A 113,601-nucleotide genomic window follows, 5' to 3' on the forward strand; every position below is an offset into this window, starting at 1 on the left:
CGGTCGGCGCCGGCCAGCCGCCACCGGATGACCTGCGGATCGTAGACGTTCCACGCCTCGGTCGGACGCACGGTCACGCCGACCCGGCGCCGGGACTCGACCAGGTGCATGGATTCGAGGACGCGGACCACTTCGCGTACGACCGTGCGCGAGACGTCGAAGCGCTGGGCCAGCTCGTCGGTACGCAGTACCTGTCCCGGCCGGTGCTCCCCCGCGGCGATCTCCAGGCCCAGGGTGTCCAGCACATGTGTATGCAGCCCAGGGCCCTGTGTGGTCATGGCCACCAGCCTACGGGGCCCCCTTCGGGAACAAAAAGTACGACGTTTATGTCACAGCATCTTGAATAAGTCGTACGTATGGGTTTCAGTAGCGCGACGGACCGATGTCGAGGAAGACGTCGAAGAAGACAGCGAGGCACCACCAATGAGCACCCCCCACGTCGTCGTGGTGATGGGCGTCGCAGGGACCGGCAAGACCACGATCGGTCCCCTGCTCGCCGCCGAACTCGGCGTTCCGTACGCCGAGGGCGATGACTTCCATCCCGCGGCGAACATCGCCAAGATGTCGGCCGGCACACCGCTGGACGACTCCGACCGGTGGCCCTGGCTCGATGCGATCGGCCAGTGGGCACACGGCCGGGCGGGGCTCGGCGGGGTGGTGAGCAGCTCGGCGCTCAAGCGCGTCTACCGGGACCGGCTGCGGGCCGAGGCGCCCGGCGCCGTCTTCCTCCATCTGACCGGCGACCGGGCTCTGATCGAGGCGCGCATGGCGGAGCGCAAGGGCCACTTCATGCCCACCGCACTGCTCGACTCGCAGTTCACCACCCTGCAGCCGCTGCAGGAGGACGAGGCCGGCGTCTCGGCCGATGTGTCCGGCACCCCCGAAGAAATCACCCAGCGAGCCGTCGCCGCGTTGCGCCGGCTCGACAATTAAGGATCACCACCGTGACCAGTCTCAGCGTCGAGATGCTGGCAGCGGATGCCGTCGAACCGATCACTTCGGCAGGCAACGCGCAGTTGGGCATCGCAGTTCTGGCGGGCATCGCCGTCATCGTTCTGCTCATCACCAAGTTCAAGATGCACGCGTTTCTCGCGCTGACCATCGGCTCGCTGGCGCTCGGCTCGTTCGCCGGCGCCGCACCGGCCAAGACGATCGCCAGCTTCACCGCCGGCCTCGGCTCGACCGTCGCGGGGGTCGGTGTCCTCATCGCGCTCGGCGCCATTCTGGGCAAGCTGCTCGCCGACTCCGGCGGCGCGGACCAGATCGTCGACACCATTCTCGCGAAGGCGAGCGGGCGGGCCATGCCGTGGGCGATGGTCCTGATCGCCTCGATCATCGGTCTGCCGCTGTTCTTCGAGGTCGGGATCGTGCTGCTGATCCCGGTGGTGCTGCTCGTCGCCAAGCGCGGCAACTACTCCCTGATGCGGATCGGTATCCCGGCGCTGGCCGGACTCTCCGTGATGCACGGGCTGATTCCGCCGCACCCCGGCCCGCTGGTGGCGATCGACGCCCTCGGCGCCAACCTCGGTGTCACGCTCGCGCTGGGTGTGCTGGTCGCCATCCCGACCGTGATCATCGCTGGGCCGCTCTTCTCCCGCTACGCAGCGCGCTGGGTGGACATCAAGGCTCCGGAGAAGATGATTCCGCAGCGTCCTTCGGAGGAACTGGACCGTCGTCCCGGCTTCGGTGCCACCCTGGCGACGATTCTGCTTCCCGTCGTGCTGATGCTGGTCAAGGCCCTGGTCGACATCGTCGTCGACAATCCGGAGAACCACGTCCAGCGGATCACCGATGTGATCGGCTCGCCGCTGATCGCGCTGCTCGCGGCCGTCATAGTCGGCATGTTCACGCTGGGCCGGGCGGCCGGTTTCTCCAAGGGCCGGCTCTCCACCACCGTCGAGAAGTCGCTCGCCCCGATCGCGGGCGTGCTGCTCATCGTGGGTGCGGGCGGCGGTTTCAAGCAGACCCTCATCGACGCCGGTGTGGGCCAGATGATCCTGGACTTCTCCAAGGACTGGTCGATCCCGGCACTGCTGCTGGGCTGGCTGATCGCCGTCGCGATCCGGCTCGCGACCGGTTCGGCGACGGTGGCGACCATCTCGGCGGCCGGCCTGGTCGCCCCGCTGGCCGCGGACATGTCCACGTCCCACGCCGCCCTGCTGGTCCTCGCCGTCGGCGCGGGCTCGCTCTTCTTCAGCCATGTCAATGACGCCGGATTCTGGCTGGTGAAGGAGTACTTCGGAATGAACGTCGGTCAGACGATCAAGACCTGGTCGGTGATGGAGACCATCATCTCCGTGGTCTCGCTGGCCTTCATCCTGCTGCTGTCGCTAGTCCTCTAGCGAGCGGCCGCCCACACGGTCCTCCCCCCACAGCGCGTGCCGGGACCGTGCCCAATGGCGCTCGACCGACCCGGTACGCATGCCACGGCGTGCCTCCGGGTCGGCGAGCGCCATCGCCATGTGCCCGGCCAGCACGATCCCGATCGCGAGCGCCAGCCAGTCATGGACGAAGGTCGCGCTCGTGCGCCACACCAACGGCGCGAGGCCGGTGAACCACATCAGCGCCCCGGTGCCGGTCATCACCGGGACCGCGCCCGCGATCCAGGCCGCGTACAGCTTCTGTCCGGCGTTGAACTTTCCGGCCGGACGGGCCGTCGGCCGGTGGTCGCGGCGGTACACGGCCCGCAGCCACTGACGGTCGTGCGGTCCGAAGCGGTTGAGCCGGGACAGGTCGGCCCGGAACGCCGGTGACAGCAGACCGGCCAGGAACGGTACGGGGGTGAGCGCGCCGGACCACTCGTGCGCGGTGACCACCAGGTGGCGACGGCCGACGAGCTCGGCGAGCTGGGGTACGTACAGACACGCCGCACTCGCCACGCACAGCAGCATCAGCGTCGCCGTGGCGCGGTGCACCCAGCGCTCGGCGCCGCTGAAGCGCCGCACACGCTCCGCCGGCTCAGGCGGTGGGGGCGTCGTCGCGGCCGTTGGACCGGCCGACCCAGGCGTCGACGTCATAGCCGAGCTCCTCCCAGTAGCCGGGGCGCACGGAGTCGGTGGCGGTGATCCCGGAGAGCCATTTCGCCGACTTGTAGAAGTACATCGGGGCCACGTAGAGCCGGACCGGCCCGCCGTGGGAGTGGGGCAGCGGCCGGTCCCGCATGCGCAGCGCGACCAGCACGTCGGCGCGTCGGGCCTGCGCGAGGGTGAGGCTCTCGCTGTAGGTGCCGTCGAAGCAGGTGAAGCGGACGGCCTTCGCCCCGGGCCGTACGCCCGCCGCGTCCAGCAGCGCCGAGAGCCGTACCCCCTCGAAGGGGGTCTCGGGCACCCGCCAGCCGGTGACGCACTGGACGTCGCGGACCATACGGGTCTGCGGCAGCGCCTCCAGGGCGTCCAGGGTGTAGGTGACCGGGTGGTCGACCAGTCCGTCGACGCTCAGCCGGTAGTCGCCCGCGCTCTTCGCCGGTACGGACGAGGCGACGGAGTAGTAGCGGAAACCGCCGCCGTTGGGGAGCAGTCCGGTCAGGCCGGTGGGGTCCTTGTCGGCGACCGCGCCCAGCCCCGATTCCAGCGTGCGTTGCAGCACGGGCGCGGCGACGACGCCGGCGGCGCCGAGACCGAGCATGGCCAGGACGACACGGCGGCCCAGGGGTGTGCCTTCGGCGTCGGGAGGGCGACTGTTCACCCGGCCATTCGAGCATCTGCGGCCGCAGGTCACCAGGGGCCGCGGGCACCTGCCCGTACCCGATGTCAACTCTGCCCGTTCCCCGCACAGTTGACGACCCCCGATCGGGTGCGCGTCCCGGCGCCGCGCCCGGCCGAACATGTCAGACTTGGTGCCATGTCGAACCGTGAACCTCTCAAGCCCTTTCTGCTCACCTTCCCCGGGCCGCTGCGCGACCGGCTGGTGGGGGCGGTGCTCGCCGGTGCGAAGGTGTCGACGACCGGGCTGCTCGCGGAGTACGAGGCGGAGAAAGAGGAGCTGCCTCCGGTGGGTGAGCGGTCCGCGCTGATCGACTCGGACGGCCGGGAGATCGCGGTGCTGGAGGTGACGGAGGTACGGGTGCTGCGCCTCGGGGACGTCGATCTTCAGCATGCGATCGACGAGGGCGAGGGCGACACCTCGGTGGCCGAGTGGCGTGCGGGTCACGAGAAGTTCTGGCACAGCCAGGAGATGCGGGAGGCGCTCGGCGACCCGGAGTTCACAGTCGACGACGACACCATGGTCGTCGCCGAACGGTTCCGGGTCGTCGAGCTGCTCGATCCCGTCGTGGGCGCGGCGGAACGGTAGCTGGGAGCAGTCGGCCCCCTACGGCCGCGGGGCGGGGATCTCGTGGCAGGTCAGGGGCGGGGCGACGGTGCCGGGACGGCCGGTGCGGGCGAAGGCGGTCCAGGTGGCGCGCACCGCTCGGCCCAGCTCGTCCACCTCGTCCCAGGTGGTGTCCCCCAGCATCGGGGACTGCCGCCGGGCGGCCCGGGAGCCGAGGAGCGGCGGCAGTTCCACGCAGTGGGTGGCGCCGAAGGCGGATCCTGCCGGGCGCCGGTCCAGTCGGTAGGCGTGGACCCGGGCCCCGGCCCGCGCGAGCCGCCGGCCGAACGCGGCGAGCGGTTCGGCGCACATCCGGCGGGGCGGCCCGGCCGGGTCGCCGTCCTCGCTCTTCTCGCCGGGGAAGGCGGACATGTCGTCCGCGTTCCAGCCGTACATGATGTCCATGCCGCGTACGTGCGGGTCGAGGGCGGTATCGGCCGTCCCGACGGTCCGAAGGGTGTTTCCAGGGTGGCGCCGGAGCGCTCCTGGTGGGTCAGGGCGCTGTCCCGCCGGGCCGCGAGGAGGGCGGCGGGGTCGGCGGACCGCGGGTCGGCGCCGGGGGCGCGGACCGCGAGCCGTTCGGTGAAGATCCGGACAGCCGGCGAGGCGTCCGAGGTGTTCACCCGTGGTGCCGGTCCGGACCGAAGCGCCCACGCCGGCGGCGCGGAACGACGCCGCACCCACCCCGCAGATGCGGCCCGTTCCTCGTCCGACAGTGTCGGCTCGGCCTTCGGCCGCCCCGTCCGCGCCCTTGGACAAGCCCGCGCGTCCGAACAGAATTCCTGACACGGAGACCGGAATCGCCGCCCCGGCACGCCGGTCCTCCGCGTCGGCCGGAAGCTCTCACCGGGGCAGCGGGCTGCCTTCGAGGCCTTCCGGACGGTTGATGGGGTGATCGAGGAGAACCTCGTCCACAGCGGCGAATCCGTACGTAAGGGTCATGGCCTGGGGTTCGAGGTCCGCGACGACGCATTCGGCCGCGTCGGGGAGTTGCCTCACCTGAGCACTGGTCAGGCATCCCTCCGCGAGCAGGTCCCCGCTGTGGGCCGCGACGCGACGCAGGGCGAACAGGCGGTGCAGCAAGCGCAGTTGGTGCTGCGCCTCGGGGTGAGCAGCCTGGTCTGCGGCATCCAGAAGAGCTTGTGCGGCCTGACGGTGCGCGTAGGCGTCGACGACTTCCAGAGCCGGTGTGACGGTGGTGTTCCATCGGTTGAGCGGGTTGCCGGCCTTTCCGCTGCGCAGGCGCGTGCGTGCGCGTTGATGCCAGATGCGTTCGATGTCCGCCAAGAGGTCTTGCAGGAAGACCGGATCGTCGAGGTCGCGATCCCCGGGCGGCGCATCCTGGGACGCCTCCAGAGTGAGGTGCCCGAGAAGCATCTCGCCGGCCGCCTTGACCCAGATGACGAGGTTGTCGCCTTCCGCCGTGATGGTTCCCTCGTTGGCTGCCAGCTGTCCCGCGATTCCGTTGGCCAGGAAGAGCCCCTGCGCACCACAGCGTTCGCGGCACTCGGTCATGACGTCGCGGGCCCGCCACGTGATCCAGCCCTTGGCTATGGCTGCGAACCGCTCGGCGTCCTCGCGCTCCGATTCCGTCGCCTGCGCCCACCGCTGTATTGCGGCGCGGTGCAGGAGAGTCGCGGCGTAGGTGGTGGCGATGGCGTCGAGGAGCGGGGTGTGGTGGCTGCGGTGAGCGAACAGCGGAACGCTGCCTCGGGCCGACACGCCGGAAGTCTGCCTCGTGTGGGCGTGCCGTACGGCCACGGCGAGCGCGTGGCGCGTGACACCGAGGCTGTAGCCGCTCATGCAGAGCTTGCCGGCGGTGACGCGGCCGATGGAGCGCAGGAAGCGCTTGCGGGGGCTGCCGATCGAACTGGTGAAGACGCCTTCCGGTGTGAGGCGTCCGTGGTCGGACTGCAGAAGCGCTTCCCGTGGCAGCCGGACGTGGTCGAAGGACGTGACACAGTGGTCGACGGGGGCGGTGGCCGTCTGTGGCAGCCTGCGTATCTCGACTCCTGGCATCGGGAGCCCGGCATCGTCGCTGAGTCGAGTGAGGAACAGGAAGACGCCCTGGTCCTTCCCGTCCGTGATGAGGCGGGCGGCGACGACAGCGGTTTTGGGACCGCCGGTGGAGCTGGTGTTCGGCATGAACTTGCGGGCGGCCGCATGGGGAGTGTTCAGCACGAACTCGCCCGTGGCCCGTTCGTACGTGGCGGTGGTCTCCAGTTGCGCGGCGCTGTTGCCGTGCCCGGCCTCCGTGCACAGGAACGTTCCCGTACGCCGCAGCTCGGCGAACTCCCGCAGATCACGGTCCGGGCCCGCCGTGTGATCGAGGAGGCTGCCGAGAAAGAGGTTGTAGTGGATGCTCGCCACTGTTCCCAGCCCCGCGTCCACCGGGCCGACCCATTCGTGGAGTGCCGCGAGTCGTTCCACGTCGACGACGAAGTCCTCGGGGCTGTCGAGTGCGTCGTTGATGAGGTGTAAACGCTCGTAGGACAGCGCGGCACGTTCATCGGGCGACAGCCCTTCCCTGAAGCGGAACGGCTCAGTACTGAACAGCTTGCGCCAGGGCTCGTGGAGTTGCTCCAGTCGTTCGCCGAAGAGCGCCCGTTTCAGCGCCGCAGCGGTTGAAGCCGCCTGGTCAGAGGAGAGCGAGGTCTTGATCACGCTTCGGAACGCTAGCTCATACGTTCGGTCATCACGGCGTGATGATCAACACGATTAAGATCATTCGGATGACGGTATCTGCTCACTTCGAGGTGTGGGAAACCCTGCTCGGATAAGGGAATGCGTGCAGTTCCGCGGCGGCGCCGACGACGCTTCCCTGCCGGGAGAGCGCGTCGACGAGAACCAGGTGGCGGAACTTCAGCCGGCCGTCGAGGAGACGCGGGATCTTCACTCCACGACTCTGTCGGCGGCGGGCCCGGACGGGCCGGGCGCGGGTCCGGGGCAGCGCGGCACGGGTCCCGGGCAGCGCGGCACGGGTCCCGGGCAGGTCCGAGACAGCCCGGCGCGGGTCCCGGGCAGGTCCGGCGCAGGTCCGAGGCAGCCCGGCGCGGGTCCCAGGCAGCCCGGCGCGGGTCCGGGGCAGGTCCGAGACAGCCCGGCGCGGGTCCCGGGCAAGTCCGAGACAGCCCGGCGCGGGTCCCGGGCAAGTCCGAGACAGCCCGGCGCGGGTCCCGGGCAGCCCGGCGCAGGTCCGGACCTCCCGGGACCGGACACCTACGCCGTGGCCCGCGCCGCCGCCCGGCCCGCCGCGCGGCCCGAGAATATGCAGCCGCCGAGGAAGGTCCCTTCCAGCGAGCGGTAGCCATGCATCCCGCCGCCACCGAATCCGGCCGCCTCCCCCGCCGCGTACACACCGGACAAGGGCGTGCCGTCCTCGGTCAGCACCCGGGAGGACAGATCCGTCTCCAGTCCGCCGAGCGACTTGCGGGTCAGGATGTTGAGCCGTACGGCGATCAGCGGACCGGCCCCGGGGTCGAGGATGCGGTGCGGCGCCGCCGTACGGATCAGCCTGTCGCCGAGATAGGCGCGGGCGCCTCGGATCGCGGTGATCTGGAGGTCCTTGGTGAAGGGGTTGGCGATCTCGCGGTCGCGCGCGGTGATCTCGCGGCGCAGTTCGGCCTCGTCGATCAGCGGCTCGTCGGTGAGCGCGTTCATCCCGCGGACCAGTGCGCCGAGGTCCTTCTCGACGACGAAGTCCACCCCGTTGTCCATGAACGCCTTCACCGGGGCCGGTACGTCCGCGCGGGCCCGGCCGATCACGTCGCGGACCGACTTCCCGGTCAGGTCGGGATTCTGCTCGGAGCCGGAGAGCGCGAACTCCTTGCCGATGATCTTCCGGTCGAGAACGAACCAGGTGTGGCCGTGGCCGGACCTCATGATGTGTTCGAGGGTGCCCAGGGTGTCGAAGCCGGGGAAGAGCGGGACCGGAAGCCGTTTCCCGCAGGCGTCCAGCCAGAGCGAGGACGGTCCCGGCAGGATCCGGATGCCGTGCCTGGCCCAGATCGGGTTCCAGTTCTCGATGCCCTCGGTGTAGTGCCACATCCGGTCGCGGTTGATGTGGTGGGCGCCGGCCTCCTCGGCGATGCCGAGCATGAGTCCGTCGACATGGGCGGGAACGCCGGAGAGCATCTTCGCGGGCGGGGTGCCGAGCCGAGGGGGCCACTGCTTGCGCACGAGGTCGTGGTTGCCGCCGATGCCTCCGGAGGTGACGATCACCGCCTGGGCCCTCAGCTCGAAGGTGCCGGCCGTCACCCGGCTGCTCGCGGTGCCCCGGGTGGCCGCGCTCGGCTCCAGGACCTCCCCGGTCACCGTGTCGACGGAGCCCGCGGTGCGGCCGAGCCCGGTGACCCGGTGGCGGAACCTCAGCTGGACGAGCCCCTTGGCGACGCCCTCGCGAACCCGCCGCTCGAAGGGGGCGACGACGCCGGGGCCGGTGCCCCAGGTGATGTGGAAGCGGGGTACGGAGTTGCCGTGCCCGTTCGCGTCGTAGCCGCCGCGCTCCGCCCAGCCGACGACGGGGAAGAGCCGCAGCCCCTGGGCGTGCAGCCAGGAACGCTTCTCACCGGCGGCGAAGTCGACGTACGCCTCGGCCCACTTCCGTGGCCAGCGGTCCTCTTCCCGGTCGAAGCCCGCCGTGCCGAGCCAGTCCTGGAGGGCCAGCTCATGACTGTCCTTGACCCGCAGCCGGCGCTGCTCGGGCGAGTCGACGAGGAAGAGACCGCCGAAGGACCAGTGCGCCTGGCCACCGATCGACTGCTCGGGCTCCTGGTCGAGCAGGATCACCGACCGGCCCGCGTCGACCAGCTCGGCGGTGGCCACCAGCCCCGCGAGCCCTGCCCCGATCACGATCACATCAGCGTCGTACGCCATGGGTTCCATCCTTTTCGGGGCGATCCGGTCACGGCCACGGTGACGGTCCGGCTCGGACGCCGGAAGTTACTCGTGCGTCAGATCCTCTGCACCGGCCGCTGCGGCGTCAACCGCCCGGTCGGCGGCACTCCGGCCGCGCCCTCGGGGCACAGGCGCTATCGTCGAAACAAATCACCCACCTCTGGCCTGACTTGAGGTAGAAGCGTGTCGGTGCTGGTCCTCGTGCTCGCCGTGAGTGCCGCCTGCTGTCTGGGGTTCGGCTTCGTCCTGCAGCAGGCCGCCGCTTCGCACGCCCCGAGGAGCGACTACCTCTCGCCCCGGCTGCTGCTGGACCTGATGCGGGTACCGAGCTGGCTGGCCGGGATCGGGCTGATGGTCTGCGGCATGGTGCTGGGCGCCCTGGCCCTGGGCAAGGGCGAGGTGTCCGTCGTCGAACCCCTGCTCGCCACCAACCTGCTCTTCGCGATGGCCCTGTCGCGCCATCGCACCGGGCAGCGGCTCGGCCGGCAGGGCTGGTCAGGGCTCTGGCTGCTGGCCGGCGGGGTCACCGCGTTCCTGCTGGCGGGCGAGCCACGGGGCGGCGAGGCGGTGACCAATCCGCTGCGGCACTGGCTGGTGATCGGTGTGGTCGTGGGCGCGGCCCTGCTGCTCACCACCTTCGCCAAGCGCTCGCAGTCCGGGGCCGCCCCGGCGCTGCTCGCGGTGGCGGCCGGACTGCTGTACGGACTCCAGGACGCCCTCACCCGGCTCAGTGGCCAGCGCCTGTCCGAAGGGGGCTGGATGGAACTGGTGACGTCGTGGCAGCCGTACGGGGTCGTGGTACTGGGGGTGACGGGGCTGCTGCTGGTGCAGAGCGCGTTCGAGACGGGCCCGCTGCGGGTCTCGTTGCCCCCGTTGACCGCGTCCCAGCCGCTGGCCGGGATCGCCTGCGGGGTCGGCTTCCTCGGCGACCAGTTGCGTACCGACGCCGGTGCGCTGGCCTGGCAGGCGGTCGGCCTCGCGGCGATCGTCGTCGGGATCGTACTGCTGGGACTGCATCCGGCGATGCCGGAAGGGCCCGTGGGCGGACGCCGGGAGAAGAGCCTCCAGCCGAACTGACCGACGTCTGTCCGGTCACAGGGGGGTGACCGCGCTGGTTATTAATAATGGCCAGCATTAGAATGGCCTCATGGCGAGAACGTCAGGGGCAGAGACCAGGGACAAGCTGATCCGCGCGGCCGAGGAGATCTTCGCCGCGCAGGGCACGGACGGCGCCCAGCTGCGGGACATCGTCCGACTGGCCGGGCAGGGCAACCCCTCCGCGGTCCAGTACCACTTCGGTTCCCGGGCCGGGCTGCTCGACGCGGTGATGGAGGGGCGGCAGACCCGGACCGAACGGGTGATCGCACCGCTGCTCGACGAACTGGCCGCGGACTGCGGCGTACGGGAACTGCTCACCGCGCTGGTGGCGGCCGAGGCGAGCCTGCTCGCCGACGACCGGGGCCGCCGCTGTCTGCGGATCTCGGCCCAGCTCAGCCATGAGACCGGACTGCGGACCGGCCGACCGCACCCCGCCCTGGACGGCACCGCCTACGGGCGGCTCATCGGACGTATCGGGGACTGCCTCGGCGCTCTGCCCGGACCCGTGCGTCTGGAGCGCCTGGATCTGGCGCTCACCCTGATCGGCGCGGCGCTGGCCGACCGCGCCCGCCAGAGGCTCGACGGCACCCGGCCGCTGACCGGCGAGGAGTTCTTCCTCGCCGATCTCGTGGAGACCACCACCGCGTTCCTGCACGCGCCCCTGCCGAGCGACGCGTGAATCACCCGCACCACAACTAAGGACAGTGTCATGACCGACCAGAACAAGCTCAGCGACAAGACCGTCATCATCACCGGCGGCGCCCGGGGCCTCGGCGCCGAGGCCGCCCGTCTCGCCGTGGCGGGCGGCGCCAACGTGGTGATCACCGACGTGCTCGACGAGGAGGGCGCCGCCACCGCCGCCGAACTCGGGGCGCGGGCCCGCTTCCTCCACCACGACGTGACCTCCGAGGCGGACTGGCAGCGCGTCGCCGAATTCGCCGTCGCCGAATTCGGGCGGATCGACGGCCTGGTCAACAACGCCGGCGTATCGACCGGTCAGCCGCTGGAGACCGAGACGGTCGAGCACTTCCGCAAGGTCATCGACATCAACCTGACGGCCGTCTTCATCGGCATGAAGACGGTGATCCCGGTGATGAAGGAGAACGGCGGCGGTTCGATCGTCAACATCTCCTCGGCCGCCGGGCTGATGGGCCTCGCCCTGACCTCCAGCTACGGTGCCTCCAAGTGGGGTGTCCGCGGCCTGTCGAAGGTCGGCGCGGTGGAGCTCGGCACGGCGAAGATCCGGGTGAACTCCGTGCACCCGGGCATGGTCTACACGCCGATGACCGCGTCCGTGGGCATTCAGCAGGGCGACGGCAACTACCCGAACACCCCGATGGGCCGCGTCGGTGAGGCCACGGAGATCGCGGAGGCGGTCGCCTTCCTGCTCTCGGACGCCGCCTCGTACATCACCGGTGCCGAGCTGGCCGTGGACGGCGGCTGGACCACGGGCCCGACCGTGAAGTACGTCATGGGCCAGTGATCACCGCCGGTGGCCTGATGTTGGATGAGGGGCATGACTCCTTCTGACGAGATCCTGGACATCGTCGACGAGAACGACGTGGTCGTGGGGCAGGCCCCGCGCGGTGAGGCGACCGCGCGGGGCCTTCGCCATCGCTGCGTCTTCATCGAGGTCAGGGACCCCGGGGGCCGGCTCTTCGTGCACCGCAGGACCCCCACCAAACTGGTCTTCCCGTCCCACTACGACATGTTCGTCGGCGGGGTGGTCGGGGCGGGCGAGTCGTACGACGAGGCGGCGCTGCGGGAGGCCGAGGAGGAGCTGGGCGTCTTCGGTCTCCCCCGCCCCGAGCCGCTGTTCACGTTCCTCTATGAGAGCGCGGAGCACTCCTGGTGGAGCCACGTCTACCAGGTGCGGTGCGAGCTGCCGGTGAACCCGCAGGCGGAGGAGGTCGCCTGGCACACCTTCCTCACCGACGCGGAGCTGGCGGCGCGGCTCGGCGACTGGGAGTGGGTGCCGGACGGTCTGGAGGCGTACCACCGGCTGCGCGCCTTCCGGGCGGGCGGGGCAGCCTCCTGAGCCCGGCCTCTCCTGCCGGACAGCCCCGACCCCGACGACCTGGTGCTCGACGGCGAGCGGCGTCACGCGGCTCCCCTGGGGTGTCGCCGTCGGCAGAGGGCGGTTCGACGACACGGCCTGGGCCGCCGAGCCGCAGGACGCCGCTCGCTGATCCGCTGCCGTCGTGCGCCGGATCGTTAGGGTTCACGCGTGAACGATTTCGTACAGAGCCTGCGCCTGTGGTTCGCGCCGCAGCGCGTCCGCGAAGAGGGCGACACCCCTGACTACCGGTTCTCGCTCGCCAACGAGCGCACCTTCCTCGCCTGGATCCGTACGGCTCTCGCGCTGATCGGCGGCGGTTTCGCGGTCGACCAGTTCCTCCCTGAGCTGGGGTGGGGCATACGGGCGGGTCTGGCGCTGGCGCTGCTGGCGGCCGGTGTGCTGTGCGCGCTGCGGGCGGTCAATCACTGGGTGCGGTGCGAGCGGGCGATGCGGCGGGGGGAGGATCTGCCGGTCTCCCGGTTCCCGTCGCTGCTGGGTCTCGCGGTCGCCGTCGTCGCCGTCGCGATGGTGGTGGTGGTCCTCTTCGGCTGGGAGGGCCGGTGACGGACGGCGGGCGCGATCCCGGGCTGCAGCCCGAGCGGACCAGGCTGGCGTGGCGGCGTACCACGCTGTCGTGCACCGTGGCCGCGCTGCTGGCGGTTCGGCAGGCGCTGGGCGGCGGCGCGACACCGCTCGGGATCGTCGCCGTGTCGCTGAGCGCGCTGGCCTGGCTGGGCTTCCTGCTCGTGGCGCACCGGCGGGTGCTCGGGTTGGGGACCGCACGGCCGCGGGCGCTCTCGGCGCGCGGCGCGCTGACCGCGGCGGCGTGCACGGTCGCGCTCGCGGTGTTCGCCGCGGCCACGCTGTTGTGACGGCCTCCCCCACGACAGGGAGTGAATCAGCGAGCGGCGTGATGCGGCTTCGATGGCAGGGCGGAGGAAGGAATCGACGCGGAGCGTCGTTGACCGACGACAACGCCGCAAGCGGAGTCGCGGGGCGTGGGGAGCCCGCTCAGGCCGGCCAGCGGCAGGCCCGCCGCCTCCTCGAAGCTCAGACTCAGCGGCTTGCGGGCGAGGGTGCGCACGGGGCGGCGACGTACTCGGCGAACGTACCGCGGCACAGGAAGTCCTCCCACACGGAGCCGATCACCTCGTCGCCGACCGCGAACTCGTCAACGGCGAACTCGTCGACGGCGAACTCGTCGACGGCGAACTCGTCGACGGCGGTGCCGGGCCGCACCGCGACACCGGACACGTCCCAGCCCGGAATCACCGGGAACACGGCGTCCGGAGCGGAGTCGAGGTGACCCTCGCGGGCCTTCCAGTCGACCGGGTCGACCGCCGCGGCCCGCGCCTTCACCAGGACGGTGTCGGGACCGGCCTCGGGGTCGGGCCGTTCCCCGTACTCCAGGACGTCGGCCCCGCCGTGGCCGCTCCAAGGTCTGTCCCGCAATCCCTGGCGGGCGCGCGACGCCAGCTACGGCACCTCGCCGCGTTGTCGGAACATCCGCATACATCCAGTATGCGGACGTCCCTCCGCCTTGCGATGCACCGCATCTACCGCCGCGCGCTGATCCACCACGGATTGCGGGACAGACCTTAGCTGATCGCCTTCATGTACCGACCCTCGACGCGGGCCGGGGTACCCGCACCTCAGGCCCGGGGCGCCCCGGCGAACGGCTCCGTCACCAGCGCGGGATCGACGGGGCGCGCCAGCCGGGCTCGGCCTTGCGCATCGCGGCCTCGTCGTCCCGCTCGCGCATGGTGCCGTCGTCGTCGAGCCAGCGCCGGTGCAGCGCGGCCAGGCGTTCGCGGTCGAGCTCCACGCCGAGTCCGGGCGCGTCGGAGACGGTGAGCCGGCCGTCCCGGAAGACATGGCGGGTGGTGATGACGTCCTCCGTCTGCCAGGGGTAGTGGCTGTCGCAGGCGTAGTCGAGGTTGGGGACGGTGGCCGCGACATGGGTCATCGCGGCGAGGCTGATGCCGAGGTGGGTGTTGGAGTGCATGGAGAGTCCGACGCCGAAGGCGCGGCAGATCCCGGCCAGTTCGCGAGTGCGGTGCAGTCCGCCCCAGTAGTGGTGGTCGGAGAGGACCACCTGGACGGCGCCGCGGGCGAAGGCCTCCGGGACCTCGGCGAGGGTGGTCACGCACATGTTGGTGGCGAGGGGTACGTCGGTGGCGGCGGCGACCTCGGCCATCAGGTCCGTGCCGCTCGCCGGATCCTCCAGGTATTCGAGTACGTCCTTCAGCCGCTCGGCGACGTACAGCGAGGTGGCGACCGACCAGGCACCGTTGGGGTCGAGGCGCAGCGGCCGGCCGGGGAACTCCTCGGCCAGCGCACGGATCGCGGCGATCTCCCGGTCGGGTTCGAAGACGCCGCCCTTGAGCTTGAAGGAGGTGAAGCCGTGCTCGCGGGCGAAGCGCCGGGCCTGGGCGACGACTCCGGCCGGGTCGACGGCGGCGCCCCAGTCGTCCGGTTCGCCGCCCTCGGGGTGAGCGGCCCAGCGGTGGAAGAGGTACGCGCTGTACTCGACGCGGTCGCGGACCTTGCCGCCGAGCAGGGCGTGCACGGGCAGGCCGAGGGACCTGCCCAGCGCGTCCAGGCAGGCGACCTCGAAACCGGAGACGACGGAGAGCCGGAGCTTGTCAGCGGTCTGGACACCGCGCAGCCCGCCCGCGTCGACACGCTCGTCGGCCGCGCGTGAATCACCGCACACCTCCTCGGCCAGCGCGAACAGGCCGTTCAGATCGCTGACCGGGCGTCCGACGAGGGCGGTGGCGAGCGGCCGGGCGAGTTCGAGGTATGTGGCGTCCCCGTACGTCTCCCCGATACCGGTCGCTCCCCCGCGTGTGACGACTTCCACGATGAGCCGCGGGGTGTACGGCTGGTGCACGCCCTGGGTGTTGAGCAGGGGCGGGTCGGCTATCAGGATCGGGGTCAGCCGGACGTCTTCGATCAGCAGCTCGGGTTTCATACATGAACCCTATTCAGGGATGCGACTGAGCACCAGACTCCGGACCCTGCCGGACCGGAGTCCGTCCACCGGATTCGGGGAGTTCACTGGACGGCATACCGACTGGTCGGCATCATGAACACCGACCGTCTTCCACGCCGGAGGTGCGCACGATGAGCCCAGTCCACCCGCCAGGTCTCGATCTCGACCGGCTGCGCGGACATCTCGACCGCGAGCGGCCGGGTCTGGTGAACGGACCGCTCGAAGCCCGGCTCATCGAGGGCGGCCGGTCGAACCTGACGTACGTCGTCACGGACGGCACCGGTCGCTGGGTCGTCCGCAGGCCCCCGCTGGGTCATGTGCTGGCCACCGCGCACGACATGAAGCGTGAGCACCGGGTCATCAGCGCCTTGCACCCGACGGCCGTTCCGGTGCCCGAACCGGTACTGCTCTGCGAGGACGACTCGCTGATCGGCTCGCCCTTCTACGTCATGGAGTACGTCGAGGGCACCCCGTACCGCACGGCCGAGCAGCTCGCCCCGCTGGGCGCCGAACGCACCCGGGAGGCCGTCCTCGGCCTCGTCGACACCCTGGTCGAACTGCACGCCGTGGACCCGGAGTCCGTCGGGCTCGGCGACTTCGGCCGCCCCGAGGGCTTCCTCGACCGGCAGCTGCGCCGCTGGGGCAAGCAGCTGGACGCCTCCCGCAACCGCGAACTGCCCGGCATCGACGAACTGCACGCCGCGCTCGGCCGTGAGCTGCCCGTCTCCCCCGCGCCCACCGTCGTACACGGCGACTACCGTCTGGACAACGTCCTGATCGGCTCCGACGACCGGATCAAGGCCGTCCTCGACTGGGAGATGTCGACGCTCGGCGACCCGCTGACCGATCTCGGCCTGCTGGTGATGTACAGCTCCGACCTCGGCCTGAAGAAGTCCCCGGTCTCCACCACCAGCGGCGCGGCCGGTCACCCCGCTCCCGCCGAACTGATCGGACGCTATGCCGCGCGCTCCGGCCGGGACACCTCCGCCCTCTCCTGGTACACGGCGTTCGCCTGGTTCAAGCTCGCCGTGATCCTGGAGGGCATCCACTACCGCTACACCCTGGGCCAGACCGTCGGCACCGGTTTCGACCGCATCGGCGGCCTCGTCCCCGTCTTCATCGAGCACGGCCTCACCACCCTCCAGGAAGGCTGATCACCCCCATGGACTTCGCTTTCGACGCCCGCACCGAAGAGTTGCGCGACAAGCTGCTCACCTTCATGGACGAGCACGTCCACCCGGCCGAGAAGATCGCGGACGAACAGCGCGCGCAACTGGCCTCCCCGTGGGACACCCCGCGGATCGTCGAGGACCTCAAGGCCGAGGCGCGGCGGCAGGGACTGTGGAACCTCTTCCTCCCCGACGCCGGGTACGGGGCCGGGCTGACCAATCTCCAGTACGCCCCGCTCGCCGAAATCACCGGCCGTTCCCCGCAGTTGGCGCCGACCGCGCTCAACTGCGCGGCTCCGGACACCGGAAACATGGAGGTGCTCCTCCAGTTCGGCACCGACGAGCAGAAGAAGCAGTGGCTGGAACCGCTGCTCGCCGGGGAGATCCGCTCGGCCTTCGCGATGACGGAGCCCGAGGTGGCCTCGTCGGACGCGACCAACATCGAGACCCGCATCGTGCGCGACGGAGGGGGCACCTCCCGCTCGAGCGGAGCCGAGAGTGGGGGAGACTACGTCATCAACGGCCGCAAGTGGTACATCTCCGGGGCGATGAACCCGGACTGCCGGATCTTCATCGTCATGGGCAGGACGGCGACTGCCGATGGCCCTGAGGGCGCCGACATCCGCCGCCGGCAGTCGATGATCCTGGTCCCGCGCGACACCCCCGGTCTCGAAGTGCGGCGCGCCATGCAGGTGTACGGCTACGAGGACCACTACCACGGTGGCCACGCCGAGGTCGTCCTCACGGACGTACGGGTGCCCGCCGCGAACCTGATCGGCGAGGAGGGCGGCGGCTTCGCCATCGCCCAGGCCCGGCTGGGACCCGGCCGTATCCACCACTGCATGCGGCTGATCGGCATGGCCGAGCGGGCGATCGAGCTGATGTGCAGGCGGGCGGTGTCCCGTACGGCCTTCGGCAAGCCGCTCGCCCAGCAGGGCGTCGTACAGAACTGGATCGCGGACGCGCGGGTCACGGTCGAGCAGCTGCGGCTGCTGGTGCTGAAGACGGCGTGGCTGATGGACACGGTGGGCAACCGGGGCGCGCACACGGAGATCCAGTCCATCAAGATCGCCACCCCGCGTGCCGTGGTCGACATCCTCGACCGGGCGGTGCAGCTGCACGGCGCGGGTGGCGTCAGCCAGGACTTCCCGCTGGCCGAACTCTGGGCGGCGGCACGGACGTTGAGGCTGGCGGACGGACCGGACGAGGTGCACCAGCGGTCGCTGGCACGGCGCGAGATCAAGCGGTACGTGTAGCCGGTGGCCCGGCGGGGTGGGCGGGTGCGCGGGCCCACCCGGTTACCGCCTCGTCCTCGACCGCCGGACGGGCCCGGTCTTCGGCGCCGGGCTCCTTCGTGACCGCCTTCGCATGCGCCTCGGCCAGTTCCGCGAGGGCCCGGCCCGCCTGTTCCGGGGTGCCGGTTCGCGCCAGGTCCAGCAGTTCCCTCCGGGACGGGTGGTGCGGGGCTCCGGCGGGCGTGGCAGGGGCACGGTCGCGGAGCGCGGCCCGAGCCGCCTCGTCCCGCGAGACGGCGTCCGGGCCGCCGTGCGCCAGGACGGGCGGGGCCGGCCCCTCAGCAGCGGCGAAGCGCTCGTACAGCCCTGCCAGGAGGAGATCCGTCTCCGGCGGCCCCGTCGGCGACACCGGAAGCAGAGCGGCGAGTTCGGCCGTCTCCACGTCGTCGCAGAGGCCCGCGGTCACGCGCTCGGTGAGCAGGGCCGCGCCGAGATGACGCATACCGGGGTCCTCGTGCCGGATCAGCCGTCCGAGCAGTGCCGTCGAGCAGTCGCGCGCTTCCAGGAGCCGGGACAGATGACCGGCGTCGGCGCTGCGGACGGCGTCGTGGAACTCTTCGTCGGCCGACGCATTCAGCGTCGGATGCTCAGGGCTGTCCCGGCCCCACCAACGGAATTCGCCTCTCCCCGTCAGTAGCCGCCGAACGGCACGTGATCCGCCAGGGCCAGGTCGCGGACGAAACCCCTCACACGCAACAGGCACCGGGCGGCGAGGCGGACGGCCGGTCCGTGGCGCGGCCCGTAGGCCGCCGCCCAGAGCGCGGGGACGTGCGCGGACCGCTGGATGTGAGTCATACAACCAGCTTCGACCCGTTGCGGAGGCCGGTCCAACAGATGGTTCAGCTGGTTGCGATACGCGCCGGGCCACCGGCTGGCCGCGGCCGGACGCACCCTGATCAAGGATCTCGCCGACGAGCCGTTCGTGGACTTCCGAGCGGGCACCGGTCTGGAGACCGCGGTGCGGCGGCTGGCCGCGCACTCGGGGCTGGAGCGCCGGATCACCTGTGATGTCACCCAGATCCGGCTGCTCGTCGAACTCGTACGGGCCGGGATCGGGGTGGCGGTCGTGCCGCGCCGGATCGGTGAGGACGCGGGACTGCCGTGTGTCGGCATCCTCCAGCCGGAACCCGGACGGACGGTGGTTCTCGCGGGGCGGGCGCCCCGCCCCCGCAATCCGGCGGCGGAGGCGCTCCTCGGCCGGCTGACCGCCGGACGGCCCCGGGCCCCCAGGGCTCTCGTTCGGATCAGGCCGGATCAGCGAGCGGGACGCCCGAACCCGGCACGCCCCGGACGGAAGAACGCCCTGCGGGCGCACGGGGGCATGTGCCGGACACGGTCCAGTCCGGCTGGAGTACTACGGGCGCAGGGCTCGCAGCAGCAGATCGGCCAGGTGGTCGGCGACCTCCTGCTGGCTGAGCGGGCCGTCGGGGCGGTACCAGGTCGACAGATGGTGGACCGAGCCGAAGTGGTAGTCGACGATCAGGTCCGCCGGGGTGGCCGTGGAGAAGACTCCGCTCCGCTGGCCCTCTTCCACCAGGGCCCGGAAGCGCTCGTGGTAGCGGCGCCGCTCGACCCGTACCTGCTTGTTCTTCTCCGGGCTGAGGTGGTGCATGGACCGGAAGAAGATCGAGGCGTCGTCGAGGTTCTCGATGGTCGTCACGACCACGTCCGCGGCGGCGTCGCGCAGCCGCTGTTCGACCGGGGCGTCGGCGTCCGCGAAGGCGTCCAGGCGCTCCTGCTGGAGGCGGAGCACGCGGGCGTAGACCTCCTGGAGGAGGTCCTCCTTGGAACCGAAGTAGTGGTAGAGGGCGCCCTTGGTGACGCCCGCCGCCTCGACGATCTCCTGGACGGAGGTCCGGTCGTAGCCCCGCTCGGCGAAGAGCCGGGTGGCGGCGGCCAGCAGCCGCTGAGGGACGGGGGGCGTCTCCCCGTCCGTCGCCTTGGCCATTGCCGCCACCTTCCTTCCGTACCGTGCGTGAAGCCGTACCGTGTGTGAATCCGTACCGAGCGTGGGGCGGACCACCGTGCGTGAAGCGGTCCGCCGTTCCTGAGACGGTCTATCGGGGGGAACGCAGTTCCCGCCTGAGGATCTTCCCACTCGCCGTCTTCGGGAGTTCGGCCAGGATCTCGACCTCGCGCGGGTACTTGTACGCGGCGAGCCGTTCCTTGCAGTACGCGGCCAGTTCCTCGGGTCCGGCCGCGGTGCCCGGCACCAGGCTGACGTAGGCGCGGACGGTCTCGCCGCGGTAGGCGTCGGGGACACCGACGACGGCCGCCTCCCGGACCGCCGGGTGGGTGTAGAGGACGTCCTCCACCTCACGCGGCCAGACCTTGAAGCCGGAGGCGTTGATCATGTCCTTCTTGCGGTCGACGACGTACAGCCAGCCCTCCCGGTCCATGAAGCCGATGTCGCCGGTGCGCAGCTCGCCGTCCGGGAGGGCGGCGGCGGTGGCCTCGGGCAGCCGCCAGTAACCGGATACGACCTGCGGCCCGCGGACCGCGATCTCGCCCTGCTCGCCGAAGGGCACCTCCTCACCGTTCTCGTCGAGGATCCTTACCACCGTGTCGGGGCCCGGCACGCCGACGGAGAGCGTTCCGGAGACCGGGTCGACGGGGGCCTCCCGCTCCGGCGGTACCGAGGCGCAGGGGGCGGTGCACTCGGTGAGGCCGTAGCCGTTGCGGATGTACGGGCCGAAGCCCGCCCGGAACTTCTCGACGAGCGCGGGCGGCAGTGGCGCACCGCCGGAGGAGATCACCCGGAAGGACGAGAAGTGCTCGGGGGTGACGTCCGGGTGGGCGGCGAGTGCCATGAAGGCGGTCGACGGGCCCACCGTGTAGGCGGGGCGGTGTTCGGCGAAGGATTCGAGGACGACGCCGGGGTGGAACCGGTACGCGAGGACGAGGGTGCCGGCGTTGGCGAGGCAGGCGGCCAGCTGGCAGACCATGCCGGTGATGTGGAAGAGCGGGGCGAGCGCGAAGTAGGAGGAGCCCTCGACGACGGGGTGCCCGGCCCGCTGGCGCTCGGCGTTGACCATGATGTTGCCATGGGAGTTCATGGCGCCCTTGGGGGTGCCGCTGGTCCCGGAGGTGTAGCTGATCAGCGCCACGTCGGCGGAGGCGGGTCCGCGTCCCTCGGGCGCCGGGAGGCCCTGCCGCGCGACGGCGACCAGATCGTCGGCGTCCTCGGGGACGGGCAGGCGCTCGAAGCCGAGTACGCGTGCGTCGTTGCGCGTCTGGAGGTCCAGCTCGCTGGTGGTGAGCGCGATCCGCACGCTCGGGGCATCGGCGGCGGTGTCCCGCAGATACGCCTCCCAGGCCCGGTCCGCGCAGATCAGCGCGGTGACCTCGGCGTCCTTCAGCACGTGACCGACCTCGCCGGACTTGTACATCGGGTTGAGCGGGACGACGGTGGCACCCGCCTTCCAGGCGCCGAGCAGCGCGAGCACGAACTGCGGGGTGTTCTGCAGCATGATCGCGACGCGGTCGCCGCGCTCCAGGCCCTTGGCGGCGAGATGGCCGGCCACGGAGTCGGAGAGCGCGTCGGTCTCGCGGTAGCCGAGGCGTCCGTCGAAGTAGGCGAGCGCGGTGTGCCCGGGGCTGTGGGCGGCGGAGGCGCGAAAGGCGTGGACCAGGGTCTCGGCGGGGCTGACGGGGGCCCGCTGGGCCTCGCTGAGCAGGGCGATCCAGGGCTTGGCCGCGTAACGAGACTCGCTCATGCGCCGGTCTCCTCCCACTTCCGCTGGAGGTGGTTCATATTGCCGAGCCAGTGGTCGGTGTCCTTGGTGCGGGCCCGGTAGTACCCGGCGACCTCGGGGTGCGGCAGGACGAGGAAGCGGTCCTCGGCCATGGCGTCGAAGAGCGCGTCGGCGACGGCCTCGGGCTCGATGGCGCTGGGGACGAGGACGAGTTCCCCGGCCGATCCGGCGGCGGTGAGCATGTCCGTACGCACGCCCTGTGGGCAGATCGCGTGGACCTTGATGCCGCGGTGGCGGTAGGTGAGCGAGAGCCACTCGGCGAAGGCGACGACGCCGTGCTTGGTGACGCTGTACGGCGCGGCGCCGATCATCGTCAGCAGTCCGGCGGCGGAGGCCGTCGAGACGAAGCGGCCGCTGCCGCGCTCCAGCCAGTCGGGCAGCAGCGCCCTGGCCGCACGGACGTGGGCCATCACATTGACGTCCCAGGCGGCTGCCCAGACCTCCTCGTCGGCGAAGGCGTCGCCGGGCGAGGCGAGGCCCGCGTTGGCGCAGTAGATGTCGACGGTGCCGTCCAGCGCGTCCCGGGCGGCGTCCACGATCCGCGAGGCGTCGCCGGCGACGGCCGTACCGCCGATCTCCTCGGCCAGCGGCCCGATCCCGGCCTCGTCGAGGTCGTTGACCACGACCCGCGCGCCCTCCGCGGCGAACCGGCGGGCCAGAGCGGCCCCGATGCCGCCTCCGGCCCCTGTGACCACTACGCCCGCGCCCTGCACCGTACTCATCGGGTCCCGCCTCTCTCAGCCGACTGCACCAGCAGACTAACCAGTCGGTATGTCGCGATGGAAGAGGTTGACGCCGCTCGGGCGACACTCCAGTCACAACCGTCGCGTCCGGCTCATTCCGTATGGCCTGAACGCGCGCTAGCGTGCGTGACCATGACAGAGGTCGCGATCATGGAGGTAGCCGAATGAGCCTGTCCAGACGTGGTTTGCTGGCCGCCGGCGGTGCGGTGGGGGCCCTCACGGCGACGGCCGCCGGGACCGGGGCCGCGACCGCCGCCCCCGCGTCCGGCAAGGAGCGGGGCAACGGGCACGGCCGGGTCCGTACCGGCTTCGACCGGCTGGCGGCGGACGGTTACGCGCTGCTGAAGGGCCAGAAGGTCGGCGTCGTCACCAACCCCACCGGGATCACCTCCGACGTGCGCCACATCGTCGATGTGATGCACCCGGACGAACGCGTCGACCTGATCGCCGTCTTCGGACCCGAGCACGGTTTCCGCGGCACCGCGCAGGCGGGCGGTTCGGAGGGGCGCTACGACGACCCGGCCACCGGACTCCCGGTGTACGACACGTACTTGAAGAGCGGTCAGCCGCTCGCGGACGTCTTCACCGCGTCCGGCGTGGACACGATCGTCTTCGACATCCAGGACGCCGGAGCCCGCTTCTACACGTACATCTGGACGCTGTACGACTGCATGGAGGCGGCGGCGCTCGCGGGCAAGCGGTTCGTCGTCCTGGACCGGCCGAACCCGGTGGCCGGGCGGGCGGCGCTCGGTCCGGTGCTCGACCCGGCCTTCGCGACGTTCGTGGGCCGGCGGGAGATCGCGCAGGCGCACGGCATGACGGTCACCGAACTGGCGCTGCTCTTCAACGCGGAGTTCCTGGCCCGGCGGCCGGTGGACCTGCGCATCGTGAAGATGTCGGGGTGGCGACGCTCGGACTTCTTCGACACGACCGGACTGCCGTGGGTGCCGCCGAGCCCCAACATGCCGACGCCGGACACCGCGCTGGTGTACTCGGGGACCTGCCTGTTCGAGGGGACGAACCTCTCCGAGGGGCGCGGCACCACCCGGCCGTTCGAACTGCTCGGCGCGGAGGGCATCGACCACCGGTGGGCGGCGGCCGTGAACGCGCTCGGTCTGCCGGGGGTCGCGTTCCGCGAGGCGTACTTCGCGCCGACGTTCTCCAAGTTCCAGGGGAAGACGGTCGGCGGGGTGCAGCTGCACGTCCACGACCGTGAGGCCTTCGACCCGGTACGCACCGGGATCGCGCTCCTGGTGACGGCGAAGCGGAGCTGGAGCGGGTTCGCGTGGCGCTCGGACAACTGGATCGACAAGCTCACCGGCAACACCCGGGTCCGCACGATGATCGACGCGGGGGCGGACACGGATGAGGTGGTCGGGGCCTGGGCGAAGGACCTCGCCGCGTTCCGGTCGGTCCGCAAGAGGTATCTCCAGTACCGGTGACGCGGTCCGAGCCGGGTGGGCCCGAGGGTTCGGGCCCACCCGGCGAACAGGTTCCGTCCTCGGAAGCCGGACGGTCCGCGGACGCCCTACCGATGGGCGGGGAACTCCACCACCTGCTGGTACGTCGGGCGGTTCTGCCAGTGGACGGACTTCTGGGCGATGCCGCCCAGCGGCCGGTGGACGATCGAGTCCGAGCACCACTGCTCGCCGGCCTTGCAGGTGTCGTCGCCCGGGTAGACCTTCGCCGCCGGCTCGGCCGCGGCCTGCTTCAGGGAGGACAGCAGCACGTCACGGCAGCCGGCCAGATCGCCGTTCCCGCAGTACGCCTTGGCCAGCGCTCCCTTGACGGGCTGTCCGAGGACCCGGCGCAGGTCCTTGTCCACGAAGCCCCACCAGCCGTACTGGAACGCCGAACCGCTGTGCGCCCCGCTCGGTCCGTGGCTGGCCGCCGGGGACTCGTCGGTGGCGAGGTTGGCGGTCAGCGCCTCGTACAGTCCGTCGCCGAGGCCCGGCCCGAACTCGGCCTCGACCAGCTTCGGCCACCACGCGTCCATGATCCGTACCGCGTCGGCGTAGGTGTACGCGTGTGATCCGGGGCTGCTCTCCCTGCGCTGCGACCCGGCCGCCCGCCAGGACTCCAACTGCTGGACGGCGGCGTTCAGTTCCGGGTCGGTGACCGGCCGGGAGCGGATCACCTTCAGCAGTTCGGGCAGCAGCTGCTCGCCGCGCAGATCGGTGACCGCGGCCTGGGCCATGGCCCGGGTGAGGGACGCGCGGGTCACGCCGCCCTCCTCCACCAGCTTCGCCACCCGGTCGTCCAGCAGATCGGCCCGGTGCACCGCGCTGAGTCCGAAGCCCGCGGAGGCGTACCCCTTGGCCTGCTTGTTGTTCCAGGAGACGTAGTAGTCCTGGCCGCTGGAGTGCGGGTGCTCGGCGAACGGGGTGTACGCGGCGGTGTTGGCGGCCGGGTCGTACCCCTTCCACTCGTAGGCCCGCTCGGCCTTCACCGGCAGCGCCGGGTCGACGCCCGCCGCGCGCACCGGGTTCATGCCGCTGTTGTAGTACGCGGCAGTGCGGGAGTCGGCGTAGAACCAGTTGAACGCGTAGTCGATGGCGCTCGCCGCCTGCTGGAACGAGGCGGCGTCCTTGACGTACCCGGGGTCGTTGAGCATCTGGAAGCCGATGATCGAGTCGGCCTCGTGGCGGTAGGTGGTGCGCAGCGAGGTGTACGCGACGGGCTTGCCGCCCACGGTGGCACGGTGGGTGACGATGCCGTAGTTCGTGCGCCGGACCTGCATCCGGTAGGAGCCCTTCGCCGTGGAGTCGGCGACGGTCGGCTTCCAGGAGTTGGTGCGCTCCAGGGTCTCCATGGCGGTGCAGGTGCCGCGGGAGAGGTAGTGCGTGGAGTCCTTGGTGGGTGCGGAGCCGTCGGGCTCGCACAGGTCGACGGCGTAGGTGTCGGTGATGTCCTGACCGGCCGAGGTGGCGCTCCAGGCGTAGTCCTGGCCGCGGCCCATCTGGATGTACATGCCGACGCCGGCGAAGGAGACACCGCGGGCGCTGATGCCGGGGCCCTGGAGCTCCTGGAGCATCATCAGCTGCGGGGCGAAGTAGCCGGTCTGCGGCCCGAACACGGCGATCGGGTTGCCGCTCGCGGTGTGCTTGCCGGAGACCAGCAGGGCGTTGGACATGCCACGCTTCTGGGCGCCGGAACCGGACCCGGGCAGCGAGCCCTCGGGGACGACCCCGTCGTCGTAGATGCCCTGCGCCTTCCTGAGCATGGCCGGGGCCTTGACGGGGGCCTTCCTGTCGGTGCCCGCGGAGCCGGTGCGGTCGTGGATCAGGGGCTCGGCCGTGACGGACCCGGCGTCGGGCAGCGCGGTGCCGCGCGCCGTGGCGGGCCTGCCCGCGTACGGGAACGACGTGCCGTCATGGATCGTCAGTACGGCCTCGGGGTCCTCGCGCTGGCGGAACGACTCCCAGACCTTGGTGCCCTCGGCGACGCCGTACTTCTGCTGCGCGGAGAGCAGCGAGAGCGCCGCCTGCACCTCGCCGCCGCCACCGCCGCCGAACTGACCGCCGACCACGGAGGCGATGGAGATCAGGTCGGTCAGCTTGAACGGCTGGATCTCCCCGATGTTGGTGATGGCGTCGATCTTGCCGGTGAGCACGTACTCGCCGGGGAAGTAGCGGCCCTTCTTGGACTTCTCGCGGTACGCGTTGATGCCGTCGACATACGCCTGGGCGTCCGCCATGGCCTGTTCGCCGCGGGCGCCCTCGCGGGTCCTGATGTACTCGACCTGCGCTTCGAGATCCACCTCGGTGTACGGCGCCTGCGGCCAGAACTGCTGCTCCAGGCCCTGGTTGGCCAGCGCGCCACCGGCGAACGAGGTGAGTTCGCCGCGTCCGATGTGCCGGAAGAGGTCCATCAGCCAGAGCCGGTCCTGCCCGGCGGCGAATCCGGCGCCGAACTCGGTGCCGTAGCGGGTGGTGCCCTTGATGTGCGGGACACCGGACGCCTTGTCACGGGTGATGGTGACGTCGTCGCGCGGCGAGGTGACGGACTCGACCCGGTCCTTGGGGACACCGAACGAGGCGTCGTTGAAGAAGTCGGTCAGCTTCTGGTCGGTGAGACCGGCGTGTCCGGCCACCAGGCCGTTGTAGCGGTCCAGTTGATCGTCGCTGTGGGCGGGGTGCGTACCGAACGCCTTGTTGCCGAGGATGTCGACGAGGGTGGCGTTGCCGTTCTCGCCGGGTGGCAGGATGTCGTCGCACTGCCCCTGGCAGTAGTCGGTGACGGGTGCCGGTTCCGCCGCCGCGGCACCGGACTGCGGCGAGGCCGCGAGCAGGGTGGCGCCGAGCGCGAGTACCGCCGCGGCGGTGGCGGCTCTGAACGTGACGGTGCGTGGGGGCATGCGTGCTCCTCCGAGAGGCCGATGCGCCGGAGGTTACCGGCGGTATGACTCGCCGGTAAGGTGAACAACGGTCACCTTTTCCGAATCGTCACATGCGCTCGCACGGACCTCATGACGGCCGGCGGTCCCGGATGGTGGACGTCGTCGCACATCGATGGATCCGGAACGGGCAGTCGTACGTCCATTCCTTGACGCCGAAGTACGAGCGACGGAGGTGACGGCACAATGGCCGGATTCCGGAGTCTTGCGAGACAGGTCCGCGATCCGCGGGGCGACCTGGCGCTGCGGCGGTATTCGCTGCGCAAGTGCCTGGAGAGGTTCGCCCCTTACGGGCATCGGGCGACCTGGGACCATCTGTGCGCCCGGCACGGGATCGAGCCCGAGGACCGGTCCCCCGATCCCGCGCGACTGGTGCGCGCGCTGGAGGAGCTGGAGGCGGCGCGGGCCGTCTGGCTCGGATACGAGGCGGGGTTCGCCGAGCGCCGCAGGCGGGAGAAGCACGACGGACTGCGCAGGCCCGGCGCGTTCGACGACTGGCACCGGCGCACCTGGGGCGGGTACGGGGTCGCGCGCTGCGAGGACCCTGCGGTTCATCCCTCGGCACCGCTCGCCGAGGTTCTCGGCCGGCTGATCGCCGCCCTGGAGTCGGAGCCGGGGACGGTCTGCCCGGTGTGCGCGGGAGCCGAGATCGCCTGGCGGCCGGATCTGCGGTCCGAACCGTGGTCGGGGCCGGTCTGCGCGGGGTGCGGGATCCTGGTGCCGCAGCCGGTGCTCGCGCCGGGGGCACTGACGAGGGCCCGGAGCGCACGGCGCCGGGATCTGGCGTCGGCGGCGTGACGGGCGGCGGGAGCGTCCGGCGGCGGGAGCGGCGCCCGAACGGGCGGGCCCGCGCTTCTACCGGGAGTCGGCCGACGGGCGCTCCGGCATCAGGCGCGAGCCGCTGATCCGCCGGCCCGTCACGTCGTCCGGGTTGGAGAGCACACAGTTCTCCAGCGACAGGCAACCGCAGCCGATGCAGTCGGTGAGATGATCCCGGAGCCGGCCCAACTGCTCGATACGCTCGTCCAGTTCGGAGCGCCACGCAGCCGAGAGCCGCGCCCAGTCGTCGCGGTTCGGGGTGCGCTCCTCCGGGAGTTCGGCGAGGGCGTCCCGGATGGTGGCGAGCGGGATTCCGACCCGCTGTGCCGCACGGACGAACGCGACCCTGCGCAGCGCGTCCCTGGTGTAGCGGCGCTGATTGCCACTGGTACGGCGGCTGCTGATCAGGCCCTTGGCCTCGTAGAAGTGCAGGGCCGAGACGGCGGCCCCGCTGCGCGCGGAGAGCTGGCCGACCGTGAGTTCATGGAGTGTCTGTGGGATCTGGGGCACCCCTCCAACCCTACGTGCCCACCCCCGGCCGGTCCGTCGTTGACAGGAACGCACCCGGCAACCATGCTGAGCAAGCGCTTAGACGGGCGTGCGACGCCGGATGGCCGAGAGCTGGAAGGGCAGGAACATGGCAGAGCCGAGGATCTTCACGTCCGCGCAGGAGCTGCGCGACGGAGTGGGCGAGCAACTGGGTCACAGCGAGTGGCTGGAGGTCGAACAGAAGAGGATCGACCTCTTCGCCGAGGCCACGGGCGACCACCAGTGGATCCACGTGGACCCGGAGCGGGCCGCGACCGGGCCGTTCGGCACGACGATCGCGCACGGCTACCTCACGCTCTCCCTGCTGTCGGCCCTGGTGCCGCAGATCATGCGGGTCGAGGGCATGAAGATGGGCATCAACTACGGGACGAACAAGGTCCGCTTCCCGTCCACCGTGCCCGTGGGCTCCCGGCTGCGCGCGACGGCCGTCCTGAAGAGCGTCGAAGAGGCCGGGGACGGCGTGCAGGTCACCGCCGTCGTCACGGTCGAGCGCGAGGGCGGCGACAAGCCGGTGTGCGTGGCCGAGTCGGTGTCGCGCTACTACTTCTGAGCCGCCGCTTCCGAGCCGCGCTCCCGCTTCCGACGACGCGGCCCGTCGGCATCACCGCTCGGCGGCGACCATGCGCAGCACGAGGCCGGCGTACAGCTCGCCGACCTCGTCCGGCGTCCGGCTGCCCTGCGCGTTGAACCAGCGCGCCACATCGATGCAGAGCGAGAGCACCGCGAGCGTGGTGCCCGGGATGTCGGGGACGTCGAACTCCCCGGCCCGCACGCCGTCACTGATGATCCGGCGCACCACGGCGTCGCTCCTGCGGCGCAGCTCGACGATCTCGGCGCGGTGCTCCTCGCCGAGGGCGTCGAGCTCGTACTGGACCACGCGGGCCGTGGTGTGCTGCTCGGCGTGCCAGCGGACGAAGGACCGCACGGCATCGGCCAGCCGCTCGGCGGCCGTGCCCTCGCCGTCGGCGGCGGCCTCCAGGACGAACAGGGCGCGGTCGTGACCGATCCTGCTGATCCGGTGGAGCAGCTCTTCCTTCGTCTTGTAGTGGATGTAGAGCGCGGCGGGGCTCATCCCCGCCCGGCCGGCGATGTCACGGGTGGTGGTGGCGTGGTAGCCGCGCTCGGCGAAGGCGTCGACGGCGGCGACGAGGAGCCGCCTGGCCGCCTCGGGTGCCACCTCGGCCCACGGCGCGCCGTCGCCGTCGGTCTCCTCCGCCGTGCTCATCGTCACTCGCCCCTCTCATCAGCAGGACGAACACCATACCCCGAACCTGAGCAAGCGCTTAGAGCCTGTCCGGCGGGAGCGTCAGTGCTTCTGGAAGGGGTCGTGCTCGGCGAGGATCTTCTCCAGCCGGGCCTGGTCGACCCGGCTGACGATCTGTCCCGCCTCCTGGCGGTCACGAATGACCTTGGCCAGGGTGAAACAGGAGGTGACGAGGTAGAGGACGCCGATCGCGAGAAATCCGCGGACCCAGGCGTCGGCGTCCAGGAAGTAGATACCGAGAGTCATCGCGGTCATCGCCACCCCGAAGGACGCGACGGCCTGGCCGTAGAAGGCCGCGGTGCTCTGCTGCTTGACCGATGCTGTCTCACTCATGGCGCCCAGCATCGGCCGACGTGGCGTGCGCCACATCCGTGCCCGTACTCAGACCGGTACTCAGACTCCTGTTCGACGAGGCGGCCGGGAGCCAGGGGGCTCAGAAGGCGGAGACCCCCGTCAGCGCGCGGCCGATGATGAGCTTCTGGATCTGGCTGGTGCCCTCGTACAGCGTCATCACACGGGCGTCGCGCAGCAGCTTGCCGACCGGGTACTCGTCGATGTAGCCGTAGCCGCCGAAGACCTGGAGCGCGTTGTTGGCGGCGCGGACGGCGGCCTCGGAGGCGAAGAGCTTCGCCTTGGAGGCGGCGGTGGCGAAGTCCTCGCCGCGGTCGACGAGGTCGGCCACCCGCCAGGTGAGCAGCCGGGCGGCGTCCACGTCCACGGCGATGTCGCTGATGAGTTCCTGGACGAGCTGATAGCTCGCGATGGACTTGCCGAACTGCTCGCGCTCACCCGCGTAGCCCACGGCGGCGTCGAGGGCGGCCTGCGCGATGCCGACGCAGCCGGCCGCCACCGACATCCGGCCCTTGGCCAGGGCGGACATCGCTATGGAGAAGCCCTTGCCCTCCGGACCCAGGAGCGTCGAGGCGGGGACGCGGACGTCCTCCAGGACCAGCTCGGCCGTGGCCTGGCCGCGCAGGCCGAGCTTGCCGTGGATGGTGCGCCGGCCGAGGCCCGGGGTGTCGGCGGGAACCAGGAAGGCGGATATGCCCCGGTGCCCGGGGGTGTCGCCGGTGCGGGCGAAGAGGAGCACCACATCGGCCCAGGTGCCGTTGGTGATGAACATCTTGCTGCCGTTGATGACGTACGAGTCGCCGTCCCGGACGGCCCTCGTCGTCAGGCTCCCGGCGTCCGAGCCGGTGCCGGGCTCGGTGAGGCCGAAGCAGCCGAGCGCCTCGCCGGCGGTGAGCCTCGGCAGCCAGTACCGCTTCTGCTCCTCGTCGCCCCAGGCCGCGATGGTCTTGGTGACCAGGCCGAGGGAGACGGAGACGATGCCGCGGACCGAGGAGTCGCCGCGGCCGAGCTCCTCGGTGACCAGGCAGTAGGCGAGGTGGTCGCCGCCCGAGCCGCCGTACGCCTCGGGCACGGTCAGCCCGAGTAACCCGACCGAGCCCAGCTTCTTCACGATCGACTTGTCGACGTTCTCGGCCCGGTCCCACTCCACGACGTGAGGGGCGATCTCGCGGGCGACGAAGTCCCTGGCGAGCTGCCGGACGGCTTCCTGCTCCTCGTCGAGTTCCAGGTTCATCCTTCGACTCCCGACTTTAATTAGCACTGCTAGTTTTACGTTCGCAGGCCCTACTATGAGCCGCATGGCCCGACCGCGCAAGCCCCTCCTCAGCAGAGACCGAATCGTCGAGACGGCGAGCGCGCTCGTGGACTCCGAGGGGCTCGACGCCGTCTCCACCCGTCGGCTCGCCGCCGAACTCGGGGTCAGCGGTCCCTCGCTCTACAACCACTTCCGCAACAAGGACGAGATCCTGGACGCGGTCGCGGACGCCGTATCCGCCCAGGTCGATCTGTCGATGTTCGACGCGTCGGACACCCGCGACTGGCGCGCAGCCCTGCACGACTGGGCCGTCTCCTATCGTGCGGCGCTCACCGAGCACCCGCACATCGTCCCCGTGCTCGCCCAGGGACCCGGCCGCCGCCCGGCCGGTCTGCGGGTCGCCGACGCGGTCTTCGGCGCGATGACGAGGGCGGGCTGGCCGCCTGCCCAGGCGACGTACATCGGGGCCGTCATGCGTTACTTCATCACCGGCTCGGCCCTCGGTTCGTTCGCCCGCGGCTTCGTCGACGACGAGACGGCGTACGACCCCGCCGCCTATCCGCACCTCGGCCAGGCACACCTGCTGGCCGAACGCCGGCAGAAGGTCGACGAGGGGGCGTTCGAGACCGGGCTGCGGGCCCTGGTCGACGGACTCTCCCTCCAGTACGAGCAGCTCACATCCGCCGGGACCGTTCGGCCTGCACCGAAGCGTTCCTGACGCATCCTGGAACACATGGCACGCATGGCACATCCCGACCCGGCCGCGCCCCGGCTCGCCGCCCTGGCCGCGCTTCTCGCCGACGAGACCCGCGCCACCTTCTGCCTGGCCCTGCTCGACGGCCGCGCCTGGACCGCGGGCGAGCTGGCCAGGCACGCCTCGGTGGCACCGTCCACCGCCAGTGAACACCTCGGCAAGCTCGTCGCGGGCGGGCTGCTGGCCGAGGAGCGCCAGGGGCGCCACCGCTATCTGCGGCTCGCCGACGAGCGGACCGCGCACCTCGTCGAGGATCTGGCGGCCCAGGTGGTCCCCGGCTCCACGGCCGAGCGGCCGCGCACCCTGAGCGCGACCGGCGCGGGCAGCGCGCTGGCCCGCGGACGCACCTGCTACGACCATCTCGCGGGCCGCATCGGCATCGCCATCGCCGATGCCATGACCGAACGGGGGCTGCTGGAGCAGGACACCGGCTTCGCGCTCACCGACGACGGCCTCGGCTGGTTCGACGCACGGGGCATCGCACTGGAGCCGAGGTCGCGGCGTCCGCTCGTACGGAGCTGCCTGGACTGGACGGAGCGCAGACCGCACCTGGCGGGGGTCGCGGGCGCCGCGCTGTGCCGGCATGTGCTGGACTCCGGCTGGTGCGTCCGGATCGGGTCCGGGCGTGCGGTGAAGGCGACACCGGCCGGGGAACGGGCGCTGTACGAACACCTCGGCATCGAGGCGACAACAATTCGGTAGGTGCCGAACGGTCGCGGCCCTACGGTCGGCTCCATGACGACGACACCCGACCCGACGGCGACACCCTCGGCACACGGCGACTGGCGGGCCTCCGCCGCGGCCTGCACCACCGTGCTGCTCTGGGCCTCCGCCTTTGTCTCCATCCGCAGCGCCGGCGAGGCGTACTCGCCCGGCGCGCTCGCGCTCGGCCGGCTGCTCACGGGCTCCCTGGCGCTCGGCACGCTCCTGCTGCTGCGACGCGAGGGGATACCGCCGCGGGCCGCCTGGCCCGGAATCCTGAAGTCCGGACTCCTCTGGTTCGGCCTCTACATGGTGGTGCTCAACTGGGGTGAGCAGCAGGTCGACGCGGGCACGGCCGCGATGGTGGTGAACATCGGTCCCCTCCTGATCGCACTGCTCGGTGCCCGGCTGCTCGGCGAGGGGCTGCCCGGCAGGTTGATCGCGGGCATGGCCGTGTCGTTCGCGGGCGCCGCCGTGGTCGGACTCTCGATGTCGGGGCACGGGGACGCGTCGGTGCTCGGCGTGGTGCTCTGTCTGCTGGCCGCGGTGGCGTACGCGGCGGGGGTGGTCAGCCAGAAGCCGGCGCTGCGGCACGGCTCCGCACTGCAGATCACCACGTTCGGCTGCCTGGTCGGCACCGTCGGCTGTCTGCCGTTCTCCGGCGCGCTGATCTCCGACGTGGCCGAAGCGCCCCTGTCCGCCACCCTGAACATGGTCTACCTGGGCCTCTTCCCGACCGCGCTGGCGTTCACGACCTGGGCCTACGCACTCGCCAGGACCACCGCGGGACGGATGGGCGCCACCACGTACGCGGTGCCCGCCCTGGTGGTGCTGATGTCCTGGCTGCTGCTGGACGAGGTACCGGCGCCGCTGACCGTCGGCGGAGGTCTGCTCTGCCTGGCCGGGGTGGCGGTCTCCCGACTGCGTACGCGGACTGGCCTGACGCGGAAGATTCCGGCACAGCCGGTGGAGGGACGCCGACATGACGCGGAGCGCCGGACAAGAACACGGACGTGGTCGGCGAGCCGGACCCGCTGATCGTCGGCCCGGCCTCCCAGCTCTTCGAGCGCGGCGAGATGGATGCCCGACTGCTCACCACGAGCCGGGCGGCGGACGGACCGACGGGGTAGCGGACGCCTGGAACGCGGCCGGTGCTGTGGCCGGAAACGTTTGCCGGCCACAGCACTAGAACACAATCAGGGCCCGGCCGCCCCTGCCCGCGATCATATGGTCGAAGGCCGTGGGGATGCCGTCCAGCGCGATCCGTTCGGTGACCATCATGGACAGGTCGAACCTGCCCGCCCGGATGAGTTCGGCCAGGACCGGCAGGTCGCGGGCCGGATCGCTGTTCCCGTACACGCAGCCCGTCAGCGAGCGGGCCCAGTGGAAGATCTCCAGGGCGTTGAAGGACACCAGTTGGTCCTTGCCGCCGATGCCGGCGACCGTGGTGCGGCCGCCGCGGCGGGTGGAGTCCCAGGCCGCGCGGATGGTGACGGGGCGCCCGACGCACTCGACCGCCACGTCCGCGCCCAGGCCGTCGGTGAGCTTGCGGATCGCGCGCGGGGTGGTGTCGGAGGCGATCACGTAGTCGGTGGCGCCCGCCCGCCGGGCCAGTTCCTCCTTCCCGGGGGACACATCGACCGCGATGATCTTCGACGCACCGGCGATCCGGGCGGACTGGAGCACGGCGAGGCCGACCCCGCCGATGCCGAAGACGACGACGGACTCACCGGGGCGGACCCGGGCGCTGTGGTGGACCGCGCCGTATCCGGTGAGGACCGCGCAGCCGAGCAGCGCGGCATCGGTGAGCGCGACGCCGTCCGGGGCGGGCAGCACGCACTTCGCGGCGACGACGGTCTCCTCGGCGAACGCGGCCACGTTCAGGCCGGGATGGAGCGCGGTGCCGTCGGCGGTACGGGCATGGATGCCGGCCGCACCGGACAGGGCGTCGGCACAGAGCCAGACCTCACCGATCTCGCAGTGGTGACAACTTCCGCAGGAAGGCGCCCAGTTGAGCACGACCCCGTCGCCGGGTGCGACATGGGTGACGCCCTCACCGACCGAGACGACGGTGCCGGCGCCCTCATGTCCGAGGACGGCGGGTACGGGCACCCGCATGGTGCCGTCGGACAGCGAGAGGTCGGAGTGGCAGACCCCCGCGGCGGCGAGACGGACACGTACCTGGCCGGGGCCGGGCTCCGGGAGTTCGATGTCGGTGATCTCCAGAGGAGCTCCGACGGCGGGCAGTACGGCGGCGCGGACCACGAACAGGCTCCTTGACGGTCGGCAGCGGGATCGGGGCGGGGGCGGAAGGATCAGAACTGCAACGACTTGGTCTGGAGGTACTCGGCGAGTCCGTGCGAACCGAGCTCGCGGCCGACGCCGGACTGCTTGTAACCGCCGAACGGGGCAAGCGGGTTGAACCGGCCGCCGTTGATGTCGACCTGCCCGGTGTCCATCCGGCGGGCGAAGGCCACCGCCTCGGCGTCGTCGCCCGCCCAGACCGCTCCCGCGAGCCCGTACACGGTGCCGTTGGCGATGCGCAGGGCGTCGTCCTCGTCCTGGTAGCGGATGATCGAGACGACGGGGCCGAAGATCTCCTCCTGGGCGATGGTCATCTCCGGGGTGACGTCGGCGAACACGGTGGGGCTGACGAAGTAGCCCTGCTCGCACGGGGCATCGGGGCCGCCCGCGACGAGGCGCGCACCCTCGGCCACACCCTTCTCGATGTATCCGCGCACCCGGGCCCGCTGCTTGGCGTTGACCAGGGGCCCGATGCGGTCGCCGTACTTGGCGGCGGCCTCCGCGGCGAGCGCGACCGCCTCGTCGTACCGGGAGGTGTGCACGAGCATCCGGGTCCAGGCGCTGCACGTCTGGCCGGAGTTGCCCATGACGTTCGCGATGCCGACGCCGACGGCCTTGGCGAGGTCCGCGCTCGGCAGAATGACATTGGCGGACTTGCCGCCCAGTTCGAGGGCGACGCGCTTGACGGCCGCGCCCGCCGTGGCACCGATCTGCTTGCCGACGGTGGTGGAGCCGGTGAAGGAGACCAGGTCGACGCCCTCGTGCCCGGCCAGCGCCTGTCCCGCGACCGTGCCGAGGCCGGTGACCAGGTTGAACACGCCTGCGGGGATGCCCGCTTCATGGACGGCTTCCGCGAAGAGCTGGGCGGTCAGCGGGGTGTCCTCGGCGGGCTTGAGGACGACCGCGCAGCCCGCCGCGAGCGCGGGGGCGACCTTGGCGATGATCTGGTGCAGCGGGTAGTTCCACGGCGTGATCGCGCCGACGACGCCGACCGGTTCGGAGTAGACGGTGGAGTTGCCGACCTTCTCCTCGAAGGCGTACGACGCGGCGAGTTCGGCGTACGAGCCGGCCACCAGGATCGGCACGCCCGCGTGCACCGCCTGCGAGAACGGCAGCGGCGCACCGAGTTCGGCGGTGACCGTCCGGGCGATCTCGTCCTTGCGGGCGACGAGCACGTCGCGCAGAGCGGCGATCTTCGCGGCGCGCTCGGTGGGCGAGGTCGCGGCCCAGGCGGGGAGGGCCTCACGCGCGGCGGACACGGCGGCGTCGATGTCCTCGGCGGTGCCTGCCGGGACATGGGCGATGACCTGTTCGTCCGCCGGATCGACCACCGCGATCGTGTCCGTGCCCGCGGCGGCCCGCCACTCGCCGCCGATGTACATCCCGTCGTGGGCCTTCATCGCGTTCCTCCCCGGGTGCCGTGACCACGGCACAGTCGTCCGCACCCCAAACTAGCGCTGTTAGTTTTTGGGCGCCAGGGGCCCTTCCCATGGCTCCCGTCACGGTGCCACGCCGTGCGCCGGAAGTCCGCCCGCCCTGGCCGGTAATACGCCAGTAACGGCGTCCTCCTAGCGTCCGGGGCCAGCCCGCCCCACCCCGTACTTCCCCTCGTAGGTCCGGGTACGGGGCCGGCTCCCCCGTACCAGTCCAGGAGGAGCACTTCATGCACCTGCCCCGATCCCCCCGGCGCGGATCCGCCGCGTGGGCGGCGGCCGTGATCACGGCGGCGGCCGTGCTGATCGGCCCGGCCCCTGCCTTCGCGCGGTCCGGCGCCGCCGTTCCCGGGACCGCCACGAAGAACACCGCCGAGGTCGACCCCGCCGTTCTCGACACCGTCGAGAACGGCAAGGAGTCGACCTTCTTCGTCGTGCTGAAGAAGCAGGCGGACCTGTCCGCGGCCAGGGGCAGGCGCGGCCACGCCGCGAAGGCGAAGGCGGCGTTCGCGTCGCTGCGCGCCGAGGCGAGGAGCAGCCAGCAGCCGCTCACGTCCTTCCTGGACAAGGAGAAGGTCGGCCACCAGTCCTTCTGGATAGCCAACGTCGTCAAGGTCACCGGCGGCGAGCAGCTCGTCGAGGACCTGGCGAACCGCTCCGACGTGGCGAGCATCGTCAAGGAGCACCACTACGAGCTCGACGCCACCGAGAGCGCGGTCTCGGACGCCGCCACCGACGCCGACCCGGTCACCCCCGAATGGGGCGTCAAGGACATCAGGGCCGACCAGGTCTGGGACCAGTACGACGACCGCGGCGAAGGCATCGTCATCGCCAACGTCGACTCGGGCGTCCAGTACGACCACCCGGCGCTGAAGGACAACTACCGGGGCAGCAACGGCGACGGCTCGTTCACGCACGACTACAACTGGTACGACCCGACGGGCCAGTGCCCGACCTCGGCGCCCTGCGACAACAACGGCCACGGCACCCACACCATGGGCACCATGGTGGGCGACGGCGGCGTCGGTGTGGCTCCCGGCGCGAAGTGGATCGCGGCCAAGGGCTGTGAGTCCAGCTCCTGCTCGGACTCCTCGCTCCTCGCGGCGGGCCAGTGGATCCTCGCGCCGACCGACCACAGCGGTCAGAACCCGCGACCCGATCTCGCCCCCGACATCGTGAACAACTCCTGGGGCGGCGGTGACACGACCTTCTACCAGGACATCGTCGAGGCGTGGAACGCGGCCGGGATCTTCGAGGCGTTCGCCTCCGGCAACGACGGTGACGGCACCACCTGCTCGACCGGCCACGCGCCGGGCTCGCAGGCACCCGCGTACGGCGTCGGCGCCTATGACGTCGACGGCAGGATCGCGTCGTTCTCCGGCTTCGGGCCCTCCAGGCTCGACGGTTCGATGAAGCCGAACATCTCGGCCCCGGGCGTCAATGTCCGCTCCACGTGGCCGGGTTCGACGTACAAGGCCATCTCCGGTACGTCGATGGCGACGCCGCACGTCGCGGGCGCGGTAGCCCTGCTGTGGTCTTCCGCCCCCTCCCTCATCGGCGACATCGACGCGACCCGCGCGCTGCTGAACGAGGGCGCCGCCGATGTCGACGACACGCACTGCGGCGGCACCACCGACGCGAACAACGTCTGGGGCGAGGGCAAGCTCGACATCTTCGCGTCCGTCGACAAGGCGCCGCACACCGCAACGGTGGTCACCGGCACCGTCACCGACAGGGCCACCGGCTCCGCCGTCTCCGGCGCCACCGTCAGGGCGACCGGCTCCGCCACCGCGCGTACGGTCACCACCGCGGCCGACGGCTCCTACCGGCTGACGCTGCCCGCGGGCACATACGACTTCTCGGTCTCCAGGTATGGCTACGTCGACGGCGCCACGAGCGGCGTCGTGATCGGCTCGGGCGACTCGGTCACCGAGAACTTCTCCCTGAACGCCGCGCCCGCCCACTCCGTGTCCGGCACCGTCCTCGACGTCACCGGCAAGGCGCTGGCCGGGGCCAGGGTCACCGTCCAGGGCACCTCGGTCGCCCCCGTCACCACTGACAGCAGCGGTCGCTTCACCTTCCCGAAGGTCGCCGAGGGCACGTACACCGTAACCGCCGCGCCCGCCGCGCCGGCGCGGTGCAACGGCACCTACAGCAAGAACGTGAGTGTCGACGGCGACAGGTCGATGACCGCGCAGCTGCCCGCCCGAAGCGACACCTACGGCAACAGCTGCACCCCTGCGGCGTACTCCTGGGTGAAGGGCACCACGAACGTGGCCCTGAGCGGCGACGAGAATGTCAGGACGGTCCCCCTGCCCTTCCCGGTGAAGCTCTACGGCGTCTCCTACACGAGCGCGAGCATCACCACCAACGGCCTGGTCAACTTCCTGGAGCCGCGCCTGGGCGACTACACCAACACCGCGCTGCCCGACGCCGCCAGGCCCAACGGCATCGTCGCCGCATTCTGGGACGACCTGATCCTGGACAAGAAATCCAGCGTGCAGACCGCCACCACGGGCGCCGCGGGCAGCCGGAAGTTCGCGATCGTCTGGAACAACGCGGCGTTCGCGTCCAGCACCACCGCACGCATCACCTTCGAAGCCGTCTTCAACGAGGCCGACGGCGCCATCACCCTTCAGTACCAGGGCATTTCGGGCTCCTCGCCGGAGAACGGCGCGAGCGCCACCGTCGGCATCGAGAACCAGTCGGGCACCGACGGTCTCCAGTACGGCTACGACCAGGCGGTCGTCACCGACCTGTCCGCCATCCGCTTCGCACAGGGGAGCAACTGATGAGCACCCACTCCCGGCGGGCCCTCGCGTTCGCCTCCGCGCTGGTGGCGGCGGGACTCGCGCTCGGCGCGGCACCGCCCGCCCTGGCCGATGACGGCGACAGCGGGCTGCTGACCCTGACCGAGGGTCAGGTCACCGAGCTCGAATCGCACGCGCGGCTGGACCCGTACGCAGCCGGCGCCGGCAAGGACATCGACCCGCAGGGGGCGGCCGGAACGCCCTCCCAGGACAGCGGTCCCACCGGGTCGGGCGCACAGCTCACCGACGACGCGTCGGCCGGCCCGGGTGTCAGGATCAACCCGAGGTCCGACCTGGAGAGCCTCAGCGGCCTCGCCGCCACGGCCGCTGTCGGCGGCACCCAGGGCGACTACTTCACCCTGCACAGCCTCGGCAGCGTGGCGCGCACCGACGCCTCGGGCAAGGAGTTGTGGCGACGGGACAACGCCTCGCTGTACCAGGACTGGCAGGTCGCCCCGTCCCGCCCCTGGCAGACCGAGCCGTACCCGGCGCGCATCGTCATGGGCTACAACGCGGTCAGCCCGTTCTCGCCGCTGTCCGACCAGGGCTACGCCACCGGAGATCTGACCGGCGACGGCGTCGACGACGTGGTGTTCACGGCGAGCGTGGGCATCACCCCCTACCGCCCGTTCACCTCGCCCGGCGCCACCCTGCCCAACGGCACCTTCGTTTCGGTGCTCGACGGCAGAACCGGCAAGATGCTGTGGCACAAGCTGTACGCGGACGCCTTCGGCGTGAAGCTCGTGGGCAAGGCCCTCGTCATCGCCGACTCGCCGTACTTCAACCTCAACTCCCCCGCGGGGTCCACGGCGAAGCTCACCGGCATCCGATTCGACTACGCAAACGGGGCGCTGACCCCCGCCGGCACCTGGACCTACGACGCGGGCGTGAACACCGCCACGACCTGGGGAGCCCTGGAGGACGCGGGCGGCGGCCTGGTCGCCGCCTCCTGGAGCCGGCGCAAGACGCAGACGGCCGAGGGCGGGGGCCGCGTCCTGGTGCTCGACACCGCGGACGGCACGGTGAAGTGGCAGACCGACACCTCGCTGTACAACCGCCAACTGCACCTGGACGCGGCCCGCGGACGGATCGTGGCCGTCGAGCAGTCCGACCTCACGAGCGGAATGAAGTACGAGGTGGCCTCGTACGGCCTCTCCGACGGGGCCCGCACCACCCTCGACACGCGTGTCAACGCCCTGCCGCTGGACATGGCGATCGGTGACCTGTCGGGCAGCAGCAAGAACGAGTACGTGGTCAGCGAGTCGACGCTCGACCCCAGCCTGTTCATCAACTCCAACAGCGTGCGGGTGCTCGACGGCGCCGACGGCAGCACCCAGCTGTGGTCGCACACCGTGAAGCGCGACGCGGACAACGCCAAGGACGGCCCCGGAGTGTGGGGCATGTACATCGCCAACGGCAAGCTCGTCGCCACCGCCCAGGTCGACCGCGGCATCAACACCGCCGACAACACCGCGGGCGGGAACTACGGCTCCCTCTCGGTGTTCGACGGCGAGAGCGGCAACGTGCGCTGGGAGGAGAACGGCACCGGCGCCCAGCCGATGTTCGCGCAGCCGTTCAGGTCCGGCGGCGACTGGCGCGTGCGCACCGTGGACCAGACGCAGAACGTCCACGTGTACAGCATGGGCGGCGGCGCGGAGAAGAGCGTCATCCCTCTCCAGGGCGACCTCTCGTACGCCCGGTCCGTCGACGTCAACGGCGACAGGAAGAACGACCTCGTCGTGGGCGGCACCTCGCGCGGGCTGTGGGCCTACGACGGCCCGTCCCTGACGGCCGGCCGGCCGAAGCTGCTGTGGAAGGCGACCCTGCCGGGCCCGGTGCACAGCATCCAGAAGGGCGACACGAACGGCGACGGCCGCGACGAGCTCGTTGTCGCCGCCGACAGCGCGGCCGTGGTCATCGACTCCCGCACCGGGAAGGCCGGGGCCACCATCCCGGGCGGCTCCTCCTTCGTCCGCTCGGCGACCGTGGCCGATCTCGACGGCGACGGTCGCGCCGAGGTCCTGGTGCCCACGGACAAGGTGCGCGCCTACCGGGGCAACGGCAAGAAGCTGTGGGAGTACGCGGCACCCGAGTCCAGGGCCGCAGGCGACATCGTCTTCTCTGACGTGTCCGTCGCCGACGGCCGGGTGTACGCGCAGTACTCCTCGGCAAACGCGCTGGAGCTGGACGCCGGCAAGGCGGCCGTGAACGGGGTGGCGCTCACCGCGAGGACCGGCGCCCTCACATGGACCGCCGACCCCGAGATCCCCTCGAACGCGGAGACGGACGGCGTCGTCCTCACGACGGTTCTGACCAACGGCGTCTTCGCCTCACCGGGCATCCCCTACGCGGACGGCCACGCCGTCGCGAACACCTGGATCACCCGTGAGCCCACCGGGTCGCTGATCACCGTGGTCGAGATCCGGGACGGACGCACCGGCAAGGTGCTGCACCGGGCAACGGCCGGCGGGATCTGGACCGTCGGCAACTGGTTCACCTCCGACGCCGGCCTGACCCTCGCGAGCACCGTGTCGCTGCGCACATACGCGGCGGACGGGGTGGACCACAGCATGTACACCCTGCCCGACCTGAGCACGGCCGCCCTCGCCACCGGGCCCGGTGGCCGGCAGCTGATCGTCGGCGGCGTCCAGGGCGGCGTGTACGTGTGGGACAAGCCGGTCCTCACGGCGGGGAGGAACTACCCGGACGGCCTGGCGAGCCTGAGCCGGATGGGCGGCCGGAACTTCTTCTCCGGCGACCTGGACGGCGACGGCAAGGACGAGGTCGTCTCGCTCAACTTCGACGAAGTGGGCAACGACCGCATGACGCAACTCCTCGGCGGCCGCTACCGCGTGGGCGTCACGGGCATCCGTCGGACAACGGTGGCCACGCTCGACGCCTCCTGACCCCGGACGGTCCGTGCACCGCAGACCCCCCGTCCCACCGGTCGGGGGGCCTGCGGTCATTTACGGGGCGGCGGCTACAGTGACGCGCCTATGAGCGCGCGACACGAGGCCGGACCAACAGGCGACCACCCTCGGGATGAGTCCCCCGGCGCGCCCCCACTGCTGCGACTGCACCTTTTCGGCGGATTCCGCGTGACCCGCGACGGCGGCGCACCGCTCGCCGGCAAATGGCCCCGCCCCAGCGCGCAGTCGCTCGTGAAACTCCTCGCCGTCTCCCCCGGTCACAGCCTCCACCGCGAGCAGGCCATGGAGATCTGCTGGCCGGACGCCGACGACCGGGCCGCACTCGGCAGTCTGCGGGTCGCCCTGCACGCCGCCCGCCATGCCCTGGAACCCGAGCTGGCCCCCCGCGCCTCCTCGTCCTATCTGACCGGCGAGGGCACCTTGCTCCGGCTCGATCCGCACACCGTGGTGATCGACGCCGATCACGCCGAGAGCCTCGCCGAGCAGGCCTTGGCCGCGAGTACGGCCGGGCCGCTGGCCACCGCGCTCGCCGCGTTCACCGGCGAGCTGCTGCCCGAGGACCGGTACGCGCCCTGGGCCGAGGCCCGGCGCGAGCAGCTCTCCGCGCTGTGCGACCGGGTGCGCCTCGCGCTCGCCGAGGCCCATCTCGCCGACGGCGAGACCGAGTCGGCCACCGAGGTGGCGCTGCGCGCCGTGGCCGCCGCGCCGGCCGAGGAGCGCGCCCACCGGGTGCTGATCGACGCCTATCTGCGCCAGGGCCTTCGCCGGCAGGCCGTGCGCCAGTACCACCTGTGCCGGGAGGCTCTCGACGCGGAGCTCGGCGTGCGGCCGGGCCCGGCGACCGAGCAACTGCATCTGCTCGCGCTGGACACGTCCACGGCCGTGCTCCCCGCAGCCTCCGCTCCCGTGCTCCCGGCCGCGATACGCACCCCGCCCGGTCCGCCGCTGCGGGGCCGGGCCGACGAACTCGGGGTGCTGCTGGCCGCCGACGGTCCTCCGGTGCGGCTCGTCGGCGGCGAGGCCGGGGTGGGCAAGACACGGCTGACGGCGGAGGCGGCCCGGCGGGCGGCCGAGGCCGGGACGACCGTGCTGTGGGGCGCGGGCCACGATGCCGAGGGGCACACCCCGTACGGCGTCTTCGTCGAGGCGCTGGATGCGTGGCTGGCCGACCGGCCGCCGCCCGAGCGGGCCGGGATCGGCGGCGAATACCCCGAACTGGCCTCACTTCTCCCCTCGTTGGGACAGATCGGGGCGGACGCGGAGCGCAGTCCCGAGGAACAGCGCGACCGGCTGTTCCGGGCGGCGGCCGGGCTGCTCGGCGATCTCGCGGCGACCGCGCCGGTGCTCATGGTCCTGGACGATCTGCACGCCGCCGACACCGGCTCGTACCAGTTGCTGAGTCATCTGGCCCGCCGGGCGATGACCACCGGGACGGACTGGCGGTTCGTCGTGACGTATCGCGCGGAGGAATTCGACGCGACGGACGCACGGCGCACCGCACTGGACTCCTTGATAGGTCAAGGACTGGCCCGTTCCTTGGAATTGGCCCGGCTCGGGCGTGTCGAATGCCTTGCCGTCGCCGAGGACGCGGGTGCCAGGACCGCGCTGGACCGGGTCTGGGAGCTGTCGCTCGGCAACCCCCTCTTCGCCCTGGAGCTGGCTCGTACCGTCGGTGAGGGCACCGATCCGGCGGCGCTCAGCGCACCGGAGGGCGTGCGGCAATTGGTGGCCGCGCGGCTGGCCCGGCTCGGCCCGGCGGCGCGCCGGGTCGTCGAAGCGGTCTCGGTGGCGGGCGGCGGCGCCGCGCTGTCCGAGGTGCTGGATGTCGCCGAGCACGGACTGCATCCGCCGCTGTCGGCCGCCGAGGCGACGGACGCCATGGACGCGGCGGTCGCCGCCTCGGTGGTGGCGGAACGGCCGGTGGTGGTCGGCGGGCGAACGTTGCCCGGACTCGCCTTCCGCCATCCGCTGGTGCGGCTGACCTGTTACGACGGCCTGTCCGCCGCCCGTCGCCGCCAGCTGCACTCGGCGTACGCGGAGGCGGTCCTGCGGCGCAGGCCGGACGCGGTCGACACACTGGCCTCGCATCTGACCCGGGCCGACGACCCGCGCGCCACACAGTATCTGCGGCAGGCCGCCGAGCGCGCCGCCGCGCTGTGCGCCAATGACACGGCGGACCGTTACTACGGCGAACTGACCGCCAGGCTGGACGCGTTGGCCGCCGATGCGGCACAGGCCCGGATCGACCGGGGGGCCGTGCTGCGCCGCATGGCCCGCTACCGCGAGGCTGCGGCGGTGCTGCGCGAGGCGCTGGACGACATGGTGCGGCGCGGCGACCGGGACGGTCAGGTGCTGGCCGCCGCACGGCTGACCGAGGTCCTGGTGAAGTACCGCTCCACGGACGAGGGCGAGGCGCTTCTGCATACGTATCCGCCGGGCCCCGGAACTCCGCCGCTCACCGCCGCGAACCACCATCTGGCGGCGGCGGTGCTGAAGTTCGTGACCGGGCGGTACGAGGAGGCACACGCCTGCGCGTGTACGGCTCAGCAGGCGGCCGACGCCGCGCCGGACAGCGGGCGGCGCGGGCTGCTGGCCCGCGCGCTGGGCATGCAGGCCACCTCACTGGGGCTGGCCGGCCGGCTGGCCGAGGCCCGCCCGGCGGCCGATCTGGCGCTTCCGCACGCGCAGGCGTACGGCGATCAGGAGCTGCTCGTCACGGTCCTCTCCGTTCAGCGGGAGCACTCCCGCCGGTCGGGGCGGCTCGGCGAGGCCGTCTCGACGGGGCGGCGGGCGCTGCGGATGGCCGAGCACACCGGCGATCCGACGGCCGTCGCGTTCGAGCGGGCCAATCTGGCCGAACTCCATCTGTTGCTCGGGGAGTTCGCCGAGGCCGACGACCTCGCGCGGGCGGCGGTACGGGAAACGGGCGAGCGCGCGGAGTGGTGCACCCCGTACGCTCTCGCCGCGCTGGCCCGGGTCCGGATCAGGACCGGCGAGCCGGGGGCGGCCGAGCTGCTGGCGCGTGCCGGGGCGGCGGCCGAGGCGCAGGGCGACCGGCAAGCCGTGCACGAGGTGCGTACGGCGCAGGCGGAACTGCTGGTGCACGAGGGCCGCCCGCTGGAGGCTCTGGCGGTGCTGGCCGACGACAGCGGGCCCGGCACGGCCCCGCTGCTGGCATGGGCGGAGCTGCTGTCGGGGCAGCCGGAGAACGCCGTGCGGCTGGCATCGGAGGAGACCGCACGCGCCGAACAGGCGGGCGAACGACTGTCGGAGACAGAGGCCCGCACGGTGCATGCCGCCGCGCTCGCGGCACTGGGCCGGAAGGCGGCGGCACAAGAGGAGTTCGGACGGGCTGCGGCCCTGGCAGAGGAACTCCCCTATCCTGCGGGGGCGTTCGCGTTGGAAAGGGCCGGTGGGACGGACTGGACCGCCGCCCGTGCCGGATTCCCCGGCTGACCGATGGTCCGGGGCGCCGCCCCTGCCGGATTCCCCGGCTGACCGATGGTCCGGGCGGCCGTGGTCAGCCGAGCCCCAGGGGCTCCGTGCCGGGGCTCTCGAACTGGGTGCGGTACAGCTCCTCGTACCGTCCGCCCGCCGCGAGGAGTTCTTCGTGGGTACCCCGCTCCGTGATCTGCCCGTTCTCCACCACCAGGATCAGGTCGGCCGCCCGTACGGTGGAGAGGCGGTGGGCGATCACGATCGCGGTGCGTCCGGCCAGCGCTTCGGTGAGCGCCTCCTGCACCGCGGCCTCGGAGGTGTTGTCCAGGTGGGCGGTGGCCTCGTCGAGGATGACGACGCGCTGGCGGGCCAGGAGCAGCCGGGCGATCGTCAGCCGCTGGCGTTCGCCGCCGGAGAGCCGGTAGCCGCGTTCGCCGACGACGGTGTCGAGCCCGTCGGGCAGCGAGGCGACCAGACCGTCCAGTCGTGAGCGGCGCAGCGCGTCCCAGAGGTCCTCCTCGGTGGCTCCGGGCCGGGCGAGCAGGAGGTTGGCGCGGACCGACTCGTGGAAGAGGTGGCCGTCCTGCGTGACCATGCCGAGAGTGTCGCGCAGGGTGTCGGCGGACAGATCGCGTACGTCGATGCCGCCGATGCGTACCGCACCCTCGTCCGTGTCGTACAGGCGCGGCAGCAGTTGCGCGATGGTCGACTTGCCCGCGCCGGACGAGCCGACGAGCGCCACCGTCTGGCCCGGCTCGGCGCGGAAGGAGACCCCGCGCAGCACTTCGCCGCCGCCGCGGGTGTCGAGGGTCGCGACGTCTTCGAGCGAGGCGAGGGAGACCTTGTCCGCGGACGGGTAGCCGAACCGGACCTCGTCGAACTCCACGGCCACCGGGCCCTGAGGGACCGTCCGCGCATCCGGCTTCTGGTCGATGAGCGGCTTGAGGTCGAGGACCTCGAAGACCCGCTCGAAGCTGACGAGGGCGCTCATCACCTCGACGCGTGCCCCGGCCAGCGCGGTGAGCGGCGCGTACAGCCGGGTCAGCAGCAGGGCCAGTGCGACGACCGCGCCCGCGTCCAGCTGTCCGCGCAGCGCGTAGTACCCGCCGAGTCCGTAGACGAGAGCGAGCGCCAGCGCCGACACGAGCGTGAGGGCGGTGATGAACGCGGACTGGGCCATGGCCGTACGTACCCCGATGTCGCGCACCCGCGCCGCTCGGGCGGCGAATTCGGCGGACTCGTCGGCGGGCCGGCCGAAGAGCTTGATCAGTGTGGCGCCGGGGGCGGAGAAGCGCTCGGTCATCCGGGTTCCCATCGCGGCGTTGTGCGCCGCCGCCTCGCGCTGGAGCCGCGCCATCCGGGCACCCATGCGGCGCGCGGGCAGTACGAACACCGGCAGCAGCACCAGCGCGAGCACGGTGATCTGCCAGGAGATGGAAAGCATGACGCCGAGGGTGAGAAGCAGCGTCACGACATTGCTGACGACGCCGGACAGCGTGTTGCTGAAGGCGCGTTGGGCTCCGATGACATCGTTGTTGAGGCGGCTGACGAGCGCACCGGTGCGGGTGCGGGTGAAGAACGCGATCGGCATGCGCTGCACATGGTCGAAGACGGCGGTGCGCAGATCCAGGATCAGCCCTTCGCCGAGGTTCGCCGAGAGCCAGCGGCCGACCAGACCGAGCGCCGCCTCCGCCACGGCGATCACGCCGATGAGCAGGGACAGCCGTGTGACGGTGCCCCCTTCCTTTCCGGCCACGATCGCGTTCACGACGCGGCCGGCGAGGATCGGAGTGGCGACCGCGAGCAGTGCCGTCGCCACGCTCAGGATCAGGAAGAGGGCGACCCGGCGCCGGTGCGGGCGGGCGAACGCGGCGATGCGCCGCAGGATTGCTCGGTCGAAGGGGCGTCGGTCCGCTTGCGCGTTCATGACGTTGTGGAGCTGCGTCCACGCGGTGGCTTCCATGCTCATGAGAGGAACGTACGACCTCCAGTGGACTTGAGGTCAACGCCCGGGTCCGACCCGTGCTCCTGGTACTCCAGCCGGACTTCTCCATCGGCGCTGGTCAACGGCCTGGGCGTGGAGACTGTAGCGGGCTGGAATGAGGTGGGATGGGGGTGGGATGGTCCTTGCCGGGCCGTCCCGCAAACCTGTGGCCGCGCTGCTTGCAGTGGCAACGACGGGCGCGTGCTTGGTGGCGGCGGCGCCAGTGTGACCACGTCATCGCGTGGTCGCGGCCCGGAGCACGGCGGCAGGGTCCAACGGCCGGCAGACGTCGCACATCATCGCCGAGCAGCAGAAGGCCGTCGCCGACGCCCACGCCGGTGCAGGGAGATGGCGCGCGTCATGTGTGGTTCCGCCCGGGACTGGTGGGGTGGAGCGGTGGGCAGCGGCTGCAGTGGGCCGAAATTAGCCCACGGTCCGGGGTGGTGGGAATGACTCGCGCAAAGGTTGCGCGGTACTGGGGTGGGTGAGCCGGCCGAGGCACGCATGGCGGGGAGACGTCGTCGTGACGACATCGGCGCCCCCTTGGAAGGAGGCCCTCTCGGTCAGTCCAGGACCTGGGCCAGGTAGGCCCGGAGCAGGACGCGGGTCTCGGCGACGATGGCCCGGTCGCCCGCCGGGTCGGTACGGAAGGCGAGTTGGAGGAGGGCGTCGGCAGCCTCGACGCAGACGAGGACCGTCCGGAGCAGATCGTCGTCGGGAGCCCGGCCGAGGTGCCCGGAGAGCAGTTCGGTGAGCCGGCCGGCCACCCGGCGGTTGGCTTCGCTGGCCGGGTCGTCGTCGGGAGCGGGTGCGCCGAAGTCGACGAGCGCGAAACCGGCCACGGAGCGCTTCATCGCCAGGTACTCGTCCAGGACGGCGTCGATGGCGCTGCGCCAGTCGCCGGCCTCGATGGCGGCGAGGCGGGCGGTGATGCGTTCGGCGTAGCTGTCCAGGTTGCGCCGCGCGAGCGCGTCGGTCAGCGCGCGCTTGTTGGAGAAGAACCGGTAGACGGAGCCGATGGGGACCTCGGCGCGGACGGCGACGGCCCGGGTGGACAACTGCTCGTAGCCGGTCTCGTCGAGGAGTTCGGCGCAGGCGTCGAGTATCCGCGCGAGGCGTTCGGCGCTGCGCTGCTGCACGGGGGCGCGGCGGAGGTTCGTGTTCGCTTGGGGCACGGGCTCCATCATGCCGTGGGTCTCCTCTGCGGGTGACGGGTCGGTGCGGGGCGCGGCCGTCATGCGATGAGAAGGGAGAGCCCGCCGATGGTGTAGGTGATCATCAGGACCAGCAGCGGGAGTTGCCCCGCGACGGCCCGGCCGGACGGGAAGAGACGCACGGACCGGTCGTGGGCGGCGATGACGCCGAGCACATGCCCCAGGACGATCGCGGCGACCTGGAGCGTGGCCACGCCGCCGGGCCCGAGGGGCGGCTCCGGCGGGAGCGGATTGTCAGTGCCGGATGCCACCATGACTGTGCGTGGCCCTTCGGTGACCAAGAGCGTGAAGTAGTGCGCGACGAGATAGCCGAGGGCGATCGGGACGAGCGAGTGCGCGAAGGCGGTGAGGGGGTGGCCGAGTCGGCCGGAGATCAGCCGGGTGGCGCCGGTGCAGAGGGCGTAGAGGCCGGCCACGAGGGCGACGGCGCCCAGGAGCCCGAGCGTGGCGGCGGTGGTGCGGCCCAGGGGTGAGGTCTGGACGGTGGTGATCCAGGAGGGGGCGTCGGAGAAGCCGTCGTAGGCGGTGGAGCCGAGCATGACGCAGACGGTGGCGACGAGTCCGGGAGTCTGCGGGGTGCCGTCGAGTCCGTTGAACGGGGAGCGGAACACGAGGCGGCGGTCGGCGGTGCGGCGGCCGAGCGGGGAGAGCCGGGCGAGCAGTCCCGAGTACACCTCGAACGCGTCCGCCCGGTCGAACCATCCGGCGCCGTGCCGGGCGGCGCCGGCGAGGTGGACGGCGGCGTAGAGGGAGAGGAAGAGCAGGAGGGTGGTGGTCGACGCGCGGTCGGGGGCGACGAGTTCGAGCCAGGTGAAGGCGAGGAGCCCGGTCGCGGCCGGCCAGAGACCGAGGCGTTCGGGAAGGGGGCGGCCTGCGGCGGGGTCACGGCCGAGCGCGCGGCAGCCGAGGAGGTGGACGGTACGGAGCGGGTTGAGCAGCCGCCAGACGGGACCGAGAAGGAGCGAGGCGGGGACGAGCCCGACCCAGAGGAGTACGTAGACGGCACCGGGGGCCGGGTTGCGGTCCGGGTCGTCCGGTCCGAGGAGGAGGTGGAACGTGACGAACGCGGCGGCGGCCAGCCCGAGTACGCGCACGGCGGTACGGGTGGGCCGGGCGTCGGCGAGCCGCTGGACGGCGGCCGGGACCGGGCGGCCCGCCCGGTCGCCGCGGAATCGGGAGGTGGACCAGAGCAGGCCGAGCGCGAGGAAGGAGACGAAGAGCGCGGCGAAGGCTCCGGCGAAGGCGTAGAAGGGGGACAGGGGAAGGTCGTGCTGGGCACCGATGCCATGGGCGAGGACGCTCACCGTACGACGAGTTGGGTCAGGAGCAGGTCGGACTCGTGTGTCTCGACCTCGAAGAGCCCGGTGCGGTCGGCGGTGAAGGTGAGGGTGACGGTCTTTCCCGCGGGCAGCCGGGCCTCCTTGTCGTAGCCGTGGACGTGGAGGGTGTCGGCGCGGTCGCTGCGGATCCGGAGCTCGATGATCCGGCCCTTCTTGACCTCGGTACGGCCGGGGGCCGGGCTGACCCTGCCGTGGGAGACCACGATCTCCAGGGTCGTGTCGGGCCGGGGCGGTTCGGGTCGGGACGATTCGGGTCGGGGATCGAGGGGAGGGGTGGGCTGTGCGGAGGCGGCGGCGAGGGAGGTGGCGGCCTGGACCGGGGTGGCGTTCACGGCCCAGGCGGTGTGGTCGTCGGCGTAGAGCCGGGCGGTGAGGCCGGTACCGCCACCGGCGGCGCGGACGAGGGAGGCGGGAAGGTGGTACCAGGGGCCGTAGACCCGGGCGAGGGGGCGACCGTCGAGGAACAGCCGTGCGTGGCCACGCCCGAGAAGGGCGGCGCCACCCACACTGTCCGGGGTGAACCGGAAGTTTGCCACGGAGAGATGGACGTTCCACCCGTCCTCGGAGTCCGGCCGCACGGCGACCGTCACCTCGGGGGCACTCTTCGCGTCGACCTGGCGCAGCCGGTGGCCGGAACCGTCGTCGGCGGCCAGGAGCCGGCCGACGCTGCCGCTGGCCTGCTCATGACTGGTGCCGGGTTTGTGGTGGGTGGTCGCCCGCCCACCACAGGCGCTCGCACCGAACACGAGGGCGCCTGCGGTGAGCACGGTGACGGCACAGAGGGCGGTCCGGGTGAGCCGGTCGGAACGCCGTTGCCCGCGAGGGTGGTTCATGATGCGTCTCCCTCCGGAGCGGATGTCGGGGTGGCGGGTTGCCCCGGGGCCGGGGCACGGCCCGAGCCCCGGGCCGGCACCGCACCCGGATCCGGCACCGCGTCGTGCCCCGACAGGCCGGTTCCGTCCGCCGTACCCGGGCCGCCGTGCGGCGCGCCCCGGTCGCCGTGCCGGTCGCCGCCCCGTTCGCCGTGCCGGGCGGAGGCCACCACGGCCCACACCACCCAGATCACACCGAGCAGTCCACGCACCCAGGCCGGGCTGAGCGGAATCCAAGGAATCATGAACACGCCCTTGTCGACGGCATCGAGCAGGGTGAGCGCCCCCAGGACCACCGTGGTCCAGCCCAGCCAGGGCCGTTCACTCCGCAGCGCCAGGCCGATTCCCGTCCACCACACCCCGGTCAGCAGCAGGGCCAGCGCGGGCACATGGGTGGAGGCCAGCCCCATGGTCGATCCGGCCACATCCAGTCCGAGGCCGATCGCACCCAGCACCGTGACCACGGTCGCGAGCCGGCTGCCGCGCAGTCTGCGCCACCACAGCACCCCGCCGACCAGCGCGAGCACCACCGCGACCACCAGCGCCAACTGCACCTCGATGCGTTCGATGCCCCGTGCTCCGTACCAGTCGCAGCCGGCCGGCAGCCGTCGGGCCTGCACGTTGTAGTCGGCGCAGACCAGCAGTTGGGCGAGCTTGACCGGTTCGCCGACGAGCCGGTCGGTACGCCCGGACACGGCGCCGCGCTCGGATCCGCAGACAGGCAGGGCACCCGGGGAGGACGAGCCGGTGTCGGACTGCCAGCAGTTACCGTCGCCCTGGCCGTCCCACCACACGTCGGTGCGGTTGGGCCGGGAGTTGCCCGCCTTGTCCGTACCGAGGTGGTTGCCCGCGTACCGGTTGTGGTGGGAGGTGTCGGCCTGCTTCGACAGCGCGTTCTCGCCGCGGATGAAGGCCGGGACCGCGCTCAGGAAGAACGCGGCGCGCTTCTGACCGTAGATCCAGTTGTTCTCGTACAGGTTCCAGTTGCCGCCCGCGGTGATGATGCCGGAACCCGGCGGCATGGAGATCTGCGGGCAGACGACCCCGTCCTCGTACCCCCGGTCCACGGGCGGCTTGGCGCAGGTGCCGTCGGCGACATACGGGTAGTAGTCGGCGTTGTTGTCGTGGATCAGGTTGCGTTCGAAGCGGGCGTGGTTCTGGGGCAGTCCGGGATGGCCCGGGAAGGCGCTGTCCATCGAGGCGCCGCCCATGTTGTGGTCGAACTCGTTGTCGTGGACGTAGACGGAGTCGCCCGCGGTGCCGGAGTAGCCGACCATGTTGTGGTGGCTGCGGCAGCCGGTGATCTCGATCGAGTAGCGCGGCACCTTGTAGCCGTATCCGTCATTGATGTTCGACGCGCTGCCGGGGTAGATGCCCGAGTCCCCGTTGCCGTACGACTCACAGTTCTTGTACAGCCCGTGGTCGCTCGCGAAGGTCAGAAAGCCGTATTCGTCGTTCCACCGGGTGAGGACGGAGTCGATGACGAAGCCGTCCTGGGCGAGGACGTACAGGGAGTTGAACGTGGTCCGCTGGGCGGTGAAGTTCTTGAAGTAGACGCCGTCGGAGCCGTCCGCGCGGATCGCGTTGAGCTTCTGGTACTTGGCGTCGATGACGACATCCGTGCGCTCGGCGCCCGTCCCCTCGATCTGGAGGTTCTTCTTCCCGAAGATCGCCACCAGGTTCTGGTTGTGCGGGCACCGTGCCTGCTGCGCGTAGGACAGGATCTGGTAGCCGAGCTTGGAGTTGGGCGCCTTCAGGCGGGCGCACTCGCCCGCCGGCTTGGGCAGCGAGGGCTCCTCCTCGTACAGGCCGGGCAGGATCGCGATGTTCATGCCGGGCCTGCCGACCGCGTCGACGGCCTGCTGCAGATGGCGGTAGCCGGACTTCTGGCAGCGGTCGAACAGCTTCAGGTTCCGGGACCGCAGCCCCTCCGGGAAGCCGGATATGCGGCGCTCGAAGTCCGCCCGGTCGCTCTTGCAGACCAGCAGATCCGGTTCGCCGGTGCGATACACGGGGACACTGCCGGTTCCGTCGGGCAGGGTGACCGGACGTTCCTCGTGCGCCTGGGCGGCCGGAGCCGCGAGGAGGGCGGCGGCGAGCGCCGCCAGGATCACCAGAAGTCTTCGTGTCCACGACATGTGCGGGAGAGTAGAGCATTGTTCAACTTTTGGAACCCCCCTGCGCGTCACGAATACCGTTGACGCGCCCCGTTTCGATTCCTACGGTTGTCCATAGGATTTCTTCGGCACCGGGAGCGGCACATGAGCGGCATCGAGCAGGCGAGGAAGACGGCGGAAGGGCTGGAACATTCCGCCGGTTTCGGCAATCAGCACAGCTCGGAGGCGGTGCCGGGGGCGCTGCCGATCGGCCGCAACTCGCCCCAGCGCGCGCCCCTCGGGCTCTACGCGGAGCAGCTGAGCGGCTCGGCCTTCACCGAACCACGGGCGCACAACCGGCGTTCCTGGCTCTACCGGATCCGCCCGTCGGCCGCTCACCCGCCGTTCGCCCGCATCGACAACGGCGCGATCCGGACCGCCCCGTTCACCGAATCCGTGCCCGACCCCAACCGGCTGCGCTGGGATCCGCTCCCCCAGCCTGCGCCCGGGACGGACTTCCTGGCCGGCCTGTGGACCCTCGGTGGCAATGGCGACGCGACGCAGCGCACCGGCATGGCCGTGCATCTCTACCACGCCAACGCATCCATGACCGACCGGGTGTTCAGCGATTCGGACGGCGAGCTGCTGATCGTCCCGGAGCGCGGCGGCCTGTTGCTCCGTACCGAACTGGGCCTGCTGCGCGCCGATCCGGGGCACATCGCACTGATCCCGCGCGGCGTCCGCTTCCGCGTGGAGCTGCTCGATGCCACCGCCCGCGGCTACGTCTGCGAAAACTACGGCCAGCCGTTCGCCCTCCCCGACCTCGGCCCGATCGGCGCCAACGGCCTGGCGAACGCCCGCGACTTCCTCGCTCCCTTCGCCGCGTACGAGGACACCGAACGCCCGGTGGAGGTGGTGAACAAGTTCTGCGGGAATCTCTGGTCGGCGACCTATGACCACTCGCCGCTGGATGTGGTCGCCTGGCACGGCAACCACACTCCGTACGTCTACGATCTGCGCCGTTTCAACGTCATCGGCTCGATCAGCTACGACCACCCCGACCCGTCGATCTTCACGGTGCTGACCTCGCCGTCCGACACCCCCGGCCTGGCGGGTGTCGACTTCGTCGTCTTCGCGCCGCGCTGGCTGGTCGGCGAGGACACCTTCCGGCCCCCGTACTTCCACCGCAATGTGATGAGCGAGTACATGGGCCTGATCGAGGGCGCGTACGACGCGAAGACGGCCGGCAAGGGCGGCTTCGTCCCGGGCGGCGGTTCGCTGCACAACATGATGTCGGCGCACGGACCGGACCGGGAGACCTTCGACCGGGCGAGCGGGGCGGAGCTGAGACCGCAGAAGATCGATGACGGTCTCGCCTTCATGTTCGAGACCCGCTGGCCGGTGACGGCGACCGGGCAGGCGGCGACCGCCGGGCATCTGCAGCACGGCTACGACGACGTGTGGCAGGGTCTGAGCCGCAACTTCAGGCCGTAGGCAACGACGCCGCTTCCCGGCCCCCGCGTCGTCGCGGCCACCGTGTCGCAGTACGGAGAGACCAGGTGACCCAGGTGCCTCACATGCCCAAGACGTCCCAGGGGCCCGCCTTCGCTCCCGACTCGCTGGTCCTGAACCGCAAACTGCCGCTGTGGTACCAGGTCTCGCAGTCCTTGCGCGCCTCGATACTGGGGCGCGCCAAGGACGCCTCGGCGCGGCTGCCGACCGAGGAACAGCTCGCCGCACACTACGGCGTCAGCGTCCTGACCATGCGCCAGGCGCTCAAGGAGCTGGAGACGGAAGGGCTGATCAGCAGGCACCGGCGGCGCGGCACCTTCATCGAGCCGCGCGCCCGCCGGGTCTCGCCGGTCCGGCTGCTGGGCTCGATCGACGCGATCGTGGCCCAGCAGTCGGGCGAGCGGGCCACGGTCCTCGGCCATGGCCCGGTCGCCGTACCGGGCGATCTCACCGAACACTTCCCCGACTGCGCGGAGGTGGTCAGCTACCGCAGGCTGCGCCGCGACGGGGACAGCGGTGAGCCCACCAACTGGGCGGAGAACGCGGTGCGTCCCGAGGTGGCGGCCCGGCTTGACGTCTCCGATCTCGAACGCTGGCCGATGACCAAGGTGTTGCGCGACCGGGTCGGTGTCCGGATCGCGCGTATCACCGACACGGTCGAGGCGCGCCTCGCCGACCCGGTCACCGCCGAACTCCTCCAGGTGCCGCTACTGAGCCCGATCCTGTTCTACACGGGCGTCACGTACGACGAGAGCGGACAGGTGGTGGATGTGGCGCAGATCCGCTACCGGGGCGACCGGTTCTCGTTCTCGGTGACGGTGGAAGCGCACTGACGGCCCGCCCGGCGACGCCGTTACGATGCCGGAGGCGGCGTGGCGACGGGGAGGACGACACGGTGGCAGCACGGGCGGCGGCCGGAGCCGGCGGAGACGACGACATCCCGCTGCTCGACGACCTCATGCCATGGTCCGTACGGCCGCTGCGGACCGGCCGCCCCTGGGTCACCGCCCCGGACGCCGGTTCGCTCAAGGCCCGTTGGGAGCGGCTGGTCCGGGCCGAGGCCGCCGAGCGCGAACGGCTGTTCCGGTCCACTCGTTCCCGTACCCCGCGGACCCCGGTGGCGGCGCTTCCGGGGCAGGCCACCGGCACCGGCCGGTTCGCCCACGAGTCCGGGCCGTGCCCCGAGCCGGTACGGATCCTGCACGGCCCGTTCGACGAGCAGTGGCTGATCCCCGACCACCGGCTGATCGATGCCGCCCGTCCCGAGCTGTGGCGGGTCGCCGACGGGCACCAGCTCTTCGCCGTCGAGCACGGGTGCGTGCCCCAGGACACCGGACCGGCCCTGACCGTGACGTCGCTGCTGCCGGACGGCCATTCCCCCGCGGGCCGGCCAAGCCGGATCCGGCCGCTGTACCGGCGCCCCGGCGGTCTCGAACCCAATCTGGCCCCCGGACTGCTCGCCCTGCTCCGTGACCGCCACGGGAACACGGTCACCGATCGCTCCGTGCTGGCCTGGACGCTCGCGGCGGCCCGCCACTCCCCCGCCGGTTGCGCGGTGCCCCTGCCCGCCGACACGGAGCACTGGTCGGCGGGGGTGGAGCTGGGAGAGGAACTGCTGCGGCTGGAGCTGCGCGGTGCCCGCGGCGGGGAGCGCCCGCGGCTGCCCGGTGGGCGCCGCCCCTATGTGCGGGCCTCGGTTCCGCCCGTACCGACCGCGTTGGGGTACGACCCGGCCGACGAGACGCTCACGCTGGGCACGGGACGGATCTCGCCGGTGCCGGCCGGGGCCTGGGAGTTCCGGGTCGGCGGGGTCCGGATGCTGGAGCTGTGGTTCGAGCGCCGCACGGCGGCGGCCGGGGCACAGGACGCGGACGGCCTGGAAGCGGTCCGGCCGCGCGCCTGGCCCCAGGAGTGGACCTCGGAGCTGCTGGAACTGATCACCGTGCTCGCCCTGCTGGCCGAACTCCGGCCCCGGCAGGAGGGCCTGGCGGACGGCCCGCGGATCACAGCCGACGACCTCCGCGCGGCAGGTGTCCTGCCCGTCCCGGCCGCGGCCCGGCGGCCGGCCTCGGTACTCGACCATCAGGAAGAGGGCCCGGACGGGCAGTTCGCGCTGCTGTGACGGGCCGCCGAGGCCCGCGCACTACCGCTCGAAGGAGTCCAGCACCCGGTTCAGCGCCCGGTCGAAGACCCCCTCCAGATCGATCGGCCCGGAGTCCTCGGCGAATCCCGCCGCCATCCGCGGATACTTCCCGGTGGCGATCCGGCTGATCAGATAGCCGGTGCGCACGGCGTGCTCCTGCTCCTCGGACCAGGGCAGCGACCGGCTGCGCTCCGCCGTGGCGATCTCGTTGGCCACATAGGTGGTGACCACCCCGTTGACCATGGCGATGAGTTCCATCTTCTCGCCGAACCGTGCGTCGACGCCGTCCAGGAGGCTGAGCGTGTACTCCAGATACCGCAGCGCGTTCGGGCTGAAGCCGTACACGGGTGACATCAGCCGGGGCACCCAGGTGTGGCGGTGCATCATCGCGCGGGCCTGATGGGCCAGCGCGATGAGATCGGCACGCCAGTCGCCGGACGGCTCCGGGAACTCGTACCCGCCGCTGACCGCGTCGAGCATCAGCTCGTACAGATCCTCCTTGCGCGGCACGTAGTTGTACAGCGACATCGTGCCGCAGCCGAGCTCGGCGGCCACTTTCCGCATGGACACCGCGTCGAGCCCCTCCGCGTCCGCGATGCGGACGGCGGCCGCCGCGATGTCGGCGCGGCTGAAAGCGGGCCTGGGGCCTCGGCCCGCACGCTCGGGGCGCGCCCAGATCACTTCGGGTACAGCGGGTCGCCCCACCATTGATCATCACCTCTCCCACCATCGTAGTTACGTACACCGTACGTAGTGCGGTACGGTGGCCGCATGACAACTACGTACGCTGTACTTAGTGAAGGTCTGGAGAAGCGCTACGGCGATGTCCACGCGCTACGGGGACTCGATCTCGCGGTCGCCGAGGGCACCGTCTGCGGAGTACTGGGGCCGAACGGCGCGGGCAAGACCACGGCCGTCCGGGTCCTCACCACGTTGACACCCCCGGACGGCGGCAGCGCCCGGGTGGCGGGCCACGACGTGGTGCGCGAGGCGGCTGCGGTGCGCGCGGCGATCGGCGTGACCGGGCAGAACGCCTCGGTCGACGGCGAACTGTCCGGCCGGCAGAACCTGCGGCTCTTCGCCAAGCTGCTCCGGTTCCGCGGCCAGGCCGCGCGCACCCGCGCCGACGAGCTCCTGGAGCGCTTCGAGCTGACGGAGGCCGCCGACCGCCCCGCCCGCACCTACTCGGGCGGCATGCGCCGCCGCCTCGACCTCGCCGCCAGTCTGCTGACCCGCCCCCGGGTGCTGTTCCTGGACGAGCCGACCACCGGACTCGACCCGCACAGCCGCAACCAGATCTGGACGGCCGTACGGGAACTGGCCGACCGGGGCACGACCGTCCTGCTCACCACGCAGTACCTGGAGGAGGCCGACCAACTGGCCGACGACATCGTGCTGATCGACCGGGGCCGGGCCGCCCACCGCGGAACCCCCACCGAGCTGAAGGCCCGCATCGGCAGTTACGCCGAAGTCGTCGTCCCCCATGATTCCGCGCTGGTCCCGGCGGCAGCCGTACTCGATCAGCTCACCGGCACCGAACCGGTACTCGACCACGAGCGCCGCACCGTGGGCGCCGTCACGACCGACATCACGCTCACCCTCCCCCGTATCGTCCGCGAACTCGACGCGGCGGACGTACCGCTGGTCGACGCGAGCCTGCGCCCGCCGACGCTCGACGAGGTCTTCCTCCGCCTGACCGGCCGCGGCGACGGCCGCACCTCCCCACCCCTGAAGGAGACGGCAGCATGAGCGGCATCGCACCGGCCCACGAGCCGAACGTCGCACCGGCCACGAGCGCCCCGGTCGCCGACGCCCTGGCCATGCTGGGCCGCCATCTGCAGCGGATCAAGGCCGCGCCGGGTGTCATGATCCTGACCCAGACCATGCCGATCACGATGCTGCTGTTCTTCGGCTACGTGTTCGGCAGCGCGCTGGCCATGCCCGGCCAGGAGTACCGCGCGTTCCTGGTGCCGGGGCTGCTGGCGTCGACGGCGGCCAACGGCATCATGGTCGGGATGTTCCAGGCCTCGCAGGACAGTGACCGCGGGGTGATGGACCGGTTCCGTACGCTGCCGATGAGCCGGCCCGCCGTACCGTTCGGCCAGACCGCCGCAGATCTGCTGACCACCGCCATCGGCATGATCCCGCTGATCCTCGTCGGGCTCGCGGTCGGCTGGCGGATCGAGGGCGGCCCGCTCGCCGCTCTGGGGGCCTTCGGGCTGCTCCTGCTCCTGCGGTTCGCCACGTCGTGGCTGGGCTGCTGGCTGGGCCTGCTCATCCGCAACGAGGAGGTCGCCGGCCAACTGGGCAGCGCCACCTTCATCCTGCCGCTGCTGTCGAATGCGTACATCCCGACCGACAACCTGCCCGGCTGGCTGCGGACGGTCGCGGAGTGGAACCCGATCAGCGCGATGGCCTCGGCCACCCGCGAGCTGTTCGGCAACGCGTCCCCGGCGGCCGACGCCGCCTGGCCGGTCGCCCATCCGGTGGCCGGGACGCTCGCCTGGTCGGTGGCGCTCCTCGCGGTGTTCGTGCCGCTGGCCGTACGGCGTTACGCGCGCGGCGGCGAATGACCCCGGCGCACCCCGGTCACCGGGGCAGCGCGGTGGGTTGGTCCAGGGCGCCGAGCAGGCTGATGAAGCTCGACTCCAGGAAGGCGCCGAGCTCCGCCGGGGCGTCGGGCCCGCCGGGCGGCCAGCTGGTGACGGCCTCCTCCGCGAACGCCATCCAGGCCCTGGCCGCGACCGGCAGCCGCGGCGAGTCCGGCATCCCGAGCCGCCGCTGGGCCTCCTCCACCCGCCGGGCGAGGACGCCCCTGGTGCGCTCGACGATGTCCTCCACCGTCGGCTGACCGCCGGCGGCGCCGCGGACCAGGGCGAGGTACACCTTGCGGTGCTCCAGTACGTACGCCACGAAGCCGGTGATGAACGACCGCAGCCAGGGGATGGGCTCCAGCGAGTAGTCCGGTTCCGTGGCTGCGGCGAAGCCGTCGCACTCCTGACGCACGACGGCGCGGTAGAAGTCCCGCTTGGAGTCGAAGTAGTGGAAGAGCAGCCCCCGGGAGATACCGGCGCGGCGCGCCACCTCGTCCGTGGAGAGCTCGTCCAGCGACCGGTCGGCGAGCATGTCCAGCCCGATGGCGACCAACTGGGCCCTTCGTTCGTCGGGGCTCAGGCGCGCGGCTCGCTTCTCGGGCATGCGAGCAGTCTAGTAAGTACTTCGGTGCCGAACTATTTGGGCATACCGCTCGGCATGGGCCGGATGCCTCGGCGAGCACACCGAAGCGCTGCTGCGGACCCCGGGGATGACGGGAGGGCGGACAGCAGCGCAGCGCCGCGACGGCGCGGTCACCCGAGCGAGCGGGCCGGCCGGGGAGCCCGAGCAGTGGACCGATGCGCGGTCGTGACGGACCGTCGGGTCAGTGGCGGCTGCCGAAGAGCGAGCGGCGCAGTCGTCGCAGCGGCGCGAAGAGCGAGACTCGCGCACTCCTGCTCCGACGGCTGTGGGCGGGGTCGCGCGAGGTGAGCTCGCGCATCAGCAGCGTCGCCTCCGCCGTCTCCCGCTGCGGGACGGCAGGGCCGCCGAGCACCGCGAGATGGCGGTCGAGGCGCGAACTCGTCGCACTGCTTCCGCATGTGATCGCAGGCACACGCGGCCTGCTGCGCATCGCTATCTGTTCCATGTCACTCCCCACCCGTACGAGGGCACCCGCCCCGGGCAGGTTAACCCTATCCCCCCGCGACGACACCCGTGTATCCCGGTCACAGGATTGAGCACACACATACGGAGGTTGACGTCCGGCATCCGAATCCGCCCGATTCCAGGGCGAGTTGGACAGAACGGAAGTGGTTCGTCCGCGATGGCCCGCCGGCTGCCGGACGGAGACCCCTGCGAACGGGGCCTCCTGCCCGCCGGCCTGCCGGACGGGCCCGGCGCATGACGGAGCGGGGATCAGGCTGCCGAGTTCAGGACCGGCAGATAGCCGCCCGACTGTCCGGCCGCGGTGGGGTGGTAGGACTCACCGATGTCGAGCCAGTTGAGGCTGTGCGGCCAGGCGCTTCCGGAGCAGATCTCGTGTCCGGTGAACTTCCCCGCGACATCGGCGTAGGTGAAGCCGTGGTCGGCGGCACGCTTGGCGGTCGCCGCGTTCAGGTAGTCGGCGGCACCGTTGATCGCGGTACGCACCTTGTCGCTCAGGCCGACGACGCAGCTGCCGCCGATCTTGTAGAAGCGCGGGTACCCGAGGACGACCACGCGGGCGGACGGCGCCTTGGCGCGGATCGCCGAGTACACCGAGTCGAGGTTGCCGGGCAGGGTGGTGTCGACATAGCTGCGAGCCGTGGCGATCCGGCTGAGGCAGGTGGCCTCCGACTGGAGGACGCAGGTGGTCATGACGTCGGAGAAGCCCGCGTCGTTGCCGCCGATGGAGATCGAGACGAGGTCGGTCGAGGCGTTCAGGGGGCCGAGCTGACCGGCCTTGACATCACTCGTGCGGGCGCCCGAGCAGGCGGTGAAGGCGAAGGACGAGGGCGAGTTGGCGGCGGCCCAGAGCGCGGGGTAGGCCTTCGTGCTGCGCTTGCAGTCCCCACTGGCGCTGTCGTAACTGCCGGATCCGACACCCGAGGAGTACGAGTCCCCGAGTGCGACGTAGTCGACGGACGAGGCGGCGTTGGCCGTGGTCGCTCCGGTCAGCGCGAGTACGGCGCCGAGCAGGAGCGATGACGAGAACGCCACGAGTCTGGATATCTTCATGGGACCTCCCTGGGACCGACCGGCAGGATCTCCGCCTGGTCTGCCGTGTCCGTGGTAGCAGCACCCGCACCTCCACCGGAAGTGTTCATGCCAAGTCGATCCAACGAGTTCTCCCACGCGCCGCCTTGAGGTCGCGTCATGTCCGCGGTCCGGCCGTCGGGGACTTCGACCTCCGAAGCGGGGAGGAAGGTGGTGAAACCCGGGTGCGTCGGGTGCTCCCTTGCCGGATCATGGGCGCCATGCCTGCCAACCCCGAGTCCGCTCTGCCGATCCGGCTCACCGTCGACGACAGCGATTCCCCGTCCGACGTCGTCGACGCGCTGTTCCTCGGCCGCTTCGCGACGGGCGAGCAGCCGTACTCGCACAGCTCGTCCCTGGACCGCGTCAAGGCCGGGGCGACCCTGCTGCCTCCGGCGGCCAAGGTGCTGCGGGCCGCGCGCGACGACGACCGCAGCGCCACGCTGGCCGAGGGCGACGGCTGGACGCTGCTCATCTCGCGGTGGAACCGCGGCGCCGACGTCACGGTCACCGCCACCAGCGCGGAGCTGGCCCGCAAGGTCCTCGGCCAGGCGACGGACGGCGCCCAGGACGAACCGGAACCGCAGCCCGAGAACGTGACGATGGGGTTCTGGTACGTGTCCCCGCGCCGCGGCCCGTACCGCACCACCCGGCAGATCGCCGCCGGCACCTGGGACGAGGTCCGCGCCAACTACACCGCGCCGGTGGCCGATGCCATGGACCGGCTGATGAAGGTCACACCCGATGACATCGCGGGTCGGCTGCTCCTGCTGCACGGTCCGCCCGGCACCGGCAAGACCTCCGCGCTGCGCACCCTCGCGCGCTCGTGGCGGGACTGGTGCCAGGTCGACTGCGTGCTCGATCCGGAGCGGCTCTTCAACGACGTCGGCTATCTGATGGACATCGCGATCGGCGAGGACGACGGCACGGCGAAGGGCCGCTGGCGGCTGCTGCTCCTGGAGGACTGCGACGAGTTGATCCGCGGTGAGGCCAGACACACGGCGGGCCAGGCACTCTCCAGGCTGCTGAACCTCACCGACGGACTGCTGGGCCAGGGACGCAACGTGCTCGTGGGCGTCACCACCAACGAGGACCTGGAGCGGCTCCACCCGGCGGTGGTCAGGCCCGGCCGCTGCCTCGCCAGGATCGAGGTGGGACCACTGACCCGCGGGGAGGCGGTGGGCTGGCTGGGTACGGAGGAAGGACTCGGCCGCGAGGGCGTCACGCTCGCCGAGCTGTACGCGTTGCGGCGCGGCAGCGGTCCCGCGTCGGTGCCGAAGCAGGACTCGGGCGCGGACGCGGGCCTGTATCTCTGAGCCCGGCGGCCCGTCGCCCTCGGCCGCCGGACGGGCCGGAGGACCGAGCCGGTCCGGCGGCCGAGGGCGGATCCGCCACCGGTCGGCCCGAGATCCGGATCAACGGGCCGCGTCGGCCCCGGTCGCGGCCCCGGCAACGGCAACGGCAACGGATCAGTGCGCCGCGTACGCCGCCCGTACCGCGTCCTCGGCCAGGGACAGCGCCTCGGCCCGCGACAGCCCCAGCCGCCGGGCCTGCTCCGCGTACTCCTGGGCGGCGGCGGCCGCATGACGGTCCGCCGCGTCCCCGGCGGCGGCGATGAACGTGCCGTTGCGCCCACGGGTCTCGATCACCCCGTCGGTCTCCAGCGCCCGGTACGCCTTGGCCACGGTGTTCGCGGCGAGGCCGAGCTCCTCGGCGAAGCCGCGTACGGTCGGAAGTCTGAAGCCGACGGGCAGCGCGCCGGAGCGGGCCAGCTCGGAGATCTGCGTGCGCAGTTGCTCGTACGGGGCGGTACCGGCGTCCGGGTCAAGAGCGATCTTCAGGGTCACGCCCCGATTCTCCCCCACCGGCCGGAAAATCAGGGGCGGCCCGAGCGTGCCCGCGCGTAATGTCCGGCCCATGACTGTCCTCGTTCGCGATTTCCTGCCCGCCGATGCCGAGGCCTGGGCGCGGATCCGGCGTTCCGCACTGCCCTACATCGTGACGACTCCCGAGCAGGTCGCCTTCGATCTGTCCTCCGCCCATCCCGGCAAGCGCTACCAGCTGCTGGTCGCCGAGGAGGACGGGGAGCTCATCGGGACCGCGCAGGTCGGCCTCGTCCACGACAGCCCCGAACCCGGCCAGGCGTTCTTCAACCCGTACACGCACCCGCACCGCACCGGTCGCGGGGCGGGTGGGTTGCTGCTGAGCACGGCCGAGGAGTACCTGGCGCGGGAGGGCGCACTCGCGATCTACACCTGGGTACTCGACGCCCCGTCGAACCGCGCCTTCGCGGAGAAGCGCGGCTACACGGCCGGCCGCTCGGCCCACTTCCTCCATCTCGACCTGGCCCACAGGGTGCTGCCGCCCCGTCAGGAGCTGCCGAAGGGCGTCGAGTTGCGTACCGCCGCCGACTTCGCGGACGACCCGCGCCCGCTCTTCGAGGCGGACGCCGAGACCACGGCCGACGAGCCGAGCGACACCCCGGCCGAACTGTCCGACTACGAGGACTGGCTCCGGCAGACCTGGCGCCGCCCCGGATTCGACCACGCGCTCACGTCGGTCGTGGTCGTCGACGGAGAGGTGGCGGCGTTCAGCGCGGCGCAGACCGACGGACTGACCCGCTACATGTCGGGGATGACCGGAACCCGCCGGGCGTACCGCAACCGGGGCCTGGCCAGGCTCGCCAAGAACGACTCGCTGCACCGGGCGCGTGCCGCCGGATACACGGACGCGTACACCGGCAATGACGCGGACAACGGTCCGATGCTGGCCGTCAATCGATGGTTCGGCTACGAAATCTGTTCCACGGAGGTGCGCCATGTCCGCAAGCTCGGCTGAGACCGCGCTGGTGGTCGCCCTGGTGAAGGCCGGGCGGACCAAGATCCGCTATCCGGCGGACGTGGTCCGCGACGACGGCACCCGGGTGACGGTGCGTGCGCCCTGGGCGGCGCCGGGGGTCCGCGACTTCGGCTTCGTACGGTTCGAGCCGGGGGATGTGTTCACCGAGCACTACTGGCGCGACCGCTGGTTCGCCGTGAAGGAGGTCCGTGGCGGCACGGGCGGACTCAAGGGCTGGTACTGCGACATCACCCGTCCCGCCGTGCTGCGGGACGGAGAGCTCTTGGTCGAGGATCTGGACCTGGACCTGTGGGTGTCGGCGGACGGTTCGTCCGTGCTGCGGCTGGACGAGGACGAGTTCGAGGAGAGCGGGCTCGCCGAACGCGACCCCGCGGCGGCCGGGGCGGCCCTCCGGGCACTGGACGAACTGGAACACCTGGCCCGCACGGAGGGCCTCGCGGCGCTGCTGGCCTGAAGCCCGAAGCCGCCGTCCGTCCGCCGGAGTTCCCGCCGCAGGAACCCCGGGCGGTCGACGCCCCGGCCGCGACGGTCCGCCGCGCACCGGGCCCACGGAGTGCGCCCGGTGCACGGCAGTGGGTCCGGGACCCGCTCCCGCCCTCATGCGCACTGGCCGGGAACCGTTTGCGTGAGGACCGGTTGATCCAAGACCGACCGGCACGTGGGGGGTGAGAGAAGGAGCGGGGCTGGGTGCGTGCAGCTGCAAGGCGGAGGAGGAAGGCAACGCGAAGGGGGCCCCTCCCCTGCCTTTCGGGCCATGGGGGAATTGTCGACCGACGACAACGCCGCAGATGTGCGTACCCAGCCCCGCGACGCCGCACCCCATGTGCCGGTCGGTCCTAGACCGACCGGCACGTGGGGGGTGGGAGAAGGAGCGGGGCTGGGTGCGTGCAGCTGCAAGGCGGAGGAGGGAGGCAACGCGGAGTGTTGTCGACCGACGACAACGCCGCAGATGTGCGTACCCAGCCCCGCGACGCCGCACCCCATGTGCCGGTCGGTCTAAAGTGCTCAGGCCAGTTACCCACCCGGTGACCTGAGAAGGAATCACGGAATATGCCGACTGAGACGTTCGAGTTTCAGGTGGAAGCGCGCCAGCTTCTGCAGATGATGATCCACTCGATCTACTCGAACAAGGACGTGTTCCTGCGCGAACTCGTCTCCAACGCCTCCGACGCGCTCGACAAGCTGCGACTCGAAGCACTTCGCGACGACTCGCTCGGCGCCGACGTGTCCGACCTCCACATCGACATCGAGACCGACCAGCAGGCCCGCACGCTGACCGTGCGGGACAACGGCATCGGCATGTCGCACGACGAAGTCGTCCAGCTCATCGGGACCATCGCGAACTCGGGCACGGCGAAGTTCCTGCGGGAACTCAAGGAGGCCGAGGACACCGCCGCGGCCGAGGGGCTGATCGGCCAGTTCGGTGTCGGGTTCTACTCCAGCTTCATGGTGGCCGACGAGGTCACGCTGCTGACCCGGCGCGCGGGCGAGAGCCAGGGCACCCGCTGGACGTCGAGCGGCGAGGGCACGTACACGATCGAGACCGTCGACAGTGCCCCCCAGGGCACCGCGGTCACGCTGCGGCTCAAGCCGGAGGACGCCGACGACCGGCTCTACGACTACACCTCCCCGTGGAAGATCAGGGAGATCGTCAAGCGGTATTCGGACTTCATCACATGGCCCGTCCGCATGGCCGCGGAGACCGCCTCCGACGACAGCGCGGAGCCCGGTGAGGGGGCCGAAGGCGATGCCCCGCGCGCACCCGAGACCCTGAACTCGATGAAGGCCCTCTGGGCCCGCTCGCGCGACGAGGTCACGGACGACGAGTACCACGAGCTGTACAAGCACATCAGCCACGACTGGATCGCCCCGCTCGAAACCATCCGGCTGCAGGCGGAGGGCACGTTCGAGTACCAGGCACTCCTCTTCATCCCGTCGCACGCGCCCCAGGACCTCTTCATGCAGGGGTACAAGCGCGGCATCCAGCTCTATGTGAAGCGCGTCTTCATCATGGACGACTGCGAAGCGCTGATGCCGCCGTACCTGCGCTTCGTGAAGGGTGTCGTCGACGCGCAGGACCTGTCGCTCAACGTGTCGCGCGAGATCCTCCAGCAGGACCGCCAGATCCAGCTGATGCACCGGCGTCTGGCGAAGAAGGTGCTGTCGACGGTCAAGGACATGATGTCCGCCGATCCGGAGCGCTACGCCACGTTCTGGCGGGAGTTCGGCCGCGTCCTCAAGGAGGGGCTGCTGAGCGACTTCGAGAACCGTGACGCCATCCTCGGCGTGGCCTCCTTCGCCACGACCCACGACAAGGACGAGCCGACCACACTGCGGCAGTACGTGGAACGGATGAAGGACGGCCAGGAGCACATCTACTACATCACGGGCGAGTCCCGGCAGGCCGTCGAGAACTCCCCGCACATGGAGGCCTTCCGGGCCAAGGGCGTCGAGGTGCTGCTGCTGACCGATCCCGTCGACGAGGTGTGGGTCGAGGCGGAACCCGAGTTCGACGGCAAGCAGTTGCGGTCCGTCGCCAAGGGCGAGGTCGACCTCGGTACCGAGGAGGAGAAGAAGGAGGCCGCGACCGAGCGCGAGAACCGGCAGCAGGAGTACGCGGATCTGCTCGCCTGGATGACGGACCGGCTGAGCGGGACCGTCAAGGAGGTACGGCTCTCCTCGCGCCTCACCGTCTCGCCCGCCTGCATCGTCTCGGACGCGCACGACGTGACACCGGCGCTGGAGAACATGTACCGCGCCATGGGCCAGCCCGTCCCCCACGTCAAGCGCATCCTCGAACTCAACCCGGAGCACCTGCTGGTCAGCGGCCTCAACCGGGCGCACTCCGAGAAGAGTGAGGAGTCCGGTACCGGCCTGGAGGAGACGGCCGAGCTCCTCCACGACCTGGCGCTGCTGGCCGAGGGCGGCGAACTCGGCGACCCGTCGCGCTTCGTCAGGCTGATGGCCGACCGCCTTGAGCGGACCCTGTGAGCCGAGGCCACGACACCCCGGACAGCCCCCGCGGCCCGTCCGGGGGATCAAGGCCGGACGGGCCCTGAGAGCTGCCCCGTGGCTGCGGGGGCAGGCAAGTCCCCACGGCCGGCGGATCAGGGCCGGACGGGCCCTGACGGCCGTCCCGTGGCTGCGGGGGCGGGCAAGTCCCCGCGCCGCCGGGGTCCGGCCCTCCGGCGCCCGGACAAGCGGACCGTCGAGCGGAACGCCGAGGCGGTCCGCGTCCGACGGCAGGAGACCCGGCCGGCGATCGGCACGGGGGCGCGGGCCGGGGGCACCGGGGTGCTCCTCGCCGGCCGGGCCGGCATCCGCTCCGACCGGATCACCGGACGGAGCGGACGGTTCGACTCCTCCGGGGAACGGCCTCGGTCGGACGACGGGACATCAGCTTCCGAAGCCGAGGCCGAGCCGGTCGAGGGTCTTGAGCCAGAGGTTGCGTCGCCCGGAGTTCTCGTCCGCGCGGGCGAGAGACCACCTGGTGGCCTGGATCCCGGCCCATCGGACCGGTTCCGGCGGAAACGGGAGGGGCTTGCGCCGCACCATCTCCAGTCGGGTCCGCTCGGTGCGCTCGCCCGCCAGCAGGTCGAGCATCACCTCGGCGCCGAAGCGGGTCGCCCCCACGCCGAGGCCGGTGAATCCGGCCGCGAAGGCGACCCGGCCCTGGTGAGTGGTGTCGAAGAACGCGGAGAAGCGGGTGCAGGTGTCGATCGCGCCGCCCCAGGTGTGGGTGAAGCGCAGCCCTTCCAGTTGCGGGAAGGTCCGGAAGAAGTGCCGGGCCAGGGTGGCGAAGGTCTCCGGCCGCTGGTCGTGCTCGGCACGCACCCGGCCCCGGTAGTGGTAGAGGGTGTCGTAGCCGCCCCACAGGATGCGGTTGTCGGTCGAGAGCCGCACGTAGTGGAACTGGTTGGCGGCGTCGGAGAATCCCTGCCGGTTGCGCCAGCCGATGGAAGCAAGCTGTTCGTCCGTCAGCGGCTCCGTCATCAGCGCGTAGTCGTACACGGGGACGGTGTAGAGGCGGTGCCGCTTGACCAGGGAGGGGAAGGCGTTGGTCGCGAGCGCGACCCGGTTCGCCAGAACGCGTCCGTACGGGGTCCGCACCGTGATCCCCGGTCCGGTCTCCTCGATGGCCGTTGCCCGGGTGCGCTCGTGGATGCGTACGCCGAGGTCCAGACAGACCTGCTTGAGGCCCCACGCGAGACGTGCGGGGTTGAGCATCGCCGTGCCCTCGTCGTCCCGGAGCGCGCCCAGGAAGGTCGGTGAGTTGATCTCGGCGCGGGTCTGGTCGGCGTCGAGCACCGTCTGCTCGGAGCCGTACCGGGCGGCGAGCGCGGCCAGCTCGTGCAGGTCGTCGACCTGGTACGGCTCGGTCGCCACGTTGAGAGCGCCGGTGCGCTCCCAGTCGCAATCGATGCCGTAGCTCTTGATCGTGTCCTCGATCGCCTGGAGGTTCCGCATGCCGAGCCGTTCCAGCTCGGCAAGCTCGTCGGGCCAGCGTTCGAAGCCGTTGCCCAGACCATGGGTGAGGCTGGACTCGCAGAAACCGCCGTTGCGCCCGGACGCGGCCCAGCCGATCTCCTCGCCCTCGATCAGCACGACGTCACGGGAGGGGTCGCGCTCCTTGGCGATCAGAGCGGTCCACAGGCCGCTGTAGCCGCCACCGACCACGAGCAGATCGCAGCGGGTGTCGGCGACCAGGGCCGATGTGGCCTGCGGCCGACCGGGGTCGTCCAGCCAGAACGGGGTGGGGCTGGCGTCCTGGAGCGCGCGGACGGGATCCATGGAGGACTCCTCGGGTGGTGCGTGGAGCGGCTGGGCCTACGGGTCCCGCCATGAGACTCCACTCCCAGAAGTGTGTCAACGCAGTTGACGTAAGCCACACCACGCCGCGGCTCCCCCGGAACCGAGGCCGACTCGGCCAGGACCTCGGCCGCGATCCACCCGGTCCGCGTCCGGGCGGGCCGCAGGGCGAGGGCGCCCGATCCGGACTCAGCCGGTCTTCCCGCCCGCCCGGGGCAGCCTGGCCTCGACGGCGTCGAGCAGCAGCTCCAGCGCGAACGGATAGCCACTGAGCATCATGTCGGCCGCCAGCAGTTGCGCGGTGGCGGCGATATGCGGGTAGGCACTCGCGTCCAGGCGGCCGTAGCGGTCCTGCCACACCTGGAGATCGGCCGCCTGCGCGGGAGCCGGCAGCGCGAGCGCCGCCGCGTCCAGGGCCGCGAAGGCGAGCGCCTGGTCCACGAAGGCGTGATAGATCCGCACCGCCTCCCGGTCACCGAAGCCCGCCGACCGCAGCACGCCGAGGACCCTCTCCACGGCCCGCATCTCGTTGTCCCGCCCGGTCGTCCGGTGCGCCGCCAGCAGGGCGGCCTGCGGATGCGCCTGGTACGAGGCGTGGACGCGCAGACCCAGCTCGCACAGGTCGGTACGCCACTCGCCGGTGGACCGCCAGCCGAGCTGGGCACGGCCGATGAGCTCGTCGGCGACTGCCAGCAACAGGTCGTCGGTGTTGCGGAAGTACCGGTAGAGCGCACTGGGGTCGGCGCCCAGCGCCGCTCCCAGCCGCCGGACCGTCAACGCGTCCGCACCGTGCTGCCCGACCAGCCGCAGGGCCGTCTCCACGATGACCTGCTCGGACAGCACCGTGCCCTGCTTCGTCGGCCTTCTGCGCCGCCGCTGCGGCTCCGGAACCACACGCTCATTCATGGCGCGGAGCTTATGACAACGCCATTGACGTGTGAAGGGGGCAACGGTTTCATGGCCTGCCATCCGGGCCCTCCGCCCACCTCCCCCTGCGCAAGGCGACGATCCGTTGGTGGTACCAGTGAAAAGTGCAAGCACCACGCCGATAAGAAGCGCCCAGGCCCCCCAGGCCACGATGCGGAAGTCCATAGGCGTCGTCGACGGCATCGTCCTCGCCGCGTCGAGCACCGCGGCGACCAGCAGTATCGGCATCGGACTCGGTCTGATGGCGAGCATCGTCGGCCTGCACCTACCGGCGATCATGCTGTTGGCCTTCCTGCCCGTGCTCGGCATCGCCGGCGGCTACGGGCGGCTCAACCGCATCGAACCCAACGCCGGCAGCAGCTACAAGTGGGTCGGCGACATCTTCAGCCCCTGGCTGGGATTCCTGATCGGATGGGTCAACGTCGTCGGCACCATCGTGTTCATGGCCTACACCACCACGATCACGGGCTCGGCGACCATCCAGCTCCTCGGCCAGGCCTCCGTCCACAGCGTCGCCGGTCTCTCCCTCGATCCGGACTCCACCCTCCAGTCCACCCTGCTCGGCATGGCCGTCCTGGTCGCCGCCGCGCTGGTCGCGGTCCGCGGGCTCGACCTCGCGGCGCGTCTGCAGAAGTACCTGCTGATCTTCGAGTACGGCGTGCTGCTCGCCTTCTGCGGCTACGGTCTGTTCGCCGGGGACCAGCCCTTCTCGCTCCAGTGGTTCAACCCCTTCGACATCCCCTCGGCCGCGGCCCTCGCCCAGGGCATGGTGCTCGCGGTCTTCTGCTACTGGGGCTTCGAGTCGGTCTTCAGCGTCGGGGAAGAGGTCAGTGACCCGCGGGACGCCTCCCGCGGCGGATTCATCGCCCTGACCGTCATGCTGCTCCTCTTCCTGCTCGCCGGCACCGCCTTCCAACGGGTCCTGCCGCTGGACGAACTGGCCGACAACGGCGCGCAGGGACTCGCCTACTTCGGTATGAAGCTCGCCGAGCAGCCGCTGGCCGCTCTGCCGCTCATCGCCCTCATGTTCTCCGCGGTGGCGTCGCTCCAGGCCTCGGTCATCCCCACCGCCCGCGGCATGTACGCGATGGGCCGCGACGGCGTTCTCGGCCCCGTCTGGACGCGCCTGCACCCCAAGCACGGGACCCCCGCCGTCGGCACCCTGCTGATCACCGCGATCGCCCTGCTCCTCGCCACGATGTCGCTGGTCATCCCCACCGTCAACGACTTGATCTTCGCCGCCGTCAACGCGATCGGCATTCTCGTCGCCCTCTACTACGCCCTCACCGCCGCGGCCGCCGCGGTGCGCTTCCGCCACCTGCTGCGCACGTCACCGCTGGAGGCCCTGCGCGCGGTCGTCGGACCGGTGCTCGGCGCGCTCGCGCTGCTCGCCACCGGCGGCTACCTCACCTGGACCTTCTACAGCTCCACCGATCACTTCGAAGTCTCCGCCGACAACGGCTGGTTCGCACTGCTCGTCCCGGTCCTGATGATCGGTTCCGGACTGCTGGCCGCCGCGTGGGCCCGCTGGCACCACCGGTCGCCCTACTTCATCGGTAGCCATGACGCCGCCGACGGCGAACCCGACACCGCCGTCTGACCGGCGCCCCGCTGACACGCGGCGCGGACCGCGACGCCTCGTTCCCCCCAGCGTTCCGTTCGCGGACCGCCGACCCACCAGGAGCACCTCCCATGACCCAGGCCGATCTGGTCTTCACCCAAGGCCCCGTGCACACCGGGGACCCCGCCCGCACCCGGGCGAGCAGCCTCGCCGTCACCGGGGAGCGGATCTCGGCCGTCGGCCATGACGAGGTACGGGAGCTGATCGGCCCGAAGACCGAAGTGGTCGACCTCAGGGGCAAGCTGCTGCTTCCCGGCTTCCAGGATTCCCACATCCACGCCGTCTACGGCGGCCTGGAGCTCGCCGAGTGCGACCTCAGCGGCACCGTGGGAGTCGACGAATACCTGCACCGCCTCAGCGAGTTCGCCCTTGCCCACCCCGACAGCACCTGGATCACCGGTGGCGGCTGGTCCCTGGAGAGCTTCGAGGGCGGCCTCCCTACCCGGCAGCTGCTCGACTCGGTGGTACCGGACCGGCCGGTGTACCTGGTCAACCGCGACCACCACGGTGCCTGGGCCAACACCCGCGCGCTCGAACTCGCGGGCATCACCCGGGACACCCCGGACCCCGCCGACGGCCGGATCGAACGGGAGGGCGACGGCACACCGAGCGGCGTCCTCCAGGAAGGCGCCACCGGCCTGGTGGCCCGGCTGGTGCCCGAGAAGACCGCCGCCGACCGCCTCGACGGCCTGCTGCGCGCGCAGCGGCTGCTCCACTCGCTCGGGATCACCGGCTGGCAGGACGCCCTGCTCGGCGTGTTCAACGGCCAGCCCGACCCCTCCGACGCGTATCTCACCGCCGCCCGCGAGGGAACTCTCACCGCCCGCGTCAACGGCGCGCTCTGGTGGGACCGCGGCCGGGGCTCCGACCAGATCCCGGAGCTGGTCTCCCGCCGCGAGGAACTGGCCCACGGCAGGTTCCGGGCCGGCTCGGTGAAGATCATGCAGGACGGCATCGCGGAGAACTTCACCGCCGCGATGACCACCCCATACCTGGACGGCTGCGGCTGTGCCACCGCCAACAGCGGCCTGAGCTTCGTCGACCCGGTCGCTCTGCGCGCTTATGTCACCGAGCTCGACGCGCTCGACTTCCAGGTGCACTTCCACGCTCTCGGCGACCGCGCGGTGCGCGAGGCACTGGATGCGATCGAGGCGGCCCGCACCGCCAACGGCCGCCGTGCCACCCGACACCACCTCGCTCACCTGCAGGTGGTCCACCCCGACGACATCCCGCGCTTCGCCAGGCTCGGGGCGATAGCCAACATCCAGCCGCTCTGGGCCTCGCACGAGCCACAGATGGACGAGCTGACCATCCCCTTCCTGGGCCCCGAGCGCGCCGCCCGGCAGTACCCCTTCGGTTCCCTGCTGCGGGCCGGCGCGACGCTCGCGGCAGGCAGCGACTGGTCCGTGAGCAGCCCCGACCCGCTCGCCGGAATCCATGTCGCCGTCAACCGGATGCAGCCCGGGGCAACCGACGGCCGGGTCTTCCTACCCGAACAGCGGCTCGACCTCGCCACCGCCGTCGCCTCCTACACGGCGGGCTCGGCCCACGTCAACGGCACGGACGACGCCGGTACCCTGCGGCCGGGCCACCTCGCCGACCTGGTGGTCCTCGACCGGGACATCTTCACCAACCCGGCCGAGGAGATCCACACGGCCCGGGTTCTGCAGACCTACGTGGGCGGGGCGCTGGTGCACTCCACCTCCTGACAGCCGTGCCAACGGTCCCCGGCCGCCCCCGGGGACACTCCCCCGCGCTCGCCCGCGCCCGGCACGACGAGGGCATCGGCCTCGTCCTGTGCGCCACGGCCTCGCGGTCGTCCGGCACATCACCGACGAGACGGCCTAGCCGGGGCGGAAGGACCAGCGAATCCGGTCCCACGACACCGTCCTGACCAGCCCCGGCACCCCGCACCCGCCACCCGGCCCCGGGGCCGCGGCCCCGGACGCGGTCCGGCCCGCATCCGGCGAATGGCGCCGCGCGCCCACCCGGCTCCTCCGATTCATCACAAAGGACCCTCACATGACCGATCTCACCGACCTCGCCTATCTGCCGGCCACCGAGGCCCTGCGCCGCTTCCGTGACCGTTCCCTCTCGCCGGTCGAGCTGATGACCGCGATCATCGCGCGTGCCGAAGCCGTCGAGCCGAAGGTCAACGCCCTTGCCGAGCAGACCTTCGAGGAGGCACTCGCCGCCGCCCGCGAGGCCGAAGTCCGGTACGGGGGCAAGGGCGAAGCACCCCGCGCGCTGGAGGGCCTCGCCGTCGCGACGAAGGAGGAGCAGCCCATCGCGGGGCGCCTCAGCACGGACGGCTCCCTGGCGTTCCAGGGGGAGATCGCCGAACAGACGCACCCGGTGATCGAGCGGGTCCAGGCCGCCGGCGGCATCGTGCACGCCCGGACCACGACCCCGGAGTTCAGTTGCGCGGGATACACGCAATCACGGCTGTGGGGCGTCACCCGCAACCCGTGGAACCCGGAGTTCACTCCCGGTGGCTCCTCGGGCGGCGCGGGCGCCGCACTCGCGGCGGGCGAGACGACGCTCGCGACCGGCTCCGACATCGGCGGCTCGATCCGCATCCCCGCTTCGTACACGGGCACGGTCGGCTTCAAGCCGCCGTACGGGCGCGTGCCGGCGATGACGCCGTTCAACCTCGACACGTACTGCCACGACGGCCCGATGGCGCGCACCGTCGCCGACTGCGCCCTGCTGGAGAACGTCATCGCGGGGCCCCACCCCTTGGACGCCGTCTCGCTGCGGTCCGAACTCGTCCTGCCCGAGCGGTTCGAGAGCGTCGAAGGCCTGCGGGTGGCGCTCTCGGTCACCCTCGGGGACTGGCCGGTCGATCCCGAGGTCGAGGCCAACACCCGCGCGGTCGCGGAGGCGCTGCGCGCGGCCGGTGCCATCGTCGAGGAGGTGGAGGTCCCCATCATGCGGGCGGACGTGATGCGGGCGGCGATGATCCACTTCGGCTCGATCTTCGGCCCCTACATCGCCTCGGTCGCCGCCGAGCACGGCGACCTGCTCACCACGTACGCACTCGACTTCGCCCAGCGGGCCGCCGAGGCCGTCCGCGAGCCCGGCAGCTTCCTGCAGGGCCTTGAGATCGAGGCCGCGGTGCAGACGACGCTCGGTGCGCTGCTGGACCGCTACGACGTCCTGCTGTGCCCGACGACCGCCGTCCCGGCGCTCAGGGCGGACGACGACCACCTCTCGACCAAGGTCGTGATCAACGGCGTCGAACTGGACTTCTATCTGGAATCCGCGATGACCACAGCGTTCAACATAGCCAGCCGCTGCCCGGTGCTGAGCGTGCCGTCCGGTTTCGCCTCGACCGGCGTGCCGACGGGGGTGCAGGTCGTCGGACGCACCTACGACGACACCACGGTGTTCCGCGTCGCGGCGGCGATCGAGTCCGTCCGCCCCTGGAGCAGTGCCCCGATCCTCTGACGTGACGTCAGATAACCGGCACCGCACACCAATTGTTCTGTCGCGGGGGCCGGACACACCCAGGCAGGTCGTCGTCCGCGCGTCGAGGCCGGCCCGCCACGGGTGCGGGACACCGGTCCGCCGAGGCTGCCGCCGTTCTGCACGACGTGGGCTGCGCGAGATCGTTCCGGACCGGACCGGACCTGAACTGAACGCCCTTTCAGTCCCGGCGCCACTCCCATACATCGGTGTGCGGCGCCGGGGCCCGGGGCGCGGGGCGGGCCTGCGGGACTCCGGCGACCAGCTCCACCTCGTACCCCGCCGCGTCCTCCAGGTAGGCGGCGGTGTGCCCGTCGCCGCCCGCGTGCGGGTAGCGCTCCGGGAAGAGCGGCCGCCAGCCGTGTTCCGGGGCCCTGGCCACCAGTGCGTCGAGGGTGGCGCGGTCCCGGACGTGGAACGCCAGATGGTTGAGCCCGGGGCGACGGCGGTCGTGCGTCTCCCCGGTCAGGTCGGGTGACCGCTCGACCACCACATAGCTGTCGCCGCGCCGCCAGCTCCGCCCGTTCTCCCAGCGCTGGTACGGGGCATGACCCAGCTCGCCGAGCAGCCAGCCCCACCCCCGCTCGGCCGCCGGCAGGTCGGGCACCCACAGTTCGATGTGGTGCACCCCGCCGGTGCGGGCCCCGCCGGCCGGCAGCGGGACGGCGCGGCGGATGCCGTGCGGCTGGTAGGCCACGGTGTCGCCGTCCTCGTGCCAGTGGATCAGGAAGTGCTCCCCCGCGCGGTAGCCGTCGAGCCCCGCCCGGCAGTAGGCGACGATGTCGTCCGGAAGGGCGTCCAGCGGGAACCAGGCCAGCTCGGAGCACTTGTCCGGTTCGCGGTTGTACGGCGGGCGGCCGGGGTCGTACTCCGCCTCGAAGAACCAGCCGGTCCGCGGGCTGCTGCCGGGGCCGCGGTGCTGCATGACGAGGGCGACCCGCAGCTCGTCCGGACCGAGTTCGACACCGATCTCCTCGGCAGCCTCGCGGATCATCGCCTCGCGGACGTCCTCACCGTCCTCCACGTGTCCGGACGGCCCGTTGAACAGCCCGTCCGCGTAGCCCGTGTCGGCCCGGCGGGCGAGCAGGACGTCGGGGCCTCGGCGGAGGATCAGATGCACATCGACGACCTCGGTGTGCCGCCGCGGCGGTTCGGCGCGGGCCACCAGGGCGTAGCGCTCGTCGTCGACCCGCTTGCCCCACAGGGCCGGATCGTCGGAGAGCCGCTCGTGGTGGATGCGCTCGGTGTGCTCGGAGAGCAGTCCGATGAGCCGCTCGGCAAAGAGGCCGACCCCGCCCCAGACGCCCTCGATCAGGATCAGCCGCCCACCCGGCCGCAGCAGGGTGAACCAGTGGCGCAGGGCCGCCTCCGGATCGGGCAGCAGCCACACCACGTGCCGAGCCATGATCACATCGAACCGCTGCTTGCCGACCGGTGGTTGGGCCGCGTCCCCGAGATGCACCCCGGTGCCGGTCCCGGCGAGTTTGGCCCGTGCCTGCTCCACCATGCGCGGCGACCGGTCGACGGCGGTGACCCGGTGCCCCTGCCCGGCGACGAGCAGGGCGAGGCTTCCGGTGCCGCACCCCAGGTCGAGCACCTCGGAGCGCTCGCCGGGCAGCCAGTTCTCCAGCCGCCGCGCCCAGGCATGCCGGACCGCCGGATCGAGCAGCCCGTGGTCGGGCTCCTCGTCGAAGGAGTCGGCCGCGGAGTCCCAGTCGATCGTCGTCATGGGTCGATCGTGCCATCCAGCCCTGACAACGAAGGCCCGCCGGCCGGATCGTCATCGTCCCGCGTCCCGTCCGGCCGGCGGCCGTGGTGGACGGTACGGGACGAGACGCCCCGCCCGGGTCTCCGCGGGCGGGGCCGTCCCATGGCTCCGTTCCGGTCCCCCGGGGGCTCTCGTTCGGATCACGCCGGGCTCGCGCGCCGTGGCACCGGGCCCCGCTCGCCGATCCGGCCCGATCCGGGCGAAAGGCCCTAGCCGACGACCGAGGCACAGGTGGTGGGAGTGGCGCGGGCCGGATCCAGGGCGTTGGCCACCTCGTGGTAGGCGATCCGGTCGACGGTGCCGATCGTCACGTGCTCGGAGAGGTCGACCGGACACAGGTCCTGGAGCAGGACGTTGCGTACGTTCGGCCCGTCCAGGAACTGCGTGCGGTACGGGGTCACGACCTCGTCGTATGTGGTCGCGATGACCGTGTAGCGCACTCCGGGCACGGTGTCGCCGCCCGCGTTGAGCCTGGTGATGAAGGGAGAGCCCGCCACCTGGTCGGCGAGACCGGGCGTGTTGGCGTTCAGCAGGTCCTCCGCTCCCGGGAAGTACGGCAGCAGTTTCGTCAGGCCGAGGAGGGTGGTGCCGTGGTTGTCGGGTGCGAGCCCGATCATGGCGTTCACCTTCGCGGCCCCGCCGAGGAACTTCAGGTAGTAGTTGGGCATCATGCCGCCCTGGGAGTGGCCGACGACATCGGCCTTGGACGCCCCGGTGGAGGCGAGCACCTTGTCGACGAATGCGGCGAGCTGGCCGGCCGACTTGTCGATCGGGCCGAGGCCGTTGAAGAGCGGCACGCCGGGCAGCTGCCCGTAGTCCAGCGAGTAGACGCAGTAGCCCCGGTTGACGAGATAGGGGGCGAGGACCAGCCAGTTGTCGATCGAGTTCCCGAAGGTTCCGTGGACCAGGACGACGGGGCGGGGGTGGGCTGCGGAGGGCTTGCAGGAGTAGTCGTTCCAGCCACGGGAGGTGGCGGCGGTGGGGGTGGCTGCAGCGGCAGCGGCCGTGGGGGTGGCGACTGCGGCGACGGCGAGGAGCAGTGCGGCGAGGGCTCTCCGCGCACGTGGGGTGCGCGGCGCACGGTTCCGGGGCAGCATCGTGTGGTCTCCTTGCGGCTCAAGGGAGTTGCGATGTCGGTGCGCCCTGCGGCCCGGACCACAAGTTCTGACTGCTGACTTTCTATGTGCTCATGCCAAATTACGCACGGGTAGCGTGGCGTGGGAAGTTACGCGTCGGTAAAAACTGAGGGTTCATCAATAGGAACCCGCGTGGACAGGCGGCCCGTCGTGGTCGGCGTCCGGGGCCGCCGCAGATGCGCGTGCCCGGCCCCGCGACGCCGCCCGCCGCCCGCCGCCCCCCCATGTGCCGGTCGGTCCAAGGGAGGTGGGAGGGACGTCAGAGGGCCGATCGGCCCGCGAGCCGGCCCGGCATCACGGCCCGTGGGCCGAACCTGGCCCGCAGCCGGTCCGCCACCGCCTCGATCCGGCGCGCCCGCTCGTCCACCGGGTCGAACGACAGCTGGTGCGCGGCCCGTTCGCCGTCCATCAGCCCTTCCGCGCGCAGCGCGATCCCCCGCACCCGGGCCCGCTGCAGAGCGAACGAATCATGGATCCGGTAGGCGAGTTCGGTGAGCGCCGCGGAGTGGGCCGTGGGCTCCCGGAGCGTACGGCTGCGGGTCAGCGTCGAGTAGCCGGTCCGGTCGGCATAGCGCACGGAGACCGCCAGCCCCCGGCACACCTGCCCGTCCCCGCGCATCCTGGCCCCCAGTTCCTCGGTGAGCGACATGAGCGCGCGGCGCTGCCGCTCCCGGTCCAGTTCGTCGCGCGGGAAGGACCGTTCGGCGGCGATCGACCGGGCGGCGGCGCCCGGAACGACCGTCGTGCGGTCGATGCCGCGCGACCGCTCCCACAGTTCGCGACCGGTCCGTACGCCGGTGATCCGCTGCAGGGTGCCGAGCGGGGTCGCCGCGATCCGGCCGACGGAGTCGAGTCCGTACCCGCACAGGGTGCGGGCCGTCGCCGCCCCGACGCCCTCCAGCGCCGCGGCCGGCTTGACCGCGAGGAACCCGGCCCCCTCTCCCCCCGGCACCACGAAGGTCGTTCCGGGCGCGGCCTGCCGTGCCGCCATCCGGGCCAGCATCGGGTTCTCCGCGGCCCCGATCGCGCAGTCCACGCCGTGCAGGGCGAGCGCGCGGATCCGGATCACCGCGGCCAGCCCCTTCACGTCCCGCCCGAAGTAGCGCAGCGCGCCGCGCACATCGGCGAGCGCCCCGTCGGGCGGGACCGCCTCGACCACCGGGGTGAACGCGCCGAGAAGGGCGAGCAGCCCCTCGTATCCGGCGCTGTCCGGGAGGCCGCCGCCGACCTTGCGGAACCGCAGATACAGGATTCCCGGCTCATCGTGTGCCGTGCTCATCCCGCGCTCCCCGGGCTCTGGTGCCACAACTTCCTTCCGGTGGCGACGCCTTCGCCGGGCGGCTGGAGGTCGGACCAGGGGTTCATCTCGTATCCGGTGGACATCCGGATACGACGGCCGTCGCCGTCGGGAGCGGGCCCGGCCCCCTCGGGAGCGTCCTCCCCGGACGAGGGCTCCGCCGCCAGCCGGGCGGCGACCGCGTCCAGCCCGCCGGTGCGCCGCAGCTCGGCCAGCTCCGCCAGATTCCAGGCTGCCGCGCCGACCACGCTCAGGCTCCGCGGTCCGCGCCGCTGCACCACTCCGCGCACCAGCAACAGCCAGGAGTGGAAGACGGTGTGCGCGCAGGCGGCATGGCTGTCGTCGAAGAAAGCCAGGTCGACCAGGCCCGTACCGTCGTCCAGGGTGGTGAAGACGACCCGGCGGCCGGAGCGGACCGGCGGGGTCTGGGTGGCCGCCTTGGCGCCCGCGACCAGCACGGTCTCCCCGTGCCGCGCCTCGCGCAACCGCTTGGCGGAGACCGCGCCGAGCTCCTTCAGGAAAGCGTGGTGATCACTCATCAGATGGCGGGAGACGTCCATGCTCAGTACGCCCAGCTCGGCACTGAGCCGTTCGGCCGCGTTGAGGTCGGGCAGCCCGATGGAGCCGGTCCGGTGTCCGCTGCCGAGCGGGAGCTGCGCACCGGCGGCGACGGAACCCGCGCCCCGCCGGGCGCGGTGCAGTTCGGACAGATGCAGCAGCAGATCCCGCCGGTTGGCGCCGAACGCGTCCAACGCGCCGACCTGGGCCAGCCGTTCGGCAGCCGGCTTTCCCGGCCTGGCCCGTTGCCAGAAGTCCAGCAGCGAGGTGTAGGGCTGTCCGGCCACGATCCGGCCGACCTCGGCCTCGCTGATGCCATGGACGTCCGAAAGCGCCAGCCGCACTCCCCAGACCTCCTTACCCCTTTCACTATCAGACACCAGTTCGATTCGATGAGTGGCCGCCGACCGGTTCACATCCAGCCCCAGTACCGGCACCCCGCGCCGCCGGGCGTCCGCGAGCAGCAGCCGCTTCGGGTACATCCCCGGGTCATGGGTGAGCAGCCCGGCGTAGAAGGCCGCCGGGTGGTGCGCCTTGAGCCACGCCGACTGGTACGTCGGCACGGCGAAGGCGACCGCGTGCGCCTTGCAGAAGCCGTAACTGCCGAACGCCTCGATGATCTCCCAGGTCCGGGCGATCACTTCGGCGTCGTACTTCCTGGCCGCCGCCCGCTGCGCGAACCACACCCTGATCCGGCCCTGTGATTCGGGGTCGGACAGCCCGCGTCGCACCCGGTCGGCCTCGTCCCGGCCGCAGCCGGTCATGATGTCGACCATCTCGATGATCTGCTCGTGGAAGACGACCACGCCGTACGTCTCGCGCAGCGGCCCCTCCAGATCGGGATGGGGGTAGCGGACGGGCGCCCGGCCGTGCCGGGCCTCGATGAACGGCCGGACCATGTCGGCGGCGACCGGCCCGGGGCGGAACAGCGAGATGTCGACCACCAGGTCGTGGAAGCCGGCGGGCTGGAGCCTGCCGACCAGATCGCGCTGACCGGGGGACTCGATCTGGAAGCAGCCCAGCGTCTCGGCGCTTCTGATCAGCCGGTACGTCTCCGGATCGCCCGGCGGTACGGCGTCCAGGTCCACGTCCCGCCCCGAGGCCCTCTTGACCTCCGTGACCGCGTGCGCCATCGCCGACTGCATCCGCACACCCAGCACGTCGAGCTTGAGCAGTCCCAGGTCCTCCACGTCCTCCTTGTCGAACTGCACCATCGGGAAGCCCTCGCCACTGGTGGGCACGACGGGCGCCCGGCGCAGCAGGGAGGCGTCCGAGAGGAGCACCCCGCACGGGTGCATGGCGATGCCGCGCGGCAGGGCGTCCAGCGCCTCCACCAGTTCCCAGAGCCGCCCGTACCGGTCCTTCTCCCGTGCCACCTCACGCAGTTCGGGCAGCTCCGCCATGGCCGCGCGGGCGTCGCGGGCCCGGATGTGCGGGAAGGCCTTGGCGAGACGGTCGGTCTCGGCCGGGTTCATGGAGAGCGCGGCACCGACGTCCCGGATGGCGTGGCGCACCCGGTAGGTCTCGGGCATGGCGACGGTCGCGACCCGCTCGGTGCCGAAGCGTCCGATGATCGCTCGGTAGACGTCGAGCCGGCGGGCGGACTCGACGTCGATGTCGATGTCGGGCAGCACGGCACGGCGCTTGGAGAGGAAGCGCTCCATCAGCAGCCCGTGCTCGACCGGGTCGGCGTGCGCGATTCCGAGGAGATGGTTGACCAGGGAACCCGCGCCGGAGCCCCGGGCGGCGACTCTGATCCTCATCGCCCTGACGTCATCCACGACTTGAGCGACCGTCAGGAAATAGGAGGCGAACCCGTGGTAGGCGATGATGTCCAGTTCCTGATGCATCCGCTCCCAGTAGTCGCGCCTGCGGTCGTAGCCGCGCAGCACCATGCCGGCGGCGGCGCGGGAGGCCAGCACCCGCTGGGCGGTGCGCCGACCGGCGCCGACGAGATGCGGCTCGGGGAAGTGGACAGCCCCGAGACCGAGGTCGCCCTCGGGGTCGACGACGCATGCCTCGGCGGTGTGCCGGGTCTCCGCGAGCAGCCGCGCTCCGGCGTCCCGGCCGAGCCCGGCGGCGGAGGCGATCCGCTCGGCGGTCCGCGCCATCGCGCGGGCATCCTTCAGCCAGCGTTCGCCACTGTCGAGCGGGGCACGGCGGGGGTCGACGGGGACCAGCCCGCGGGCCGCGTCGAGCACATCGGCGACCGGGCCCTGCCCGGGATCGGCGTACCGGACGGCGTTGGTCAGCACGGCCCGTATCCCCTGGTCGGCGGCGAAGCCGACGGTACGGGCGGCAAGCCGCAGCGACCCGGGGCCGGTGCCCGCGCGTCCGTGGTGGACGACTTCGAGGCGCAGGTCGTCCCCGTGGATCTCCCGCCAGGGGGCGAGCAGCGCGGCGGCCCGGTCCGGGCGGCCTGCGGCCAGTGCCCTGCCGACGTCGGAGGCGGGGCCGAGCAGCACGGTGAGCCCTTCGGCGGGCAGCTCGGAACGGACGACCAGAGGCTGCCCGGCACCGGCGCCGTCGGGCGTGGAGGCGTGGGCAGCGGTGACGAGCCGGCACAGTTCCGCCCAGCCCCGCGCACCGTCCCGGGCGAGGAAGGTGACCCGGGGTGCGGATTCATCGACAAAGGCACCGCCGCGGACCGGGGGCCGCAGCCGATGCGTACGTCCGTCGTCTCTCGTATGCTCCGCCGCCGCGGGACCCACCGCGAGCTCCACCCCGAAGAGCGGGCGCACCCCGGCTCTCTCGCAGGCCTTGGCGAAGCGGACCGCCCCCGCGAGCGTGTCCCGGTCGGTCAGCGCGAGAGCGTCCATCCCCCGCTCCGCGGCGCGCTCCGCCAGCCGCTCCGGGTGCGAGGCCCCGTACCGCAGGGAGAACCCGGAAACGGTATGCAGATGCGTGAACCCGGGCACCCGCACCTCCTGGACCGATCCGTACTCACCACCCCCTCGCTCTCCACCATAGACCAAGTTTCGAACATTCGTACGATACCTGAAAAGCGGGGCACGCACCCGGCCCCGGACCGCTGGTCCGCTCACCCGTTCGACATGGCCCCACCTGCCCGGCAGACGTCCGCGCGGCTCCTCACCGAGCTGAAGAATCTCCCGGGCGGCCCGCTGGATCCCCGTACGGTCGCCGACGCGGCCACGGCCCGCGAGCAGATCCTGAACCGCGCGATCGACGGCGCCCTGATCGTCAGCCCCACCGGCACCACCGACACCGTCCTCGTCGCCTCCGGCGGGGGCAAGGCCATGGCCGGCACCCGGCAAGGAGGCTCATTGCCTTTTCAGATACGAAGACGCTGAAGCACCCCTCGACGCTGGAGCTCCACGATGTGCTCTGCGGCCCGCTGCGGTGCGTCTCCGCCACGGACCAGGACTCCCGCCTCGATGTTGCGCCGGGCAGCGGACTCCGTAAGGTTCGCGCTTCCCAGGAAGAGGACACGGCGATCGGCGACGGCGAGTTTTGCATGCTGACGCTAGTAGGAGTCGGCGGCCGGGTCGCGTACCCAGTGCCACAGGCGCAATCCGGGTATGGACGCGAACGCCCTGGCCGGCTCCCGGCCCGAGAGGAGACCGCGTGCACCGGCCAGCGTCTCGACCACCACATGCGTGTGCACGCCTCTGGCCGCAGCCGCGGTCAGGGCCTGTGTCAGTGCCGGGTAGGGGCGGGCCGCATAGGTCATGGCTATCAGTTCGTCACGCGCGTCATCGATGACTTCGACGAGCACCTGAGCGGTTGCCCTGATCGGTACCGAAGGCGTGGAGGGCCCGCTCCACACCGTTCTCACCTCGACCTGCTGGACGACGAGGTCGATGTCACCCCGGGCCGCTACACCGCGTCGGGCAGCGAACTGACCGGCGTCGAACTCACCGCCTCGTGGCGCGAGTTGATCGACTCGCTGGGTGAGCTGACCGAACTGGCAGCGCACCTGTCGAAGCTCGGCCTGACGGACTCGGAGCCTCGGACCACAGCCACCGTGGGGGATCTCGTCAAAGCCGGGGCCCTCACCCTGCATGCGGGCCAGCAGCCGTCGGACGCCGCACCACCCGGTGATTCCGGTACGCCGCTGCTCACCGTCCCCGACCTGTTGATGGACGGCACCCCGAGCAGGCTGCTGCCGCCCGGCGCCGTCCAGGCCGTGGCCGAGGACGGTGACGTAGTGGTCGCCGGGGTTGTTCGGGCGTTCAGGGCATGGGTTCACGAAGGTCCGCCGATCGCGCTGGGCCCCCAGCTGTACGCCCTGCGCGTGAACCGGGAGATGCTGGATGCCCATTTCCTCGCCGGATGCCTACGTGCACCGGCCAACGGACGCCAGGCCGGCACGCATGCCTCCAGCTCGTCCCGCGTCGACATCAGACGGCTCCAGGTACTCCAACTCCCCCTGGATGAGCAGGGTGCCTACGCCGACACCTTCCGACGTCTCACGGACTTCGAGAGGCTGCTGAAGCGGGCGGACGGCCTGGGCGAGGGCTTGGTGAACGATGTCGGCGACCGGATTGCCGCAGGCGGTCTCGCAACCACACGCAACGGCTGAGGGGCCCGCAGAGAATTATCTGGCGGGCTTCAGGACTTGACATCGCAGGTCAGCGCGTCGCTCGCCCTCGTGTTGTTCTTCTGCGGCCCCCAAGGGCTGCCCCGTAACCCCTGGCGGGCGCACGACGACAGCTGCTTCCCCAAGCTCTCGGCCGCGCTGGAACAGGGGAGGCCCCATCCTCGCCGCGTTGTCGGGACGTCCGCATACCTCCAGCATGCGGACGTCCCTCCGCCGTGCGATGCACCGCGTCCGACGCCGCGCGCTGATCCACCACGGATCACTGAACAGCCCTTAGCCAACTTCGCGCCGGTGCCGACACCGGCGCGAAGAACCAACGCGCCCCCGAAGGCTTCCACGGTTTCCCAACGCACCATCCCGGTAAGCGCTCTGATGGTCCATCATCGAATCGGGCGGGAAAAGTCGGGCACACGGTGTCCGCACCATACGGAGGAGGCACGGAGTGCGTAGTCGGGTGCACGCAAAGGACGGGCGGCATCTGGTGGTGGAGCGTCTCGGTGATCCCCGTGGCAGACCGGTCTTCCTCCTGCACGGAATGCCCGGCAGCAGGCTCGGGCCGGCTCCGCGCGGCATGGTGCTGTACCAGCGCAAGACACAGCTGATCACCTACGACCGGCCGGGATACGGCGAATCCGACCGGCTGCCGGGCCGCTGTGTCGCCGACGCCGTTCAGGACGTACGGGCCATCGCCGACCACCTCGGGCTGGAACGGTTCGCCGTGGTGGGCCGGTCCGGTGGTGCCCCGCACGCCCTGGCGTGCGCAGCGATGATGCCGGAGCGGGTGACCCGTACCGCCGCGCTGGTCGGGCTGGCCCCCTGGGGCGCCGACGGGCTCGACTGGTTCGACGGGATGGCCGCCTCCAATGTGCTGGCGTACTCCACCGCGGCGGCCGATCCGGACGGGCTCGCGGAGTCTTTCATCTCACGGTCCGCGGTGATCAGGAAGAACCCGGTCCGGCTCATCGACGACCTGCGCCGGGAGCTGACCGACTCCGACCGGATGGTGGTCAACGACGCCGGGGTCCGCACCATGCTGTTGCGCAACTACCGTGAAGGGCTGCGCACTTCGGCATGGGGCTGGATCGACGACGCGATCGCGTTCAGCCGGCCCTGGGGCTTCGACCCCGCGGACATCACGGGTCCGGTGCTGCTGTGGCACGGCGAGAAGGACGTGTTCTCGCCGGTGGGCCACTCCCGCTGGCTGGCCGAGCGCATCCCCAACTCCACCGTCGTGGTGGAACCGGCGGCCGCGCACTTCGACGCGCTGCACGCCCTGCCCGGCATCCTCAACTGGCTGCTGGACCCATCTGACAGGTGAGTACCGCGAGAATCGGGAGCGTCCGGTGACGACCGGACGCTCCCGCGCCCTCAGACCTGCATCGGCTCCAGTTCGCGCTCGAACCGGTTCTCGTTCCGGGCGATCCGGGTCATCGGGTGGTCGTCGCCGAGCTGCCTGGCAAGCTCGTCCCCCGTCTCCGCCCGCAGCCGCAACGCCTCGTCCTTGCGGTCCATCGCGTCGAGCGTGACCGCCATGTTGGACATCATGGCCAGGGTCTCGGGATGGTGCGCCCCGAGGACGCGCCTGAGCTGTCCCGCCACGTTCCGTTCGGTCTCCAGCACGATGTCGAAGCCGCCCCGTTCGGCCGTCGCGTTGGCCAGGTTCATGACGCAGAACAGGGTGTTGGGGTGCTCCTGCCCGTACACCTCCCGCATCGACGCGACCACCCGGGTCAGCACCTGTTCCGACTCCTCCACGGCGCCGACGCCCAGTTGGTAGACGGCGAGGTTGTTCAGGGCGGCGAGGGTGTACGGGTGCTTCTCGCCCGGCACCTTCATGTACTGGTCGACGACCTCCTGTGCCGTGTCCCTGGCCTCGGTCGCCTCGCCCGCCGCGTACAGGTCCGCCGCCAGGTTGAGGTCACAGGCGAGCCATTCCGGGTTGGCGGCGGTGTACTTGGCCCGGTACCGGGCCCGGGTGGCCACCGTGAGCCTGCGGGCGTCCTCCAGCCTGCCCGCCCGGCGCAGCGACACCGCCAGGCTCTTCGCCGCGCTCAGCGTGCCGGGGAAGGCCCGGCCGAGCGTGGCCTTGTAGCTGTCGTACGTACGGCTGAGGATGCCGACGGAATCCTCGTACCGTCCGACGTCACGCAGGTCGCGGGCCAGGTTCATGGCCGAGGAGAGGCTGTACGGGTGCTCCGCGCCGAGCACCTCGACCCGGCGGTCGAAGACGTCCTGGTCGATCTCCCTGGCCCTGGCGTACTGCCCGATCGACCGCAGGGTGAACGCCAGGTTGTTGGCCGCCGCCAGGGTCCTGGGGTGGGAATCGTGGAAGATCTGGTTGAACCCGTCGGTGGCCTCGGTCGCCAGCTCGATCGCCCTGGTGTACTCGCCGAGCGTGCCGAGGTCCGTCGCCAGGCTGCTGGTGCTCATGTACGTGTGCGGATGCTCCGGGCCCAGGACCTCTCGCTGGGTCGCCAGGGTGATCTCGTCGAGATCCCTCGCCTCCGCGTAACGGCCGCGCGAGCGGTAGATGTTGGAGAGGTGGAAGCAGAGGTAGAGATACTGGATGTCCCGCTCCCCCAGCGTCTCCTTCCAGATGGCGCGCAGCTCCTCGCAGAGCGTGGCGGCGGTCCTGAAGTCACCTCGCTTCCAGAGGTAGCGGACCCGGTCGATCAAGAGCCTGCGGGGCTCGGGCTCCTTGCAGTTGCGTGCGTCGGACGGACCGAGGTGCGGCCAGATGGTGGCGAACTGCGGCCACGTCGAGGGGTTGTCGATCGGCTCGTCGTCGTCGGGCCGGGCGCCGGCCAGAATGCGGTGGACGGCGTGCCGGGCGTCCTGCTGCTCCTGCTCGCTGAGCTGCGCCCGGATGACGGCCTGGACGAGCCGGTGCACCTGGATGGAGTTGGAGACCTGGTCGACCTTGGCGAGGGCGAACCGGCCGATCTCCCGGATGACCCGGCCCAGCACCAGCTTCTCCTGGAGCGAGGCGTCGTACGGCTTCAGCGCCTCGATCATCTCCTTGCTGTAGAGGAGATTCCCCGAGATCGGCTCGGGAGCGAAGAAGGCGCAGAGCTGGAGCAGCCGCACCGCGGCGGGGGAACGCTCCTTGAGCCGTTGGATGGAGATGTTCCAGGTCGCGGCGACCGGCTCCGGGTAACCGGCCGGCTGGTTGAGCGCCAGGACCTCGGGGGCCTGCTGCGCCAGTTGTTCGAGATAGGTGTCGATCGGGGTGGCGGTCTCCGCGATCCAGGCCGCCGCCTGTTCGACGGCGAGCGGCAGGTCACCGACCGCGGTGGCCACCTGGGCGGCGTCCTCGTCGCTCAGCCCCGGGGCCCGGCGCTGAAGGTGCTCGATGGACTCCTCGCGCAGGAAGACGTCGACGGGCAGGGCGTCGCCGTGCTGGGACCAGGCCTGGTTCCGGGAGGTGACGAGGATGTGTCCGGAGCCGCCCTGCGGGAAGTAGCGCCTGAGCCGCTCGGGGTCGTCGGCGTTGTCGAAGACCAGCAGCCAGCGGTCCGAGGGCACGCCGCGCCGCAGCAGGTCCACGGCCTCCTGGGAGGCGGCCGCCATGTCGTCGCCGCCCTGGGCGCCGAGCCGCACGGCCAACTCGGCGAGAGAGGCCACCACGTCGTCGGTCTGCTCGGACGATATCCACCAGACCAGGTCGTAGTCCGCCATGAAGCGGTGTACGTACTCCAGGGCGACCTGGGTCTTGCCGACGCCACCGAGTCCGTACAGGGTCTGCGGCTGGGGCAGTACGACGGCCATGCCGCCGCCGAGCTGGTCACGCATCCGTTCCAGGACCAGGGAACGGCCGGTGAAGCCGGGGTTGCGCGGCGGCGCGTTCCAGATCCTGGGGACGGTGCCGGGGAACCGCGGTCCGGGCGCCACGCCGTCGGTGAGCTGTACGGGCCGGTCCAGGGCGCGCAGCAGGGCGGCGGTGGCATGCACCTCGTCGAGCCGGAAGAGGTCGACGGGGTTGCGGTCGATGTAGGGCGCGGACAGCCGCACGTCACCGACCCTGAGCGGCAGCAGATGGCGTCGGCCACCGCCGGGGTCCTCCGCCACGGCCCGGTCCCAGAGGTTCACCGCGCGCTGCGACTTGAGGTAGGCGCTGGAGAGCAGCACCACGGTACGGGCAGCGTTCTCGGTGGCGCCGGCGGCCGGTTCCGCGGCCTCCCGCTCGGCGGACACATCGCGCGGCACGACACGGAAACCGGCCCGGGTGAGCACTGATTCGATCCAGTCGGCCCACATCCGGTTCTCCGCCACGTAGCTGAGGAAGAGATCGGCGGGCAGTGCGGGCCTGCGCCGGGTGAACGCGTCACGGATGCGCAGCCGTACCTCTTCGCCGACCGGCGGCATCGAGGTGATCTGCTGGTCGGTGATGACGGAGGTGAGCCGCTCGAAGGCCGAGAGCAGCGAGTTGGTGAGCCCGGCCTCGTCGCCGAAGGTGGCGAGGGTCTCCTCGTACGCGTAGTAGGGGCGGTAGGGAATCTCCACCGCGCCCCAGTAGGCGGTGAGTTCGTCACCGGACAGGTCGCGCGGCAGCCGGTCGAACTTCAGCCGGGCCAGCGCCCGTCCGGCATCGGCCTTCTCCTTCTCGCCCTCGTCGATGCGCATCGGGACGGGGAAGATGGAGATGGGACGGCCGGTGTAGCGCTCGGAGATCTGCCGGGCGACCGAGGCGGCGCCGTCGATGGACTGGTCGCTGAGGGTGAAGCAGTCGACGAGGACGTCGGGCAGGTGGACGGTGCAGATGTCGGCGATGTCGCTGAGGCCGGTCCGGCTGTCGATCAGGACGTAGTCGTAGTTGTCCTTCATGTCGTCGCGCAGGGCGTCGAAGAAGTGGCCGCCGCCGAGCCGGTCGTAGAAGTTGTCCCAGTCGAAGGTGGAGACGGTCGCGGAGTATTCGCGGTTCTGTCGTCCGGCGGAGACGAAGTCGAGGGTGCCGCCGTGCGGGAACTCCCAGCCGAGGGCCTCGGGCGTGAGGGACACGGCGTGCGGCTGGATGCGGGCGTAGTCGCGGTGCCAGTCGTCGGCACGCTGGACGGGGCTGGTCGCTGCCCACGCGTACTCGGTGATCAGATCGATGACGCCGGTGGTGGCGCCGAGTGTCGACGGGTCGAGGAACGGGTGGAAGAACCGGTGGAGCCCCGGCGCCTCCAGGTCCCAGTCGACGGCCAGTACCCGTTTTCCGTTGGCGGCGAGTATCCAGGCGGTGTTGGCCAGGGCCATGGTGCGCCCGGTGCCGCCCTTGTACGAGTAGAAGGTGACGATGCGCCCGTCACGACCGGCCGTCATCCGTGTCCTCCGCATCCGTCGCAGGGTCATGTGTCTCGGGGATGTAGTGCGTCTGTGCCATCGGCCCCATCAGCCGTGTCCGTTCGGTGTGTCCGCCTCCGGTGGCGGGCGGGTAGACCGCCGCGTGCCTCAGATACTGCTGGGCGGCCGCCTCGACCACCTGCGGCAGGATCTGCCCGAAGGCGTCCATGCTGGGTACGCCCTTGGCGGCGGCCCGGCAGTAGACCCGCCCCTGGCGCATCTTCGTCGGCATGGTCTGTTCGAGCTTCTCGGTCAGCTCGGCCTCGGCCGCCCGGCTCTCGTGGTCCTCGCGGTTCCACGGCACGACCATGGTCACCCAGGGGCGGTTCTCGGCGTCGAAGGCGGCGAGCCGCCGGCGCCGGTCCTCGTCCTGCAGGGCCCAGCGGTCGACGAGCAGGATCTCCGGCCTGCTGGGTGGTTGTTTGCCCTCCGGGTGCCCCGACTCCTCGTCGAAGGAGGAGATGGTGGCCTGGTAGTTGAGGGAACGCACCAGGTCCTCGGCGACATAGGCCAGGGGGCGCGCGGCAGCAGGGTGGTAGGGGTTCCAGTCCTGCGGATTGTCGCCGTAGTAGTCGGAGTTGCGCCCCTCGGGCAGATCGTGCCGGGTGGGGGCCGCGATGGTCACCTGCATGGGGCGGGGGCCGCCGACTCCGCTGTTCGGCGGACCGAAGGCGCTGGGCGCCAGCCGGTAGTCGACGGGACGGCCGGTGCCGATCCTGATGGTGTCCGCGACATTGACGATGCGCTTGGCGAGTTCGTACACCGCGCGCTCGTATTCCTCGGCGAAGAGCCTGAGTTTGATCAGGCCGTAGAGTCCGTCGCTGACGTAACGGTCGCCGAAGTCGCGGTGGTTGAACTGTAACCGTTCGGCGGGACCCGGGAGTTGACTCGGCGGCACCGGTACCCAGAGCGCTGGGACGATCGCCTCGGCCGGCTGATTGGAGCGGGCCCGGTAGTGAATGGCGCGCTGCGCGAAGGCGTACCACTCCTTGCCGCACATCTCACTGGCGAAGTAACGCGGCGAGAACAGCGGTACGAATACCCGGCAGGTGGCGAGCACCTCGCCGAGCCGCTCCGACCAGCCCTCGCCGGACCGTATCTCGCGGTCGATGAACCCGGCGGGCGCGCCGGCGGGCAGATCGGTCATGGCCATCACATGGCCGCAGAGATCCTGGAAGAGCCGCTCGACCCACATATCGGGGTCCGTTCCACCGCCGTACCCCGGTGTGTGCGCGTAGCTCAAGAAGAAGTACGGCCGATGGTTCGCCGCTCGCTGCTGCGTTGTTGCGTGCACACGACCCCCGTCCTGTGTGAGCACCCGCACCCGAGGAGTGAAGTGAATGCGAGCGAATTCATCATTCCGGAGCGGACGTTGCTCCACCCCCATGGCGTTCGGTCATTCAACGCCGGTTTTCAGTCATACGTTCCCGCGTTCAGCCGATCATTTTCTTGATCGAATACAGTCTGCGACTGTTCTTCCCACTTGTCCCGTGTGTGCCGGCGACCCGGCCGAACCGGAATGCGGGCCTCAGATATCCTTTCGCATCAGATCCACCAGCCGTTTTCCACTGACGGTCAGTTCGGCGGCACCCTCCAGCGTGTCGAGGGCCTGCGGTACGCCCTCCAGATAGCGGGACTCGAAAGCTCCCAGCGCCATTCGCTCGTAGGTGTCGGCCAGCAGCCGGGAAAACGGAACTGATTCTTCCTGCCAAGGCGTCCGATGGTCCCAGGATCCGTCCGCCGCGTAAAGATCCGTGACATCGCGCAGTGCCCGCAATTCGGCCCTGCGGAAGCCCCGCAGCAGTGCGAACGCCAGCTCCTCGGCACTGCCGTCCGGAGAGATCCCCAGCGCGCCGTAACCGTGCCGCCCGACGGCGGGCTCCGCCGGGGCCAGACGGGTCAGCGGAGTGAGGGTGGTGAGGCGGCCCGCCATCTCCCCGATGCGTCCGGGCGCCCTCGCCCCGATCAGCGCCCAGGCCTCGCCGATCCTGGCCCCCAGGTCGGCGGCGGCACGGTCGTCGAGACGGTCCGCGGCGGGCACGCCGAAGCACGAGCGGTACGGATCGAGGTCGTCGAGCACGAGGCCGGGCGAGGAGCCGGGCGTCGCGACCCTGCGCAAGGGCCGCCAGCCGGGACCGGCCACCTCCGGCCGGACAACCCGTCGATCGGCCGCGTCACCCGCATCCCACCGGACCACGAAGCCGTCCTCGGTGGCCCGCACGAGTGCCGTGCCGTGCTCCGCCTCTTCCGCGATCCGCAACTCGCCCAGGCCGGGCAGGAAGATCCTGCCGCCCGAGAAGGTCACCGGTACGGGCAGATCGAGGCCGGCCCGTACGACCGCGGTCGCGAGGTACGCCGACATCTCCCGCGCCAGCCGCACGGCCCCGGGCCGTTCGTGGACCCGCTCCAGCGCGGAGAGCATCCAGCTGCGGGTGTAGGGATGGGCCAGCACCTCGTCCAGGCCGCGGGCACCCTCCTCGGACTCCTCGATGGTGGTGGCCAGCTCCCAGGCCTCCGCCCACCGCTCGCCGCCGCGCCCTGCGATGTCGGCGTTCAGCCGGGCGAGCAGGGTGCGGGTGAGGTCGAGTTGGGCGGCCAGCAGCTGGACGGGCTCGGTCACCGCGGGCGCGACGAGGGCCGCTGCCGTGCGCACCTCGATGCCGCGCACCAGGGCGGCCAGATCGGCGCAGTACACGGACGGGTTGTCGAATGCGCCGGACGGCCCCTCGGAGCGGTACCGGTGGGTGTAGAGGCCACCTCCGCACGAGCGGACGACCGGGCATCGACGGCAGGTCTCGCTGACACCGGCCAGTCCGAGCTGCCGGGCCCGCACGCCGGGGTGGGCCGCGACCTCGTCGAAAGTGTGGGTGAAGACGTCGAAGCCGGTGGCCGCCGCGCCCTCGTAGGCGCTCTTGAGCGAGTCGACCTGTTCCAGCTGGCCGTCGGTCTCCACGACGACCAGGTCGGTGGGGGCGAGGCCCAGGGACTCGGTGAGGCTGGGGCCGCCGTTCAGAGTGGACAGGACCGAGGAGAAGAGCCGTACCGGCACCGGGCGCCCCTGCTCCTGCCAGCGGTCGAAGACCGCGAGGAGCCAGTCGGCGTAGGCGGTGGGCGATCCGTCCGGGCGGGGCGGCGGCTCGTCCCAGGTGGCGTGCGGAAGCAGGAAGTCGATGAGCGGCGGTTCGAGCTCCGTGAGCGCGTCGAGGACCGCGTGCGGGTCGTTCTCGATGTCGACGGTGCACAGGAGCCCGAGGTTGAGATGACGGTAACGCTCCTGCCGGAGCAGCTCGACGGCCTTGAGGACCAGGGGATGACTGCTGCGCCCGTCGGCGTAGCGGCGGTGCCGGTCGTTGGCGGCCCGGTCGCCGTCGAGAGAGATTCCGACCTTGACGTCGAACTCGTCGAAGAGGTCGAGATAGCGCGGGCTGAGCTGGACTCCGTTGGTGTGGACGCGGAGATCGAGCTCCGCGACGCCTTCGAAGGCGGAGGTGAGCTCGTCGCAGACGCGCCGCAGTCGGGCGGGGCCCGCCAGTAGAGGCTCCCCTCCGTGCAGGATCACTGACACGGAGGGCAGTGCATGCGCTGCGGCATGCTCGGCCAGGCGCTGAGCTGTCCGGAAGATGACTTCGTCAGAGATTGTCTTCGGGCGGGTACGCCAACTCTGATCTGCATGTTCATAGACGTAGCAATGATCACAGGCAAGATCGCACCTGCTGTGCACTTTTAGCACAATTTCGCGGAATGGGACCAGGGGTCCTGTCATTCCCTCAGTCTAGCCAGCATGCGGGGCAACTCAGAGAGCGGAACTGAAAGTCGACGCCTGGGTGTGGCGATCAGTCGAGGCCGAGACCACTCGGCCGAGCTTCCTGGTGGCTTCTGCGCCGCGAGTGTCGATCTCGGTGAGCGACACGCGGCCCTTCTTCGCAACAGCGAAGGCACGAGGTGATTCAGAGGTCTTCACGGCCATCCTTGAGGGGGAGTGTTCCGGATCATGAACAGAGCAGCCAGTTTCTGTACAACCACAGTGCCTGGCGGAACGACTTTACTCCCCTCAACCCGCTTGGCAACTGCGGAGATCCACTCGTCACACGAGTGGCATATCAAGCTGCACATCCGTAACGGACCGGAAACCTCGAACTCACCGGAATGTGACAGAAAACCGCAGGTGAGGTCGGTGAATGGGACAACGCACCAGCCGCGAACCACCGCCCGGCGGCATGGCCTCCCACCAGCGGCGCGGCGTTCATCCGGCCGGCCGCGCCTCGGTGGCGCCGATACCCTTCATGCAGTCCATGATCCGTTCGTGGGTGTCACCCACGACATCCGTGATCCTGGCGCGCACGTACAGGGACTGGACTCGCGCGATGAAGTTCTCCGAGAACGCCCCCATCAGCACGGTCTCATACCCTCCCCCGGCCCCCACCAGAGGGAAGCCGGCGCCGAAACCGATGAGCTGGAAGTCCTCCCCGTCGACCAGTCCGGCATCGGTCAGTTCGTCGGCGGTGGAACCGACGCTGCTCCACGGCGCGTCCGCGAAGTCCCGCGCACCCTTCATCACCACCCTGCAGTCCCAGGATTCGACGACGGCGAGATGCTGGCCGCCGTTGAGCAGCCCGACGCGCCAGGCAGACGCGTCCGCGGTGAGTTGCCCCTTGACCCAGGCTCCCCTCCACCCAAGATAGGGACTCACGGTGCGGGCGTACTGCGCGCGGGCCAGCACAGCACCCGCCGCGACAGCCAGCAGGCTCCCCAGCGCTTCCGGGGCGATCAGTTGCAGACGCCACGGCCACTCGGTCCGCGCCTCGGCTGTCACGTTGGCGCGGGTCATCTCCCAGATCAGCACGACGGACAGCAGCGCGAGGAAGATCAGCGGCACGGTGAACAACAAGGGACTCCGACGGATCCGGCGCTGTGCGTCGGACGGCGAAACGTCATCCCGGTCTGCCTGCGTCATCCCCGTCTCCCCCGTGCGTCGACGAGCACCGACAGACGCATGCGCATCCATCAGCAACTCACCTGAAAAACAACACCCGTTGGACCAACAATCTCACAATGCCCCGAATCCCACGAGAGGGCACCCGTGGGACCGAAAACAACCCCAGATGCCGCGGTGTCGTTGCAGTGTCCGATGGCACACCCCTACGCTCATGCCCCCACGACGCAGACGGGAGTGAACATGACGGCGATCCCCGGACCGCTCCAGAGCATGGTGTTCAGGAACGCTGATCTGCCGGAGCTGTTCCACCACACGGACGCGATCGCCATCGCCCGTCAGCGGGAGGCCGTGAACACCACCCGGATCCAGCTGATTCTGCTGGTCATCGGCACGGTGCCGGCTGCGCTCCCGTGGCATGCGGAACTGGGTGGCGCGTTTCAACTCGTCGATGTCGTCAGCGTGTTGGCCTATGCGGGTGTCCTGATCACGACGTACCTCTCCGCCCGGCGCAAAGCAAAGTCGCATTGGCAACTCAACCGCTCTGCGGCGGAGTTCATCAAGTCGATGTGCTGGCGCTACGCGGTCCACGGCTCACCTTTCGACACCCACACCCAGCACCCCGAGGCGCTGTTCGCGAACCGTCTCGAAGAGGGGCTCCAGGAGCTCCGGAAGGTGGGGTGGGCCGACCCCCGCGACCTGACCGCGGACTCGGGCGGGCTGATCACGGACTCCATGCGCGAGTTGCGGAACAAGGCGTTCACCGTGCGCAAGGAGACATATGTACGGGACCGGCTGATAGAGCAGCGCAGTTGGTACCGCAGGCGCCAGGAGGTGTCCCGGCGGGCCACGCTGGTCTGGTCGACCACCATCGCCGCACTGACGGCGCTCGCCCTGGTGTTCGCCCTGGTGAGGACGTTCTCCGCCGCCCAGTCCTTCGCCCTGACCGGGGTGTTGTCCGCCGCGGCGGCGGCCTGTCTGGCGTGGAGCGAGATGCGCCGCCATCACCCGCTGATCTCGGCCCACTCACTGGTGGAGCAGGATCTGGAGTCGATGCAGGTGGCGATGGAGACCACACTGACCGAGCGTCAGTGGCCGCGGGCGGTGTTCGAGACCGAGCGCATCGTCTCCCCTCAGCACACCGACTGGCTTGCCAGACACCAGATGTGACAGCACGTCGGACGATCTGGCGCGATGCGCGGTCGTATACGAAGACGGCCGCGCGCGCACCGGTCAGCCGCGCTCCACACCCTCGCGCCAGATCACGGTGACCGGGCGGCCGAGGCTGCGGGCGTACGTCACGATGTCACCCGTGCCGCCGAGGCCGCGGGCTGGCCTTCCGTCCCACACGGCGAGCAGCCGGTCGCAGTGGTCGGCGATGTACGCACCCGCCGCGAAGTACGCCTCGTCGGTCGAGTGCGGGTAGTCCAGCCGGACCTCCCGGGCCGCCCGGCCCTTGAGGGCCCGGTAGCGGGCGAGTTCGGCAGCGTCGGCGAAGCAGGTTTCGTAGTCGCCGCTGGGGATGACCACGGTCAGATCCGCCCCGCAGGCCAGGGCGAGGTCGGCGAAGAGCTGGTCGGCTCCCACCGCGAGGCTGGAGAGGGCCTCCAGGGAGCCTTCGAGGCCACAGAGCGCCGCCCGTAACCCGGCCAGCACATGGGCATGGGCCTCCTGCGGAATGCTGCGATGGCCGGTCACTCCGATGCGTTTCACGGACCTGGAACCCCCTGAAGTGTCTGCGGGGGTCCCCGAAGGCATCCCTCCGGAAGGCACAGCATCCGCCCCCGTTTGCTCCTGCATGACCGACCTGCCCCACATTCTCTCAAATGCTGCGGGGTGAGCGGGAGTCCCCGCCCAGTATTCGGGCGGGGACTCCGTCTCGGTCGACTGCGCGTTCCAGGGCCGGACCGGGGTGTTGGAGTGTCAGTTGAGGGTGACCCCGTACGCGCTGAGTGCCTCGGTGACCGGCTGGAAGTACGTGGTGCCACCGGAGCTGCAGTTGCCACTGCCGCCCGAGGTGAGACCGATCGCCTTCGAGCCGGAGTAGAGCGGACCGCCGGAGTCGCCGGGCTCCGCACACACATTGGTCTTGATCATGCCGTAGACGATGTCGCCGTTACCGTAGTTGACCGTGGCGTTGAGGCCCGTGACGCTGCCGCTGTGGACGCCGGTGGTGGAACCACGGCGGGTGACGGACATGCCGGTCGTGGCGTTGGCCGCTCCGGTGATGGTGACGCTGCCGACGGTGCCCGGGTGGGCGAGCGAGGCATTGTCGTACCGCACCAGGCCGTAGTCGTTGGTCGGGAAGCTGGATCCGACCGTCGGGCCGATGCTGGTCGAGTTGGATGAGTTGGTGTACCAGGGCGGGTTGCCGTCGGTGCAGTGACCGGCGGTCAGGAAGTAGTAGGTGCTGCCACTGTGGACGTTGAAGCCGAGGGAGCAGCGCCAGCCGGGGGCGTAGATCGCGTCGCCGCCGGAGAGCAGCTTGCTGAGCTTTCCGGAGGTGCGCTCGATCCGCAGGGCGCCGGCGTTGGCTCCGACGGACTGTTTGATCTGCTTGATCTCGGCCTGCGAGACCGTGCTGTCCGCAGTGACCACGAGCGAGTCGGTCGCCGGATCGATGCTCCAGGCGGTCCCCGCCACATCGGCGCCGAGCACGGCGTCGCTCGCGGCGGAGAGCTGCTTGGCGCTGAAGGTGGTGGGGGCGGTGTCGGCCTGGGCGCTGGGGACGGCGAGTGCGGCGACGGCGACGAGGCCTGCTGCGACGGCGACAGCCCTACTGCGTCTCGCGGTGCCACTGAGGGGGGTGGTGCGCTTGATCCTCACTTTTCATTCCTCCCGAGGGGAAGTCGGGGGTCCGCCTGTGGGGTGGTCGGACCCGTGAGGCGCAGTCGTCGGCACGGCACATACCCGCCCGCGGTGCGGAATGCCGTGCTCCTGACAAGCGCTGCTCGGGAGTATTCAAGGCGTCAACTTCTGGCGCAAGAGGGCCTTCTGGCCTGAACTTGTGGTGTCACACCAGAAGGCCCCGGCAGCCCGTGGGCTGCCGGGGCCTTTGTCCCGCGGCGATGTGGCGGTGCGCCGGCCGCGGACCGGGGCTTTCGTCACCGGGCATTGGTGCGGCGGGTGCGCCAGCCGCGGACCGGGGCATTCGTCACCGGGCATCGGTGCGGCAGGTGCGCCGGCCGCGGACCGGGGCCCTTGTCGCCGGGCATCGGTGCGGCGGCCGCCGATCCGGGCCTTTGCCGCCGGGGACGATCCGGCGGTGCGTCAGCCGTCGATCCGGTTCCGCTCGCCCGCCTCGACGGCGACGGGAAGGGTGTTGCCGGGCGGCGGGAAGGGGCAGATGAAGTGGTCCGCGAAGGCGCAGGGCGGCAGCAGCGCCCGGTTGAGGTCCACCGTCACGCCGCCGTCCTCGGCCGGGGCCGCGGGCCGCAGGAACCGGAAGCGGTAGCTGCTGTTCCCACTGGTGGCATCCGCGAAGACCGCCCAGAGCGATCCGTCGGGCTCGACCGCGACCTGCAGCGTGTGCCGGGCACCATCGAGCTCGAACGCGATCTCACCGCCGAGCCCGAGGCCGCGCTCGACCCCGTCGGCGTTCTCGACCCGGACCGTACGGGCGGTGTCGTACGGGCGGAAGGTGCCCGGCAGCGCCCAGCGGGCCTCGTACGGGGTGGCCTCGATGGCCCGGAAGGCGCGCCGCGCCGCCGAGTCCGGGTCGAAGTCCCGTACCGCCCAGAGCCCTTCGCGGCTCAGCACGACCAGCCGCCGCTCACCGTGCGCGACGCGGGACCCGCCGATCGGGCCCCGGTCGGCGGTGAGTCGCACCTGGCCGGTGAAAGGCCGCCCGTCGACGGTCAGGCCGTCCGCGGCAATGGCACCGAGCAGCAACTCCTCGCCGTCCTCCCGCCACTGTCCGGGCACCCCCGGAATGCGGCCTTCCGGGTAGTCGGAGAGCCAGTGGGTGCCGGTGAGGGAGAGCGGTCCGTACGGCGCGGACACCGTGGCTGTGCGCTCCTCGTGCCAGTGCTTCCAGTCCTGTGCCGCCTGCCCGGAATCGTGCGGCTGGTGTGTTTCCGTGCTCATGCGTTCAACCCTTCCACACCGGTTCGGCGAGTCCGAGATGCGACCGCAGTGTGGGACCCGTGTACGCGGAGCGGAACACGCCGCGCTCCTGGAGGAGCGGGACGACCCGGTCGACGAAGTCGTCCAGGCCGCCCGGGGTGAGATGCGGTACGAGGATGAATCCGTCGGCGGCGTCGGCGGCCACGAATTCGGTGAGCCGCGCCGCGACCGTCCGCGGGCTGCCGATGAAGGACTGCCGCCCGGTCGTCTCGATGACGGTCTGCCGGATGGACAGCCCCTTCTCCTTCGACAGCGCGCGCCAGCGGGCCGCGACACCGAGGGGGTCACTGTGCCTGACCCGGCCCTGGACCAGCGAGGACTCCGGGTCGGGGTCGATCTCGGGAAGCGGTCCGTCGGGGTCGTAGGAGGAGAGGTCACGGCCCCAGACCTGTTCCAGGGCCAGCAGCGCGTTCTGCGGGGAGACCTGCTGGAGGCGGATCTCGGCCGCTCTCTCCTGAGCCTCGGCATCGCTGTCGCCGAGCACGAAGGTGACCCCCGGCATGATCTTCAGCTCGTCCGGCTCCCGGCCGTACTTCGCCAGCCGCGCCTTGACGTCGGCGTAGAAGGTACGGCCGGCCTCCAGGGTGCCGTGCCGGGTGAAGATGACATCGGCGGCGGACGCGGCGAACTCACGGCCCTCCGGGGAGTCCCCGGCCTGGATGACGACCGGATGGCCCTGCGGGGAGCGCGGGACGGTGAACTCTCCCTCGATGCCGAAGTGCTGCCCGCGGTGCGCGAACGGGCGCGGGGTGCCGTCGGGGGCCCAGGTGTCCCACAGCTCGCGGGCGGTGGCGACGAACTCGGCGGCCCGCGCGTAGGGGGTCCCCCCCGTCCGTGCGGAGCCGGGAACTCGGGGGAGGCGGGCCCGGTCGAGGTAGCCGCCGCGCCGGAAGTTCTCCCCGGTGAAAGCGTCCGGGGAGGTGACGACGTTCCACGCGGCCCGGCCGCCGCTGAGGTGGTCGAGGGTGGCGAGGCGGCGGGCCAGTTCGTAGGGCTCGTTGAACGTGGTGTTGACGGTGGCGGCGAGGCCGAGCCGGTCGGTGACGGCCGCCAGCGCGGCCAGCACCGTGAGGGATTCGGGGCGGCCGACCACGTCCAGGTCGTGGATCCGGCCATTGTGCTCGCGCAGCCGCAGCCCCTCGGCGAGGAACAAGAAGTCGAACGTGCCGCGTTCCGCGGTGCGGGCGAGGTGCTCGAAGGAGGAGAAGTCGATCTGGCTCCTGGAGCGGGGGTCCGACCAGACGGTGGTGTTGTTCACACCCGGGAAGTGGGCGGCGAGGTGCATCTGCCTCGTCGTGGTGCTCATGCTCGTCCCCCTTCGAGGGCGTACCGGTTGGCGGGACGGGCCAGCCCCAGGTGCTCGCGCAGGGTGCCGCCGGGGTAGAAGGTGCGGAACAGGCTGCGGTGCTGGAGCAGGGCCACGGTGCCGTTGACAATCCGTTCGAGGTCGCGCCCGGGGGTGATGGGCGTGAGGTGGAAGCCGTCCGCCGCTCCGCCGCGGTGCCACCGGGTGATCAGTTCGGCGAGGTCGACCGGACCGCCCCGGTAGTAGGAGCCGTCGGCGGCGAGCGGGGGTCCGCTCTCCAGTCCGGGTTCCGGGGCGGTCTCGGCGTCGCCGAGGTCGACGGTGAGCGCGACCAGGACCCGCAAAGCGCCGGGGTCGCGTCCGTGCGCCGCGGCGCGCCGGCGCAGATCGGTGCGGATCGCGGCGGCCCGCTCGGGGGCGGTGGCCCGGACGAGGACGACATCGGCGTGACGGGCCGCGGTCTCCCTCGCCGGGCCACCGGTCCCGTCGACGACGGTGACCGGGTGGCCCTGTGGGGGCCGGGGCACGATGGCCGGGCCGCGTACCGAGAAGGAGGCGCCCTCGAAGTCGACGTGGTGCAGCTTGTCGCGGTCGATGAAACGTCCGGTGGCGACGTCCCGGATCTCGGCGTCGTCCTCCCAGCTGTCCCAGAGCCGGGCGCTCACCTCGGCGGCCTCACCGGCCTCGCGCCACAGTTCCTCGGCGGGCGCCGCCGGACGCCGTCCGAAGAGCCGGGCCTCGGCCCCGGTCGTGGACACATCGACGTGCCAGCCCGCCCGGCCGCGGCTCACCCAGTCCAGGGTGGCCACGGCGGAGGACACGTGGAACGGCTCGGTGTGGGTGGTGGTCACGGTCGGCACCAGACCGATCCGGTCGGTGGCGGGCGCGACCCGGGAGAGCACGGCGAGCGCGTCGAGGCCGGGCCTGGCGAACGAGTCGTCGAGCGTGACGAAGTCGAGTGCGCCGCGCTCGGCCAGCCGGGCGAGGCCGATGTAGTGCTCGGGGTCGTAGCGGGGCGGTCCGCCGATCCCGGCGGCCAGATGAAGGGGCGCGGTCGAAGACATGGGTATGACCTCTCGGGGCTCAGTTCTTGGGCCTGGGCAGGCCGGGCGGGTTGTTCTCGGACTTCTCGACGGCCTCGCCGGAGAGCCCCCAGCGCTTCAGCACCTTGGCGTACGAACCGTCCTGCACGATGTGGTCGATGGCCGCCGCGTACGCCTCCACCAGGCCGCTGCCCTTCTTCGTGGTGGCGGCGATCTTGCCCTGGAGCCCGTCGCCGGCACCCGACAGCGTGCCGACGATCTCGGACCGGCCGGCCGACGCGACGTGGTAGTTGGCGGACGGGCTGGGGCCGAGGTAGGCGTCGATGCGGCCGGACTGGAGGGCCAGGTAGTAGTCGGTGTCCTTCTGGAAGTACGTGATCTCCACCGGCTTGCGTCCGGCTCTGACGTTCTGCTCGTTCCAGTCGACCAGGATCTTCTCCTGGTTGGTCCCGGACGAGACGGCGATCGTCTTCCCCGCCACGTCCTTCGGCCCCCGCACCTTCCAGCCGGATCCCTTCCTGGCCTCGAAGGCGATGTTGTCGAGCCGGTAGGTCGCGAAGTCGTACTTCTCCTTGCGCTCCTCGGTGACCGTGACGTTCGACAGCACTCCGTCGAACTTGGAACTGTCGAGACCGACGAAGAGGTTCTCCCAGGAGACCTGTTCGAACTGCGGCTCAAGGCCGAGCGTGTCGGCGACCAGGGTCGCCAGGTCGATCTCCGAACCGATCCGGGTCCTGTCGTCGGTCGCGTAGAAGCCCAGCGGTGGCGAGGCGTCGGCGCTCGCGCCCAGTCGCAGCGTGCCGCGCTCGCGGACGGCCTCGGGCACCTTCGCCGCGATGGCGTCGACCTTCTTGCCTCTGATCCGGTGCTGGTCGGGACCGATGTTGATACCGGTGCCCTGCTGCCCCTTCGGCTTCACCTCGGTGGTGGCGGCGTCCCCGCTGCCGCAGGCCGTGAGCAGTCCCGCGGCGGTGAGGGTGGCGAGCACGGTGGACAGGGTGCGGCGGACGGACACGTGCGTACTCCTCGAAGAGAACAACGGCGGGGACAGGGACGGGTTCACAGGACCTTGGAGAGGAAGGCGCGGGTGCGCTCGTGCCGCGGACGGTCGAGTACGTCGCCGGGCGCGCCCTGCTCGACGATCCGGCCCTCGTCCATGAAGACGACGGTGTCGGCGACCTCGCGGGCGAAACCGATCTCGTGCGTGACGACGATCATCGTGGTGCCCTGGATCGCCAAGTCCGCGATGACGTCGAGGACTTCACCGACCAACTCGGGGTCGAGCGCCGAGGTCGGCTCGTCGAAGAGCAGCAGCTTGGGTTCGAGGGCCAGCGCACGGGCGATGGCGACCCGCTGCTGCTGTCCGCCGGAGAGCTGCTTGGGGTACGCCCCGGACCTGTCGGCGAGCCCGACCCGGGCGAGGAGCTTCTCCGCGGCGGCGACGGCTTCCTTCTTCGGGCGGCCGAGGGCGGCCACCGGTGCCTCGATGATGTTCTCCAGCACGGTCAGGTGCGGGAAGAGATTGAAGTTCTGGAAGACGAAGCCGATCCGGGTGCGCTGGCGCAGGACCTCGCGCTCGCGGAGTTCGTACAGTTTGTTGCCGTCCCTGCGGTAGCCGACCAGGGTGCCGTCGACGCTGATCCAGCCGTTGTCGACCTTCTCCAGGTGGTTGATGGTGCGCAGCAGCGTGGACTTGCCGGAACCGGACGGGCCGAGGACGACGGTCACCTCTCCGGCGCGTACGGACAGGTCGATGCCGCGCAGCACCTCCAGGCTGCCGAAGCGCTTGTGGACGGAGCGGATCTCGACCATGGTGTCCGCGGATCCGGTGGTGCGGTCGGTGGTGGTGCTGCTCATCGCGCGGCCCCCTTGGCGTAGTGACGTTCGACGTAGTGCTGGAGGACGGAGAGCACGGTGGTCAGGAGGATGTACCAGACCGTCGCGACCATCAGCAGGGGCACGACCCTGCCGTTGCGTCCGTAGACGACCTGGACCTGGTAGAAGAGTTCGCCGATCGCCATCACGCGGAGACGATGAGCGCGTCATGGTCGGCGACGGCGGGCGCGGCGACATGTGGTCCTGTCGCCTTGTCGATGGGTGGATCGCTGGTGAGGGACATGAGGGGTCCTTGAGCTGCGGGGTACGGGGGTGGGGTGGGTGTTTCCGTGGCTGCTTCCGCGCGGAGCCGCGGTCAGGCTCCGAGGGGGCCGTCGCTACAGGCGAGGTCCCTGAGGAAGGTGAGCGCCGTGCGTGCGGTGGCGTCGTTCTGCCGGAAGGCCGGGCCGCCGGTGCGCGGCCGGGTGAACGCTCCGCCGGCGCGAGCGGTGGTGAACGGGCCGAGCGCGAAGCGGCGCGGGTGCGGATGTCCGTCCCGGCCCAGGATCCGGCCGTCGTCGGGGTCCACGGAGAGCAGCCCGGTGTCGGTGGCGACGGCCCCGTCCTCGTGCAGTCCCCGGAGCAGGCTGCTGCGGGTGCGTTCCAGTGAGGGGTCGGGCAGCCGGGCCTCGACCAGGGCGCGGGCCTCGATCGACTCCCCCGGCACGGTGGCGCTGCCGGCCCGGAAGACGCCCCGGCGTTCATCCACCTCGACGGTCATTCCGGCGCCGAGGAAGCGGACGACGCCGGCCCGGGAGAGCGCGAGGAGCTGGCGCAGCCGGGGGCCCGGCGGCCCTGAGGCGAGGTAGCTGAAGAAGCCGTGCCACCAACCGCCGATGTCGCCGAGCCGGATCAACTGCCCGTAGGCGGAGAGGAGTCCGAGGAAGACGGCGAGATCCGGGCTGTGGCCGGGGTCGTGGCGGCGTTCCAGGTCCGCGGAGATATAGGCGCGCAGCTCTTCCTGGAGTGCGTCGTACGAGGCGTGGCGCACCCCGTCCAGCGGGCGGTCGACCGCTTCGAGGTCGAGCCGGTCGGCGGGGTCGGGTACGGCTGCCGCCACGAGGGCGCGCAGCTCGGGGCCGGCCGGATCCGCGGTGGCGTACTTCGCCTCGAAATCGTGCCAGTCGGCGGTGGTCCGCTCGGGGTGGGCGGTGAAGAGCCGCTGGTAGTGGGCGTAGCCGAGCTCCTTGTCGACATATGGCCACACATCGCGCCGGAAATCGAGCGGCTCGTCCGTCTTCAGCAGGGCCTCGGTCCGGTCCGGTCCCAGGAAGCGCGGCAGCGGGGGCCGTTCGCCCTGCCAGGCGTAGCCGATCTTGGAATGGTACGGAACGCCCCGGCGCGATCCGATGTGCAGCACCGGTTCTCTGCCGGAGGGCTGGTACTCGCCGTTCTCGTAGCGCCCGCCGCGGCCCTCGGTGAGCAGCACCATCAGATCGACGAAGGCGAGTCCGAAGCCCCGGACGATGACGGGTTCGCCCGCGGGCAGCTCGGTCAGATCGGTGTCGGCGGTGAAGTCGGGCGCCAGGTGGACGAGTCCGTGCCGTTGCGCGAAGTCGGCCAACTCGACCTGCTCCGGCTCCGGTTCGGCGTCCAGGTGACCGATGGCGACCGCGACGAGATCGGCGAGGAGCGGCTTGTCGGCCCCCTCCAGCCAGACGCTCTGACGCCCTTCGCGCGGCCCGCTCACGCGCACGGCCCTGTCCCGGTGCCAGTGGACGGCGATGCCTTCGGGGAGTGCGGCCACGGCCTGCTCGTACACCCAGCGCAGATAGACGCTCTGCAGCCGCCTGCTCGGAAAGTCCTGCCCCTTCAACGCCGTTATCTCCGCCAGGAGTTCGGGTTCCGGAGCTGCCTCTTCCGAGAGCGTCAGACGCCCGTCCCGGATGTCCGCCGCCCAGGTGTGCAGCGCGGGCCCCGGACGTGTCGGCCCCTCCAGCCGGACGGTGTCGTCGGTGAACATCGTGACGTCCTCGGCCATGGAGTTCATCCAGAGCAGCGGCGACTGGTCGTGCCGCCAGATCCGCCCGCCGCCGGGCGGGTGGGGGTCCACGAGATGGATGTCCAGCGGGCGGTCCTCGTACAGGCCGGGGACGTTGGCGGCGATGCGCTCGATCAGGCCGGTGCCGCGCGGTCCGGCGCCGATGACGACGAGCGCCGGTGTCCGGCTCATCGGGCACCGGCCGTGCCGCGCGCGTAGTGCCGCTCGATGTAGTGCTGGCCGACGCCGAGCAGTGAGGTGACGAGGGCGTACCAGAGGGTGGCGACCAGCAGCAGCGGGATGACCTGGTAGGTGCGGTGGTACACGAGCTGCACCGAGTACAGCAGGTCCTGTACGGCGATGATGCTGACGATCGAGGTGCCTTTGAGGGTGCCGATCAGCATGTTCCCCGCGGGCGGGACGATGGAGCGCATCGCCTGGGGCAGCACGATCCGGCGGAGCCGGCGCCAGGGCCCGAGGCCGAGCGACTGGGCGGCCTCGATCTGTCCGCGTTCGACGGAGAGGATGCCGCCGCGGACGACTTCGGCGGCGTACGCGGCCTCATGCAGGGTGAGCCCGATGACGGCGACCGTGACGGGGCCGAGGAGGTTGACCGTACGTACGCCGAGGATCTCCGGGTAGAGAGCGCCGATGTTGAACCAGAACAGCAGCTGGACCAGGATCGGGGTGGACCTGAAGAGCCAGACGTATCCCCAACCGACCGCCTGCAGAACACGGTTGTCGGAGAGCCTGAGGACGGCGAGCAGGGTACCGAGGGCGAAGCCGAGCACCATGACCAGTGCCGTCAGCCAGAGGGTGAGGCCGAGGCCCCGCAGGACGGCGGTGGTGGTGAAGTACTCGGCGACGACGTTCCACTGGAAGGCGTCGTTGCGGATGACGGAGTTCAGCGCCAGGGCGAGGAGCACCAGGGCGACAACTGCCGCCGCCCACTGCCCTGTTCGGCGTACCGGGACGATCCTGAGCCGGTCGGTCTGCTCGCTCTTCGCGAGTGGGGCGGGGTGGGAGGAAGGGAGGGTGTCTGTCTGCGCGGACATGCGAAGGCTCCGTGGATGCAGAGATCGAACACGGGGCGCGTCTTCAGCAGAAACACAACGCGGACCGGGCCCCTCAGCGCCGGTCCGCTTCCGAGACAACCGCTGTCCACCGCGCGTTGTCAAGCTTGTCCACACTGTGAGTCGTACGACTCAGTTCAGTTGACGGACCACCGGATGCCTGTTCCACTGGGGCCATGCATTCGCAGCAGTGGCTGGTCAAGCGCTCCCACATCGACTTCGGTCGCGTGTGGTCCTCCTCCTGTTGAGCCGACCCCCTGCATCTCCTCGCGTCTCCGCCTGGCGCCGTGTGCGGCGCTGAGCACTGTTCCCCGCGCGCCTTCACGTACACAACATCGCTTCACCCTCCCCTCCCCCGTTCCACCGCTCTTCCGCGCTGTGTCGACCTCTCGTTCTGTCGACTTCCTGCTCTGCCGTTCGCTTCGCCCCGGCCGTGGGGTCGCCGCGCGCTGCCCTGCTCACGGGCCGCCGCCGCGCCCGCTCGCGGCCGATGACCCTGGAGAACCACGCCTCATGCCCCGAACCCGGTACACCGCCGCCTTCACGCTGATCACCGTCGCCGCCTTCGCCCTCACCGCGTGCGGGTCCGGCGATCCGGCGTCAGCGCCGGCCGGCGCCGCGGAGGCCAAGGGGAAGGTCCCGACCACCGATGTCGTGTCGTCGGTGCACAAGGACGAGGCGGCGGCGAAGCTGCTGCCCGCCGTCCGCGCCTCCGGCACCTTGACCATCGCCTCCAGCGTCGGCAATCCGCCCGGTGCCACCTACCTCGCCGACGGGAAGACGGTGGCCGGTACGGACATCGACTTCGCGGACGCGGTGGCCAGGAAGCTCGGACTGCGACTGAAGCGCGAGGTGGCCTCCTTCGAGGCGATCCTGCCCGCGCTGGACAGCGGCAAGTACGACGTGGGCACCGGAAACTTCGGGGTGACCGAGGAACGCCGCAGGACGATCGACTTCGTCACGTACATCAATGACGGCCAGGGGTTCGCGGTCCGCGACGGCAGCGAGCTGAAGAAGGTCACCGATCTCACCCAGCTCTGCGGTCTGACGGTCGGCACCGGCGCGGGCACCACGTTCGAGGTGACACTGGAGGAGAACAGGCATCGGTGCTCCGACTCGGGCAGGAAGCCGTACGAGGTGAAGACCTACAACGACCAGGGGGCGACCTGGGGTTCGCTCCAGCAGGGGCGCAGCGATGTGGTGATGTCCACCATCAACGGACTGCGGTACGCGGTGGATCAGCAGGAGGGCGTGCGCTTCCTCAACGAGTTCAAGCGCCTCGACGTCGGCTTCGCCTTCAAGAAGGGCACCCTGTTGGCACCCGCCTTCCAGGCCGCGGTGAACGGGCTCAAGGCGGACGGCACCTACGACCGGATCCTGAAGAAGTGGGGCATCGGCGCGTCGGCGATCAAGACCTCGCAGATCTCACCGCCCGAGATCAGGTGACACGGACCCGCGGGCCGGGGCCGGGTCCGGCCCGGCCGGGCCCGGTTCCCCGGCCCGGGTCCCGAAGCCGGCCCCGGCTCCGGGGCCGGGAGGGCGCGGTACCGCCAGGTCGTGACGCCGGGCCTCCCGCTCAGCAGCTGCAGTCGCACCCGCAGCAGTCGCACCCGTCGCAGCAGTCCCCGCAGTTGCTGCAGCAGTCACACCCATCGCAGCAGTCGCCGCAGTCACACTGACTGCACAGCCCCTCGCGGCGCTGATGGGTCCACGGGTCCTCGAAGGTGCCGCAGCACATCTGGCAGGTACAGGCCAGCCCCGCCCACACCAGGCATCCTGCGATCAGTCCGCGCCGGTCGCGCGGGGGCTCGGGCGGCGGCTGCGGCGGGCCGAAGGGGTTGCCGGGGCTCGGCGCGTACGGATTGCCGGGCGGCGGGCCGAAGGACCCGGTCTGCCGCGCACCCGACGGGCGGCCGGCTCCGTCCGGTACCGGAACGCCCGCCCCGTGCGAGCACGCCGTGGTGCCGAACGCCCGGTCCACCGACTGTCGCAGTTCGTGCACCAGCAGCACGTGGGCCAGCTTGTCGTCGGTGAACTCCGCGTCGCGCAATGCCAGCCGTACCCCCCGCAGCGCGTCGTCGCACAGTCGTCGGGCCTCGGCCCGCGAGGTGCCGGTCGCGGTGAGCGGGTTCCAGGCGCCCGACACGGCGTCAGCTTCCTGGTCCTCCACGGCATCCAGCAGATGCGCCAGGCGTCCGAAGAGCCGGCCCGCCTCGGCCAGCGGCTCCGCGTTCCGCGGCCTGCCCGCGAGTATCGCGGTGTGGGCGAAGGCTGCCGCAGTGGCGGTCTCGGTGGGCTCGGTGACCGTGAGCACCGGGGTGCCGGGCCCGGCAAGCAGCTCGATTCCGGTCTGCCGGTCGACGGCGTCGACGAGCAGCGCCGTGTCGAAGCCGAGTTGTGCGCCGGTGCGCGCGCCTGCCCGGTCCCAGCCCGCCGCGACCCGGCGCGCGGCGGCGGCGACCGGGCGGCGTTTCAACAGGCCGTCCCGGTCGGCGACGTGGTCCCGTACCTTCGCCGACGCCAGCACCAGCGAGACGGCGGCGGCCAGCCTGGCTCCCTCGCCGTGGGCGACCGGGGCGGTCCGCATGGCGCGCAGCGGGCAGGGCCCCGCGGTGCGTCGCCATCCGTTGGTGCGCTCGGCCTGAGCCTCCGTCAGGACCGAGATGATCAGGCCGTCATAGTTCGTCACGACACGGGCGAATTGCCCGTGGTCCGAGCGAAGTGCGAGACAGAGCCCGCAGAGATGGGCCATCCACTCCGTCCTGAGCCCCTCGGACAACCGATGCGTACAGGGCCTGACGATTCCGAACACGACGATCCCCCGAGAGTCGTTCACTCGTGCGCCGAGCTCGTGCGCGTGCGCGACGTGCATCGTATCGAGCACTCCGTTCACCCGTACGTCCCCCGTGTCACCCGTACGGAGCGGCGCATCATATTTCTTTCTCTCAGGCCCCTGATGCGGGAGGAACCCTGACGAACCGCCACATCTTCTGCACCAGTACCGTCACGAATCCCCTGCGCGCCGACTATCCACTTGGCGCACGATCCGCATCATGGACGACCATAGGGACACGAAAGAGATGCGGAACATCACGGAACCGCGGTGAGAGGAGGCGTCCATGGGATCGGTGCGCAAGGCGAGTGCCTGGCTGGGCCTCGTGGAGGACAACGACGAGCGGTACTACGACGACGACGAGTACGCCGGGGGTGCGCAGACCGGGACCGGTCAGGTCTGGGTGACCGATCCCCGGGTGCAGGTGGCTTCCGAGACTGCCGAGGAGACGGGCCGCCGGATCGCCACCGTCACCCCGGACAGCTTCCGGGACGCGCGAGGCATCGGCGAGCTCTTCCGGGACGGCGTGCCGGTGATCGTCAACCTCACGACCATGGACGCCACGGACGCCAAGCGCGTCGTGGACTTCGCCGCGGGGCTGACCTTCGGGCTGCGCGGTTCGATCGAGCGCGTGGCCACCCGGGTCTTCCTGCTGACCCCGGCCGACACCCGGGTGGTGAACGGCGAAGCCGCCGGCCGGCCGGCCGACGGCTTCTTCAACCAGAGCTGAGCAGGGCGCTCGCCGGACCGGTCTACCGGAACGCGTCGAGACCGGTGAGCGCCTTGCCCAGCACCAGCTGGTGCATCTCCACGGTTCCCTCGTAGGTGAGCACCGACTCCAGATTCGTCGCATGGCGCATCACCGGGTACTCCAGCGAGATCCCGTTGGCGCCGAGGATCGTGCGCGAGGTACGGCAGACGTCGATCGCCTCCCGCACGTTGTTGAGCTTTCCGAAACTGACCTGCTCCGGGCGGAGCCTGCCCGCGTCCATCCGCCGGCCCAGATGGTGGGCGAGCAGGATGCCCTTGTGCAGTTCCACGGCCATGTCCGCGAGCTTGGCCTGGGTGAGCTGGAAGCCACCGATCGGCCTGCCGAACTGTTCCCGGGTCCGCGCGTAGTCGAGGGCCGCCTCGAAGGCGGCGCGCGCCGCGCCCATGGCTCCCCAGACGATGCCGTAGCGGGCGTGGCTGAGACAGCTGAGCGGGCCGCGCAGACCGGTGACTCCGGGAAGTACGGCATCGGCGGGCAACCGTACCTCGTCGAGGACCAGCTCACTGGTGACCGAGGCGCGCAGCGACCACTTGTGCTTGATCTCGGGCGCCGTGAAGCCCGGGGTGTCGGTCGGCACGACGAATCCGCGGATTCCGCCGCCCGCGCCGCCCTCGTCGGTCTGCGCCCAGACGACGGCGACCCCGGCGACCGAGCCGTTGGTGATCCACATCTTGCGGCCGGTGAGGACCCAGTCCCCTCCTCCGTCGCGCTTGGCGTACGTCCGCATCCCGGCCGGGTCGGAGCCGTGGTCCGGCTCGGTGAGACCGAAGCAGCCGATGACCTCGCCGGCCGCCATGCCCGGCAGCCACCGCTGCCGCTGCTCCTCGGAGCCGAAGCGGTGGATGGCGTACATGGCGAGCGATCCCTGCACGGAGACCAGCGAACGGATCCCCGAGTCCGCCGCTTCGAGTTCCAGGCAGGCCAGTCCGTACTGCACGGCGGTGGCGCCCGCGCAGCCGTACCCCTGCAGGGACATGCCGAGAGCGCCGAGCGCACCGAGCTCGCGGGCCAGTTCCCGGATGCCGGGCAGCTCGCCGTTCTCGTACCACTCGGCGATGTGCGGCAGCACACGGTCGGTGGCCCAGTCCCGGACGGTGTCGCGGATGGCGAGGTCCTCGGGTCCGAGCAGGTCGTCGATGCCGATCGGGTCGGCGGGGTCGAAGGGCGGGAGCTTCGAGGACGGGGTGGTGGACATGAGGGCGCCTCCGGCGGCTCGCACGATGCCAAAACTAGCAGTGTTAGTTATAGCCTCGTGCCGACGTTACGGCTCAGCGTCCCGCCCGTCCAGAGCCGGTCGCCTCGGCGGGTCGGCGCCGGGCAGGCAGCGCGAGCGACCGCTGCGCACGGCCCGCGACGGGCGCCTCGCGCGGCTCGGGGCGTTCCGGCGCCTCGCCCGCGTCGGCGTCCCCGGTTTCGCGAAGAGCCGGCGACGGGCACTCCATCGCGCGTGGCAGCCACAGCGCGGCGAGCGCCCCGGCCAGCAGCAGGGCCGCGCTGACCAGCAGCGTGACATGCAGCCCGGTGATGAAGGCGTGGCGGGCCGTGGAGCGCAGCGCCTCGCCCAGCGGACCGCCGAGCCGGTCCGCCACCTGGTAGGCCTCACCCAACGAGTGGGCGGCGGCCGCACCGTCCCCGACGGGGACACCCTCTCCGGGGAGCCTCGCGAGTCCGGGGGCGTAGGCGGCGTTCATGACACTGCCGAGCAGGGCGATGCCCATGCCCGCGCCCAGCTGGTACGAGGTCTCGCCGATCGCCGCCGCCCCGCCCGCCCGGTCGGCCGGGGCCTCGCTGAGCATGGATTCGTACGCCCCGAAGAGCGTGGTCTGCAGTCCGAAGCCGAGTGCGACGAACGCCGCGGTCAGCAGGCCGGGCCGGTCGTGCTGCCCCATCGCGGTCAGGATCAGCACCGAGGCGGCCGTGAGCACGAAGCCCCAGCCGACCATCCGCCGCGGCCCGACGCGGCGCAGCGTGTACGACCCGGTGGCGCCCGCGGCCATGGCCGCGAAGGTGAGCGGCAGCAGCCGCAGACCGGTCTCCAGCGGGCTCAGCCCGAGCACGAGCTGGAGGTACTGCACGGCTATCAGTTCCAGCCCGACCAGCGCCAGCATGGCGAGGACGATGCAGCCCACCGCGGTGGAGAAGGCCGGCCGGGCGAACATCCCGATGTCTATCAGCGGATGCGTACGTCGCTTCTGACGGCGTACGAAGGTGACAAGCAGTACGGCCCCGATCAGCAGCGGGGCCAGTGTGACCGGGCTCAGCAGCCCCTCCCCGGCGCCCGCCCGCTTCACTCCGAGGACCACACCGAGCACACCGGCCGCGGCCATCAGTGCGCCCAGTACGTCCCACGGGCCGTCGTCGCTGCCACGCGACTCGGGCAGCAGCAGGCGGCCGACCGGCAGGACCAGGGCCATCAGTGGAACATTGATCAGAAAGACCGAGCCCCACCAGAAGTGTTCGACCAGGAAGCCGCCTATGACGGGCCCGGTGGCCGCTCCGACGGCGGCGACCGCGCTCCAGACGCCGATCGCCACGGCCCGTTCGCGCCGGTCGGGGAAGACCTGCCGGAGGATCGACAGCGTCGCGGGCATGATCATCGCCCCGCCGACGCCGAGCAGGGCGCGCGCCGCGATCAGTACGCCGGGGCTGCCGGCCATCGCGGCGATCGCGGAGGCGACGCCGAAGAGGGCATAGCCGAGCAGCAGCACGCGGCGCCGGCCGACCCGGTCACCGAGGGTGCCGAAGAGGATCAGCAGCGAGGCGCAGACCAGCGGATAGGCGTCCACGATCCAGAGCAGACCGGCGGCGCTGGGCCGCAGGTCCGCGGTGACGGCGGGGACGGCGACGTGGAGCACGGTCGCGTCGAGTGCGACGAGCAGCAGGCTGAGGCAGAGGACGACGAGGACGACCCACCGATTGGCACCGTCGGCGGCTGAGCGCAGCCGGATTCGGGCTGTGGTCGTCCCGGACATGCATGTACCTCCCAAAAGGTCCCTCGCGCTCGGCGGGCCAGCCGGGGACGCGGCGGTTCGCTGCCCCTCGGGGCCCGGCATCGACGGGCGAGTGATCCGTCAGCGTACGCGAGTTCGGAGCACCCACACGTGGTCCACCTCATACCCCGGCGGGCCGTGGAGTGTGGCGTACGCCACGCCGCGTCGCCGCCCGGAGCCCGTCGGACCTGCGCGGACGACTGCCATCCAGGACCGCTCGGAGCTGCCCCGCCGACCTCCACACCCGGCACAGAAGGTACCCGGCGTCACTCCGGCACCACCGGCCGGGCCTGCGCCGAAAGCGGTCGGTGACCGGACGGATACCTTCGGTTCCACCCCTTCGAGCGGCCGGATAAATTCATACGGGCACCTCCTTCGCTTTTCTTCCCGCCCCCAAACACCCTTCCGAAATAAGTGCGAAATAAAAACCGTGGAGGCATGTCGAGACGCTTCTTCGAGTCAGGAATTACGGTCCGACTGAGACATAGTCCACATCACATCGTCATCACAAAGAGACCGGATCGACCTGTCCACGCACTAACTCGCTGTAACGTCGATTGGGTGCGTACCGACATCTTTGCCCGCCTGGACCGGGAGCCGGAGCCGCCGAAGATAGAGCCGCCGCGGATGAGCCGTCACCGCATCGCTCTCTTCGGCGGAACGTTGGCGTTCTATCTCGCCATCGTCGTCGCCGTGCTGGTCTCCTCCTGGCTGGTGACCCTGGACTGGAAGGTCATGCTCTTCCGGCCCTATCAACAGTGGCCGCAAATCCATGCGTTCCTCGACTACTACATCGTGCTCGGTCAGCGCGGCCCCACCGCCACCATGGTCGCCTGCTGGCTCGGCTGGCGCTCCTGGCGGCAGCACACCCTGCGGCCTCTGCTGACACTCGGCGCCGCACTGCTGCTGCTCAACGTGACGGTCGGCGCGGTCAAGATCGGCCTGGGGCGGCTCGGCCCGCACTACGCGACCCAGATCGGCTCCGCCGAACTCTTCGCCGGCGGCGATATATTTCCGTCGGGCCACACCGCCAACGCGGTCGTGACCTGGGGGATCCTCGCGTACCTGGCGACCACCCCGCGGGCCA

General features: G+C 71.0%; 92 protein-coding genes and 6 pseudogenes (2 of these 98 cut by a window edge). 41 read left to right on the forward strand and 57 right to left on the reverse strand.

The window, feature by feature from the left end:
* Positions 1–278 carry the start of a FadR/GntR family transcriptional regulator gene (locus ACZ68L_RS05620; protein WP_469574381.1) on the reverse strand. Its footprint begins 424 nt before the window's first position, so the window shows 278 of its 702 coding nt (coding positions 1–278); its start codon is at positions 276–278; the stop codon falls past the left edge of the window.
* A gap of 145 nt (positions 279–423) precedes the next feature.
* Between ACZ68L_RS05620 and ACZ68L_RS05625 the strand changes: the two genes are divergently transcribed.
* On the forward strand, positions 424–933 hold the full coding sequence (locus ACZ68L_RS05625; protein WP_469574383.1) for a gluconokinase: 510 nt from the start codon (positions 424–426) through the stop codon (positions 931–933).
* An 11-nt stretch (positions 934–944) separates the two neighbouring features.
* Complete coding sequence (locus ACZ68L_RS05630; RefSeq protein ID WP_469574385.1) at positions 945–2,342, forward strand: GntT/GntP/DsdX family permease; 1,398 nt, start codon at positions 945–947, stop codon at positions 2,340–2,342.
* Here ACZ68L_RS05630 and ACZ68L_RS05635 read toward each other — a convergent pair.
* Together ACZ68L_RS05635 and ACZ68L_RS05640 are read right to left on the reverse strand one after the other, a co-directional pair.
* Complete coding sequence (locus ACZ68L_RS05635; RefSeq protein WP_469574386.1) at positions 2,331–3,017, reverse strand: cytochrome b/b6 domain-containing protein; 687 nt, start codon at positions 3,015–3,017, stop codon at positions 2,331–2,333. The genes ACZ68L_RS05630 and ACZ68L_RS05635 overlap by 12 nt on opposite strands.
* A complete protein-coding gene (locus ACZ68L_RS05640) occupies positions 2,959–3,624 on the reverse strand; it encodes a molybdopterin-dependent oxidoreductase (RefSeq protein WP_469574574.1) in 666 nt (221 codons plus the stop codon). The genes ACZ68L_RS05635 and ACZ68L_RS05640 overlap by 59 nt, the downstream gene beginning before the upstream one ends.
* Positions 3,625–3,840: 216 nt before the next feature.
* Between ACZ68L_RS05640 and ACZ68L_RS05645 the strand changes: the two genes are divergently transcribed.
* Entirely contained in the window at positions 3,841–4,290 is a 450-nt protein-coding gene (locus tag ACZ68L_RS05645; protein ID WP_469574388.1) for an ASCH domain-containing protein, read from the forward strand.
* Positions 4,291–4,308: 18 nt separating this feature from the next.
* Here the strand turns inward: ACZ68L_RS05645 and ACZ68L_RS05650 are convergent, their stop codons facing one another.
* From ACZ68L_RS05650 to ACZ68L_RS05665, 4 genes and pseudogenes are all read right to left on the reverse strand, one after another.
* Positions 4,309–4,713: a hypothetical protein gene (locus ACZ68L_RS05650; RefSeq protein WP_469574390.1), complete on the reverse strand. Its 405-nt coding sequence runs from the start codon at positions 4,711–4,713 to the stop codon at positions 4,309–4,311.
* A gap of 438 nt (positions 4,714–5,151) precedes the next feature.
* A complete protein-coding gene (locus ACZ68L_RS05655) occupies positions 5,152–6,972 on the reverse strand; it encodes an acyl-CoA dehydrogenase family protein (protein ID WP_469574391.1) in 1,821 nt (606 codons plus the stop codon).
* A 124-nt stretch (positions 6,973–7,096) separates the two neighbouring features.
* Positions 7,097–7,204: pseudogene (locus ACZ68L_RS05660) on the reverse strand (LysR substrate-binding domain-containing protein); the annotation flags it as partial.
* A 323-nt stretch (positions 7,205–7,527) separates the two neighbouring features.
* A complete protein-coding gene (locus tag ACZ68L_RS05665) occupies positions 7,528–9,183 on the reverse strand; it encodes an FAD-binding dehydrogenase (protein ID WP_469574393.1) in 1,656 nt (551 codons plus the stop codon).
* Positions 9,184–9,387: 204 nt separating this feature from the next.
* Here ACZ68L_RS05665 and ACZ68L_RS05670 point away from each other — a divergent pair, with 204 nt between their 5' ends.
* The 6 genes from ACZ68L_RS05670 to ACZ68L_RS05695 all read left to right on the forward strand — a co-directional run bounded on the left by ACZ68L_RS05670 (position 9,388) and on the right by ACZ68L_RS05695 (position 13,233).
* A complete protein-coding gene (locus ACZ68L_RS05670; RefSeq protein ID WP_469574394.1) occupies positions 9,388–10,281 on the forward strand; it encodes a DMT family transporter in 894 nt (297 codons plus the stop codon).
* A 70-nt stretch (positions 10,282–10,351) separates the two neighbouring features.
* Positions 10,352–10,981, forward strand: a complete 630-nt coding sequence (locus ACZ68L_RS05675) for a TetR/AcrR family transcriptional regulator (protein ID WP_469574395.1) — start codon at positions 10,352–10,354, stop codon at positions 10,979–10,981.
* A gap of 30 nt (positions 10,982–11,011) precedes the next feature.
* Positions 11,012–11,785, forward strand: coding sequence for a glucose 1-dehydrogenase (locus tag ACZ68L_RS05680; RefSeq protein ID WP_469574396.1), 774 nt, complete (start codon positions 11,012–11,014; stop codon positions 11,783–11,785).
* A gap of 33 nt (positions 11,786–11,818) precedes the next feature.
* Positions 11,819–12,340 carry an NUDIX hydrolase gene (locus ACZ68L_RS05685; protein WP_469574398.1) on the forward strand — a complete coding sequence of 174 codons (522 nt, stop codon included), beginning with the start codon at positions 11,819–11,821 and terminating at the stop codon, positions 12,338–12,340.
* A 189-nt stretch (positions 12,341–12,529) separates the two neighbouring features.
* Positions 12,530–12,925, forward strand: coding sequence for a YidH family protein (locus tag ACZ68L_RS05690; protein WP_469574399.1), 396 nt, complete (start codon positions 12,530–12,532; stop codon positions 12,923–12,925).
* Positions 12,922–13,233 carry a DUF202 domain-containing protein gene (locus tag ACZ68L_RS05695; protein ID WP_469574400.1) on the forward strand — a complete coding sequence of 104 codons (312 nt, stop codon included), beginning with the start codon at positions 12,922–12,924 and terminating at the stop codon, positions 13,231–13,233. The genes ACZ68L_RS05690 and ACZ68L_RS05695 overlap by 4 nt, the downstream gene beginning before the upstream one ends.
* A 137-nt stretch (positions 13,234–13,370) precedes the next feature.
* Here ACZ68L_RS05695 and ACZ68L_RS05700 read toward each other — a convergent pair.
* Together ACZ68L_RS05700 and ACZ68L_RS05705 are read right to left on the reverse strand one after the other, a co-directional pair.
* Positions 13,371–13,813: pseudogene (locus ACZ68L_RS05700) on the reverse strand (alcohol dehydrogenase catalytic domain-containing protein); the annotation flags it as partial.
* A 232-nt stretch (positions 13,814–14,045) separates the two neighbouring features.
* On the reverse strand, positions 14,046–15,335 hold the full coding sequence (locus ACZ68L_RS05705) for a glucarate dehydratase family protein (protein ID WP_469574401.1): 1,290 nt from the start codon (positions 15,333–15,335) through the stop codon (positions 14,046–14,048).
* A 152-nt stretch (positions 15,336–15,487) separates the two neighbouring features.
* Between ACZ68L_RS05705 and ACZ68L_RS05710 the strand changes: the two genes are divergently transcribed.
* A complete protein-coding gene (locus ACZ68L_RS05710; RefSeq protein ID WP_469574403.1) occupies positions 15,488–16,510 on the forward strand; it encodes a phosphotransferase family protein in 1,023 nt (340 codons plus the stop codon).
* An 8-nt stretch (positions 16,511–16,518) separates the two neighbouring features.
* Entirely contained in the window at positions 16,519–17,781 is a 1,263-nt protein-coding gene (locus tag ACZ68L_RS05715) for an acyl-CoA dehydrogenase family protein (protein ID WP_469574405.1), read from the forward strand.
* Here ACZ68L_RS05715 and ACZ68L_RS05720 read toward each other — a convergent pair.
* Positions 17,765–18,262 carry a hypothetical protein gene (locus ACZ68L_RS05720; RefSeq protein WP_469574407.1) on the reverse strand — a complete coding sequence of 166 codons (498 nt, stop codon included), beginning with the start codon at positions 18,260–18,262 and terminating at the stop codon, positions 17,765–17,767. The genes ACZ68L_RS05715 and ACZ68L_RS05720 overlap by 17 nt on opposite strands.
* Positions 18,263–18,450: 188 nt before the next feature.
* Positions 18,451–18,615, reverse strand: a complete 165-nt coding sequence (locus tag ACZ68L_RS05725; protein ID WP_469574409.1) for a hypothetical protein — start codon at positions 18,613–18,615, stop codon at positions 18,451–18,453.
* 52 nt (positions 18,616–18,667) lie between these two features.
* Here ACZ68L_RS05725 and ACZ68L_RS05730 point away from each other — a divergent pair.
* Positions 18,668–18,967, forward strand: a pseudogene (locus tag ACZ68L_RS05730) (LysR substrate-binding domain-containing protein); the annotation flags it as partial.
* A 207-nt stretch (positions 18,968–19,174) separates the two neighbouring features.
* On the opposite strand, the gene ACZ68L_RS05735 reads toward ACZ68L_RS05730, so the two are convergent.
* The 3 genes from ACZ68L_RS05735 to ACZ68L_RS05745 all read right to left on the reverse strand — a co-directional run bounded on the left by ACZ68L_RS05735 (position 19,175) and on the right by ACZ68L_RS05745 (position 22,297).
* A complete protein-coding gene (locus ACZ68L_RS05735; RefSeq protein ID WP_351074876.1) occupies positions 19,175–19,768 on the reverse strand; it encodes a TetR/AcrR family transcriptional regulator in 594 nt (197 codons plus the stop codon).
* A 109-nt stretch (positions 19,769–19,877) separates the two neighbouring features.
* A complete protein-coding gene (locus ACZ68L_RS05740) occupies positions 19,878–21,536 on the reverse strand; it encodes an AMP-binding protein (protein WP_469574410.1) in 1,659 nt (552 codons plus the stop codon).
* A complete protein-coding gene (locus ACZ68L_RS05745) occupies positions 21,533–22,297 on the reverse strand; it encodes an SDR family oxidoreductase (RefSeq protein WP_469574412.1) in 765 nt (254 codons plus the stop codon). The genes ACZ68L_RS05740 and ACZ68L_RS05745 overlap by 4 nt, the downstream gene beginning before the upstream one ends.
* Positions 22,298–22,482: 185 nt before the next feature.
* Here ACZ68L_RS05745 and ACZ68L_RS05750 point away from each other — a divergent pair, with 185 nt between their 5' ends.
* The gene (locus ACZ68L_RS05750) at positions 22,483–23,760 is read left to right on the forward strand and encodes an exo-beta-N-acetylmuramidase NamZ family protein (protein WP_469574413.1); all 1,278 of its coding nucleotides are present in this window, start codon (positions 22,483–22,485) and stop codon (positions 23,758–23,760) included.
* A gap of 86 nt (positions 23,761–23,846) precedes the next feature.
* On the opposite strand, the gene ACZ68L_RS05755 is transcribed toward ACZ68L_RS05750, so the two are convergent.
* On the reverse strand, positions 23,847–26,675 hold the full coding sequence (locus ACZ68L_RS05755; RefSeq protein WP_469574414.1) for a penicillin acylase family protein: 2,829 nt from the start codon (positions 26,673–26,675) through the stop codon (positions 23,847–23,849).
* A gap of 225 nt (positions 26,676–26,900) precedes the next feature.
* Between ACZ68L_RS05755 and ACZ68L_RS05760 the strand changes: the two genes are divergently transcribed.
* Positions 26,901–27,512: a hypothetical protein gene (locus tag ACZ68L_RS05760; RefSeq protein WP_469574415.1), complete on the forward strand. Its 612-nt coding sequence runs from the start codon at positions 26,901–26,903 to the stop codon at positions 27,510–27,512.
* A 57-nt stretch (positions 27,513–27,569) separates the two neighbouring features.
* On the opposite strand, the gene soxR is transcribed toward ACZ68L_RS05760, so the two are convergent.
* Entirely contained in the window at positions 27,570–28,043 is a 474-nt protein-coding gene (gene soxR, locus ACZ68L_RS05765) for a redox-sensitive transcriptional activator SoxR (protein ID WP_469574416.1), read from the reverse strand.
* A gap of 127 nt (positions 28,044–28,170) precedes the next feature.
* Here soxR and ACZ68L_RS05770 point away from each other — a divergent pair, with 127 nt between their 5' ends.
* On the forward strand, positions 28,171–28,632 hold the full coding sequence (locus tag ACZ68L_RS05770) for a MaoC family dehydratase (protein WP_469574417.1): 462 nt from the start codon (positions 28,171–28,173) through the stop codon (positions 28,630–28,632).
* A gap of 51 nt (positions 28,633–28,683) precedes the next feature.
* Here the strand turns inward: ACZ68L_RS05770 and ACZ68L_RS05775 are convergent, their stop codons facing one another.
* The 3 genes from ACZ68L_RS05775 to ACZ68L_RS05785 form a co-directional block, all read right to left on the reverse strand.
* Positions 28,684–29,307, reverse strand: a complete 624-nt coding sequence (locus tag ACZ68L_RS05775; protein ID WP_469574418.1) for a TetR/AcrR family transcriptional regulator — start codon at positions 29,305–29,307, stop codon at positions 28,684–28,686.
* Between the two features lie 81 nt (positions 29,308–29,388).
* Complete coding sequence (locus tag ACZ68L_RS05780; RefSeq protein WP_469574419.1) at positions 29,389–29,679, reverse strand: YiaA/YiaB family inner membrane protein; 291 nt, start codon at positions 29,677–29,679, stop codon at positions 29,389–29,391.
* Positions 29,680–29,779: 100 nt separating this feature from the next.
* On the reverse strand, positions 29,780–30,931 hold the full coding sequence (locus ACZ68L_RS05785) for an acyl-CoA dehydrogenase family protein (RefSeq protein WP_469574420.1): 1,152 nt from the start codon (positions 30,929–30,931) through the stop codon (positions 29,780–29,782).
* 64 nt (positions 30,932–30,995) lie between these two features.
* On the opposite strand from ACZ68L_RS05785, the gene ACZ68L_RS05790 reads away from it, so the two are divergent.
* From ACZ68L_RS05790 to ACZ68L_RS05805, 4 genes and pseudogenes are all read left to right on the forward strand, one after another.
* Complete coding sequence (locus tag ACZ68L_RS05790; protein ID WP_469574421.1) at positions 30,996–31,670, forward strand: TetR/AcrR family transcriptional regulator; 675 nt, start codon at positions 30,996–30,998, stop codon at positions 31,668–31,670.
* A 15-nt stretch (positions 31,671–31,685) separates the two neighbouring features.
* Positions 31,686–32,408 carry an ArsR/SmtB family transcription factor gene (locus ACZ68L_RS05795; protein ID WP_469574422.1) on the forward strand — a complete coding sequence of 241 codons (723 nt, stop codon included), beginning with the start codon at positions 31,686–31,688 and terminating at the stop codon, positions 32,406–32,408.
* A gap of 33 nt (positions 32,409–32,441) precedes the next feature.
* On the forward strand, positions 32,442–33,446 hold the full coding sequence (locus ACZ68L_RS05800; RefSeq protein ID WP_469574423.1) for a DMT family transporter: 1,005 nt from the start codon (positions 32,442–32,444) through the stop codon (positions 33,444–33,446).
* Positions 33,404–33,538, forward strand: a pseudogene (locus ACZ68L_RS05805) (polyphosphate kinase 2); the annotation flags it as partial. The gene ACZ68L_RS05800 and the pseudogene ACZ68L_RS05805, both read left to right, overlap by 43 nt.
* A gap of 55 nt (positions 33,539–33,593) precedes the next feature.
* Here the strand turns inward: ACZ68L_RS05805 and ACZ68L_RS05810 are convergent.
* Together ACZ68L_RS05810 and ACZ68L_RS05815 are read right to left on the reverse strand one after the other, a co-directional pair.
* Positions 33,594–34,673: a Zn-dependent alcohol dehydrogenase gene (locus tag ACZ68L_RS05810; RefSeq protein ID WP_469574425.1), complete on the reverse strand. Its 1,080-nt coding sequence runs from the start codon at positions 34,671–34,673 to the stop codon at positions 33,594–33,596.
* A gap of 50 nt (positions 34,674–34,723) precedes the next feature.
* Complete coding sequence (locus ACZ68L_RS05815; protein WP_469574426.1) at positions 34,724–36,112, reverse strand: aldehyde dehydrogenase family protein; 1,389 nt, start codon at positions 36,110–36,112, stop codon at positions 34,724–34,726.
* A 263-nt stretch (positions 36,113–36,375) separates the two neighbouring features.
* On the opposite strand from ACZ68L_RS05815, the gene ACZ68L_RS05820 reads away from it, so the two are divergent.
* From ACZ68L_RS05820 to ACZ68L_RS05830, 3 genes are all read left to right on the forward strand, one after another.
* Positions 36,376–38,937, forward strand: coding sequence for a S8 family serine peptidase (locus tag ACZ68L_RS05820; RefSeq protein ID WP_469574428.1), 2,562 nt, complete (start codon positions 36,376–36,378; stop codon positions 38,935–38,937).
* The gene (locus ACZ68L_RS05825) at positions 38,937–41,861 is read left to right on the forward strand and encodes an FG-GAP-like repeat-containing protein (RefSeq protein WP_469574429.1); all 2,925 of its coding nucleotides are present in this window, start codon (positions 38,937–38,939) and stop codon (positions 41,859–41,861) included. Before ACZ68L_RS05820 ends, ACZ68L_RS05825 begins: the two co-directional genes overlap by 1 nt.
* 90 nt (positions 41,862–41,951) lie before the next feature.
* Positions 41,952–45,341: an ATP-binding protein gene (locus ACZ68L_RS05830; RefSeq protein WP_469574430.1), complete on the forward strand. Its 3,390-nt coding sequence runs from the start codon at positions 41,952–41,954 to the stop codon at positions 45,339–45,341.
* Between the two features lie 64 nt (positions 45,342–45,405).
* Here the strand turns inward: ACZ68L_RS05830 and ACZ68L_RS05835 are convergent, their stop codons facing one another.
* The 5 genes from ACZ68L_RS05835 to ACZ68L_RS05855 all read right to left on the reverse strand — a co-directional run bounded on the left by ACZ68L_RS05835 (position 45,406) and on the right by ACZ68L_RS05855 (position 52,871).
* On the reverse strand, positions 45,406–47,292 hold the full coding sequence (locus tag ACZ68L_RS05835; protein WP_469574431.1) for an ABC transporter ATP-binding protein: 1,887 nt from the start codon (positions 47,290–47,292) through the stop codon (positions 45,406–45,408).
* A 578-nt stretch (positions 47,293–47,870) separates the two neighbouring features.
* Positions 47,871–48,491: a TetR/AcrR family transcriptional regulator gene (locus ACZ68L_RS05840; RefSeq protein WP_361448731.1), complete on the reverse strand. Its 621-nt coding sequence runs from the start codon at positions 48,489–48,491 to the stop codon at positions 47,871–47,873.
* A 50-nt stretch (positions 48,492–48,541) separates the two neighbouring features.
* A complete protein-coding gene (locus tag ACZ68L_RS05845; protein WP_469574432.1) occupies positions 48,542–49,825 on the reverse strand; it encodes a hypothetical protein in 1,284 nt (427 codons plus the stop codon).
* Positions 49,822–50,694 carry a cupredoxin domain-containing protein gene (locus ACZ68L_RS05850; RefSeq protein ID WP_469574434.1) on the reverse strand — a complete coding sequence of 291 codons (873 nt, stop codon included), beginning with the start codon at positions 50,692–50,694 and terminating at the stop codon, positions 49,822–49,824. Before ACZ68L_RS05850 ends, ACZ68L_RS05845 begins: the two co-directional genes overlap by 4 nt.
* Positions 50,691–52,871, reverse strand: a complete 2,181-nt coding sequence (locus tag ACZ68L_RS05855) for a right-handed parallel beta-helix repeat-containing protein (RefSeq protein WP_469574435.1) — start codon at positions 52,869–52,871, stop codon at positions 50,691–50,693. Before ACZ68L_RS05855 ends, ACZ68L_RS05850 begins: the two co-directional genes overlap by 4 nt.
* A gap of 123 nt (positions 52,872–52,994) precedes the next feature.
* Between ACZ68L_RS05855 and hmgA the strand changes: the two genes are divergently transcribed.
* From hmgA to ACZ68L_RS05870, 3 genes are all read left to right on the forward strand, one after another.
* A complete protein-coding gene (gene hmgA / locus ACZ68L_RS05860) occupies positions 52,995–54,323 on the forward strand; it encodes a homogentisate 1,2-dioxygenase (RefSeq protein ID WP_469574436.1) in 1,329 nt (442 codons plus the stop codon).
* Between the two features lie 83 nt (positions 54,324–54,406).
* Positions 54,407–55,174, forward strand: coding sequence for a GntR family transcriptional regulator (locus tag ACZ68L_RS05865; protein ID WP_469574438.1), 768 nt, complete (start codon positions 54,407–54,409; stop codon positions 55,172–55,174).
* Positions 55,175–55,236: 62 nt separating this feature from the next.
* A complete protein-coding gene (locus ACZ68L_RS05870; RefSeq protein WP_469574440.1) occupies positions 55,237–56,463 on the forward strand; it encodes a type ISP restriction/modification enzyme in 1,227 nt (408 codons plus the stop codon).
* Positions 56,464–56,484: 21 nt separating this feature from the next.
* On the opposite strand, the gene ACZ68L_RS05875 is transcribed toward ACZ68L_RS05870, so the two are convergent.
* On the reverse strand, positions 56,485–57,192 hold the full coding sequence (locus ACZ68L_RS05875) for a TetR/AcrR family transcriptional regulator C-terminal domain-containing protein (protein WP_469574442.1): 708 nt from the start codon (positions 57,190–57,192) through the stop codon (positions 56,485–56,487).
* A gap of 63 nt (positions 57,193–57,255) precedes the next feature.
* Here ACZ68L_RS05875 and ACZ68L_RS05880 point away from each other — a divergent pair, with 63 nt between their 5' ends.
* On the forward strand, positions 57,256–58,233 hold the full coding sequence (locus ACZ68L_RS05880) for an ATP-binding cassette domain-containing protein (protein WP_469574444.1): 978 nt from the start codon (positions 57,256–57,258) through the stop codon (positions 58,231–58,233).
* Positions 58,234–58,304: 71 nt separating this feature from the next.
* Positions 58,305–59,057, forward strand: a complete 753-nt coding sequence (locus ACZ68L_RS05885) for an ABC transporter permease (RefSeq protein ID WP_469574576.1) — start codon at positions 58,305–58,307, stop codon at positions 59,055–59,057.
* Between the two features lie 16 nt (positions 59,058–59,073).
* Here ACZ68L_RS05885 and ACZ68L_RS05890 read toward each other — a convergent pair whose 3' ends face one another.
* The 3 genes from ACZ68L_RS05890 to ACZ68L_RS05900 all read right to left on the reverse strand — a co-directional run bounded on the left by ACZ68L_RS05890 (position 59,074) and on the right by ACZ68L_RS05900 (position 61,236).
* The gene (locus tag ACZ68L_RS05890) at positions 59,074–59,682 is read right to left on the reverse strand and encodes a TetR/AcrR family transcriptional regulator (protein WP_469574445.1); all 609 of its coding nucleotides are present in this window, start codon (positions 59,680–59,682) and stop codon (positions 59,074–59,076) included.
* 220 nt (positions 59,683–59,902) lie between these two features.
* Positions 59,903–60,166, reverse strand: coding sequence for a hypothetical protein (locus tag ACZ68L_RS05895; protein ID WP_469574447.1), 264 nt, complete (start codon positions 60,164–60,166; stop codon positions 59,903–59,905).
* Between the two features lie 269 nt (positions 60,167–60,435).
* Positions 60,436–61,236 (reverse strand): SGNH/GDSL hydrolase family protein, encoded by an 801-nt coding sequence (locus tag ACZ68L_RS05900; protein ID WP_469574449.1) that lies wholly within the window; start codon positions 61,234–61,236, stop codon positions 60,436–60,438.
* 239 nt (positions 61,237–61,475) lie between these two features.
* Here ACZ68L_RS05900 and ACZ68L_RS05905 point away from each other — a divergent pair, with 239 nt between their 5' ends.
* A complete protein-coding gene (locus tag ACZ68L_RS05905) occupies positions 61,476–62,570 on the forward strand; it encodes a DUF5925 domain-containing protein (protein WP_469574450.1) in 1,095 nt (364 codons plus the stop codon).
* A 153-nt stretch (positions 62,571–62,723) separates the two neighbouring features.
* Here the strand turns inward: ACZ68L_RS05905 and ACZ68L_RS05910 are convergent, their stop codons facing one another.
* Positions 62,724–63,101 carry a GntR family transcriptional regulator gene (locus ACZ68L_RS05910; protein ID WP_469574451.1) on the reverse strand — a complete coding sequence of 126 codons (378 nt, stop codon included), beginning with the start codon at positions 63,099–63,101 and terminating at the stop codon, positions 62,724–62,726.
* 70 nt (positions 63,102–63,171) lie between these two features.
* Here ACZ68L_RS05910 and ACZ68L_RS05915 point away from each other — a divergent pair, with 70 nt between their 5' ends.
* From ACZ68L_RS05915 to htpG, 3 genes are all read left to right on the forward strand, one after another.
* Positions 63,172–64,092: a GNAT family N-acetyltransferase gene (locus ACZ68L_RS05915; protein ID WP_469574452.1), complete on the forward strand. Its 921-nt coding sequence runs from the start codon at positions 63,172–63,174 to the stop codon at positions 64,090–64,092.
* Positions 64,073–64,567: a ribonuclease FAU-1 family protein gene (locus ACZ68L_RS05920; RefSeq protein WP_469574454.1), complete on the forward strand. Its 495-nt coding sequence runs from the start codon at positions 64,073–64,075 to the stop codon at positions 64,565–64,567. Before ACZ68L_RS05915 ends, ACZ68L_RS05920 begins: the two co-directional genes overlap by 20 nt.
* A 596-nt stretch (positions 64,568–65,163) precedes the next feature.
* Entirely contained in the window at positions 65,164–67,104 is a 1,941-nt protein-coding gene (gene htpG, locus ACZ68L_RS05925) for a molecular chaperone HtpG (protein WP_469574455.1), read from the forward strand.
* A 405-nt stretch (positions 67,105–67,509) separates the two neighbouring features.
* On the opposite strand, the gene ACZ68L_RS05930 is transcribed toward htpG, so the two are convergent.
* Positions 67,510–68,904: an NAD(P)/FAD-dependent oxidoreductase gene (locus tag ACZ68L_RS05930; protein WP_469574457.1), complete on the reverse strand. Its 1,395-nt coding sequence runs from the start codon at positions 68,902–68,904 to the stop codon at positions 67,510–67,512.
* 207 nt (positions 68,905–69,111) lie between these two features.
* Positions 69,112–69,828, reverse strand: a complete 717-nt coding sequence (locus ACZ68L_RS05935) for a TetR/AcrR family transcriptional regulator (RefSeq protein ID WP_469574458.1) — start codon at positions 69,826–69,828, stop codon at positions 69,112–69,114.
* 172 nt (positions 69,829–70,000) lie between these two features.
* Between ACZ68L_RS05935 and ACZ68L_RS05940 the strand changes: the two genes are divergently transcribed.
* The 3 genes from ACZ68L_RS05940 (at position 70,001) to ACZ68L_RS05950 (ending at position 74,920) form a co-directional block, all read left to right on the forward strand.
* On the forward strand, positions 70,001–71,449 hold the full coding sequence (locus tag ACZ68L_RS05940; RefSeq protein ID WP_469574577.1) for an APC family permease: 1,449 nt from the start codon (positions 70,001–70,003) through the stop codon (positions 71,447–71,449).
* 92 nt (positions 71,450–71,541) lie between these two features.
* Complete coding sequence (locus ACZ68L_RS05945; protein ID WP_469574460.1) at positions 71,542–73,179, forward strand: amidohydrolase; 1,638 nt, start codon at positions 71,542–71,544, stop codon at positions 73,177–73,179.
* 313 nt (positions 73,180–73,492) lie between these two features.
* Positions 73,493–74,920: an amidase gene (locus ACZ68L_RS05950; protein ID WP_469574461.1), complete on the forward strand. Its 1,428-nt coding sequence runs from the start codon at positions 73,493–73,495 to the stop codon at positions 74,918–74,920.
* A gap of 199 nt (positions 74,921–75,119) precedes the next feature.
* Here ACZ68L_RS05950 and ACZ68L_RS05955 read toward each other — a convergent pair whose 3' ends face one another.
* From ACZ68L_RS05955 to ACZ68L_RS05970, 4 genes are all read right to left on the reverse strand, one after another.
* Positions 75,120–76,667 (reverse strand): trifunctional class I SAM-dependent methyltransferase/NUDIX hydrolase/VOC family protein, encoded by a 1,548-nt coding sequence (locus ACZ68L_RS05955; RefSeq protein ID WP_469574462.1) that lies wholly within the window; start codon positions 76,665–76,667, stop codon positions 75,120–75,122.
* Positions 76,668–76,915: 248 nt separating this feature from the next.
* On the reverse strand, positions 76,916–77,803 hold the full coding sequence (locus tag ACZ68L_RS05960; protein ID WP_469574463.1) for an esterase/lipase family protein: 888 nt from the start codon (positions 77,801–77,803) through the stop codon (positions 76,916–76,918).
* A 298-nt stretch (positions 77,804–78,101) separates the two neighbouring features.
* On the reverse strand, positions 78,102–79,121 hold the full coding sequence (locus ACZ68L_RS05965) for a DNA polymerase Y family protein (protein ID WP_469574464.1): 1,020 nt from the start codon (positions 79,119–79,121) through the stop codon (positions 78,102–78,104).
* A complete protein-coding gene (locus tag ACZ68L_RS05970) occupies positions 79,118–82,615 on the reverse strand; it encodes a DNA polymerase III subunit alpha (protein ID WP_469574465.1) in 3,498 nt (1,165 codons plus the stop codon). Before ACZ68L_RS05970 ends, ACZ68L_RS05965 begins: the two co-directional genes overlap by 4 nt.
* 150 nt (positions 82,616–82,765) lie before the next feature.
* Between ACZ68L_RS05970 and ACZ68L_RS05975 the strand changes: the two are divergent.
* Positions 82,766–82,963, forward strand: a pseudogene (locus ACZ68L_RS05975) (DUF3533 domain-containing protein); the annotation flags it as partial.
* A gap of 26 nt (positions 82,964–82,989) precedes the next feature.
* Here the strand turns inward: ACZ68L_RS05975 and ACZ68L_RS05980 are convergent.
* Together ACZ68L_RS05980 and ACZ68L_RS05985 are read right to left on the reverse strand one after the other, a co-directional pair.
* A pseudogene (locus ACZ68L_RS05980) lies at positions 82,990–83,172 on the reverse strand (phospholipase D-like domain-containing protein); the annotation flags it as partial.
* Positions 83,173–83,181: 9 nt separating this feature from the next.
* Positions 83,182–83,634 (reverse strand): hypothetical protein, encoded by a 453-nt coding sequence (locus ACZ68L_RS05985; RefSeq protein WP_469574467.1) that lies wholly within the window; start codon positions 83,632–83,634, stop codon positions 83,182–83,184.
* 48 nt (positions 83,635–83,682) lie between these two features.
* On the opposite strand from ACZ68L_RS05985, the gene ACZ68L_RS05990 reads away from it, so the two are divergent.
* Together ACZ68L_RS05990 and ACZ68L_RS05995 are read left to right on the forward strand one after the other, a co-directional pair.
* Positions 83,683–84,240: a hypothetical protein gene (locus tag ACZ68L_RS05990; protein ID WP_469574469.1), complete on the forward strand. Its 558-nt coding sequence runs from the start codon at positions 83,683–83,685 to the stop codon at positions 84,238–84,240.
* Between the two features lie 460 nt (positions 84,241–84,700).
* Complete coding sequence (locus ACZ68L_RS05995; RefSeq protein WP_469574470.1) at positions 84,701–85,576, forward strand: alpha/beta fold hydrolase; 876 nt, start codon at positions 84,701–84,703, stop codon at positions 85,574–85,576.
* Positions 85,577–85,626: 50 nt separating this feature from the next.
* Here the strand turns inward: ACZ68L_RS05995 and fxsT are convergent, their stop codons facing one another.
* The 5 genes from fxsT to ACZ68L_RS06020 form a co-directional block, all read right to left on the reverse strand.
* On the reverse strand, positions 85,627–89,562 hold the full coding sequence (fxsT, locus tag ACZ68L_RS06000) for an FxSxx-COOH system tetratricopeptide repeat protein (protein WP_469574472.1): 3,936 nt from the start codon (positions 89,560–89,562) through the stop codon (positions 85,627–85,629).
* Positions 89,546–90,901, reverse strand: coding sequence for an FxsC protein (fsxC, locus tag ACZ68L_RS06005; protein ID WP_469574578.1), 1,356 nt, complete (start codon positions 90,899–90,901; stop codon positions 89,546–89,548). Before fsxC ends, fxsT begins: the two co-directional genes overlap by 17 nt.
* Before the next feature lie 210 nt (positions 90,902–91,111).
* On the reverse strand, positions 91,112–93,346 hold the full coding sequence (gene fxsBH, locus ACZ68L_RS06010; protein WP_469574474.1) for a radical SAM/SPASM protein FxsBH, inactivated beta-hydroxylase extension form: 2,235 nt from the start codon (positions 93,344–93,346) through the stop codon (positions 91,112–91,114).
* Positions 93,347–93,376: 30 nt separating this feature from the next.
* Entirely contained in the window at positions 93,377–93,550 is a 174-nt protein-coding gene (gene fxsA, locus ACZ68L_RS06015) for an FxSxx-COOH cyclophane-containing RiPP peptide (protein WP_351074801.1), read from the reverse strand.
* 276 nt (positions 93,551–93,826) lie between these two features.
* Positions 93,827–94,537, reverse strand: coding sequence for a hypothetical protein (locus ACZ68L_RS06020; RefSeq protein WP_469574475.1), 711 nt, complete (start codon positions 94,535–94,537; stop codon positions 93,827–93,829).
* A gap of 222 nt (positions 94,538–94,759) precedes the next feature.
* Here ACZ68L_RS06020 and ACZ68L_RS06025 point away from each other — a divergent pair, with 222 nt between their 5' ends.
* The gene (locus ACZ68L_RS06025; protein ID WP_469574477.1) at positions 94,760–95,686 is read left to right on the forward strand and encodes a DUF4231 domain-containing protein; all 927 of its coding nucleotides are present in this window, start codon (positions 94,760–94,762) and stop codon (positions 95,684–95,686) included.
* Between the two features lie 63 nt (positions 95,687–95,749).
* On the opposite strand, the gene ACZ68L_RS06030 is transcribed toward ACZ68L_RS06025, so the two are convergent.
* The 10 genes from ACZ68L_RS06030 to ACZ68L_RS06075 all read right to left on the reverse strand — a co-directional run bounded on the left by ACZ68L_RS06030 (position 95,750) and on the right by ACZ68L_RS06075 (position 105,901).
* Entirely contained in the window at positions 95,750–96,229 is a 480-nt protein-coding gene (locus ACZ68L_RS06030; RefSeq protein WP_469574478.1) for a hypothetical protein, read from the reverse strand.
* A gap of 210 nt (positions 96,230–96,439) precedes the next feature.
* A complete protein-coding gene (locus ACZ68L_RS06035) occupies positions 96,440–97,342 on the reverse strand; it encodes a S1 family peptidase (RefSeq protein ID WP_469574481.1) in 903 nt (300 codons plus the stop codon).
* A 444-nt stretch (positions 97,343–97,786) separates the two neighbouring features.
* Positions 97,787–98,602 carry a DUF1684 domain-containing protein gene (locus ACZ68L_RS06040; protein WP_469574483.1) on the reverse strand — a complete coding sequence of 272 codons (816 nt, stop codon included), beginning with the start codon at positions 98,600–98,602 and terminating at the stop codon, positions 97,787–97,789.
* A gap of 4 nt (positions 98,603–98,606) precedes the next feature.
* On the reverse strand, positions 98,607–99,947 hold the full coding sequence (locus ACZ68L_RS06045) for an NtaA/DmoA family FMN-dependent monooxygenase (RefSeq protein ID WP_469574484.1): 1,341 nt from the start codon (positions 99,945–99,947) through the stop codon (positions 98,607–98,609).
* Complete coding sequence (locus ACZ68L_RS06050; protein WP_469574485.1) at positions 99,944–101,011, reverse strand: LLM class flavin-dependent oxidoreductase; 1,068 nt, start codon at positions 101,009–101,011, stop codon at positions 99,944–99,946. Before ACZ68L_RS06050 ends, ACZ68L_RS06045 begins: the two co-directional genes overlap by 4 nt.
* Positions 101,012–101,030: 19 nt before the next feature.
* Positions 101,031–102,005 carry an ABC transporter substrate-binding protein gene (locus tag ACZ68L_RS06055; protein ID WP_469574488.1) on the reverse strand — a complete coding sequence of 325 codons (975 nt, stop codon included), beginning with the start codon at positions 102,003–102,005 and terminating at the stop codon, positions 101,031–101,033.
* 44 nt (positions 102,006–102,049) lie between these two features.
* Positions 102,050–102,802: an amino acid ABC transporter ATP-binding protein gene (locus ACZ68L_RS06060; RefSeq protein WP_469574580.1), complete on the reverse strand. Its 753-nt coding sequence runs from the start codon at positions 102,800–102,802 to the stop codon at positions 102,050–102,052.
* Positions 102,803–102,843: 41 nt separating this feature from the next.
* A complete protein-coding gene (locus ACZ68L_RS06065; protein ID WP_469574489.1) occupies positions 102,844–103,014 on the reverse strand; it encodes a hypothetical protein in 171 nt (56 codons plus the stop codon).
* 167 nt (positions 103,015–103,181) lie between these two features.
* Entirely contained in the window at positions 103,182–105,038 is a 1,857-nt protein-coding gene (locus ACZ68L_RS06070) for an FAD/NAD(P)-binding protein (RefSeq protein WP_469574491.1), read from the reverse strand.
* Entirely contained in the window at positions 105,035–105,901 is an 867-nt protein-coding gene (locus ACZ68L_RS06075; RefSeq protein WP_469574492.1) for an amino acid ABC transporter permease, read from the reverse strand. The genes ACZ68L_RS06070 and ACZ68L_RS06075 overlap by 4 nt, the downstream gene beginning before the upstream one ends.
* Before the next feature lie 531 nt (positions 105,902–106,432).
* On the opposite strand from ACZ68L_RS06075, the gene ACZ68L_RS06080 reads away from it, so the two are divergent.
* A complete protein-coding gene (locus ACZ68L_RS06080) occupies positions 106,433–107,365 on the forward strand; it encodes an ABC transporter substrate-binding protein (RefSeq protein WP_469574494.1) in 933 nt (310 codons plus the stop codon).
* A gap of 130 nt (positions 107,366–107,495) precedes the next feature.
* Here ACZ68L_RS06080 and ACZ68L_RS06085 read toward each other — a convergent pair whose 3' ends face one another.
* Positions 107,496–108,731, reverse strand: a complete 1,236-nt coding sequence (locus ACZ68L_RS06085; RefSeq protein ID WP_469574581.1) for a DUF5685 family protein — start codon at positions 108,729–108,731, stop codon at positions 107,496–107,498.
* 307 nt (positions 108,732–109,038) lie between these two features.
* Here ACZ68L_RS06085 and ACZ68L_RS06090 point away from each other — a divergent pair, with 307 nt between their 5' ends.
* Positions 109,039–109,482: a cell division protein SepF gene (locus ACZ68L_RS06090; RefSeq protein WP_469574496.1), complete on the forward strand. Its 444-nt coding sequence runs from the start codon at positions 109,039–109,041 to the stop codon at positions 109,480–109,482.
* Positions 109,483–109,504: 22 nt separating this feature from the next.
* On the opposite strand, the gene ACZ68L_RS06095 is transcribed toward ACZ68L_RS06090, so the two are convergent.
* The gene (locus tag ACZ68L_RS06095; RefSeq protein ID WP_469574497.1) at positions 109,505–110,719 is read right to left on the reverse strand and encodes an acyl-CoA dehydrogenase family protein; all 1,215 of its coding nucleotides are present in this window, start codon (positions 110,717–110,719) and stop codon (positions 109,505–109,507) included.
* Positions 110,720–110,792: 73 nt separating this feature from the next.
* The gene (locus tag ACZ68L_RS06100; protein WP_469574499.1) at positions 110,793–112,496 is read right to left on the reverse strand and encodes an MFS transporter; all 1,704 of its coding nucleotides are present in this window, start codon (positions 112,494–112,496) and stop codon (positions 110,793–110,795) included.
* 579 nt (positions 112,497–113,075) lie between these two features.
* Between ACZ68L_RS06100 and ACZ68L_RS06105 the strand changes: the two genes are divergently transcribed.
* Positions 113,076–113,601 carry the 5' portion of a phosphatase PAP2 family protein gene (locus ACZ68L_RS06105; RefSeq protein WP_469574501.1) on the forward strand. 494 nt of this gene lie beyond the right edge of the window, so the window shows 526 of its 1,020 coding nt (coding positions 1–526); the start codon lies at positions 113,076–113,078; its stop codon lies off the right edge, out of view.

This window comes from Streptomyces sp. NPDC104309 (assembly GCF_055584025.1).

Excerpts from the sequence above, each read along its gene's own strand:
- ACZ68L_RS05960 (WP_469574463.1), bottom strand. The coding sequence starts at position 77,803 with ATGCTGCCCCGGAACCGTGCGCCGCGCACCCCACGTGCGCGGAGAGCC.
- ACZ68L_RS06095 (WP_469574497.1), bottom strand. The coding sequence starts at position 110,719 with ATGTCCACCACCCCGTCCTCGAAGCTCCCGCCCTTCGACCCCGCCGAC.
- ACZ68L_RS05740 (WP_469574410.1), bottom strand. The coding sequence starts at position 21,536 with ATGAGCGAGTCTCGTTACGCGGCCAAGCCCTGGATCGCCCTGCTCAGC.
- ACZ68L_RS06025 (WP_469574477.1), top strand. The coding sequence starts at position 94,760 with ATGACGGCGATCCCCGGACCGCTCCAGAGCATGGTGTTCAGGAACGCT.
- ACZ68L_RS05815 (WP_469574426.1), bottom strand. The coding sequence starts at position 36,112 with ATGAAGGCCCACGACGGGATGTACATCGGCGGCGAGTGGCGGGCCGCC.
- ACZ68L_RS05920 (WP_469574454.1), top strand. The coding sequence starts at position 64,073 with ATGTCCGCAAGCTCGGCTGAGACCGCGCTGGTGGTCGCCCTGGTGAAG.
- hmgA (WP_469574436.1), top strand. The coding sequence starts at position 52,995 with ATGAGCGGCATCGAGCAGGCGAGGAAGACGGCGGAAGGGCTGGAACAT.
- ACZ68L_RS05640 (WP_469574574.1), bottom strand. The coding sequence starts at position 3,624 with ATGCTCGGTCTCGGCGCCGCCGGCGTCGTCGCCGCGCCCGTGCTGCAA.
- ACZ68L_RS06020 (WP_469574475.1), bottom strand. The coding sequence starts at position 94,537 with ATGACGCAGGCAGACCGGGATGACGTTTCGCCGTCCGACGCACAGCGC.
- ACZ68L_RS05705 (WP_469574401.1), bottom strand. The coding sequence starts at position 15,335 with ATGAAACCCGAGCTGCTGATCGAAGACGTCCGGCTGACCCCGATCCTG.
- ACZ68L_RS05930 (WP_469574457.1), bottom strand. The coding sequence starts at position 68,904 with ATGGATCCCGTCCGCGCGCTCCAGGACGCCAGCCCCACCCCGTTCTGG.
- ACZ68L_RS05750 (WP_469574413.1), top strand. The coding sequence starts at position 22,483 with ATGAGCCTGTCCAGACGTGGTTTGCTGGCCGCCGGCGGTGCGGTGGGG.
- ACZ68L_RS05745 (WP_469574412.1), bottom strand. The coding sequence starts at position 22,297 with ATGAGTACGGTGCAGGGCGCGGGCGTAGTGGTCACAGGGGCCGGAGGC.
- ACZ68L_RS05850 (WP_469574434.1), bottom strand. The coding sequence starts at position 50,694 with ATGAACCACCCTCGCGGGCAACGGCGTTCCGACCGGCTCACCCGGACC.
- ACZ68L_RS05755 (WP_469574414.1), bottom strand. The coding sequence starts at position 26,675 with ATGCCCCCACGCACCGTCACGTTCAGAGCCGCCACCGCCGCGGCGGTA.
- ACZ68L_RS05915 (WP_469574452.1), top strand. The coding sequence starts at position 63,172 with ATGACTGTCCTCGTTCGCGATTTCCTGCCCGCCGATGCCGAGGCCTGG.
- ACZ68L_RS06040 (WP_469574483.1), bottom strand. The coding sequence starts at position 98,602 with ATGAGCACGGAAACACACCAGCCGCACGATTCCGGGCAGGCGGCACAG.
- ACZ68L_RS05840 (WP_361448731.1), bottom strand. The coding sequence starts at position 48,491 with ATGGAGCCCGTGCCCCAAGCGAACACGAACCTCCGCCGCGCCCCCGTG.
- ACZ68L_RS05650 (WP_469574390.1), bottom strand. The coding sequence starts at position 4,713 with ATGGACATCATGTACGGCTGGAACGCGGACGACATGTCCGCCTTCCCC.
- ACZ68L_RS05685 (WP_469574398.1), top strand. The coding sequence starts at position 11,819 with ATGACTCCTTCTGACGAGATCCTGGACATCGTCGACGAGAACGACGTG.
- ACZ68L_RS05965 (WP_469574464.1), bottom strand. The coding sequence starts at position 79,121 with ATGAGCACGGCACACGATGAGCCGGGAATCCTGTATCTGCGGTTCCGC.
- ACZ68L_RS05625 (WP_469574383.1), top strand. The coding sequence starts at position 424 with ATGAGCACCCCCCACGTCGTCGTGGTGATGGGCGTCGCAGGGACCGGC.
- ACZ68L_RS05785 (WP_469574420.1), bottom strand. The coding sequence starts at position 30,931 with ATGAACCTGGAACTCGACGAGGAGCAGGAAGCCGTCCGGCAGCTCGCC.
- fxsA (WP_351074801.1), bottom strand. The coding sequence starts at position 93,550 with ATGGCCGTGAAGACCTCTGAATCACCTCGTGCCTTCGCTGTTGCGAAG.
- ACZ68L_RS06045 (WP_469574484.1), bottom strand. The coding sequence starts at position 99,947 with ATGAGCACCACGACGAGGCAGATGCACCTCGCCGCCCACTTCCCGGGT.
- ACZ68L_RS05780 (WP_469574419.1), bottom strand. The coding sequence starts at position 29,679 with ATGAGTGAGACAGCATCGGTCAAGCAGCAGAGCACCGCGGCCTTCTAC.
- ACZ68L_RS06080 (WP_469574494.1), top strand. The coding sequence starts at position 106,433 with ATGCCCCGAACCCGGTACACCGCCGCCTTCACGCTGATCACCGTCGCC.
- ACZ68L_RS05885 (WP_469574576.1), top strand. The coding sequence starts at position 58,305 with ATGCTGGGCCGCCATCTGCAGCGGATCAAGGCCGCGCCGGGTGTCATG.
- ACZ68L_RS05760 (WP_469574415.1), top strand. The coding sequence starts at position 26,901 with ATGGCCGGATTCCGGAGTCTTGCGAGACAGGTCCGCGATCCGCGGGGC.
- ACZ68L_RS05795 (WP_469574422.1), top strand. The coding sequence starts at position 31,686 with ATGGCACGCATGGCACATCCCGACCCGGCCGCGCCCCGGCTCGCCGCC.
- ACZ68L_RS05725 (WP_469574409.1), bottom strand. The coding sequence starts at position 18,615 with ATGACTCACATCCAGCGGTCCGCGCACGTCCCCGCGCTCTGGGCGGCG.
- ACZ68L_RS05855 (WP_469574435.1), bottom strand. The coding sequence starts at position 52,871 with ATGTCGTGGACACGAAGACTTCTGGTGATCCTGGCGGCGCTCGCCGCC.
- ACZ68L_RS06070 (WP_469574491.1), bottom strand. The coding sequence starts at position 105,038 with ATGAGCCGGACACCGGCGCTCGTCGTCATCGGCGCCGGACCGCGCGGC.
- ACZ68L_RS05940 (WP_469574577.1), top strand. The coding sequence starts at position 70,001 with ATGCGGAAGTCCATAGGCGTCGTCGACGGCATCGTCCTCGCCGCGTCG.
- ACZ68L_RS05665 (WP_469574393.1), bottom strand. The coding sequence starts at position 9,183 with ATGGCGTACGACGCTGATGTGATCGTGATCGGGGCAGGGCTCGCGGGG.
- ACZ68L_RS05645 (WP_469574388.1), top strand. The coding sequence starts at position 3,841 with ATGTCGAACCGTGAACCTCTCAAGCCCTTTCTGCTCACCTTCCCCGGG.
- ACZ68L_RS05715 (WP_469574405.1), top strand. The coding sequence starts at position 16,519 with ATGGACTTCGCTTTCGACGCCCGCACCGAAGAGTTGCGCGACAAGCTG.
- ACZ68L_RS05775 (WP_469574418.1), bottom strand. The coding sequence starts at position 29,307 with ATGAGCACGGCGGAGGAGACCGACGGCGACGGCGCGCCGTGGGCCGAG.
- htpG (WP_469574455.1), top strand. The coding sequence starts at position 65,164 with ATGCCGACTGAGACGTTCGAGTTTCAGGTGGAAGCGCGCCAGCTTCTG.
- ACZ68L_RS05710 (WP_469574403.1), top strand. The coding sequence starts at position 15,488 with ATGAGCCCAGTCCACCCGCCAGGTCTCGATCTCGACCGGCTGCGCGGA.
- ACZ68L_RS06060 (WP_469574580.1), bottom strand. The coding sequence starts at position 102,802 with ATGGTCGAGATCCGCTCCGTCCACAAGCGCTTCGGCAGCCTGGAGGTG.
- ACZ68L_RS05735 (WP_351074876.1), bottom strand. The coding sequence starts at position 19,768 with ATGGCCAAGGCGACGGACGGGGAGACGCCCCCCGTCCCTCAGCGGCTG.
- ACZ68L_RS06100 (WP_469574499.1), bottom strand. The coding sequence starts at position 112,496 with ATGTCCGGGACGACCACAGCCCGAATCCGGCTGCGCTCAGCCGCCGAC.
- ACZ68L_RS05865 (WP_469574438.1), top strand. The coding sequence starts at position 54,407 with ATGCCCAAGACGTCCCAGGGGCCCGCCTTCGCTCCCGACTCGCTGGTC.
- ACZ68L_RS05875 (WP_469574442.1), bottom strand. The coding sequence starts at position 57,192 with ATGGTGGGGCGACCCGCTGTACCCGAAGTGATCTGGGCGCGCCCCGAG.
- fxsT (WP_469574472.1), bottom strand. The coding sequence starts at position 89,562 with ATGACGGCCGGTCGTGACGGGCGCATCGTCACCTTCTACTCGTACAAG.
- ACZ68L_RS06050 (WP_469574485.1), bottom strand. The coding sequence starts at position 101,011 with ATGTCTTCGACCGCGCCCCTTCATCTGGCCGCCGGGATCGGCGGACCG.
- ACZ68L_RS05800 (WP_469574423.1), top strand. The coding sequence starts at position 32,442 with ATGACGACGACACCCGACCCGACGGCGACACCCTCGGCACACGGCGAC.
- ACZ68L_RS05890 (WP_469574445.1), bottom strand. The coding sequence starts at position 59,682 with ATGCCCGAGAAGCGAGCCGCGCGCCTGAGCCCCGACGAACGAAGGGCC.
- ACZ68L_RS05950 (WP_469574461.1), top strand. The coding sequence starts at position 73,493 with ATGACCGATCTCACCGACCTCGCCTATCTGCCGGCCACCGAGGCCCTG.
- ACZ68L_RS05770 (WP_469574417.1), top strand. The coding sequence starts at position 28,171 with ATGGCAGAGCCGAGGATCTTCACGTCCGCGCAGGAGCTGCGCGACGGA.
- ACZ68L_RS05835 (WP_469574431.1), bottom strand. The coding sequence starts at position 47,292 with ATGAGCATGGAAGCCACCGCGTGGACGCAGCTCCACAACGTCATGAAC.
- ACZ68L_RS05675 (WP_469574395.1), top strand. The coding sequence starts at position 10,352 with ATGGCGAGAACGTCAGGGGCAGAGACCAGGGACAAGCTGATCCGCGCG.
- ACZ68L_RS05905 (WP_469574450.1), top strand. The coding sequence starts at position 61,476 with ATGCCTGCCAACCCCGAGTCCGCTCTGCCGATCCGGCTCACCGTCGAC.
- fxsBH (WP_469574474.1), bottom strand. The coding sequence starts at position 93,346 with ATGACAGGACCCCTGGTCCCATTCCGCGAAATTGTGCTAAAAGTGCAC.
- ACZ68L_RS05720 (WP_469574407.1), bottom strand. The coding sequence starts at position 18,262 with ATGCGTCATCTCGGCGCGGCCCTGCTCACCGAGCGCGTGACCGCGGGC.
- ACZ68L_RS05880 (WP_469574444.1), top strand. The coding sequence starts at position 57,256 with ATGACAACTACGTACGCTGTACTTAGTGAAGGTCTGGAGAAGCGCTAC.
- ACZ68L_RS05830 (WP_469574430.1), top strand. The coding sequence starts at position 41,952 with ATGAGCGCGCGACACGAGGCCGGACCAACAGGCGACCACCCTCGGGAT.
- ACZ68L_RS06075 (WP_469574492.1), bottom strand. The coding sequence starts at position 105,901 with ATGTCCGCGCAGACAGACACCCTCCCTTCCTCCCACCCCGCCCCACTC.
- ACZ68L_RS05635 (WP_469574386.1), bottom strand. The coding sequence starts at position 3,017 with ATGACGTCGACGCCTGGGTCGGCCGGTCCAACGGCCGCGACGACGCCC.
- ACZ68L_RS05945 (WP_469574460.1), top strand. The coding sequence starts at position 71,542 with ATGACCCAGGCCGATCTGGTCTTCACCCAAGGCCCCGTGCACACCGGG.
- ACZ68L_RS05935 (WP_469574458.1), bottom strand. The coding sequence starts at position 69,828 with ATGAATGAGCGTGTGGTTCCGGAGCCGCAGCGGCGGCGCAGAAGGCCG.
- ACZ68L_RS05895 (WP_469574447.1), bottom strand. The coding sequence starts at position 60,166 with ATGGAACAGATAGCGATGCGCAGCAGGCCGCGTGTGCCTGCGATCACA.
- ACZ68L_RS05820 (WP_469574428.1), top strand. The coding sequence starts at position 36,376 with ATGCACCTGCCCCGATCCCCCCGGCGCGGATCCGCCGCGTGGGCGGCG.
- ACZ68L_RS05900 (WP_469574449.1), bottom strand. The coding sequence starts at position 61,236 with ATGAAGATATCCAGACTCGTGGCGTTCTCGTCATCGCTCCTGCTCGGC.
- ACZ68L_RS05680 (WP_469574396.1), top strand. The coding sequence starts at position 11,012 with ATGACCGACCAGAACAAGCTCAGCGACAAGACCGTCATCATCACCGGC.
- ACZ68L_RS05955 (WP_469574462.1), bottom strand. The coding sequence starts at position 76,667 with ATGACGACGATCGACTGGGACTCCGCGGCCGACTCCTTCGACGAGGAG.
- ACZ68L_RS06090 (WP_469574496.1), top strand. The coding sequence starts at position 109,039 with ATGGGATCGGTGCGCAAGGCGAGTGCCTGGCTGGGCCTCGTGGAGGAC.
- ACZ68L_RS05825 (WP_469574429.1), top strand. The coding sequence starts at position 38,937 with ATGAGCACCCACTCCCGGCGGGCCCTCGCGTTCGCCTCCGCGCTGGTG.
- ACZ68L_RS05790 (WP_469574421.1), top strand. The coding sequence starts at position 30,996 with ATGGCCCGACCGCGCAAGCCCCTCCTCAGCAGAGACCGAATCGTCGAG.